Raw genomic sequence first — 115,343 nt, 5'->3', positions numbered from 1 at the left:
TGAAATTGCTTCAATTGCACCTAAAGCCATTTCATCGTTTTGTGCGAATACTGCTTCAATGTCAGGATGTGCTTGAAGCATATTTTCCATTACAGATAAACCTTCACTACGGTTGAAATTAGCAGTTTGACTAGAAACAAGATCTACTTTACCTTCTACAGCTTCAAGGAAACCTGCACCACGGTCACGAGCAGCAGATGATCCTGGAACACCTTCAAGCATTGCTACTTTTGCACCTTCACCAGCAAGCTCAAGTAAATATTCTCCTGCAAGTTTACCACCAGCTACGTTATCAGAAGCGATATGTGAAATCACTTCACCACTATCTGCAGAACGGTCAACTGTAATAACCGGGATGCCAGCAGCGTTTGCAGATTCTACTGCAGAACCTACCGCTGAAGAGTCAACAGGATTGATTAACAATAAGTCAATTCCTTGTTGAATTAAGTCTTCTACGTCAGAAGCTTGTTTAGAAGCATCATCTTGAGCATCTACAATCACAAGCTCTACACCATTTTCTTCACTAACAGCTTTTGCACCTTCGCTAAGTGTAACGAAGAATGGGTTATTTAATGTAGAAATGGAGAAACCAACTTTTACTGCTCCTTCTTTTGTTCCTTCATCTGCAGCATCATTTTGTTCCACAGATGAATTCATGGAACATGCAGATAAAACTAACATTGCAATGACAACAAAGAATAGATGTTTCATTTTTTTCATTCTTAACCACTCCTTATTCAGATTTTTTTCGATCTAGTAAAACTGCTAATAATATTACGATCCCTTTCACGACTTGTTGCCAGAAAGAGGAAACGCCAATGAGGTTCATACCGTTATTGAGTACACCAATAATAAGTGCCCCAATTAACGTACCAAAAATCCAACCTTTCCCGCCATTTAAGCTTGTACCGCCTAACACAACCGCAGCAATCGCATCTAACTCATAAGATTGCCCTGCAGTTGGTTGAGCAGAATTTAGGCGAGAAGTTAAAATTAATGCAGATAATGCAGCAAGGAAACCAGAAATCGCATAAACTGCAATTTTCACTCGGTCTGCATTTATACCTGATAATTTCGCAGCTTCTTCATTTCCACCAACCGCATAAACACGGCGGCCAAATGTTGTTTTATGCAAAATAAAATAAAGAATACCAAAAGTGATTAATGTCGTAATAACTGGAATCGGAATTCCTAAGAAATATCCTTTACCAAATAATTGGAATGAAGCATGGTCACCTAAACCTGAAATTGGCTTACCGTTTGTATAAACAAGCGTTAAACCTCGATAAACAGTCATTGTTGCTAATGTCGCAATAAATGGTGCTACTTTACCTTTTGTAATAATTACCCCATTTATTGCACCTAAGATGAGACCTAGAATTAAAGCAATTCCCATAGAAAGGATTGGGTCAAACCCACCAGCTAATAAACTTGCGGCAACAGCCCCTGTTAATGCTAGTGTTGATCCTACAGATAAATCTATACCACCTGTGAGAATAACAAAGGTCATTCCGAATGCAATAATAGCGCTGATTGATACTTGTCTTAACACGTTGAAGATATTAGAAATGGTTAAAAAACTAGGATTCAATATACTAACGACAATAATTAAAAGAATTAAACCAATTAATGGCCCTAATTTTGATATTATTTCTTTCGACGATTTAGACAACTTGTTCACCTCCAGTTGCAAAATGCATAATTCTTTCTTGCGTCATTTCTTCTTTCGAAACTTCTCCCGTTAATTTTCCTTCATGCATAACAAGAACGCGATCAGCCATTCCAATGATTTCTGGCAATTCTGATGAAATCATTAAAATCGCTACACCTGCTTGTGCTAAATCGTTAATGATTTGGTAAATTTCTTTTTTTGCACCGATATCGACACCGCGAGTCGGTTCATCTAATATTAATACTTCAGGTTCCGTACCTAGCCATTTAGCAAGAACCACTTTTTGTTGATTACCACCACTTAATGATTTGGCACTTTGTTTTGGACTCGATGTCCGAATTTTTAACTGCTCAATATATTGGTTGACGAGGGATAATTCTTTCTCTTTCTTCACTACACCTGAAGTGGAAACTTTCTTTAAGTTCGCCAACGCTACATTTTCCTGAATGGAAAAATTCAGTACTAACCCTTTCGTTTTACGGTCTTCCGTCACGTATCCAATTTTGTGTTTCATTGCATCAATCGGTGATTTAATGGATACTTTATTACCATCAATCAAAATGTCACCACTATGTGCTTTTCGATAACCGAAAATGGTTTCAGCTACTTCCGTTCTTCCAGCTCCCATTAATCCGGCAACACCAACCACTTCACCTTTTCGTACGTTAAACGAAATATTTTCAAACAAACCTTTCACTGTTAAATTTCGGACTTCCAGTTTGATGTCTCCTATATCGCATTGTCTTTCGGGGAATCGTTCGCCCAATTCCCTTCCTACCATCATGGCAACAATTTCATCAAAATTCGTTTCAGGGATATTTCGTTCCCCCACATATTGTCCATCTCTTAAAATGGTAATGCGATCACAAATGGAGAAAATTTCCTCCATACGGTGAGAAATATATACAAACGAAATTCCTTTCACTTTTAGTTCATTAATTGTTTCAAATAATGTTTTTATTTCCCGATCCGTTAAGGCAGCAGTTGGTTCATCCATCACGATATACTTCGCGTCACTGGCGATCGCTTTAGCTATTTCAATGATTTGCTGTTTTCCGACAGACAAATCTCCAGCACGAGTTTTCGGATTCACGTGTAAACCTAACTTAGATAATAGCTCCTCAGCTTCTCTATCCATTTCTCGGTTTTTTAAAATACCGAAAGGACCGTATGTTTTTTCTTTTCCTAAAAATAAATTTTCAGCAACAGTTAAATCAGGTAATATGTTTAATTCTTGATGTATGACAACGATTCCGTATTTTTCAGCATCTTTAGGAGATTTAAAGTTGACAGGTTGACCATCTACTTTAATTTCACCAGCATCCTTCGTATAAATGCCACTTAAAATTTTCATTAATGTCGACTTTCCAGCACCATTTTCCCCCATTAGTGCATGGATTTCACCTTCTTTAAGGTTAAACCGAACATCTTTTAACACGACATTGCCATTGAAGGCTTTCGAAATGCCTGTCATTTCAATCATGAAATCACCTACTTTTTCAAGAAATCTATTAAAAAATCACACCGCATTGCAAAATGACATTGGCATAAGGCGTCGTTTCACCAGTGCGAATAATGAACTTCGCATTTTTCGTTAATCGCTTAAATTCCTCATGTGAAACATACGAAATGTTCGGTAATGTGTTTGTTAATGTTTTCGAAAGCTCTGCGTTTTTTGTTTTAATTTCTTCTGCTAAAACGGCGCTTTCTACGACTAAATCGTCAAGTACAACTTCTAACATAGTAAGAAAACTCGGCTCTCCCAACTTATATGATAAATCTATACAAGGTACATCATCTGGAATTGGTAAACCACAGTCGGCAATAACGATTTGATCCGTATGCCCTAATTTTGCGAAACGACCAGCTAATTCTCTATTTAAAATTCCGTGTTTTTTCAAACTTCATGTCCTCCCAAGCGAGCTAATACTTCATCTATAGTTGGCATGCCGCCTTGTGCGCCAAACTTTTCAACTGAAAGGGATGCAGCGATGTTTGCAAATTCAACCGCATCATCAATTGATTTTCCACTGCAAATCGCATGAGCAAATGCGCCATTAAACGTATCCCCAGCTCCTGTTGTATCAACAGCAGTTGTTTTAAATCCAGGGATTCTTACAATTTTTGATCCATCATAGTAAGCCGCACCTTCACTACCTAAAGTAACAATGACTTTATTTGGATACTCTTTTAATACCGTTTCCCAATCAGCACCAAAGATTAATTCACATTCCGTTTCGTTTGGCGTTAAATAAGTAATTTGATTCATCCATTCTTTTTTGAAATTCGCAGCAGGTGCTGGATTTAATAAAACTGGAATAGCATGCTCTTGACAGATAGTGAATACGTACTCAATCGTTTCTGCTGGTATTTCCAACTGCATCATCACAAGTTTGCTTTCTCGAATCAGTTGGATATTGGCATCGATAATTTCTTTATTTAAATCAAAATTCGCTCCTGGAACAAAAAGAATGCGATTATCACGATTATGTAGCAAGATATTTGCTATTCCAGTGGAATTATTTGTTTTCACGATGCCTGAAACATCAATATTTTCACTCATTAATTTTTTATATAACTCTATTCCAAAGCTATCGTCTCCTACTGCACCAATCATGCGAACTTGACTTCCAAGTCGAGCGGCTGCAACAGCTTGATTTGCACCTTTTCCGCCTGGAATCGTCGTAAAAAGCTTTCCTTGAACCGTTTCTCCCTGTTTCGGGAAAGTGTCAGTTTCCACTACAAGATCCATATTTATGCTTCCAATCACCGTGATCATTGTAAGAACCCCTTTCGAGTCGTCTCTCGCACAACTAATTCCGGATTAATGACAATGTTTTTCTCAGTTATGCTTTTGCCTTCGATTTGTTGAATTAATAATTCTGCTGCAGTTTCACCTAGCTTGTATATGTTTTGGGCAACAGTTGTTAAACTAGGAGTTGTATAATTTCCTAACTGTATACCGTCAAAACCAATGATTTGAATATCATTCGGCACGCTTCTATTCAATTTTTCACAAGCTTTTAACGCTCCAATTGCCGAAACGTCGCTACTGCCAAATATTCCATCAATAGTAGAATGTTTTTGTAAAAATTGGAATGTAATATGTTCAGCAACTTTAAAATCATAGGGACTTTCAACTATGTGTACTTTTATATTTTTTCCTTCAACAGCCTTTAAGAAACCTTTCAAACGCTGTTCGGATGAAATAAGTTGCTTAGGACCTTTTAGAAAAAGCAGCTCTTTAGCACCACACTCTAGCATGTAGCGGCCGGCCATTTCTGTTCCCAGTATATTATTTGTCGTTACAGATGGGATGTCCATAATCGGAGCCCGGTCTAAGGCAACGATTGGAATAGTTGCTTCTTGACCATTTCCTGAGTGAGTAGATGTGATAATAACACCAGCCACGTATTCTTGAGTAAGAGCTTTAAAGTAATGTTGTTCTTTTTTAGGATTCTCGTCCGAATTACATAATATAACAGTGTATCCATATTTGTAGGCGGTATCTTCTACAGCACGGGCAAGCTCTGGAAAGAATGGGTTTTTAATATCCGGAATAATGAGTCCAATCATATTGGATTGTTTAGTGGATAGCGTCCTTGCAACATTGTTTGGGACAAAGTTCAATTCTTTAATCGCGTGCTCTATTGCTTCTCTAGATTTTTTTCCCACATAACCATTCTTATTAATGTATCTAGAAACTGTGGCTGCAGATACATTTGCCCGCTTTGCTACGTCATGAATCGTTACCATACAATCACCTTTCGAATCATTGTGGTACCGGTTACACATTTTCATGAAAAAATATGTAATCGGTTACACATTTGACCTCCTAATGTGTAATCGGTTACACAATCTACCGCCCAAAAAATTTACGTGTATATATTACCTGAAATAATCTTTTATAGTATGTCATTTTTCTTTTAAATAGGCTATACCATTATCGATTGTTCACAAATTGTTCATCATTTTGTAATTATATGGAATAACCTTTTTGTTTTCAACTGATTTCTTTAGATTTCAACTTTACATTCAGCCTGTCTATATAATGATTGGCGTCCTTAAATTGTTGTTTTATAAAAAAAAGCTTCGCTATCTCTAAATAGCAAAGCGTTTTCCAATTAAAACAACCCGATTGCATTCCCTTTTTCATCAACATCCATACGTAATGCGGCGGGTGCTTTGGGCAATCCTGGCATTGTCATAATATCGCCCGTTAAGCAAACCAAAAATCCTGCCCCTAATTTTGGAATGATTTCTCTTACAGTAATCGTAAATCCAATTGGGCGACCTATTAATGTTGGATCGTCTGACAATGAATATTGTGTTTTTGCCATACAGATTGGTAATTGATCCCAACCATTTTCCTTAATTTGTTTCAATTGCTTTTTCGCTTGATTTGAAAATTCTACTCCAATCCCGCCATATACTTTTTGGACAATCGTCGTAATTTTCTGTTCTATGGAATCGGATAATTCGTAAAGCGGAGCAAATTGTTTCGGTTCGTCTAAAACTTCCAATACTTGTTTGGCTAGATCCATTCCACCTTTCCCGCCTTCTTCCCATACATTTGTTCTAGCGATGCGGACATTGTTTAATTTCGCCCAATTTAGAAGCGTTTGAATTTCTTGCTCCGTATCCGTTATAAATCGATTCAAAGCAACAACCGGTTCAATTCCGAAATTTCTTACTGTCTCAATATGTCGAGCTAAATTTGGGATTCCGTTGCTGAGAGCTTCAATATTTTCTTTCGCTAACTCGCTTTTTTCTGCTCCGCCATGCATTTTTAATGCGCGAATCGTTGTCACAATTACGACTGCATCCGGATGGAATTCACCTTTTCTTGCTTTAATGTTCAAAAATTTTTCAGCACCTAAATCCGCACCAAAACCAGCTTCTGTCACGACGATGTCCGCTAATTTCCGTGCGGTTTGCGTAGCAATCAGGGAATTACATCCATGAGCAATATTCGCAAAAGGTCCACCGTGAACAAGAGCAGGAGTTCCTTCAATAGACTGTACAATGTTCGGTTTGAACGCTTCTTTTAAAATTAATGTTAATGCCCCCTCAATTCCTAGGTCCCGCACAAAGACTGGGTGACGATCATAAGTGTAACCAATTAACATCTTGGATAATCGTTCTTTCAAATCCTCCATACTTGTTGCTAAACAAAATACCGCCATAATTTCAGAGGCAACTGTTATATCAAAGCCGTCTTCCCTTGGAACTCCTTGCGTTGGACCTCCTAGTCCTACAACAACTTTTCTAAGTGCTCGGTCGTTCATGTCCAATACACGTTTCCAAATAATTCTTCTAGGGTCGATGTTTAGTTGATTTCCTTGATGAATATGATTGTCAATTACTGCAGAAATTAAGTTATTCGCAGTTGTAATCGCGTGAAAATCTCCATTAAAATGCAAGTTAATTTCTTCCATTGGAAGCACTTGTGCATAGCCGCCCCCTGTTGCTCCACCTTTGATGCCGAATACGGGACCTAACGATGGTTCGCGAAGAGCTACCATGACCTTTTGATTTAATTGTTTTAAGGCATCAGCAAGTCCAATAGTAACCGTTGATTTTCCTTCTCCGGCAGGTGTTGGATTCGTTGCTGTCACAAGTACAACTTTACCATAAGGCTCACCCGGAATTTTTTTCGGGTCGATTTTTCCTTTATAACGTCCATATTGTTCTAGTGCATCATCTGGAATGTTTACTTGTTCTGCAATTTCTGCAATAGGTTTTAATGCTGCACCATAAGCAATGTCTAAATCCGTTAATGGTTTTGTAATTGTCATACTAATTCCTCTTTCTAGTCAGATTGAGTTTACTCTTCGTTATGAACGTTATTATTTACACAAGTGTTTGTTTTATAATGTTTTTGTTTTGTCTGCTTTGTTAATTAATGACGGATTTTATTATTACTACATAAATTCACTTTTTAGAAATGGGGCTGATAATAGTCAATGCTTGGGCAATAATAGTCATACGGATGAATCATAGTCAAATTTGTGAACATAATTGCCAACCCATAGAAATTTGCTTCAAGTCAGTTTCAAGCATTTAATAGTCAACTGGCCAAGGATATTTGCCAAATTGATGAACATAATAGCCAACTACATATAAACGATTTCCTTGAAATAACGATAATAGCCAAAATCAAGATTATAATAGTCAATCTTTGATAAATAATAGCCACACTCGAGCAAATAATAGTCATTCATTTTTTTTCGTATCCTATCCATCATTATACAATTCTTCTAGCAAGATTTGCCCTTGAGCTTTCAAAAGAATTGTGAACTCTCATTGTAAAAATTTCACCATAAAAATGAAGAAAAGGCTGTCTAGAAAGTCGGAAACTTTCCAAACAGCCTCACTTCCTCATAATCATGATTTTTTCTGTCCAAAATGACAGCCACTTTTTGTCATACTATTTATTCATTCATCCACATTATTTATAGGCACATACCCGACCTTTTCAATCAGTTGTTGTCCTTGAGGAGATAGAACCCAATCAATTAATTTGTCGACATTTGGATTTTCCGTACCTGCAGTAACAATATAAAACTCCCCTGTTATAGGATATTCGCCACTTCGAATCGTTTCTTTTGTCGGAGGAACTCCGTCAATGGCCAATAGTTTAATTTGATTATTGCCGACCATTTCTTGTGAATAATATCGAAACGTATAGCCAATTGCGTTTTCGAAATTTCGATATTGTGCCACTTCGCTAATGATTTCTCCCATGCCGCTCGCCACATTTTCTCTTGGTGCATCCATAATAGGCGTATCACCCATTAATGACTGCAACGCCGTTTGAGAACCGCTATCTTCAGGGCGTTGATATGCCCGAATAGGTTCGTTTTTACCACCAACCTCTTTCCAGCTAGTGATTTTACCGGAATAAATATCTTTAATTTGTTGCAAAGTTAACCCATCAACTTCATTTTTTTGATTGACGAAAAATACAAACGCTTCCTTCCCAATGGGTATTAATTTTAGTTCGACTCCCTTTTCTTTTGCTCGCTGCAATTGTTTTTGAGAAGGCTCATTGACAAAAATCATATCCACTTTACCATTAATTAAATTTTCGTAGGCTTCTGGCGTTGTATTGACCATCACTTCACTATTATATGGGTCGTATTCTTTTTTCGGATATGTAGCTTGTGCAATGGCGGAATAGATCGGATACAATGCTGTTGCACCATCCATGATTGGTAATGAATCGGATAATTGAAGAGTTGCTTCTTCTTCTAAAGTTACTACTTTCGAATTTTCTTCAAAAGGCATGTATTCATAAATATTTACTTCTGCTGAAACGGTTGGAATGTTCTCCACATATTTTTGGTAAATCGGCCAAATGGAACTAGCACTAATCGCAACACAAGAAATAACGACAAACCAAATGATTCTTTTCTTTGTTTTGAAATATCGAAATAGAAATGCTAAAAAAAGCAAATACAGAAAAATTGCAAAAATAATGATGAATGGAATCCATACGAAATTTCCTATCAACAGTTCCATAAAAACGATACCAAATGTAAAAAAACATAGAACGAAGAAAACAATGATTGACACAAAAATGTTCGTCATTACAAAACACCTCCTACCACCTAATTCGGCATGTAGGAGGTGTTTCCCTTTATTTTCATCGAACGAACAAATAATTCCCGTCCTCAAGCGTTACATGCTTTTCTTCTTTCGAACCGCTAATTTTCACTTCAACGATTTCATACTTTTGCTCTAAATTAAATTTGAAATGACAATTTGGCGCTTTTAATGTTATGTATGAGTCTGTACTCTCCACTATTTCATGTTCAAATAAACTTGCCCATTCTTTTGCCCACTGTAAATCTGTAACGGAGAAGGAGATTTCATCAATTGTTAAGTCTCCTAAAGGATGCTTTTGGATTGTTCCATTGTTTACTAAATCATTGTATCGTTCTTCGTCTGACCCTTCCCATTGAATCAGAAATGGATATTCAAAAGGCAACTCTTTTTTGCCAAAATGCAGTAATTTCCAAGTTAATACACTTCCATCTGGGCGTATTCTTGAAAATGAATCAGGTCCAATCACTTCATAGCCTGCATCACGAAGTTTTTTTGCATCTTCTTCAATTGTCGATGTCCGAATGGCAATTCGTGTAAAACCATTTTCTTTGTTTCGTTTTTTATAAGATTCATGCAATGTATATGGAATTTCCGCAGATTTTTCGAGCAACGTTTCATCAAATACGCCAATGAATTCAATATAAGAAAGGCCGAAATAACTGAGGGAATTATAGGTTCCCCACATTTCATGTTTTCCTCCTTCTACTGTATGAAGGCCAATTTCTTTCGTTTTTTCAACCATGGTTTTCGGCTCTTTCACAAAATGTACGATATGATCAAGTAAATACATGTTTCTCACCTACTATAATTCATTTGTTGCTGCAAATTTACTAATGTCCGTTAATGTTTCATTCCAATCTTTTCCGACATCCACCCACTCTTTCGCATTTGAAAATTCAAACAATTCATCGCAAGTCAATTCGATTGCAGAATTGATGCTGCCGCAAGCTGGAAACACTGTTGTAAAACGTTTTAACGAAACATCTAAATAAACATCTAAATCATGAGCTAATCCAAAAGGACATACTCCCCCAATGACATGCCCCGTAAAATGTTCTACTTCTTCTGAACTTAACATTTTCGCCTTAACGCCAAAAGTAGATTTAAATTTTTTATTATCAATTTTTGCATCACCAGCTGCTACAACGAGAAAAGCATTTCCTTCTTTATCTTTAAATGATAATGTTTTGGCGATGCGTGCAGGAATGACGTTTAATGCGATAGCTGCTTGTTCAACTGTTGCACTGCTTTGTTCATATTCTAAAATATCTTGGTCACGGTTAAATTTTTTTAAATGTTCTTTTACACTTTGTAAAGACATTTTCCCATCCTCCAATCCCGATAAAACAAATTCGAATTATTACCTATTATATACAAGAAAAGACTAGTGAAACTAGCCTTTCGTTTTAATTTCAATTTTATACTTTTTCGCACAGTATTTCCAATAAAGTTCTTGCCGTTTGTTCTTTGCCTTGAACTTCAATGACATCTCCAGTTTGAGAAATAATATAATGCTGAACATCGCCATACAATGATTGAGAACTATTTGCCACCATAATGTTAGCATTCGATTCTTCCATTCGCAATTTTGCACGTTGAATTAAATAGTCTACATCTTCCGTTGCTTCAAGTTTAAACCCGACAAGAAGCGTTTTTGGATCCCAACCTTTAATTTTCCCTAAGATTTTTGGCGCTTTTTTAAAATGAATAATCGGTGGTTCATCCGAAGACATTTTTCCATTTTCCGTGATTAAATTACCGTTTTGGTCGTAAACTTTGTCTACAACCCAGTCAGAACCAGCCGCTGCCATAATCACAATATCAATGTTTTCACTTTGCAAAATATGTTTTATTTTATTTCCTAAATCTTCAATTCCTTCAAAACCTACTAATCGCATGGATTCTTTATGTTTCGGAAGCTTCGCAAAATATCCGTGTAAATAAACTACTTCTGCCCCCATAGAAAAAGCTGTTTCAGCTAAAAAACAGCCCATCGTGCCTTTTGAAAGATTCGTATGTCCGCGAACCCGATCCCATTTTTCAAGGGTTCCTCCGCTTGTAATGAGCACTTTTTTTCCTTCTAATGTCTTCACAGCTATCACCTATCATTTTTATCTTTCGTTATAGATTAAGTTTACTGAACTTTAACTCCATTTTCATTAATAAATTCTAATTTTTAAAAACGAGTCGTTATGTAAAAAGCTTCAGTTTCGGAAAATATAAAAAAGCAGCCCCTATTAAGGGAGCTGCTCAACCTATGGTAACCAACCGTGTATATATTAATCCTCAGAAGATATATCATTTCATGTGTAAAGACATATGATATGATAGATATATTGAGAGCATTAATATTACATTGATAATATTATCATTATTTTATCAAAAATTCAATACAAAAAGGTACTAAAGTTCTATTGCATCATTTTTCCTGCATCTTTAATAATTCGTTACCCAAAAATTGCAATTGTTCGCCAACAGAGCACTGTTCAATGCAAAACCGGTGTGCTCCTGCTTTTCCTCTTATTTGTCTTAAATCCCTTTTGATGGGACAATCTATGCAATAAGTATCAATTAATTCATCTATATCTTTAATCACTGCACTTTTATCCACAAATCACAATCCCCCTTTATTAGTTTTTATATTTTACTATCGTCATTTTTTATTTGTCAAAGCGCATTGCTTCCAGTTGAAACAAGCTTATTATGTTGTATAACAATTGAGAATATGTCTATTGCGACATTTTCTGAGCTTGTCCTTTTGGAACAATAGTTGATATACCTTTTGCTCGACAATTTTTTATAATCAAGTCTTTACGATAGTCTATGATAAAGGGGATAAACACCGTTTGTGCAGTAATTCTTCAACTTAATTAAAAAGCAGCAGTTCCAAAGGTGAACTACTGCTTAACGAACCATTGATTTCCTCTACGTTAAATGATTCATTCAATTTTTAAATAATGGAATTCGTATTTCGTTTTTCAACGGAATGACTTCCGTTTCAGCAATGATATGGAGTGTCATTTCTTCAGGAATCTCTTCTAACTCAGAAGAAACCAATTCAAATGTTCGTTTGAATCGACCTTGCTGATCCGTTTCATCTAAAGTTGATCCTCCATGGTGAATCGTATATTTATTTCCTTTTTCATCTTCTAGTGCCCATTTTTCTATGTTAGGAGCTTTTTGCAAAGCAAATCCTGATAATTGTATTTCAACACTTTTTTGACGTTGTATTGGCATCCATGATTTCTGTAATGAATAATCTGTTTTTTCTTGCACAGAATCAATAGTTAATTCATATCCGTTATATTCAAAGGTTTTAGGTAATTCTTTTGGATTAAATGTAATTGAGAATTCACTAATTTTTGGTCGATAAATTGTATCTACAACGAAATATAATTCTTCTTCAGCATTTTTATTTGGAACGAATGAATCAATTTGTTTGTAAGGACCAAGTTCACTAGGCTCTCCATCCCATTGTCCCATGCCGCTTAACATATTTTCGGAAACAGGATGGCCCCGTTCTTTTGAGAAATAAATATTTTCATAACCTAGCACTACCCCTTTTCCGTTTTCAATTCGATAGCCAATAGAAGGGAAATATAGGAATTGGACAATTTCATTATTAAATTGTAGCTCTTTTTGTTTTAATTGCTGTTTTAATCTTTCTTTTACTTCCTCGGTATATTCTAATTGATAATAGATGTCTGTTGTAGAAGTAGCGTAATTGACTTTATCCAGATGAATTTTAACTCCTTCAACTTCGTAAGATTCATTCAACGCTACAACTTTTTGCTGTTCATAAGCGGAAGTCAAATCAATTGGTATATCGATTTGCCATTGTCCATCTTTCCCTGCAAGATGATGGATGTCCAATCGAACGGTTCCTTTTGTAAAGTTATCGATATTTACTAACGATATTTCATAAATCCCATAGTCATCATGAAGTCCCCAACTCATTGAATTAATTTCCACTTCATTTTGATGTTCATCTAATACTTTGATTGAATATAAATCGGCATCTCCAATAAATGGATTTAATACTTTACCTTGTTGATTGGTTACCCGATAGGAAAAAGCAATTCGCGACGTATCGGCTATCAAGTCCTCAATGTGCAGCGTTATATCTGCATCTGTTGCTGAAAGATTAACAGGTGTTGCGATGTCAGTATCAATTGCCATTCGCAATCCTTCATCCACCGTTTCACTGGAGAAGATTCCACCTACAAGTTTTGCAACACTCGGACTCACCGACATGAACACTCCCCCTGCAAGAAGTGCGCTTGCTGCCGTACCCAGCACCCATTTTAACGGTCGATTTTTTTTGCGTTTATGCGGTTCCAGCTGATCGACAATCTTTTCGGCAAAATCATCTGGCAATATTGGAGATTTTAGTGTTTGTTCTAATAGTTCATTTTCTTTTAATAGCAGTTCTAATTGCTGCTCACAATAAGGGCAAGACTGTATATGACGTTCCATAAGATCTTTTTCATTGTCTTCTAAAATGCCTTCAATATAATCGAATAACTTATCATCTTTCGGACACACCATATAAATACCCACCTTCTTTTGCATTTTTTCGTAATTTTTTCTTAGCTCGGTACAATTTATTGCGTACCTCTATTATCGAAACCCCTAATGTTTCACTAATTTCTGCGTAACTCAATTCGTTGGCATAACGTAAAAGTAAAATGTTTCGTTCATCTTCCGGCAATAATGAAACCATTTTCTCCAGTTCTCTACTCTCTTCATTTTGTAATAAGACTACTTCTGGTGTATCGTTGCTTCGTATAATCGTATTTTCAATTTGTTCCGTTTGAATTCTTTTTTTCCGAAGCTGATCGATACAGTAATTAATGGCAATGCGATAGAGCCAACTTTTAAATGGACCTTTCGGATTGTATTTTGGTAATTGTTCATACACTTTAAAAAATACTTCTTGGAGCAAATCTTCTGCCGTTTGAGGATTTTTTGTCATCCGTAAAATCGTTGCATACAAAGGATTTTTATAACGATTAATAATGTGTATGTAAGCTCTTTTATCTCCTGCTAAAATTTGTCGAACGTATCGGATTTCCTCATCCATGTTATTCCTCCTTTCTTTCTTCACTTAGTAAAACGAGATTCATCATGAAAAAATCTCACTTTATTTAAAAAATTTTTATTTTCGTGGCCACCTAGATTCATTACTGAAAACCATTAACAGATTAGAATGTTTTTACACGCTTTTGATATATTGCGGTATAATATAGTAAAAAAAGTTCTTGGGGGCAATATGTTAGAAGTTTATATTGATGGTGCTAGTAGCGGAAATCCCGGTCCAAGCGGAATCGGTTTATTTATAAAGGGAGAAGGACATTCCATACAAATTGGAGAATTTATAGGCGAATCAAACAATCATGTTGCGGAATTTATCGCTTTAATTCGAGGTCTAGAAGAAGCAAAAAAATTAGGAACGTCATTCGTATCCGTTCGTTCCGATTCGAAAATTGTCGTGAGTTCAATGGAAAAGAAATATGTAAAAAACGAACAATTTAAACCCTATTTAGAAGAAGCTTTAAAACTTGCTGATGAGTTTGATTTGTTTTTTATAAAATGGATTCCAGAACAACAAAATAAAGCAGCTGATCTGTTAGCGCGACAAGCTATTCGTAAAGGGATGTAATTTTCGCCATAATTAAAAAAGTGTGATGCCTGAAAAGTCACTTTTCTGTTTTACACCTTTGCGTCTCGCTAACGCTTTCGTCGGAGATAAATGCGACGAGACGGGGCATTGATTGTGACCACTACAGGAGTAAAGAAAAAAACAATCATTATGTATTTGAGCCTGACCAAAAGTTTTGCATTTTTTGGTCAGGCTCTTTTTTATAATTGTGCAATATTTCTTTGTTCTACTTTATTTAAAAGAGCACCTATCGCTCCTGAAAATCCACAATCTTTTAAAAAGATTGGCTTGTGTTTTTTCAAAATCGTATAATTTGCAATAACTTCTTTCAAATGATCATTATTCGTCAATGTCGATCCAATATATATAATCGTTTCAGAATTTTTTGTATCTGCATATTGGATGCTTAAAGTTGTAATGACTTCACCAACTAGCGCTTGAATGGTTGCTAATAAATCAGGAACAGGATAATCGTTATGATTTAATATGTTGACTTTTCCAAAATTACTCGCCGTCAAATGGCCTTCTATCGGAGGATTCATCCCTTCAAAAATATCTTTTACAAATAAATCAATGAATTCCCTTTTACCTTGCTTTGCAATTTTCGTGATTTCATTAAAATCCGAAAGCCCAGTAATAATCGTTGATAACCCTGTTAAAGTACCTCCGCCAATTCCAGTTCCACCAACACGCACATGTTTGTCATTTTCCATATAATGTATACTTGTGCCTGTTCCAACATTCGTTATGATACTTTTTTGAATTTCATGGCCTTCTTTTTTTAATAAGTATTTTACCCCTTTGATTGTTGCATCAAATTCTACAACATAATCGATTGATTTTTTTGTTTTTAATTTTGCCAATAGCTGTTCTGTTCGACCACCTGTAATTCCAATTTCTTCAATGTTTGGATTTGCTTCAATCCATTCCTTCACTAGTGTTAAATCTTTGGAAGGAAAGACCTTAAATTGGAATTCATTTTCATCATCCAAGTAAGCAACTTTTGTTAAAGTGCCTCCTGCATCGATTCCTATTGTATTGCGCATAAGCTTTCTCCTTTATAGATTCCCTCTATACACTTTAACTGTATAAGCATATGATTGCAATTTTTTCTAATTTTAACACTATTCAAAAAAACGGTTACTATATTAAAATTATATTAATTTTTGTTAAAAAATTAAACTTTTACTACCTCATTAGAGAATAAATTTCTTTTTTCAAATTCATCAATTAGTTTGTGTTTATATCGAAATAATAATTTAGAAATTGTTTTTTCATATGTATCGATGGATTGGCCATTCATTGTAAAACGGCTTAGCAGTCCCTCATCCATTAGCAAGTGTTGCAGCGTCATCACTTCAGTTTTTGGTAAAACACAATGGTGTAAACGGTAAATGCGAGAAATTTGTTTTAAACCAGAGCGGGTTATCAAAACTTTATTCTCTAAATCATCTCTCACTGTATGTAAAAATTGAGCTAATTCCTCATTTGGAAGAATTTCATTATATTCCGATTTAACAATCGTACCGTCTTCTTGAACAATTTCCTTTTCTGTTTTTATGCATGATAACGATTTATGTAAGGAATTAATCGAGTGAATACGAATATGGGAAGGAAAAACTTCTCCAGTTACATAGGTTAAGTATACATCAACTTCATTTTCTTCATGATGATTTTCACTTAACATGAGGGCGAATTGATTCGTTTTTTGCTTTTCAATCATTTCATGGCCGCCTGAAGCTTTAAATATTTTAAAAAGGGTATTTGCATCTTGCAAAGCACGATGTTGTTCAGCAACCACTTCAAATTTTTCCATTAATTCACTTAAACTTGGTTGAACTTTTAATTGATTTTCAATCATATATTTTTGCTGAAAATCCACGATGGGATATATAAAATGCCGTTGGATTCGATTTCGAAAAAGCTCTTCTTCCAAAACTTTTCGATCAAACTCACCAAAGGTAACGAAAATTGTATCTCCTTGGCTCCATTCCATAAAGCGTTTAATGACTTGTTTAAAGGAAGGAGCATATAATAAATCTTCCGTTTGAATTCCCGTTAACTTTTGGATGCGGCTATTCAGCTTTTTAAATTTATATGGTTGAATTAATTCAGAAAAAAATTCAACTTCATCATTTGGCAACCATTTCACTGCCCCTATTTCAATGATGTGCTGTTTTCCGCGCACAATGGCTGCCTCAATATCTAAAAAAATATATGTTTCCTTTCGCACGAATGAATTCACCTTTTTTCTATCAAACTATCACATTTCATTGTAACGAAAATAGTCAATAATGACACGTAAAATAGTAAAAAAAACTTGCCAAAGTTTGTTAAACATAAATTGTAATTAATATTTTCCTTTTGTCTATAATAATTTCAGAAGTTTTATTTTTCATTTTAGAAAAATTATTGTAGGATAAATAGAAAGGTTAATGATCGGAGGAAATTTGGTCTTATGAATCAGAAAGCGCTTGAAAAAGATGCTATGAGAGTATTAAAAGAAACGAGTCGCACTTTTTATATACCGATTACATTTTTAAAAAAAGATTTGAAAAAGGCTGTTGCCAATGCCTATTTAATTATGCGTGCATTGGATGAAATCGAAGATAATGAACATCCAGAAGTAACGAATGAAATCAAATATTTCTTATTAATGGAAGTAAGCGAACTATTAAAAGAAGAAAACTTTAATAACGACAAATATTTACAACTGTTAGAACCTTATAAACAATACATGCCTGAAGTAACGATGCGTTTAAATGATTGGATTTTACTGTTACCTGAAGGAACGAAAAAAATTGTCTGCGATGCTGCAAGTGAAATGGCATTCGGTATGGCGAAATGGGCAAAAGCAAATTGGCAAGTTCGCACGAAGGAAGATTTAGATGAGTATACATACTATGTAGCCGGACTTGTTGGTGTCATGCTTTCCGATTTATGGGAATGGGATAGTGCAGTAAAAACGGATCGGGAATTAGCCATTGGATACGGCAGAGGTTTGCAAGCGGTAAATATTTTAAGAAACCAACAGGAAGATTTTGAAACACGAGGCGTCAGCTTTATCCCTGAAGGTTGGACAAAAGAAGATTTGTTCCATTATACAGAGGAAAATTTAGAAAAAGCTTATCAATATATGGATGCAATCCAAAAACGTTCTATTTTAATGTTCTGTAGCTTACCCCTTGCTCTCGCTCATAAAACATTAAATGCTTTAAAAGAAGGCAAGGAGAAAATGAGCCGCAGCGAAGTGGAAGAAACCGTAAAAGAATTGATGGTGGATTAACAAAGATAAAGCTTGTCCGAAAAGTAAGGTATTGAAACCCTCTCTCTTTTCGGACAAGCTTTCAATATTTTTATGCAATTGTTTCTAAACGGGGGAAAAAGCGATATTGTTTAATTATCCATGTCACAATAAAATGAAAAAGTCATATTAGCGTTTTCGGAGTAAACTGGTAATCCACCTTTTTCATAAAATTGATTAATTGTATCTACAGCAATTCGATGTTTTAAATTAACGTTTATTATAAGTAAAATTGCTGTGATAATCATAATAATTGAAATTACAATAATCGTTGGCTCAATAATTTTTGATCTTGTATTATCCACTTCCACCCTCCTTTCTTCAATTACTCGCAGCACCTACATTAGCAGCTTCAATTATTACCTTCGAATCTATTTTTAAATCATCTTCAATTCTTTTGCCAATGACTCAGTTAACAATTCAACATTTAAATCGCTAGATTAGTTGATTCAACCATTATAATTAGTGTACTTATTATCGATTCAAATAGGCTTCCCTTTGTTCTTGCGGCACCATATTGCCACCTGTCGCCCATAAAATATGAGTTGCTTGATGTAATCGATTCGTTAATTCATATTTTTCTATATACGCATTTCCTTCCTTCAATAATTGTATCGGCCCGTATACGCTTGCATGGCTGGAAGGTTCCATAAATATCCCTTCATGTTGCATCATTTCTTTTAAACTCTCAAATAAAAATTCATCATCTACCGTGTAACATCCGCTCAGAATCGGCTCCATCAACTTCCCAACAAACTTGGAAGCTCGACCAACTGCTAATCCGTCCGCTTCTGTTCGATTCGTCAATCCAATATCATTGACAGCAATTTTATCATGCAATCCTGTCATCATTCCTAAAAGCATGCAAGGAGACTGAGTCGGCTCACCAAAGAAAATGTGGACATGTTCTTTATATAGGGCTTTTAAACCATATGCAACGCCTCCCGGTCCACCACCAACTCCACATGGTAAATATACAAACAATGGATGTTCTTCATCCACTTGAATATTTAATTCTTCCAGCTGATTCTTCAATCGTAGGGCACTCACTGCATAACCACTAAATAAATCGATGGAATTTTCATCATCCACAAAGTGGCACATTGGATCATGTTCTGCTTGTTTTCTTCCTTCCTCCACCGCTAAGCTATAATCCGACTCATATTCAATCACTTTGACACCTTTTTCACGAAGTAAATCTTTTTTCCACTTTTTCGCATCCATGGACATGTGTACTGTCACTTGAAACCCTAGTTTCGCTGCCATTATGCCAATACTAAGACCTAAATTTCCAGTAGATCCCACTGCAATTTTATATTGACTGAAACATTGGCGAAACGCTTCACTCTTAAACTTTTCATAATCATCCGTTTCTTTAATGAAACCCTTCTCGATGGCGCATTGTTCTGCGAATTTTAACACTTCATATATTCCGCCTCGCGCTTTAATGGAACCGGAAACTGCTAACTCATGGTCACATTTTAATAACAGTTTACCTAACAGCGGCTTTTCAGCATTCTTCTCGATAAATGGTTTCATTTTTGGTATTTCAATTAAATCCGATTCAATGATTCCTTGTAATTTTTTCGTTTCCGGAAACACTGCTTGAATATATCGGCTAAACCGTTGCAATCGTTTTTCTGCGTTGATGACTTCCTGGAATGAAAAGGAATGATTTTCTGGTAATTCATCTGTTTTATTCGGATTTAACCATAGTACAGTGTTCTGTTTCTTCATGTTCTCTAGAATAACTTGTTCCATTTCCGAAAGTTTGCGTTGAAAATTAAGCATTATCATTCTCCTTTTTTAATAACATTGCTCGTTCACAAATTTGTCGAAATTTTATTTCAAAGTCCAAATTATTTTTCTCTGTTCGTTTTTTTGGACCTTTCGTTTTTCCACCAGCACGGCGAAATTTTGCATTTTCATGCCTAAAAAATAACATTTGATCAATATTTTCATCTGTAAATTCTTTTCCATTTTGATTTAAAACAAAGGCACCTTTTGCCAAACACATGGCAGCTAAACCATAGTCTTGTGTAACAACAATATCAAATTTTGAAACCGCATTCACTATTGCAAAATCAACAGAATCTCGCCCCTCGGCAACTTGAATTGTTATTGCATCCTCCCTTTCTATGAGATGAGAAGTATCGCAAAATAAGAATGGTTTTATCTCGTATTGAGATGAAACAAATACAGCAATATCAACGACTGGACAGGCATCTGCATCTATAAACACGGATATTATACCCTTCAACTCCCTACCTAATTTTTGGTATTTTTTATTATATAAACATAATTTATTTTCCCTTATTTTTACATTTTATTTTCCCTAACTCAAAAATTAATGATTGAATTGTTTGAAAAATCATAATAACATTTTCTCATAAGATTTTGAGGAGGGAAACAAACATGACAACAACAGATGTAAAAACACAATCCAAAGCAAAAGAATATATTGATTTTGTATATAATCAACTTAAAAATAAATATGGATATCAAACGGAATTTTTGCAGGCTGTAGAAGAAGTATTTTCTACATTAGTACCTGTTTTTGAGCAACATCCTGAATATATTGAACATAATATTCTTTCTCGAATTGTAGAACCGGATCGTATCATTACTTTCCGTGTAACTTGGCAGGATGATCAAAATCGAGTTCACGTAAATCGTGGTTACCGCGTACAGTTTAATAATGTTATCGGACCATACAAAGGCGGTTTACGTTTCCACCCAACAGTAAATGAATCCATTATGAAATTTTTAGCTTTCGAACAAATCTTTAAAAACGCACTAACTGGACTGCCAATTGGCGGTGCAAAAGGCGGTTCTGATTTTGACCCTAAAGGAAAATCAGATGCAGAAATTATGCGTTTCTGCCAAGCATTTATGACTGAATTATACCGTCATATCGGTCCAGATGTCGATGTTCCTGCTGGAGATATCGGTGTTGGTGCACGCGAAGTTGGTTATCTATGGGGTCAATATAAACGCATTAAAGCGATGCATGAAGCAGGCGTTCTTACTGGTAAACAGCCAGGTTACGGAGGTTCACTTGTTCGTAAAGAAGCTACAGGATACGGTTTAGTATACTTTGTAGAAGAAATGCTACGCGATAAAAAAGAATCATTCTTAGATAAAACTGTTGTTGTTTCCGGATCAGGTAATGTTGCTATTTATGCCATCGAAAAAGCCCAACATTTCGGTGCAAAAGTTGTTGCATGCTCCGATTCAAATGGTTATATTTACGATTCTGAGGGCATTGATTTAAACATTGTAAAAGAAATTAAAGAAGTTCAAGGTGAACGAATTAAAAAGTATGTTGAATATCGTCCAAATGCAACATATACGGAAGGTTGCACAGGTATTTGGACAATTCCATGTGATATCGCACTTCCATGTGCAACACAAAACGAAATTGACGGAGAATCTGCTCGTACTTTAATTAGTAACGGCGTAAAAGTTGTTGCGGAAGGCGCAAATATGCCTTCAACTCCTGAAGCGATCAATGAGTTTTTAGAAAATGGTGTCTTATACGGACCTGGTAAAGCAGCAAATGCCGGCGGTGTAGCAACTTCTGCATTAGAAATGGCACAAAACTCAAGCCGCACTTACTGGTCATTTAATGAAGTCGATGAAAAACTACATGACATTATGAAAAACATCTATAGAACAAGTAAAGAGTGCTCTGAAAAATATGGATATCCTGGAAATTTAATGCTTGGTGCAAACATTGCCGGATTTATCAAAGTTGCGAACGGAATGATTGCTGAAGGGGTTTATTAATCGTCTATTATTGGGAGAAATGATTTCAAATGGGGTTCAATATAGAAAATAAAGCCAATTGAAATGTGCTATTTTGCATATTTCAATTGGCTATCTTTTTTCCTATTGAAGTTCGTTAATCAAATATGTTTTACTAAAAAAAAAGAAAATATTGGGAGGTTTTTAGATGAACGAGTTCGAAACACCGCAACAAGAAAAGATTAATCCTTTTTTCACGATATGGTTGCATCCTAAAAAAACAACTCGCTATGTAATACAAGAGAAAAGTTGGCTTTATGTCATTATTCTCTTATCGATTGGTTATATTGGAAGTTTGTTTACAGGATATATGGATATAGGTATTTATCCAAACTTTCCTCTTTGGGCAATGATTCTAATTACCATTATTCTTTCGCCTATTGTGGGGCTAATTAGCAACGCTTTTTCAGCTCTTTGTACTTGGCTAATCGGGAAAATGTTTTCAGGAAAAGGAACTTACGCACAATTATTCAAAGCTTCTTCCCTAAGTGTATGGCCGTTTATTGTGTTAATTCCCATTTACTTGCTTTGGATGTTGATTGATCCGAATAGTTTAATGAATATGAGCGAAGATTTTGGTGCATTTGCAATCATTGGAGTATTGTTCACATTCATTGCAACCATATGGTCAATTGTCATTACGATTGCAGCAATTGCTGAAGCTCATCAGTTTTCTAATTGGAAGGCCTTTTTCACACTATTGATATTTGCTATAATCATAGCAATTATTTTTATTCTAATCGGCGTTATCATTGGCATCATCATTGTCTTACTGGGACTTAGCTATTATATGTAATCAACGATATGGCTTGGTATTAGATAAAAACCAGTCAGCCCCTACTTTCTACCACCAAGCCATATTTTTTATCTTTTCAAATTGTAAAAGAGATTTTCATTTTTTCAATCTTTCAGTTTACCATACAAGAATTGATAACGAACATTCACACTAAATTACTTTTGCTTGTTGATTACTATATAGCCTTGATACGCCCGTTTCAATTGCCGCGTTAGCCACTGCTTTTGCAACAGCAGGAACAACTCTTTCATCCAATGGTTTTGGAATCACATAATCTTCTCTTAACTCATTTTCATCAACAAGAGACGCAATGGCATTTACAGCGGCAATTTTCATTTCTTCGTTAATTTCTGTCGCAAATACATCCAATGCCCCTCTAAAGATTCCTGGAAACGCTAATACGTTATTTACTTGATTTGGATAATCGGAGCGACCAGTACCGATGATTCTTACTCCCCAACGCTCAGCGTTTTCATAAGTGATTTCAGGATTTGGATTAGCCAATGCAAAAACAATTGGATCCCGATTCATGGAATCAATATGTTCCTTCGTTAAAATATTTGCGATGGAAACTCCAATAAAGATATCCGTCCCTACCATTGCATCGTCCAATGTTCCTGTCAACTTTTCAGGGTTAGTAATTTTCGCAATTTCTTCTTTTACAGCATTCATTCCTGAACGCCCTTCATAAAGGATACCCTTTGAATCACAAACAACAATGTTTTTATATCCAATGCTTGCTAACAGCTTTAATGTAGCAATACCAGCCGCTCCCGCTCCATTAATTACAATTTTCACTTCTTCTTTTCGTTTTCCAACAAGCTTTAATGCATTTTCTAATCCCGCTGCAACAACGATGGCTGTACCGTGTTGATCATCATGGAAAATTGGAATATTGCATTCCGCTTTTAATCGTTCTTCAATTTCAAAACAACGAGGCGCTGCAATATCTTCTAAATTAATAGCGCCAAATGTAGGTGAAATCGCCTTTACTGTTCTAACTATTTCATCCACATCTTTTGTGTTCAATGTAATTGGCACTGCATCAACATTTGCAAATCGTTTTAATAACAACGCCTTTCCTTCCATAACAGGAAGAGCTGCTTCCGGTCCAATATCCCCTAAGCCTAACACCGCAGTTCCATCAGATACAACCGCTACTAAATTCCCTTTCATTGTATAGTCATAGACGCGCATCGGGCTTTTTTCTATTTCTTGGCAAGGTGCCGCAACACCTGGTGAATAAGCCAAACTTAAATCATAGCTATCTTTAAGAGGTACTTTTGATACAATTTCCATTTTCCCCTTAAATTCTTTATGCATTTCTAAAGACTTTTTCATTAAATCCATACTTTATCATCCCCTAACCATTATTGTTTAATATTGTATTTTGTATAATATTACTTTACTTCATTAAAGTCAATAACATATTTTGTCGAAACCTCAAAACACATTGAAAATACCGAGTTTTTAAAGCGCTTTCATGATTTTTTCGACCAACTTTTCTTAATTTTTTGATCAAATTTTTATTATATTAATATAATTAATAAGGCGTTTTTCACAATTCAAACGTTGATACTATCAGCATTTATTTGTGAAAATGAAAACAGACTATTTTGCTTAGTTAAATATGATATTTTTCACATACTTCAATTTAGAAAAAAATGACGTTGTCACATATTTTTCACAATTTTTCATCTTAATAATTAAAAAAACAGCCTGACCAAAAAGTTTGCCCTTTTTGGTCAGGCTCAAATCTCTAAATTATAATTCTTTTTCTTCTGCAATCACATCAACTGCGCCGCCTCGTCTCAATTTTTCTAAGACGATAGCTGACGTCAGCCGTAATCTATCTTAGCGACAACCCCAATTTACTTCGGTCACAGTAGCAAAAAGAGCGCCCTAAAATGAATATTCAGGCGCCCTTTATATAACGGTTGGTATCCCAATTTAATTATTTAAAAATTCCCCACAAGTTCCTCAATGAATTCGTACGGCACGTATGTTTTACGAGGCTCTAACAATGCAGGTGCTTCTACAAACTGTTTCGCCGTTCCATTTGTAATGTAAGATTTCGTTCCTCTAGTAATCGTAAATGAAACTTCGCCTTTTGATACAATTGCTCCAACGCCAGTAGAGTCTACTCGGTAGCCCAGTTGCTCAGCAATCAATCGTAAAGGTACCATTTTAACATTGTTGACGATGTAGAAATCATTTTCAGCGATTTGATAAGCTTTTTCGATTTCTGATGGTTGTTTCGATTGCTCATTTCTCTCTAATACAATTACTTTAGAAGGTCCTGTTTGAGCAGGGTGGCTTTCTAACACAACTTCATAGAAAATTAATACTTCTTTATCAATAACATCTTCTTTTGATAATTTTTCACCTGATAAATTCATAATATTTGACTTTTCATTCAAATGAATAATTAAATCTTTTGCGACATTTAAGTAATTTTGATCAAATTGATCCAACTGTACTGTACCTGGATTATCCGTTTGAACAATGACTACATCAGGCGAATATTGAGGTGGATAAATCATTATCATTGGTTTAAGACTATCAACATAGGCTGTGATTTGCATGCCTTCCTTCAACTTTACCGCGTTTCCACTATTATCGAAAATGAAAGTGTCTTCATTGAAATAAAAGCCGAATGGATTTTCCTTTGAGTCTATAGTTGCAAAGAATGATCCATTTTCTTTTTCAGTAATACTACTAATTGTTCCGCTTACTTGAAAATATTTAAATTGGTGCTCTTCTTTAGCTTCAATAACCGAATTGTCATTTACTTCAAGTGCTTGTACATTTCCATCAGGAATCAGCGTGAAGCTACTTAGCACCGCTAATGCACAAAGAGCAGATAATTTCTTTTTCACATGCACCTCTCCTTTCATAATTCTGTTTTCGTTCAATTAGTCGAATAACGACGGAAAAGGTTACAAACTTCCACAAAAATTTCTACATACATAAGTTTGCAAATAAAAAAGGTGCTAGAAAATGGAACTTTTCTAGACACCCTTACATTCTTTTACCTAATTGATTTGTTAAAACTCTCCGCGCCTGCTGTAGTCGAACAAATTTCCACAGTCCTTCGCCACAAATTATTTGTGTCGAGCCTCAAGGGGAGCCGTCTCAAATAGACACTCCGTCGCTTTATTTGACTTCTACTTTTTGCAATTCTTGATAGATATTTTTCCAAGTCGCCAATCGGCTTTCTTCTTGTAGCAATAAGCGTTCTGTTTGAATTTGATTCATCGCTTGGTGATAAATATGTTCGCGTAAACGTTCAGCTTCCTTCGCAATATACGTCCGCGCCCAATCCATCACTTGTTGTTTTTGTTCTTCTAAATATTTCTCAGCATCTGGTTTCGTTAATTCTTCTAACGCTGCTTTCAAATGTTCTTTTTCGTTCTTTTCAAAGAAAGATTTCGTATTTTTGAAATATGATTTTACGGATGCATATTTATTGAAATCATCAAACGGACCATCGAAATCCAATAATTCCGCATCTTCAAACTCATAAGCAATAAATGAGAAACTTTGGTTCATTTCCTTCAAAGAACGACTTTCTTCTTTGAAACGTTCTTTCATTTGTTTTTGAATGAATTGTGCGATGCGGAAATTCGTAACTCGAAGTTCTTGAGCAAAGTCAAATTTTAAAGAACTTAACGTTTCTTTTAACGCTTTACTTAAAGCTTCTTGTGGCGACAACGCTGCAAATGTCGATGGATTGTAACTTTCTCTAAAGAAGTCTGGATAACGGTAATAAACTCTTTGCAATACATAATATAATAGTTCATCGAGTTCTTGCTTCGTATCGCTTTCAATCATGCTTGTTCCTAACGAACGATAATGTTTCTCTACATAATCTTCTAGCTGTGCCAATTCCTCTAATCGTTCATCTTTTCGTTTTAAGTTTTCTTCAGTTTGAACAATTAAATCTGATAAACGTTGATGAGTTTTTTCAACTTCCTCATGTAATGCTTGAATCGCAATTGATGCCAAGTCTTCATTTAAGAAGCGATAAAACGCTTGTTCAAACTCTTGCATTCCAGATGCCAATTCCGCCTTCTCTTGCTTCTCACGCAACGCAAGTAAACTGGAGACGCCATACAATTTAGGGAAACGAATGCCGAAGCGCTGCAATTCATTGCGAACATAAGCTTTCACATCTTCAGCTTCTTCTTGGTTTTTCGCTAAATCGATAGCATTAACGATAAAGAACATTTTGTCCAATTCAAAGGCATCTTTCACGCGACCTAACTGGATTAAAAATTCACGGTCTGCCTTAGCAAAAGCATGGTTGTAATACGTGACGAAAAGAATTGCATCGGCATTGCGAATATATTCGAATGCGACACCTGTATGACGAGCGTTGATTGAATCCGCTCCCGGTGTATCTACCAATGTCACACCCATACGAGTGAGTGGACAATCATAATAGAAATTAATATTATCCACAAAGCAAGATCGGTTTTCTTCCGCAACAAACCGTTCAAATTCTTCTCGGTTTACACGAAGAATCTCACCGAGTTGATTGCTGTAAGTAGGATAACCTTCTTTATATGCGCGAATAAAGGATTTATGAACATTTAAGCGCTCATCCTTCAGTTCGACTTTTAATGCTTCATCTGCACGATTGTATGCCTCATCTAACGATTGGACCGTCATTCCAATCGCTTCATATGCAAATTGAATATCCTCTAGTAGTTGTTCTTTCGTTTTGAGTTGAACATCTGCTGTTTCATGGTGATGCTGTTCATCTACAGGGCGTATTTTGTTAATGGCCGCTGTTGTTGGGTTTGGGGATACCGGTAATACTTTTTCGCCCATTAATGCGTTTGAGAAACTTGATTTCCCTGCACTAAATGCTCCGAATAAGGCAATCGTAAAATCTTTATGTTGTAGCCTTTCAACTTTTTTCAAAAAGAAGTCGGCTACTTCTTCAAAGCCTTCCACTTGTCTTACAAGATTTGCTGTATGCAAAGCATTGTCAATTACTTCATCGCCTTGCATTGATACACCCATTTGTTGTGGTACCTCTTCTACCACCACTTCTTCTTGTTGCTCTTGTTTCAGCATAGATGGGTCAAATAATCGAACTTCATTTAACTCTTGTTCGAACTTGTTTTCCCACTGCTCTTTTTGTTTTTTCGCTTCATCTCTCGTATTTTTTGATGCATGAACGAGCTGTCTTTCTAAAAATTCTTTTCGTTCGTCCATTTCAGAGATGCTTTGAATTGCTTTTACTTTCTTTTCTAGATTATTCAATTTTTGCTGTACTGGAGCTTGTGATGTTTCACCGAGTTCTTTTAATAATGGAATTTGACTGTCTTTCCACGCATCCGTTTCACGAATAAAGTAGCGACGAGTTGCCTCTCTTACTCGATTAGCAAAGTTTAACACCGCATCCCCTGTAACAATAGCGTTTCTTTGAACGCATTCTTCAATTAAAGTAAACGGCACATCAAAAGCGATGGCATCGATTTGGCTAGCCCTTTCATCTGTTAATGCTCCAACATCTTTTAATGACTGTTTCATTAACGATTTCATATGACCGATGATTTGGGATTGTAAGATGGTTTGATACTGGTCATAGACATCCTTAATGCGTCGTTGGATTTCCTCTTGAGTTTTCTTTTTCGAAGTGAAAAAGCCACCTACTTTAAATCCTTCTTGTTGACTCTCTAAATATAGACGCAGTTTTTCTCGGAAGTCAGCTGGTATGACTGCTGCATTTTCTAGCAAGTCATTTCGTTTTTCCTTGAAGCTTTCCTCCCAATTTTCAATGGAGAATAGTTCTGTTTGCAATTTTAATTTTTCATATTGCTCTAAAAGATCTTCACGGTTATCCCATTCATCGGTTGATAAAACTTCACTATTCTCTTCAAATCGTGCATTCTTTTCTTCCTCTAAAAACGCTAAATGTTCACTTTGCATCTTTTTCAATGTGTTTTCAGCCGTTTCTACTAGGCGATCTTGCCAGTGTTCCATTGAATCCATCACAATGTTTTTTACTTTTTCAAAATCATTGTGAGGATGGTTGAAATCTTTAAGAGATGTGAAAAAGATACCCTTCGGCTCCACTCCCCAAGCTTTAAAGGAGTTATATACCGATTCTTTATATTCTTCAAATGAAAGTTCTTGTTCATTATGTTTGTCAATCTGGTTGACAATCAAATACACATTTGGATTATATTTCATTAATTGTTTTGTAAATTGGAAGTTTAATTCAGACTGCACATGGTTGTAATCCATTGTGTAAAAAACAATATCCGCAATATGTAATGCTGATTCCGTACTCATACGGTGAGCATCGTCTGTAGAATCGACTCCCGGAGTATCCATCACAGTGACACCGACAGGCAACTTTGAATCTTTATGCCCAATTTCGATTTGCGTAACGAGGTCGCCATTTTTACTTAATTCTTTTACCGTTTTTATATCATATCCAGCTTCAAATTTGACAGGCTTGTCGTCTTTCATATAACAAATAGCGAAATCTTCATCTGATTTATGGACTTTTACGATGTTTGCACTCGTCGGAATCGGGCTAGAAGCTAAAATATCTTCACCGGATAATGCATTAATCATACTAGATTTTCCAGCTGAAAAATGTCCGGCAAATCCAATGACATATTCTTTTTGTAATAGTTTTTTAGCAAATAAGTGGAGCTTTTCCATTCGCTCTGTATCTTCATTATTCTTAAATATTATGTATTGAATTGCGGATTGCTCTAACAATTGTGATATTTTTTCGTCAAAACTACTCATGGAATAAATACCCCTTTGCCTTCATTTTGTCACAATTATAATATTAACATGCTTTTCAAGTAAAATCGCTAGTAAATCAAAAAGATTACAAGAAAAATGAAGTTTTTATTGAGTATATTTAGAATGTGTGAAAATACAAAAAATTTGTGCCAATCGCTAAAAAAAGTTGATTGGCACTATTTCGTTACATTTTTAAAGATGTATGTACCGATCCAATAATATATGGCAATCGTCCCAGCAATGAATGCGTAAACCATTCGTTTTTACCCCTTTTTTCGATGAGAATTCTTATCAATTATTATAATAAAAATAAAATAATAATAAATATACAAAATTCTTCTTAATTTCGGTTTTTTTTCTGCTAAAATAGGTAAATAAATACAAAAGGATGCGATAAGATTGATGTCTATGACTTCTAAACATGTACAAACGATTTTAAACGGTGCAATCTACACGTTAAAACAAATCATCCCAATGAATATCAACATTCAGTCTCCCTCCTTTTTGACCGAGCCTTTTACCCATAAAGAAATTGGCGTTCTAGTCGGTTTGACTGGTGATATAAAAGGTAGAGTAATACTGGATAGCACTTCCGCTATTTTTTCTGCGATAGGAATGAAAATGTTCGGCATGAATTTAGAAGGCGAAATGTTGAAATCATTTACAGGGGAATTCGGTAATATGTTTGCTGGAAATTTAAGTATTCAGGCAAGTGAAAAACAACTATTTATTGACGTGACTCCACCGACGATACTCATCGGCAAGACAACTCTTCACGGTATCGATAACGCCATTAAATTACCAACTATCATCGAAGATATAGGTATGTTGACGGTTTTGCTTACAATCGATAATAAGTAAGTTATACATAGATTTTCATAAAAATTTATTAAAAAATATAGAACGATATTACGTTTTTTGCATGAGCATTTTGCAAAATTAGATTTTTTGGATAAAAGTATAAAAAATAAAGCACTCGACAAATAGCTACCAGCATGTTATTTTACAAAATATTACAATAATCCTGTTTTTGGGCATACCTGCAGAATTTTTCACATTGAATTTTTTTAAGCGGCTTTCTTCCCTTTATTTTCCTTTGCCATCGCTAGCGCTGAAACAAGTAATACAATAGCGTTCAGGTAAATATGGCTCTTTACTTTCTCAATTCCCCATACATGTAGGGAGTTCGACGTAAGGTAGCTTTTCATTCTTGAATTACAGCGTTCTACACTTGTCCTCTCGTTGTAAAGCTCTTTCCAACGTTTTGTATCACGGTGCGGATTGGAATATCGGCGCACATCCTTTTTGATGTCGACTTTTACCACCATTCCATAGTTGGAAGATGAACAGGCTGCCATTCCTAATGGGCAATCCACTTTGCCGGTTGCGTGAGGACATCTGAACTTGAGCTGGTCCTTATCAGCTCCCCAATAAGTCATTTCATAACCCATGGAACAACGCGGAGTTCCATTGGAAGAAATCCCTTCAGGAGGCTCTTTTTCGTTGCGCAAATTGAGCGGGATAATGGCTTGCGCTCCAATGTTTTTGGCTGATTCATAGTTTTTTAGTTGGTCATATCCGCCATCCATGATCAGAAATTCAATTTTGGATTTGGTACGCTCTGCCACTTGCTCGATTAATTCTGGTGCGACTTCTCCATCGTTCACATGGGCAGGGGTTACTTTTATGGCCATTGGCAGTTCGCTTGCGGTATCGACTGAAAGATGCATCTTATAGCCAAACCAGGTAATTTTATTGCCGAAGGAATCATATTTTGCGCCCCAATTGGCATTACCCGTTTGTTCACTACGCTTTTTGGGCTGTTTCTTTTCATAGGCATCAATGGCGGCACTGTCGATGGCCTGGTGGCTGCCGTCAATTATTCCTTCCTCCTGAGCTAACTGTACCAAGTCAAGGAAGATCTTTTCAGCCAGCTTTTTTTTGGTAAGTGCTGCAAAAACCCGGCTGAGAGTGGAGATAGACGGTGCGGGGCGATCAATCGATAAACCGCATTGATAACGGAAACGAAGGTCTTTATCCAATCGATGATGAAGGGCGGTAAAGGTGTCGATGCCTTCGAGTGGGGCAGCGATGAGAGCCCTTAGAATCCCTTCTCTGGAATGACCGTCAGCCCCTCGGGGTGAAGAACTTCTCAACTGTTTAGCATAAGGGCGTAAATCAAGCGAGCTAAAAAAGATAGGTAATTTCTCTTTTGACTCTAATTTTTGCAGTTCTTCAAAGGAAAATAGGCTTTCTTGTAGAATATACAAAGTGACTTCCTCCTTTTGAATTTTTTGTTGTTTCGTCACTTCAAAAATTCTACATTTTAGGGGTGAAGTCCTTTTTTATGTCTTTGAAATCCTTATGGCTCTTGGGTCAAAAAATATGCAAAATGCTCGCATAAAATGTCTCTTTTTTTGAGACATTTTATTTTTTTTGCTTCCATCGACTTTCACAGGAAATTCACATTTCCAGTATTGAAGTGTGATTTTTATCACATCTTGGAAGTTTGATTTTTATTATGATGAACGTGAAGTACCATATTTGAGTTCATTTCATAGGAGGGAGAGACATGACAAATCACAAAAAGAATTCTTCGGAGGAAAATTTAACAGGTACTCTTTTAGCGACTTTTGGTATAGGTCTAATTATTATTATTTTTTGGATCGCTGCATTCGATTTATACATCGGTCGCTTCTAACACTTGAGCAGGAGGGAAAACAATGCACATACACAAGTATGAGAAATGGTGGTTAATATTTGGCACAGGTACACTCATCGTGTTCTTAATTGTTCTCGGTGTAAGCGCATTCCATGGAGGAACGCATCCAAATAACTCGAAATGGACGATAAACTACGAAAAAGTAGATGAAATCGCACCTTTCAATAACCCCGGAATACACAAAGTAGAAGGTAAAGACTGGGATTATGAAGTGGTACTTGTTGCACAAGCGTTTGCTTACACTCCAATGGAACTTGAAATACCTGTTGGTTCTAAAGTTCGTTTCATCGCAACGACAAAAGACGTTATTCACGGTTTTGAGGTTGCAGGAACAAACATAAATATGATGCTTGAACCTGGATATGTATCAGAAAAAATTACAACTGTGGATAAAGTTGGAGAATATACAATCGTATGTAACGAGTATTGTGGTACTGGTCACACATTAATGTACTCGACTTTAAAGGTGGTGGACCCTAATGACAACAGCAACTAAGGAAACAGTACAAAGCACTGTATCAACAAGTTTAAAAAAGCAACTTGAAATGGTTGATCGAAGAGATGGTAAATTAGCATTAGCATATATTTATATCGCATTTATAGCAGTATTATTAGGTGGTATAGCTGGATTACTTCAAGTATTAGTTCGTGCTGGTACACTTCAGCTCCCTAGTTTTCTTAATTACTATCAAGTGTTAACAGTACACGGTGTTTTACTCGGACTTGTATTAACAACTTTCTTCATTATGGGATTCCAAACAGCTGCTGTTAGTCGAACTTCTGGTACATTTACAAATAAACAACGAACAATTGGCTGGATTGGTTTCTGGATTGCTACAATTGGATTAGTTGCAGCAGCCGCAATGATTCTAACGAATGAAGCTTCTGTTCTTTACACATTCTATGCACCATTACAAGCCCACTGGGTATTCTACCTTGGTTTAGCATTAGTAATTGTTGGTTCTTGGTTTACAGGTTTAGCACAAATTATGCGTTTTGTTCAATGGAAGAAAGAACATAAAGGCCAAAGTACACCGCTATTATCCTTTATGGTTGTAGTGAACAACTTCTTATGGTATGTCGCTACATTAGGTGTAGCAATTGAAGTATTATTCCAATTAATCCCTTGGTCAATGGGATTAGTAGAACGTGTTGACGTACTACTTTCTAGAACATTGTTCTGGTATTTCGGTCACGCATTAGTTTATTTCTGGTTATTACCTGCATATATGATTTGGTACACAATCATTCCTAAAATCATCGGCGGTAAAGTTTTCTCAGATGCTTTAGCAAAATTAACATTCATGTTGTTCTTAATTCTTTCAGTACCAGTTGGTATTCACCACCAATACACTGAACCTGGTATTGATCCATTATGGAAGTTCATTCAAGCAGTATTAACATTCTTCGTCGTAGTTCCATCATTAATGACTGCCTTTTCCATGTTTGCAACATTTGAATTGCGAGGACGTGAACTTGGTGCGAAAGGCGTATTTGGATGGTTCAAAAAATTACCATGGAATGATTCAAGATTCTTACTACCATTCATTGGTATGGTTGCATTTATTCCTGGCGGTGCCGGTGGTATCGTTAACGCCTCTTACCAAATGAACGAACTGATTCACAATACAATTTGGGTAACAGGTCACTTCCACTTAACAGTAGCTAGTGCTGTTGCATTAACATTCTTTGGTACAGCATTCTGGTTAATACCGCACCTAAATGGTAGAACTTTAACAAAACGTGCTAATAGCATGGCAAACTGTGCAGGAATTTTATGGGCTATTGGTATGACGATTATGTCGAGTGCCATGCATATCGCAGGTTTATTAGGCGCACCACGTCGTTCTGATTACTCTACTTACGGTGGTTCAGAACAAGCGGCTGAATGGCTCTCTTATCAAATTGCTCAAGCGGTTGGTGGATCAATCCTATTCATCGCAATATTAGTAATCACTGGATTAGTAATTTACGTAGGTTTCTTTGCTCCTAAAGGTGAGGAGGATTTCCCAATTGCAGAAGTTGCACCAGGAGCTGCTAAAACTCCAGCTGCTATCGAAAACTTCAAACTTTGGGGCGTCATCATGATTGCAGTAATTATCTTCGCTTATACAATTCCAATCATCGATATTATATTTAACTCGCCTCTTGGAGCTAAAGGCTTTAGATTATGGTAAGAAAAAAATGCAACACAATTCCCTCCCCACATTGACGGGGAGGGTTATTTATGCACATATTATGAATATTAAAATATGATGAACTTTTTTTCAATAAGTATTTTGAATTTTACATCATAATTCCACCATCTACATGTAAAATATGACCTGTGATGTAATTTGATTCATCCGAAGCTAAAAACAAGTAAGCGTTTGCAATATCGATTGGCTCCCCTAACCTTTTTAAACTTGTAATCGATTCCATATAATTTAATATTTTCTCTGGCATCTTATCAACCATTGCTGTTTTCGTAAATCCTGGAGCGACAGCGTTCACATTTATACCCTTTCTTCCAAGTTCCTTCGCCCACGTTTTTGTCATGCCCACTATTGCCGCTTTTGCAGCAGCATAATTTGTTTGCCCCACATTCCCATAAACACCGCTTACAGATGAAGTATTAATAATCTTTCCATGTCCTTGTTCAATCATCACTTTTGAAACCGCTTGCGTACAATTGAAAACTCCCTTTAAATTTACATTGATGACTTCATCAAATTGTTCTTCTGACATTTTTACAAGCATCGCGTCCCTTGTAATACCTGCATTATTGATTAAAATATCAATCTTGCCATAATGTTCCTTCACTTTTTCAACCATTTTTTCAACTTCTTCTTTTTTTGCAACATTTACTTGGTAAAATAAAACGTCATAACCTCGCTCAGTTAATTCTTTTTCAAATTGTTTTCCTTCTTCTGCTTGTATATCTGCGATGACTACTTTTGCTCCCTCTTCCAAAAACCTAATGGTAGCGGCCTTACCTATTCCATTTGCACTTCCTGTTATAATGGCAACTTTTCCTTTTAATCTCATATTTCTCTCCCTTTTTCGAATAGATTAATCCGTACATCTTTTACAATAACAGACATTCATCGACATAGACAGCATTGACACGACCACTTTCAACAATTTTTAAAAAATTATATTCTTAAAAATAAAAAAATATGCAAAAAATCTATATAGACTTTTTGCATATATCTGTTCGTTCATTATTGTGGTTTCACTGGCAATACTTCAACAAAACGTGATTGTATTGCATTATCTTCTTGATTTAATAAAATGTGAACGTCACCGTAATCTTTTGAAGTGCGGATGAGTCGACCAATTCCTTGTTGCAATCGCAGTAACATAAATGGTAAATCTACTTCTTCAAATGGTTTCTCAACAAATTTTCGTTTTGCATCAAAAAGCGGATCTTTTGGTGGAAATGGTAATTCATAAATAACAACTTGTGTCAATGCCTCTTCTGGCAAGTCCACACCTTCCCATAAATGATAGGAACATAGGGTTTTAATAGTGCCGTTTTGGAAATCTTGAATAATGGATGTTAATTCTCGATCTCCTTCAAAACCAACTGTTAACCGTGACATTATTGGTAATTTGTTTTTAAAATTCAACATCGATTGTCTAGATTTAAACAGTACCAATGTTTTCTTATTTTGTTTTAGCAGCTCTTCTACTTTCTTCACTTTCTCATCTTCATTCAATTCATGTAAATATATTTTCATAACTTCATCATAATCAAAAGGAGAAGGTACGCTAAAATGCTGATACTTTTTCACACCCAAACTGGAAGCAATGTAAGAAAAATCTTTATTGACGGATAATGTTGCGGATGAAAAGATAATCGGTATATTGTTCGAGAATAACTTCTCTTCTAATACTTCTGTAATTAATCTCGGCATGATGACTAACGTTTCTTCGCCATCCGTATCTTCCAGCCAATCAACTGCTTCGCTTTTTGAAATAAATATTTTTAAAGCGGCCTCATACTCTTCTAAAAATTCTTCAACAATATTCAATTCATATTCCGGAATAACGTACATTTCTGATTCAAAAACAAACTCTTCCAATAATTTTTCTACATCATCGATTAGTTGCTTTCCTAATGCCAATAATTTTTCGGATTTCTGAATTGTTTTTCTGTCTTCATCGGATGGTACGATATCTTCCCGAAGTTGGTCAAAAAATAATTCGTGGTCATCTTGCAATTTTTCCATCGCATATAACGTGCTTTCACGAATACCGTCTACCATTAATTGATCTAGCAATTTTACAATGGTATAATTTTGCACTTTATATGTCATCGCTTTTTGAGCTGCATATTCCAATAAATGCCCTTCATCTAATACAATCAACGAAACATCAGGTAAAAGTGTTAATTGCCCTTCTCTTTTACGAGATTCTTTTGTTGCTAAATGTTCCATTAAAAAATCTTGCGAGCAAATAATCAAATCAGTCGCTTTTCGATAATGCGTACGATGCAGCGTCTGACCACAACGATTACGTTTCTCGCACGTACTACACTGCATAATGGAATTGTAATTCACCTTATTCCAATTTTCATCGCTAATTTGTGGATAATCGCTTCTTGCACCATAAAGGGGGATTTGTACAGCTGAACTTTCAGCAAACACTTCTTCTGGAATGTTGAAAGCAATCTCATCTATCCATTCATCATCTTCATGCAATTCCGCTTCCTCAAAACGTTTTAAACACAAATATTGATCACGGGATTTCGCAAGCCTTACATCAATTTTCAATCCTAAATATTTCTCAATTTTTGCGATGTCCCCTTCATCTTTCACAAGCTGATCAATCAATGTTTCATCAGCACATGCAATTAAAGCGGGTTTCCCTTTGTAACGAGCGTAAGCGATTGCGGGCAATAAATAAGCGAGGGTTTTCCCTGTTCCAACACCCGCTTCCGCAAACAAAACGTTATTTTCTTTTAATGCTTTCTCTATTTGATAACTCATAAAAATTTGTTCATCCCGACATTCAAATCCTTTTTCGGGTAATACATCATAAAAAATGTCGCCAATCCAATCCCCTAAGGAATCAAAAAAACTTTTCTCTCTTGATAATTCAAAAGGTAATGATGGTCTCATTGTTCAAATCTCCTTTATGAATGCCTACTTTTTAGACATTAAGAAAAAGTGTCTCGAAACTATTCAAGACACCTATTGAAGTCTACATAATCTTTGCTAATCACTAACAATATTTATATTATAAGAAAATCGACATAAATTAACAACATTCGATATTCATAGGTTGTTACTTGATGGATTTCTGTCCCCAAAATTGATAAAAATCAGTACGAATAAATCCATTAAATAATTTTCTTTTTTTCGTTGCTTTTTTGCCGTACAATTCTTCAATATTGTCCATTGAAGACAGCAAATAAACCGACCAGGTTGGATAATTTTTCATTATTTCACCTAGTTCAACAATAACCTTTTCAATTTGCTCACGCTCACCAATTCTTTCACCATACGGAGGATTCGAGATGATTACCCCGTCTGTTAAAGTAGTCGTAAAATCAGTTGCTTGCATTTGTTTAAAAGTAATAAGATCACTAAAACCTGCTTCCATTGCATTGTCTTGTGCAATTTTCACCATTCGATGGTCGATATCTGTACCTAAAATTTCAAGAGGCTGATCATAGTTTGCTAAGTCTTCTACTTCCACTCGGGCATCGTCCCAAATTGACTTATTCATCCAATCCCATTCTTCCGAAATGAATTCTCGGTTATATCCAGGAGCAATGTTTTGGCCAATCATCGCTGCTTCTATTGGAATCGTACCTGATCCGCAAAAAAGATCTACAAAAGGTCTGTGAGGTGACCATTTTGAGATTTTTACCAAAGCGGCAGCCAATGTTTCTTTTAAAGGTGCATCACCCTGGCCTACCCGATATCCTCTTTTGTGGAGTCCCGCACCACTTGTATCAATTGTCAGTGTTACCAAATCTTTCAAAATTGATACTTCAATTTTAAAAGTTGCTCCCGATTCTTCTAAAAAGCCAATAAGTTTATAAGCATGTTTTAACCGTTCCACAATCGCTTTTTTTACGATTGCTTGACAATCCGGTACACTATATAAAGTTGATTTCACTGATTTTCCGCTGACAGGGAAGTTTGCATCAACAGGCAAATATTGTTCCCATTCAATGGCTTTTGTGTTCTCAAATAATTCATCAAAAGTCGTTGCAGGGAATTGTGCAACAACGATTTTTACTCGATCGGCAACTCGAAGCCAAAGATTTGTTCGAGCAATCGCTCTTTCATCACCTTCAAAATAGATTTTGCCGTTTTCTGTTTTCGTTTCGTATCCTAATGCTTTTACTTCGTCTGCAACAATTGATTCTAATCCCATTGCAGATGTTGCTACTAGTTGAAATTTTGTCATTTACATCCATCCTTGATGTTCAATTTCCCATATTTTCAAGAAGTCTATTATATCATCAATTCGTTTAGGCTTACAAAAATAATATCCTTGAATATAATCACAACCCATATTCTTTAATAAGTTGCATTGTTGAATGCTTTCTACCCCTTCAGCAACAACTTGAATATTCAAGCGATGAGCCATTTGAATAATTGCATCAACAACAGCTTGTTTATCAGCAAAAGCGGTAATATGTTGAATAAAACTTTTATCAATTTTTAAAAAGTCAATCGGAAATCTTACTAAGTAGCTGAGAGATGAATAACCCGTGCCAAAATCATCGATGGCTATTTTAAAACCAAGTTGCTTTAATCGAACTAATTTTCTAATCGTATCCGCATCGTTATTCATAATTGTTCGTTCTGTTACTTCCAACTCTAAATTTTTTGCTGATATGTTATTTCGTTCTAATATCGTTTGGATTGATTGTAAAAAATTATATTGCTGAAAGTGAAGCCCGGAAATATTAATTGAGATTTGGAGATTTGGAAAGCCTGATTGATGAAGATAACTGATATCATTACATACTAAATCAATGATTAATTCTGATAAAGGGATAATTAAGCCGCTTTCTTCTGCATATGGAATAAATTCATTTGGCGAAACATATCCTAATTTTTCATTTTCCCAACGAATTAGCGCTTCTAAACCCATTACTTGATTTGTAGTTAAACATACTTTTGGTTGATACATTAAAGTAAATTGTTTATTGTCTATCCCTTTCCGCATTTCATTATCGAGAATTAATAATTTGGCCTTATTCACATTTAATTCATCAAAATAAAAGGAGAAATGATTCGCACCTTTTTGCTTTGCATAATACATTGCTTTATCTGCACAATAGATGAGCTCGTCTGTCGTTTGGCCGTCAATGGGGTAAAGGCTAATGCCAATGCTCGTTGACATATAGATTTCATGACCATCAATAAAAAAAGGTTCCTCTATTTTACGAATAATTTTTTCTGCAAAGTGCGCAGCGTCTCTCGGGTGAGAAATATTTACTAAAGTGATGATAAATTCATCTCCTCCATGGCGGGCAATTATATCTTTTTCACTCACTAAATTTTTTAAGCGGTTCGCTACTTCCACAAGCAAAGCATCGCCAATTATATGACCTAACGTATCATTTACTTGCTTAAAACGATTTAAGTCTATGAAAATCACAGCATGTTGTACTTTCATTTTTTTATTATTCAAAGTGTTGGAATCCAAAAGAGAATTCATTTTCACTAAGTAAGAATATCGATTATTCACATTGGTAAGTGTATCGGTTAAGATTTTATTTTTTAATTCATCTTCAATAATCTTTTTCTCTGATATATCAGAAAATATCCCGATATAGTTTGTAATTTCCCCTTGTTCATTTTTAATGGCCTTAATTTTTAACCACTCAGGATAAATTTCGCCATCTTTTTTTCGATTCCATATTTCTCCTTGCCATATCCCTTGTTGATGAATGGATTCCCACATAGATTGATAAAATCTGTGATCATGCATGCCAGATTGGAGGATTGTAGGATTTTTTCCAACAACCTCATCAAAATGATAGCGAGTTACGTATTCAAAGGCTGGGTTAACGAATATAATTCTCTTCGTTTCATCCGTTACGAGTACGCCTTCAGTCATATTATCCATAATGATTTTTAATACCTTCGCTGATATTGACTCGGTTATCTGTTTATCTATTGATTGATTTTCATTTTTCCCCACCATTATCCATTCTCCCCCGTATCGATTATATAAAGAAAAGCTCTCCTTTAATGGAGAGCTTATGACGATAATTTTAATTGAAGTATACGATGAACATTTAAAAATGTGTTTGTTTCCTTATCATAGTGATTTCTGTAAGCCATGTTCTGTGCCTGCGTACTCAAACGGCAATCGCCTCGTACTGTCAGGTAGTAATCATCTATCTACGGGAAGAACCACTCTTCCCGTCCCTCCCTCCGTTCATTTCCTTCGGGAGGGCGCCCCTACCATAATTTGGGTTTCTCACTCGTGGGGTTTACCGCGTTCCACCTTCACCGTTTCCAGTGAAGCTACGTCACTGTGGCACTTTTCAGGAAGTGTCGACCATATCGCACGAAGCGACTTAGGTCTTCCTTCCGCCGTCAAAGCTTTAAAAGCTTTGCCTTACCTTATTTTTTCGGTAAGCACGAACACTACGGTCATCTCAGATCCGTGTGAGCATGGACTTTCCTCTACAAACGAAAATCGTTTGCAGCGATTACTCAAAACCACTATGATCTAAAAATCATTATACTAGACAATTAATTCAAAAACAACTTGAGGATTTTATCAATCATACAATTTACTTCCAAACACATGTTTCTCTAAATTCGATAACCGTTTTAAAATATCAAAATTCGTATTTCCTAAAGTTTGTTGAGGTATCTGTTGTTTCTTAGTCACATTTTCTAGTTCTTTTTTCAAACGTTCGTTTTCAGCTTGTAATTCTTCAATCATTTTATTGAAATTGTCGTAATCTTCCATGATAATATCTAAAAATTGGTCTACTTCATCGACATTGTAACCCTTCATTTGTCTTTTAAATTCTTTTTCCAATATCATTTTAGAATTTAATTTTATTTTCATGCACATCGCCCTTCCATCGATACATACGTACCCTATATTATATCACATATAACGTTATAAAAGGACAAAGAAACATCTTATAATTATATTTTTTGCAATTTTCGACTCATCGAAGGAAAAGATTTTGTCAATATTTGCGCTTACCTGGGAAATGAAAGTTTCTATTCAAAAGTATGAAATAATTTCCCATTTTTCTTTTTTATACGCTGCAAACGTTTATCCCAAGTTTCTAGCTGTTTTTTCTTTTGATTCTCATTGAAAAATGTTGCCTGTTGAAGCAAATCTATTCCTTTTATTGTATACTGTAATGCTTTTGAATAGTCTTTCATTTGATGTTCATAGAGCATTGCCAATTGTTCAAAAGCTTTCAATTTTTTTCTCTCGTCAATTATATGTATTGCCTTTTGAAAAGATTCAATTGATTCTAGAAATTGTTTATTGCGTTTTTGTTGAAATGCTAAATAGAAATATGCGAGTCCTGATTCTTTTACATCAAATTGATTTGTTACAGATAATAATACTTTCTCGCTTTGTTGACGTTCCTTTAAATCATCGTACCATTTTCCAATATTTATATATGTAACTGCATCATCTTGTAACGCATGGTCAAGAAGAAGAGTTGTTGAATGAATATAAAGCGTCAATAATGATAATATATCCCATTCATTGTGTTGAAGAACTTTCATTAGTTCGATAGCATTTCCGCTCTTCACCGCATCTGCATAAATAATCGGAGCAAGAAATCCCGGAATATCATGTTCCCTTTTGAAACCTAATTTTTCTTCTTCCACTTTCGTCAACTTTACTTTTTCTAAGTGGTTTTTCCAGATTCGCTTTGAACTATGTAATAAATCGATTTGTCTAGGCGTTTGTAATTTCGGCAAAAAGTTTTTATGAAAGGTCCAACGCATCTCAAGCTGCGGCCAATCAAAACTTTTCCCGTTGTATGATACAATTGTATTCCCCCATTGCCATAGCTTTGATTCAAATAATAATGCTGCTTCATTTGCTGGATCAGCTAATACGTATTGATTCAACACAAATTCCTCTTCATCAATCCCAAGCAAACCAATGAGAAAAATTTGAGTTCCAACTCCCTTTAAGCCCGTTGTTTCTGTATCAAAAAACAACACTGTTTCCTCTGAGGATATAGCATATGGATGGTGAAAATTAGTCTGTTCCCACTTCTCTACTGCCTGAAAAAATTGTTGAAGTTGATACCATCCATGCTGATAAGTAAATGGATATCGGACTTGTCGATGAAACACCACTCCAAAGTCATTTTCTACGATAGAAAGCCCAGCCTTTTCCCAATTGGAAATATAGGCTGGTTTTTCTGGTTTTTGATATGAAGGTTGTTCAGAATGCTGTTCTTTCTTCTTTCCAAGCATTTTTTTCAGTTGCATTATTTTATTTTCGTAACTCATACCATCACATCATTTCATTAAATAAAATCTTTAATATTTTCAATACTCTCGATTTTCCATCGGATAAATTATCTTGTGCACCGATGCAAGACGGGCAACCATATTCACATGGGCAAGATAAGACATGTTCAATCGTTAATTCTAAAATAGGTACGAGAAGATCATATACTTTCTCACTTAAACCGATTCCCCCAGGATAGCTGTCATAAATAAACAAAGTCGGTTTTTCATTGTGTACGGACTTTACTTGTGGAACAACTGTGACATCATTTCGATCGCATTGGATATACAACGGGATGAATGATCCGATGGCATACGCAGCCCCAGTTAATGCATCTGTCAGCATCTCCTCTGACCAATTTTCCGGCAAATCAAAGGAAATCCACGTAGCATTTGTATGCATCTCCATAGGTGGTATATGAATCTTTCCGGATCCAATATTATCTAATGTTGTCATATGAATCTTTTTGAAAATAGTAGGTATAGCGACTAAACTTACATCTCCGTAGCTAACCGTCACGCCCTGATACATAGCTGATTTATCTTCACTTAACACTTTTAGTTCCACAGCTAAATTGGCGTCTGTGTAGTAATTTACATCGACTTCACGAACATATGCCTTCTTCTCTTCCCAATCGAGTTTTTCCACTTGGTATTGAACTCCTTGATGAAGATAAATCGCTTCTTCATGCAATAACGTCATAGCAGAATACGTATCCATTTCACCAATTACTTTCGTGCCCGCTGGAATGGTTTGGTCAATAATGACGACATTTTCGCCAGCAGCTGAACGCAAGTTTACATCATGAGCTGGAAAACGGTCGCTCATCCAATAATAATGAGCATTTGTTTTCACTAGAACGCCCTCTTCTTGCAAATACTCTAACAACTCTTGAACTTCAAATTCTCCATAAGTTTCATTCGTCGAAAAAGGTAATTCAAATGAAGCACACTTTAAATGACTCATCAAAATCAAAATATTATCTGGATTAATAAGTGCTTCTTCCGGAGCGTTGCCCAGTAAATAGTCCGGGTGGTTGACGACATATTGGTCAAGAGCAGTAGAATTTGCTACATATATTACCAATGCGGAATCTTGTCTTCTCCCCGCTCTTCCAGCTTGTTGCCATGCACTGGCGATATTTCCTGGATATCCTGTCATAATACAGGCTTGTAACTGTCCGATATCGACACCTAATTCAAGGGCATTCGTACTTACAACAATTTGGATTGTGCCATCTCGCAAACCTTTTTCAATTTGACGCCGCTCTGAAGGTAAATATCCGCCCCGATAGCCTTGAATTGATTCATCTGCAATTTTATTTTTTGTTAGCTGTTTTAAATACGTAACGAGCCTTTCGACGCTCACACGGGATTTGGCAAAGACAATCGTTTGAATCCCAGCTTGATATAGTTTCGCTGCTAAATCTCTTGCTTCTAATATAGAACTTCTTCGAACACCAAATGTTGTATGTATAATTGGAGGATTATAGAAAATAAAAGTTTTCTTTCCTACCGGTGCACCTGATTGAGAAATTAATTCATGCTTCGTATTTGTTAATTTTTCAGCCAACTCTTTTGGGTTTTTGATCGTTGCTGATGTACAAATAAAAACAGGATTGCTGCCGTAAAAATGGCAAATTCGAAGCAATCTCCGAAGGACATGGGCTACATGACTGCCAAAAACACCTTTATATGTATGGAGTTCATCGATGACGATAAACTTTAAATTTTCAAAAAGCGAGACCCATTTCGTATGGTGGGGCAAAATGCCTGAATGTAACATATCGGGATTCGTCATTACAATGTGGCCAGCTTTTCTTACTTTTTGCCGAATATTTGGTGCTGTATCACCATCATAAGTATAGCTGTATATTTCCTCATCCATGGCGTCAATCAAGTGATTTAAATCTGTCTTTTGATCTTGTGCCAACGCTTTTGTCGGAAATAAATAAATCGCTCTTGATGAAGGGTCTTCTAAAATCTTTTGTAATACGGGCAAATGATAACAGAGAGACTTTCCGGAAGCGGTTGGCGTAATTGCAGTAAAAGATTTTCCTGCAAGAGCTAAATCAAATGCTTGGCGTTGATGCGTATATAATTTTTTTATTCCTCGCTCTTGTAGCGCTTTTTTTATAGAAGGATGAAGATGTTCGGGAAAATCTGCGTACTGCCCTTCTCTACCTTCCATTGTCACGATATGAGCAATATTTTGTTTTATTTCCTCATCTTCTTGCCATTCCCTAACTAACTCATCAATCGTTCTTTTTTTCTTCACCGTTCTTCTCCTCCAAATACCTTAACAATGTTGAAAGTGTATATTGTACCGAATGCACCGATTGAAGGAATCTTTTTTTGCTCGTTTCTTTATAAAAGGATTGTACGACGAACTGATCCATCGATTCTACGACATTGTAAATTTGTTGTATATGCACATATTTTGGCTTAGTTTCTTCAATCCATTGAATGGCCAGTTCTTTCCAGTCTATGAGGTATTGGTGTACATCATCCGAATGCGGTTTAACTTCTTCAAAAAATAGAGGTGTTGCGTCAAGTTCTCTCATTTCAAAAAAACGTTTTCTTGACGCATCACACTCATCCAATAACCATTTCGTCAGTTCTAGCAGTTTCATAGAGATTACCCTCTTATTCTTAGTGTATCAAAATCTATTCTAATTCACTAGCAATAGGGGAACAAGCATTCTTTACATGAACATTCTTTTCTGCTAAGCTTACTTTTTGATGAGTGGAAACAATTTGTCCGAAAAAGTAGTCATTAATCATAGCTCGTTCATTTTCTAGTTTGGCGGTCATCATTTCATCTAAACAATCCAATTGAGATATAAGCAATTGAAATTTATTCATACGAATCCCTCCTTATATTTGTTAATTCAATATATATAGGAGAAAACCTTTCATCTAGCCAAAACTAGACATCGTTAGCTAAAAGAACAATTTTTTCGATAAATTTTTATGTTAAACTTATTTCTAGATTTGGATATCATTTTCAAGAGGGTGATTTTAGGATGCTCAAATATCCGAACGGAAAACCATATAAGCCGAAAAGTACAACATCAAATGCGAATCCTATTCAAGAGAACAAAGATTTTTCTTTTGGAAATCGAGGAAAAACGCTTGAAGATGAAATCAATGAGACAAATGCGTACTATTTAAGTAGACAAATTGCAATCATTCATAAGAAACCTGTTCCCATCCAAATCGTCAGAGTAGAGTATCCAAAAAGGAGTGCGGCAGTCATTCGAGAAGCATATTTTCGTACTCCATCTACTACAGATTATAATGGGGTGTGGAACGGCTACTACATTGATTTTGAAGCAAAAGAAACGGAAAGTAAAACTTCTTTCCCTTTAAAAAATGTACACGAACATCAAATCACCCACATGAAAAATGTAACCAGTCAACAAGGAATAGCATTTACCATTGTGCGTTTTTCTAAACTGGATCGATACTTTTTACTACCTTTTTCCGTTTTATATGATGCGTGGTGCAACATGAAAATCGGAGGACGAAAATCGATACCAATCGATACATTTGAGGAGGAAAGCTATGAAATCATTCCAGGTTATAATCCTAGAATCGATTATTTAAATGCTATAAAAAAACTCATTTCCAATGGAGAATGATAGACATGAAGCGAGGAGATAGAATTGAGTGAAAATAGACGCTCTCGAACAGAAATACGAAAAATACGAGAATCTCAACAAAAAAATCATAAAAAACCTATAAAAAAATGGTTGAAATGGGGAATCATCTCCATTTTTACTCTCTTTTTCGCCGGTTTAGTTTTTGGAGCGGGATTGTTCTTTTATTACGCAAGTTCAGCGCCTGAGTTGAATGAAGAATTATTGAAAGATCCGATTTCTGCAGAGTTTTACGACATGAATGGAGAACTCTTTGCAACAATCGGTGTTGAGAACCGAAAATATGTTGAATATGACGAGATTCCACAAGAAATGGTTGATGCGATTCTTGCAACAGAAGACGTAAGATTTTTTGATCATTTTGGAATTGACTTATTCCGTCTAGGTGGTGCGGTAATCGCGAACTTTACCGGCGGATTTGGTTCACAAGGAGCAAGTACGATTACTCAACAAGTAGTGAAAAACTCTTTTTTAAGCCATGAAAAAACATTAAAACGTAAGGCGCAAGAAGCATGGTTATCGATTCAATTAGAACGCATGTATGACAAAGAAGAAATATTTGAAATGTATTTCAATAAAGTTTTGATTTCAGGGAACATTTATGGATTTGCTACAGGAGCTGAATACTTCTTCGGCAAAGAATTAAATGAATTAGAGCTAGATGAAATTGCCTTATTAGCCGGTATGCCACAAAGTCCAAACAATTACAATCCGTTTAAAAATCCTGATAGAGCGGAGAAACGCCGCAATATCGTATTAAGTTTAATGGTTCAACACGGAAAAATTACGGAAGCCGAGGCTGAGGAAGCAAAGAAAATTGATGTGGCTTCACGCTTATTACCGGAAGAACAAAGAAAAGGCGTTGCCGGCACAAAATACGATGCCTTTTTAGACATTGTATTAAATGAAATTGAAGATCGGGATCCAAGTCTATTATCTGAAGGTATAAAAGTTTATACAACGTTGGATCCAAAAGCACAAACTACCGTTGAAAATATCATGAATAACGCAAGCAATTTCCCGACAGAAACGATTCAATCCGGGGTGGCAGTTGTTGATACAACATCTGGTGCACTGCGAGCAATTGGCGGTGGACGCAATTATGGTGCAGATAGAGGCTATAACTACGCTGACGACGCAAAAAGACCTCCTGGTTCAACAATGAAACCGCTAATCGCATATGGTCCTGCCATTGAATATTTCAAATGGTCTACCGGAAAAACCATTGTGGATGAACCGCATACGTATTCCAATGGTAAACAATTCGGAAACTGGGACGGAAAATATTTTGGCCCAATTACTATTAGGGAAGCGTTATATGCTTCTCGAAATATTCCAGCAGTAAAAATATTGCAAGAAGTTGGGCTCAACCAAGCAAAAGAATTCATTTCAAAATTGGGTATTGAAAGCGATGAAATTGTAGAAGCAGATGCTATTGGTGGCGGTAAAATTGAATTATCGCCTATCGAAATCGCTGCGGCATATGCAGCTTTCGGTAATAACGGTGTTTATAACAAACCATATGCCATTAAAGAAATTGTTTTCCGAGATGGCTCTAAAATCTCGTACAAACCTGATCCGGTATTGGCGATGAATGACTATACAGCTTATATGGTTACAGATATGCTTCGTGATGTAGTAAGTTCAAAAAGAAACGCGACAGGTACAGCAGCAAGAGTTTCAGGATTAGATATCGCCGGGAAAACTGGTACAACAAACTATGGTGCCGATGAATTTAGAAAATATAACCTACCAAGTACAGCAGTGCCAGATTCATGGTTTGTCGGATATTCAACGAATTATTCCATAGCTATTTGGAGTGGATACGAAAAACGTTCTGAGCCTATAACAACTTGGGATGAACGACGCCTTCCACAAGTATTGTTTAGTAAAATCATGGGGGAAATTTCTCAAGGAAAAGAGACGAAACGATTTGCAAAACCAAATTCAGTCGTTGAAGTAACAATTGAAGTTGGTACAGAACCGTTAAAACTCGCAAGTAAAAATACACCTAGTGAACTTCGAAGAACAGAGCTGTTTGTACGTGGAACAGAACCAAAAGAAGTTTCTGATGCATATGAAGAAGTGGATATAGGAGCACCGTTTAATTTACAAGCAGTTAACCAAGTATTTGGAGTAGTTGATTTAACATGGGACTACACAATTCCGGAAGACTATGAAGGTTCGGATGTTCAATATGAAGTATCCATGCAATCCGATGATGGCAAATCATCCGTCGTCACAATTACAGCGGATAAACATGCTTCCATAACAGGTATTGAAGCCGGCAAAACATATACTTTCACCGTTGTTGCAATTATTGGAGAAAACCGAAGCACACCAGCATCTGTATCCATTACTATTGATGGCGGAATAACAGAACCGGATGTTGAATTACCTGATGATACCGAGGAACCTTCAACTGACCATCCACCAAATCATAACGGAAGCAACGGTAACCAAGGAAATCCAAATGGTAATAATGGTAATAACGGTAATAATGGAAACAATAATGGAAACAACAATGGTAATCCAAATAATGGAAACAACAATGGTAATCCAAATAATGGAAACAATGACGATTTTGATGATTGGTTCTCACCAGGAGGAGAAGGCAATGTCGTAAATCCCCCTAATGGACCAACACCACCTGGGGAAGCTTCAAAAGACGACTAAAATTCAATAATCATTCATTTATCAAAGTGACAGGATTAATCCTGTCACTTTTCTTTTCTATTTCATCCAATAAAGAAAGGATTCGTTGATTCTGTTCTACTATCTTGTCAACCTTTTTCTTTATTTGAACAATCAAATGAAAGAAAAGGTATTCAACTATACAAAAAGCATAAAAATTTGCACTTTCTATATCATCAACTTCTTTTGGAATAATCCGCTAATATTTCTCCACAAAAAAGTGGCACAAACGATTACACTCGCCTATGCCACTATTGTTCCATTCATTATTTCTGTACCCTTAACCGCGCATATCGTTTCTTCAATTCTTTAAATAACTCATCTAACTGGACAAAACATGCGTACTGTCCGGGTCTTCCTTTGATGAATTGAAAACGCTCCATCCCATTCAATGGCATTGCCTCATATTCTTCAGAGAGCAAGAACTGTTGAACTTGCGATTCTGAAGTTTTGACAATCAACTCCTCAAACAAACTAATGCCTTGCTCCATTAAACTCTGAGCTTTTTTTCCATTGCGTTCGTCATGCGCATCAAAAATTTCTTTTGATAACTTTTCCCAAGCTTCAAAATAAAGCTCGATTTGTTCCTTTTGTATAGCATCTTTCCTTACCCGTATCATTGTTTAACCAACCCTTTTTTCAACCGTTTTTGCCCTTCGCGACATAAGTCAAGCAATGGACATTGATGGCACTGAGGGTTTTGTGCCTTGCAATGGTAACGGCCAAAGAAAATTAATTGATGATGGGTTTTGGACCATCTTTCTTTGGGTGTTTTTTTCATTAGCGTTTCTTCTACTTCTAACACGCTGTCCTTCCATCGACAAAGCCCAAGTCGTTTTGTTACTCTTTCCACATGGGTATCTACCGCGAAAGCCGGAATTCCAAAAGCCACTGACATCACAACATTCGCTGTCTTTCTTCCAACTCCAGGTAATGAAGTTAACTCTTCTCTCGTTTTTGGAACTTCTCCATTAAATTCTTTTATAAGTTTTTCACACAACTTTTGAATATTTTTTGCTTTATTGCGATAAAGCCCAATGGAACGAATATCTTGCTGCAACTCTTCCAATGGTACCGATAAATAATCTTCTGGTGTTTTATATTTTTGAAACAATTTTTTTGTCACTTTATTGACAAGTTGATCAGTACATTGGGCAGATAGAAGAGTTGCGATTGTCAGTTCAAATGCATTGCTGTGTACAAGCTCACAGTGAGCATCTGGGAACATTTCGTCGATTACTTCTAAACAATGCTCCCACTGTTTTTTTGTCAACATTCTATCTCCCCTATTCTCTTTCATCTAACCAATTGTAAAATGGTACTTTTTTTCGATTTTCTGTTGTACTTTGATTCGGAGGGACGGAAGGTGAATTATGTTTTGCAAATTGCTCCCGCTGCTTTTCAATTTGCTGGATTGTTCGAATATTTTTCTTTTTCCATTCAAATAAAATACGGTCAATGTAACGGAAAGACAATTTTCCAGCTAGCACTGCTTCCTTCAAAGCTTCTCGTATAATTTTTGGAGGGTGATGATCCTGATCTAACCATAAAGAAATGGTTTCAATCTCAATCGGTGATAGTAAACGACCAAATTCCTGTTCAAAAAGGGAGAATAATTCCCCTTCCTCTTTTTTCTTTTGGAATTCTTCTTGCTTCATGGATTGTGCTTCCATTAAATCTAAGATTCTATCCCATAGAGGGAAAATTGAATATTTCTCATAAATTTTGCCGCTTGAGTCGATTCCTTGAGTGATTTCGATAAAGCCTTTTTGAAGCAATCGTTGTAACTTCGCAGTAATTTCATTTTCCGTAAAATGCATTCTGTCCGCTAATGCACTTGGGGGAGGAAAATCAATGTTGTCGGAATGGAATGCAATAAGTTGGAGTAATAGCAATGCTTCATCATCAGAAATCCCCAATCTTTTGTAATATCGAAAAAATAGTTCTGGGATGCTTACATTTTTTTGCTCTATCCAGTTACGGAGTCGATGATTTTGTTCCTTCATATGCTTGACTCCTTTCATTATGAAGTAAGCGTCCGTAATATACGGACGCTACGTATTGCGAAACTGCTTATTCTTGCCATTTATCTTTAACAAATCGATCGATTCGTTCAATGGCTTCTTCAATTAAGTTTAAAGATGTTGCGTAACTGATTCGAATTGTCGTTGGCGCTCCAAAACCAGAACCTGGGATTACCGCTACGTTTGCTTCCGTTAGCAACGCACTTGCAAATTCATCTACTGAAGCAAATCCAGTTTTTTGAGCTGCCTCGCTGACATCTGGCAATAAATAAAAGGCACCTTGAGGTTTCACTACTTTGAAACCAGGAATTGCACTTAATTTTGGATAAATAGTTTCTAATCGATACTCAAAGGCTTTTCTCATTTCTTCTACAGAGTCTTGTGGTCCATTGTAAGCTTCAATTGCTGCATATTGAGATGCAGTTGTTGGATTGGAAGTTGAATGAGATGCCAAATCTGTCATCGCATTAATAATATCTGCATTACCTGCAGCATAACCGATTCTCCATCCCGTCATTGAATGGGATTTTGAAACACCATTAATAACAATCGTTTGAGCTTTCACTTCTTCGGAAATTTGTGCGATAGAGAAATGCTCCGCTCCATTGTATAATAGTTTTTCGTAAATTTCATCTGATACAATCAGAATATTATTTTCTAATGCTATTTTCGCAATGGCTTCCAATTCTTCACGAGTATAAACCATTCCCGTAGGATTGCTTGGTGAATTGATAATAACCGCTTTTGTTTTATCCGTAATAGCATTTTTTAGCTGTTCAGCAGTAATTTTGTAGTTTTGTTCACTTGTTGCTTCAATATAAACTGGTACTCCACCAGCCAGTTTTACTTGCTCAGGATATGAAACCCAATATGGAATTGGAATAATCACTTCATCGCCTTCATTTAAAATCACTTGGAATAATGTGTAAAGAACATGCTTCGCTCCAACACCAACAATGATTTCATTAGGTTTATATTCCAATTGATTATCTCGTTTAAATTTCTCAATAATCGCTTGTTTTAAAGCAGGAAGACCTCCAGAAGGCGTATACTTTGTATACCCTTGTTGCATTGAATCAATGGCTGCATCCATGATGTTTTGTGGAGTGTTAAAATCTGGTTCACCAGCTCCAAGACCAATCACGTCAATGCCTTGCGCTTTCATTTCTTTTGCTTTTGCTGTAATTGCTAAAGTTGTAGATGGTGTTAAAGTTTTTACACGATTGGCTAATAATTCTTTCATTTGTAATCTTCTCCCCTATAAGTTCAAAATGCGTTTCCACCATTGTCCATCTTCAAACAAAATGTAGACGTAATTGAGTTTATCCGATTTGTTGATATAAGCGATTTCCCAAACAGCGCCTGGTTCCTCATAGCCTAATTTTGTATGAAGCACTTGTTTAACATTTTGTTCTTCTAAAAATGATTTAGCCTCATCTTCTGTTATACCGTCTTTTAAGCTAACGATTTGTATCGATTTATCATCTAATGTAATCGGTACAAAAACAGCCTTTTCCTCACCCTTTTCATCGACTCCGAAAACGGTGACATACGGTTTATTTCCATTGTAAACATAAGCATCAGTGGCCGTTTTGATGGAATTAGATGAAATTGCTAACTCCACAGCCTGCTTCTCTATTTTTACAAATGGACTTGACGCTTTCCAGAAGACTAAAACAGATATTCCAATAGTTAATATTAACATAAAACTTGTGATAAAAATAATCCAATTTTTCATTTAAACACCTTATATTTTATGGAATAATTTTTTCTTTTTTTCAATTGTTGTCTACCTGCTTTCCTTCCTCACCTTTGTTATTATACCAATGTTGTAAGTCTTTCACCATATGTTGTAGAGGGAGTTTTTCAATTTTAATGTTAGGAAGTGCTTTTATAAATTCTTTACCATACGATTTCGTTTCAATACGTCGATCCAGTACAATGAACACTCCTTTATCTTTTGACGAGCGAATGAGTCTCCCGAATCCTTGCTTGAATCGTAATATTGCCTCAGGTAAAGATAAATCTATAAAAGCGTTTTGCCCTTTTTCTGTTAACATCGTTGCTTTTGCTTTAAACGTTGGCTCATCAGGGGAAGAAAAAGGTAGCCTTACTATGATGACAGCACTCAAATCTTCTCCAGGTACATCGACCCCTTCCCAAAAACTGTTCGTACCAAACAATACAGATCGATGGAATTTTTGGAATGATTTTAATAACCTCATTCGGCTACCGCTTGTAACACCTTGTGCAAATAACAAATAGTCATTTAATAATTCTGCTTCTTGAATAAGCTCAACCGTTCTTTTTAGCATATCTTGCGAAGTAAATAAAACAAAACATCGACCTTCAATCGTTTGAATAATTTGAGTTACAGCCGCTGCAACCGATTCAATATAATCCGACTGCGATACTCCTTGAATATCTGGCATATCGGATACGATATAACCTTTCGCTCCACCGTAATAGTTTTGGGGAGCTTCCAATTTAAGAATCGGGACATTGTCGGCGATTCCTAATTGTTTTGCTATAAATCGCTCATTATTCGGAATGGTCAAAGTGCCCGACGTCCATATAACACCTGCGTTTTTCCTTAAATTATTAAACAATACATCGACTGTTTCTGTTATTTCAATCGGCTTCTTGTATATGCGAAGGCTGCCTGGGATATGCCGTTTATCTATTTCAACCCAAACGGCAAATTGATTGCTTTTTACAAAAAATAGTTCATCCCATTCAGCTAATTTGATTTTTAATTCTCGAATCCAATAATCCCAACGTTCTAACAGCAGCTTATTTTTCTTTGGGAGTTCTTCAACATCTTGACGAACTTGGTTTGAAACATATTCCGCTAAATCAATCCATTTTTGCAAAGTTCTCGAAACATCTTTCAACAATGGCATATTTAATGATAAATCTTTTAAAAATGCCGTCTGTTTATAATCTAATAAAGGTGGTTTTTGATTTTGTATTGAAATTGCGAGTGTTTGCATTGCGCTTTCAATACGTTCCAAAGTAGTTGCAAAAGACTTTTCTAATTGGAAAAATAGTTGTTCAGAGACTCTTCCTGTTTGTATTGCTGCTTTTCGAAAAGCTTGGAATAGACCTGAATCAGAAGAAATTCCAATCTGACCAAAAAGATATTTCCATTGAGCATAAGAAAACATAATTTGATCACGTTGAATTGCTGCTTGTACAAATTGGTGCGCTTCGTCAATTACCCATCCGTCAATCGATTGGAAAATCGGCTCAATACGCACTAAATCAGCTAGCAACATTGCATGGTTCGTTACAATAATATCTGACTCTAAGCTTTCCTTAATGGCTTTTTCAAAAAAATCAAAAGAATTTTGGTGATTGCGATTTTTTTTGCGAATTTTTTCAACGAATAATTGCCCTCCGCCGGATAGATTCAATTCGCTTAAATCACCAGTATTCGTTTTTGATAGCCATACGATAATTTGCAAAATCGTCAACGTTTCATCGTAGGAATGTCCATCTTGTTGAATGAGCTGTTCAAATAACTCTAAATCGATGTAATTTTTCATTCCTTTTAGTAGAGATACATTTACCTTTATTCCTAAAACCTTTTCAATTTTAGGAATCTCTTTATATAAGATTTGTTCAAGTAAATATGACGTATAAGTACTAATGCATATTTTCTTTCCTCGTTGCTTTGCATAGATAATTGAAGGTAACAAATATCCAAGCGTTTTCCCAATCCCTGTGGATGCTTCAATCATAATTTCTTTTTTCGCTTGATAAGTTTCCCAAATGGCATCCATCATTTGAAATTGCTCTTGGCGTTTTTCAAATTTGGGAAAGTGTTTTGAAAGAAGCTCAACTTTTTCTTCAGTAGAATTTGGGTAACTTCCCTTCAAATCTTTTTCAGCACTTTTTATCGCCTTTTTCTTTAATGCGAATTGTTGATAATAGATATAATCCGATTCGTTCTCGATCGTTTTCCGTTTTACTTGTAATGCTTGGAATAATAAATGGGAAATATTCGATTTTAATTTAAATGACTGTTTATGCAATTGTTCAATAGTTGGAATGGGAAGTGATAACATTTCTTCCCAACATTTCTTGAATAATAAAGCCGTTGCCATCGCATCATCATCCGCTCGATGTGCATTATTGAGAGGAATATTTAATTCGCTGGCAAGATCCGCTAATTTATAGCCTAATGCCATAGGAAACAGTATTTTAGATAGTTCAACAGTGTCAATTTTCTTCCCTTTCCATCTCGGCAATCCCGCACGTTCAAATTCCGATTGCAAAAAAGATAAATCAAAGTCGGCATTATGAGCTACAAAAACTGCATCCTGCAATATTTCATATATTTCTTCTGCATATGATTCGAATGGTAATGCGTCCTTGACGTCTTGGTCTGAAATATTTGTTAGATCTTGTATAAATAAAGGAATCGTTCTTCCTGGATGGATAAAGGTAGTGAAAGTTTTTTCCACTTCCCAATTTTTCATAATGACCATCGCAATTTGAATCATTCGATCTCCTTCTTTAGGAGAATGACCGGTCGTTTCTAAATCGACAATGACATATTTTTGAATTTCCATTTGAATCTCAACTCACATTTACATATGTTTATAATTTATAAGCGAATTTTATCATAACATAAGAATGCATGGTCTTGTTTTACAACATTCATCGAAATTCATATTTTACGAATGCTTATCGTTAATTTGGCTAATTCGCTTCGGATTTTGAGTATTTTCGAATAAAAATATATCTTATTTTGATGGCACTCATTTGCCACATAAAAAAAGCGAAAAGGATATGGAACCTTTTCACTAAGTTAATGTTTTTAAATATGGATTCCTTTCCAAAATACAGTTCTTGCTGCATCTCCAATAAGCTCGCTTTTTGTAGGATGCGGGAAAATGATTTTAGCTAAATCTTCCGCTGTTCCACCAGCCACTTTTACTGCAAGCATGGAATTAAGAATTTCCGTCGCACCATCTCCTACAACGCATGCTCCTAAAATGCTATTGTCCTTTTTGCTTGAAATAAATTTAATGAATCCATCTGCATTTCCTTCCATCAATGCTTTCGGATTTGTTTTAAATGGTAATTTTGTAACAATGACTTCGTCTGCACTTACTTCATTTTCCAATGCCCCAAATGTCGCGATTTCAGGAGTTGAATAGACGCAACGTGGAATGGTAGATAAATCAATCGGTTCTGGTTTATTTCCTAAAATTGCTTCAATGGCATGAATCCCTTCTGCGCTCGCTGCATGTGCCAATTGATGACCTCCGATGATATCGCCAATTGCATATACATGTGGCATACTTGTTTCATAATATTCGTTAACTTTAATGTAACGGCCGTCCATTTCTAATCCAAGTGCTTCTGCAATTTCTACATTTGGTCTTCTACCTGTTGCAAATAATAAATTTTCATATGTATAAACCCCTCTTGAAGTCACAATTTCATTTCCACGAATTTCTTCAAATTCAAAATCGAGTACAAGTTCCACTCCTAACTCATGCAACTTTTTCCGTATAATTGGTCGTGCATCGGGTTCTTCTGTCTGCAAAATGTCACGGCTATGATTTAAAATCGTTACTTTTGTGCCCATTGGTGCTAAGCTAAAAGCCATCTCAATTGAAATCACGCCACCACCAATGATTGTGAGTTGCTTTGGCAGCTCTTTCATATTGAAAATCGTATCAGTTGTGTAATATGTTGCTGTCTCTAACCCTTTAAACGGAGGTACAAATGGTTTACTTCCTGTCGCTAAAATAATGTCTTTCGCCTCAAACTCTTCTCCGTTTACTTTAACAACTAAATCTTTTGTAACTTCAGCTTTTCCGGAGTAATAAGTAATCGTATTATTACCAATATAGCGATGAATATCTTCTAGTAATTGCTGAATCAAGTCTTCTTTCCGTTGCATTAATTTTGGAAAATCGATTTCAATGTTATCAGTCGAAATTCCCCACTGCTCTCCTAGCTTCATTTTTTGAATGAGTTTCGAATGTTCAATCATGATTTTGGACGGAATGCACCCAAGATTAAAACATGCTCCTCCCACTTTACCTTTTTCTACTAAAGCTACGTTTAATCCGCTTCGAGCCGCATAAATTGCTGCAACATAGCCTCCTGCACCTGCTCCAATAATGGCAACGTCGTATTTCTTCATTTTCATCACCTCTTTAACAAAAATATCACCTAAAAAATTGTAAATCAATGTAAATGAAGGAATTTTTCTTATGCAAAACAGCAATTTTGGAATAGTTGCAATTTCATTATGTTATTTGCCATTTTCAGAAAAATATTCTTCATTTATTTAAAAATAAAAAAGAGCAAATAGGATATGTCGTTCCAATTTGCTCTCTTTTCTACAAGATTACAGTACAGTAGCTTCAGGTTCGTAGTGGATAATTTCTTTAATTTTATTTCCTTCATCCATAATTGCCACAGTAGGCTTATGTTCCGAAAGTTTTTCTTGCTCTACATAAGCATATGAAATAATAATTACAATATCCCCTTTTTGAACGAGGCGAGCAGCAGCTCCATTCACACAAATAACGCCGCTACCTCGTTTACCTGGAATAATGTATGTTTCAAAACGAGCACCGTTATTGTTATTTACCACTTGCACTTTTTCGTTTGGAAGCATGCCTACTGCATCTAAAATATCGGCATCGATTGTAATAGAACCGACATAATTTAAATCGGCTTCTGTTACTTGTGCACGATGAATTTTTGCGTTCATCATTTCTCTAAACATTCTCTGTATCCCCTTTATTCGTAAACATAATATTGTCTATTAGTCTAGTTTTTCCAATAAATACTGCTGCTGCAAGTAAATATTGCTTTGTGCTGTCATCTATTGGTTTTAAATCTGGATAAGCTAACAATTCAATATAATCGATACGCCCTGTTGTTGTGTTCTTTAAGATATAGTCTTTTGCAACGCCAATAGCTTTTTCTGCATCTTTGGAAGATAAAAATTCCTCTTTCGCAAGCTGCAGTCCTCGATAAATTGCCGGAGCTTCCTTGCGCTCATTTTCAGACAAATACACATTTCGAGAAGATTTCGCAAGTCCGTCTTCTTCTCGAACAATTGGCACTGTGCGAATTTCTAATGGGAAATTAAAATCTCTAACAAGAGTAGAAATAATGGCAGCTTGTTGTGCATCCTTTTGGCCGAAATAAGCTCTTGTCGGTTCTGCTAAATGGAATAACTTTGTAACTACTTGCAACACACCATCAAAGTGCCCTGGCCTTGATGCACCACAAAGAATCGTTGCTTGTCTGCCTGCATGAATTCGAATACCGCCATCAGTTGGATACATTTCATCAACTGATGGAGCAAACACAACATCTACTCCTACCGATTCGGCAATTTTTTGATCTCGTTCTAAATCCCTTGGATAAGATTCATAGTCTTCATTCGGTCCGAATTGAGTAGGATTCACAAAAATACTCATGATGATAAAATCGTTTTCTTCTCTTGCCGCTTTCGCCAACGCCATATGACCTTCATGAAGATAGCCCATCGTTGGTACAAGACCGATTGTTTTTCCTTCTGCTTTTGCCTTTCTTACAATCTCTTTTAGTTCGGCTATTGTTGTGACGACTTCCATCGGTTTATTTGCCTCCATAAATTGAAAATAATTCTTCATCTTTCATGTTGAAGCAATGTTCAGGAGCTGGGAACGAGCCATCTTTTACACTCTTTGTATACCCTTCAATCCCCTTCTGAATGTGTTCCCCAACATTTGCAAATTCCTTCGCAAATTTCGGAATATGGTGATTTCCATATCTTAATAAGTCATGGAATACTAGTACTTGTCCATCTGCTTCAGGACCAGCACCAATGCCGATTGTTGGAATAACTAGTTTATTGGATACAATTTCTGTTAATTGATGAGGAATACATTCCAATACTAGAGCCATGGCTCCTGCTTCTTGGCAACGAAGGGCATCTTCAATTAAGTTTTTAGCTTGTTCTGCCGTCTTCCCTTGGACTTTATATCCGCCTAGAACCCCAACCGATTGAGGTGTCAAACCTAAATGAGCTACAACAGGAATTCCAGCTTGAACTAATTTTTTTATCACATATAACACTTCACCGGCACCTTCTAATTTCAGTGCATCTGCTCCTGTTTCCTGCATCATGCGAACTGCTGTTTTTAACGCTTCATTCGGATCACCATGGTAGGATCCGAAAGGCATGTCCACCACTAAAAATGTGTCTTTAGCTCCTCGACGAACCGCCTTTGCATGATGAATCATATCTTCCACAGTTACTTGCACTGTAGAATCGTAGCCTAAAACAACCATCCCTAACGAGTCGCCGACAAGAATCATATCGACTTCTGCTTCTTCTGCATATTTTGCAGCAGGATAGTCGTAAGCAGTAACCATAACGATTTTCTCACGATTCTGCTTCATCTTTAAAAAATCGCTCGTTGTTTTCATATTGTTTCCTCCTTATTAAATTCGGAGGAAGAAAACAAAAAAATATCCTTCTTCCAAAAATGGACAGAAGGATAGTATTTGTTCGGATGTTTCGAACTTGTTTTCTTCCGTCCCTGTCTTACTAGATCAAGGCAGATTCCATTTATCAAGTTGCGTACAGGTACAGTTCGTTACGATACTGCCCATCGAACTACACAACTTTATTAAAAAGATACAGAAAAAAGCCTAGTTTGTAAAGCGTTGAATGAAATATAAGACAGGGCGTTTGAAATAGCTATTGATTTTGAATCTCAATATCTGCAGAATAAACTTTCTTTATTTGACCGTTATCCAATAATATTTCCAGTACGCCTTCATCAGTAATTCCGATTGCTTTTCCTTCAATAACTTCCCTAATCGTTGATGCTCTAATTCGTTTTCCAATTGTACAAGAATGCTCTACCCACAATTGCTTAATGGACTTAAAACCATTTTCGATATACTCATCTGTATATCGTTCTAAATATGATAGAATCTCCGCAACAAGTTGTGCACGGTCCACTTTTTGCTTTTCCTCTATGGCAACTGATGTTGCAATCTCTTTCAGTTCATCTGGAAAATCAGTCTGTTCATGATTGGCGTTGATGCCAATTCCAATTAACAAACCGTCCACCCGATCCATTTCTGCTAGCATTTCCGTTAATATCCCAACGCATTTTTTTCCATTAATTAAAATATCATTTGGCCATTTAATTTCTGGTGTAAAGTTAGTATATAAAGATTTCATTGCCATTACGATGCTAACCGCAGCGATTAATGTAAATTGAGGCGCTTGGTGAGGGAGAAGATCTGGACGAACAATAACTGTCATCCAAATCCCTTTCCCTTTTGCAGAATACCATGTTCTTTGCATTCTTCCTTTTCCACCAGTTTGTTCTTCAGCAATGATGATCGTGCCGTCTTTCGCACCATCTCTTGCCAACTGGTGAGCCAGCCTTTGTGTCGAATCTATTTCTTCAAAATAATGAATCGTGTGGCCAAAGCGTTTCGTTTTTAAATAGGATGAAATTTTAGCAGCATCTACACGATCAGGTACAGCAATTAATTTATACCCTTTTTTCTTAATCGTAATAAATTCATATCCCTCTTCTTGCAGATTTTGTAAATGTTTCCAAATTGCTGTACGAGAAATTCCTAAATCATCTGCCAATTGTTGCCCCGAAATTGGCTCATCTTTTGCTTCTAAAAAACGTTTAATGATTTTGTCTTTCATCGATAAATTCATTGTGGAACCATTCCTTTAAGTGTTCTTCATCATTTTTTACTCTGCCTGATAATACTGCATATAACGCTTTGTTTAATGCTTCTTTCAACCAAGGTCCGCCCTTTAAACCTGACCATTCCATTAAGAGGTTGCCATTCAGTGCAAATTGTTCCATTGATTGAATTGGTAAATGTTCTTTCACCTTCGCAATATGCTCTTTTTCAAATGGAACATTTTTTCCTTGCCATGTTGCAAAATCATAAGCTGTTTCTAAAATTATTAGATCATTTGAAAAATAATCATATTCATCCCAACGTTTTAAGAGACTGTCATACGCTTGAATCACTTTTTTCGTAAAGTTTTTTTCTTTATTGGATAATTTATAAAAATCATTAATATTCTCTATATCATTACGGTTTAGCAAACAGAGGTATGCCCATCCAACTTCCTCTTGCTTTGTGTGAAATTCCTTCCAAGCCTCTAAATTCTCTCTAAAGTTGCCAGGTAAGTAAAGGGCTAAATCACTGTCGACTAGAGCTTTAACACCGAAATATACATAATCTGCTACCCACATTTTTGAGAATTCCATATGAATTCGTTCACGGGCAATAAATTCAATTAAATCACAATCTTTTTGGATGGCTTTCATCGTTGATTCATCAATATCAAAACCTAATTGTGCAGCAAAACGCACTGCTCGAAGCATTCGAAGAGCATCTTCTCGAAATCGGGAATTGGCATCTCCAACTGCTCGAATTATACGATTCTCAATATCTTCTTTCCCACCAAATAGGTCGATAATGGTACCATCCTTTGTATAAGCCATGGCATTAATCGTAAAATCACGCCGTTCTAAATCTTTTGGCAAATCTCGTACAAATGTGACTTCTTCCGGTCGGCGAAAATCTGTATAGGTTCCGTCTGTACGATAAGTTGTTACTTCAATAGGTTTCCCTTCGTCTAAAACAACCACCGTGCCATGCTCAATTCCTACATCAACTGTATTGGAAAATATTTTTTTAATTTCCATCGGTAGTGCACTTGTTGCCACATCGACATCATGTATTTCTCGTTGCAGCAAATGGTCGCGTACTGCACCGCCAACAATGACGGCTTCAAATCCAGCTTTTTCAATTTTATCAATGACGCGCAATGCGACATCCCAATCTTTTACCTGTTTCATACTTTTAATGCCGCCAATCGATAATATAATTCTTCGTATTGATCGATAATAGGTTCTTCGTGGAATTTTGTTTGAACCGTTTGTATTGCGTTTAGTTTAAATTCCTCATGTTTATTTTCATCTGTTAACAATTCAATCGCATATGCAGCCGCTTGTTGCACATCACCTAACTCAACAACATAGCCGTTGACACCATGCTCAATTACTTCCGGTATTCCTCCAACGTTCGTTCCAATACCCGGAACACCGCATGCCATTGCTTCCAATAGCACTAAACCAAACGATTCTTTTTCAGACAATAATAATTTTAAATCGCTAATAGAAAATAATTCTTCCACATTTTCTTGTTTTCCTAAAAATAAAATATCGTCTTTATATGGAGATTCTTTCACCTGAACCATCACTCGGTGTTTTTCAGGGCCATCTCCAACGAGCAGTAATTTTGCTGGAAGCTGTTTTCGAATTTCGATGAATGTTTCAACAATGTCTGGCAAGTTTTTAATCTTTCTGAAGTTTGAACAGTGAATGATGACCTTTTCATCATCACGAATACCATATTGCTGTTTTAACAGAGTAGCTTTTTCTATTGGTTTAAATACGGATTCATCCACAAAATTATATATCGTTTCGATTTCTTTATTCGTACCAATAATATCATAGGTTTGTTGTTTTAATGCGTTGGATACTGCTGTGACTATGTCGGATTTTTCAATTCCATATCTGATGGCTTGGGAGAGTGTGGAATCTTGGCCTAATACAGAAATATCTGTTCCGTGTAACGTTGTGACAATTCCAATATTTTCTCCACACATATCGCGGGCAAGGACTGCACACACTGCATGCGGTATCGCATAATGAACATGCAATACATCTAATTTTTCATCTAAAATGACATCGGCCATTTTACTTGCCAAAGCGATATCATACGGAGGATATTGAAAAACGGAATAATTATTTACTTCTACTTCGTGGAAAAAGACATTCGGGTAAATTTTCTTTAACCGAAAAGGAACACTAGAAGTGATAAAATGGATTTCATGACCACGCTCAGCAAGTTTTTTACCAAGCTCTGTCGCTAACACTCCTGAGCCACCCACAGTAGGGTAACATGTAATACCTATCTTTAATTTTCTCACCGACACACGTCCTTTCAATTTATGCGTATTCATTATATTCACTAATTTATACCAACATAACGAAAAGACTAAACTGTTAAACTGAACAATGGCATTCAAATAAGGGAAATCAACAGTAAAGCCACTGTTTAATTAAATTTTCTTTCTTGAATGAGTCTCCAATCAACGAAACCTTTTTGTAGCCCTTTTAATAAGATTTCTGCCGTTCCCATATTCGTTGCAAGCGGAACGTGATAAACATCACATAAACGCACGAGGGCTGTAACGTCTGGTTCATGAGGTTGCGCAGTTAACGGATCGCGGAAGAAAAATACCATATCCATATCGTTGTTTGCAATCATCGCTCCAATTTGTTGATCGCCCCCTAATGGACCTGATCGGAAACACGTAACCTCTAATCCAACTTCTTCAATGATGCGGCGACCTGTTGTTCCTGTAGCATATAATTCATGTTGCTGTAATATTTCTTTATATGCAATGGCAAACTCGACAAGACTATCTTTTTTACGATCATGGGCAATTAATGCAATTTTCATATTCACTCATTCCAATCTTCCCGATTTATAAAATATTTTCCATTCCATAAACTAATTTGTCTAGTTCCATGACTTTTTCGACACAATACACAATGCCATCCATAAAGGATTCTCGGTTAAAGGAATCATGACGAATGGTTAATAATTGACCTTTTCCGCCAAAAATTACCTCTTGGTGAGCGACTAATCCAGGAAGGCGAACAGAGTGAATACGCATCCCTTCAAAATCTGCTCCTCTTGCACCTTTCATCGTTTCCTCTTCTAATGGATGTCCTTGTTTTTGCGCTTCTCTAACTTCTGCAATCATTTGAGCGGTTTTCTTTGCTGTACCAGAAGGAGCATCTAATTTGCGATCATGATGTAATTCGATAATTTCAACGTTAGGCAAATATTTTGCCGCTTCTTTTGCAAACTTCATCATTAACACAGCACCAATGGCAAAATTCGGTGCAATAATACAACCCGTTTTTTGTTCTTCGGCAAGCTGAATTAATTCCTCTAGTTGTTCGTCTGTAAATCCTGTAGTTCCAACAACTGGACGAACGTTATGTAAAAGAGATACCTTTACATGGTCATACACTGCTTGAGGACTTGTTAAATCAATTAATACATCAGGTTTTGTTTCTTCAATTAATTGTTTTAAATTCAAATAAATCGGTACATCTAAATCGGGTGGGAACATTTCAAGTTCCGCAAGACTTTCTCCAACATGTTTGTAATCAAGAGCTGCTACTAACTCCATTCCTTCTTGATTGACAACAGTGTTGACAGCTTCCTTCCCCATTTTCCCTCTGCAACCTGCGATTGCTACTCTTATTGTCATTGGCATTCGTCCTTTCATATCATCAATGTTTATTTCTTCTTATAAGGTTTCAAATGGTACTTCTATTCCCCTACTTGCTAATGTCTTTACTCCTATTTTACTCGAATGTTTGCATCTAACAAAAAATTAAGTCGAATATTGTTATTATTAAAAGTTTATTATATTATCATATCACTCTTTCTTAACAATCGTAATGAAAAGGGATTTCGTTGTCAAAAGTAGAAAAATAAAACATAATTAAAATGCAGTCTTGCCATAACGCCCTTTCTTCATAAGGAGGTAATAGATTGAAGGATATTAAAATCCAACAAATTATTGGAATTATTATAGGAACTGCCATTTTCAGTTTCGGTTTCGTCCATTTTAATATGTTAAATGGGCTGGGAGAAGGCGGATTTAGTGGAATTACTTTAATTCTATTTTTTACACTTAATTGGGATCCGGCAATTATGAACATCCTTTTAAATATTCCAATGTTTATTTTAGGTTGGAAATTGCTTGGACGTAAAGAGTTTTTCTACTCGGTTCTCGGCATCATAAGCGTTTCTGTATTTTTAAGAATTTTTCAAACCTATCAATTTCCGCTAGATTTGCACAACGATTTACTACTGGCGTCTTTATTTGCAGGAGTATTTGTAGGTGTCGGTTTAGGTATCATTTTTCGTTGTGGTGGGACTACTGGTGGCGTTGATATCATTGCCCGCCTTGCCAATAAATATATTGGTTGGAGCATGGGAAAAACAATGTTTCTATTCGACTCTTTAGTACTAGTTGCCTCTTGGTTAACTTTCTTAAGTTCCATCACAATGATGTATACGCTTGTGGCTGTATTTGTGGGAGCTAGAGTGATTGATATCGTTCAAGAAGGGGCATATTCTGCTAAAGGGGCATTCATTATTTCCAATAAACCAGATGAAATTGCAAAATCCGTAACTGAAAAAATGAATCGTGGAATCACAGTTTTTCATGCTTACGGATACTATACAAAGCAGTCAAGAGATGTGTTGTACTGCATCGTCAGTCGAAATGAAATCGTTCAACTAAAATCCATTATCCGTAAACTCGATCCAAATGCTTTCGTGTCGATTGTTGATGTAAAAGATGTAACAGGAGAAGGCTTCCGAATTGAAGAATAATAAAATGCTTTAGCCCTTTACTTGATTCCATTACATTCAGCTCGTACATTCAAAGGCTGTCTAGGTAAATCTGCTCCATAAGACAGCCTCAAAAAATGTCAAGTATATTAATGATCTTCTTCGAATTCGATTGAAATGCTCTCCTCTGTTGAATCTGATTCTTTAATATCTGAAATTCTAAAACCATCATACGTTTCTTCATCTTCATTATCTAAATAGCTTAAAGATAATTTAATGGAATATATTGCAAGACATAGAATAATAATGAAACCAAGAAACCCGAACAAAAACAGTTTCGAATAACTAATCTTCATCTTTCCCCTCCTGTTCAAGCCGATTTGCTATATCTTATTAATGAAAGGGAGGGCTTATTAATTTATTCATGGAAAATTTGAATTTTTTCTTACATATTTATTTGTTCAAGTTAAATGGAATCTTTGTCACCCCTATATTCCAACTAATTATTCTTCTAAAAAGCAAAAAGGCGAATTGGCATTTGACCAACTCGCTCTTTACAGTTCATTAATCTTCATTAGAACTCATATTTGTAAATATTAAAATTAAACGCAATAGCTCTAGTACAGCCACTGCAGCTGCTGCAACATAAGTTAATGCTGCTGCACTTAATACTTTTCTTGCGCCACGTTCTTCATCATTGTTAATAATTCCTAATTGAATGACTTCATTCATAGCGCGTTTCGACGCATCAAATTCCACTGGTAATGTTACAAGTTGGAACAATACGCCGGCACCAAGTAAAATAATACCTAATAAAAGCATATTGGCACTGTACGAAATAATACCGATTAGTACAAAAATCCAAGATAAACTAGATGAGAAGTTTGCAACTGGTACAAGTTTTGAACGTAAAGTTAAAAAAGAGTATGCTTCTTTATGTTGAACAGCGTGTCCGCATTCGTGGGCAGCTACTGCAATTGCAGCCAATGAATCATTATGATAGTTATCTTCAGATAATGCCACAGTTTTTGTCATCGGGTTATAGTGATCGGATAAAACACCTTGTGTTGGAACGACGCGAACATCATAAAGTCCATGACTATCTAAAATCATTCGCGCTACTTGAGCACCTGTTAAGCCTTTTGACGCATGTACACTTGAAAAACGTTTATAAGTGTTTCGAACTTTAAATTGTGCATAAATTGGTAATAATAAAATGATTAGAAAGTATAGAATATACATCCTGTTGACTTTAGTCCCCTTTCCTACTGTTCATCTTACTTTTTATTCTAATTATTTATTAAATTATATGCAAATAATTACGCTTCTTTAAAGAATAATAGGAAATAGCTATGCAGGCAATTGATAACCAAAATGTGAAATATCCAATATGGTTGGCATATTTGTATAAACTGCTGTACGTTGGCATTTGTCCATATACATAATCGATGACATCATTATGCAAAGTCCAGATAGCAGCAATGGCAATATGAATGTTTGTAAAGCGGTATTTCTGCATATATAGAATTCCTTCAACTGCCATCATACCATGAGAAATAATCAACATCCATCCTGCAAGCCCAATTGAACCTATCTCCATCAATGTTAGTATATTCATCACTACTGCCCATATACCGTATTTCACTAACGTTATTAATGCAAGAGCTTCGATTAATTTAAAGTTCGTGCCCAATAACCAGCCTATAATAGCTAAACAGAAAAATAAGCTCGCAGTAGGGCTATCCGGTACAAAAATGAGAAATTGTGGTGCCGTTCTTGAAAGTTGAGGAATATACCAAATATATCCGTAGATGGTACCTAAGAAATTAACAATGAATAACAAAGTTAAAAAGGTGCGATGTTGTAACACGTACGTAAACTGCGGCAATAAGGTTTTCATTGTGTTTCTCCTTTTTGAAAAAATAGGCATATATGGTTATTATTTTTCATAAGTAATAATACCAAATATGACAGCAGATTGTGAATTATTTTCGAATTTTATATATACGCCATAAAGAAAAAAGGAGCTAGCATAATAACTAACTCCCTTCAAAAACATTATTCTTCTTTTAATGACGCAATAAATTCTGCTAATGTTTTTAATTCTTCATCCGTACCAGAGAATTGTCCTGGAGGCATTGCACCACGGCCATTTCGAATTACTTCTTCAACTTCTTCAGCTGTTAGTTCATTACCTAATAACATAGGGTTTGAACCAACACCTGTTAAATCACCGCCGTGACAAGCAACACAAGTTTGTTGAGATTGGAAGATTTGATAGCCTTCAGAATTCTCATCAATTTCAATATCTGGTACTAGTCCTAAATCTTTTGGTGTAATTTGACCTTGAGCTTTTGAAGCTTCCCAGTCATGGTTTACAACAGACTCCCATGTTAAATAGAACATTGAAGCTACTACCAATAACATAATTGCAGTTGGAATTGGTCGTTTTGATGGACGACGCTCAGGACCTTTATCTAACCAAGGCATTAATAATAATGCTGCAACAGCAAGTCCTGGCATAACAATTGCACCGATAACGTTATAGTCACCAGAAGCAAATGAATATTTTAATAATTGATATAAGAATAAGAAATACCAGTCTGGTAATGGAATATAACCTGTATCAGTTGGATCAGCTGGACGCTCTAATGGTGATGGGTGAGCGACTGTTAAAATCAAATAACCGATAAGGAAAACAGAACCAACCATCCATTCTTTTAATAAGAAGTCTGGCCAGAAGGCTTCTGTTTTACCTGGATATTCGGAATAATCTTTCGGCTTATTCGGCATTCGGTTTGAGGCCTTAACGCGAGAGTCGCCGACGAATTTCATTCCTTTTCCGCGATGCATGTTGTCCCCTCCTTTTGAATAACAACTCTATAAATTAAATCATAGTGGTCCTGAAATACCTTGACGACGAATCATAATAAAGTGAACTGCAAGCAACGCAAATAAAGCTGCTGGCAAGAAGAATACGTGAATAGCGAAGAAACGAGTTAATGTTTGAGCACCGATGATTGTAGCATCACCAGCAAGTAAGATTTTAATTAAATCACCAATAAATGGTACAGAACCCGCAATTTCAAGACCTACTTTTGTAGCAAACAACGCTTTCATGTCCCAAGGTAGTAGGTATCCTGTGAATCCAAGACCTAACATAACACAGAAGATTAATACCCCTACAATCCAGTTTAATTCACGAGGTTTCTTATAAGAACCTGTGAAGAATACACGAAGCGTATGTAAGAACATCATTACGATAACTAATGAAGCTCCCCAGTGGTGCATACCGCGCACAATCTCACCAAATGCTACTTCGTTTTGCAAGTAGTATACTGATTTCCATGCATTCTCTACGTCTGGTACATAATACATTGTTAAGAACATACCAGATAAAATTTGAATAACCGTAATGAAGAATGTAAGTCCTCCGAAACAGTAGACGAATGCAGAGAAGTGATGTGCAGGGTTTACGTGCTCTGGCACTTCATGGTCGGCAATATCACGCCAAATTGGGGTGATATCTAAACGTTCATCGACCCAATCATATAATTTATTTAGCACTTGTGTTGTACCCCCTAACTAATTAAACTAATGTGTTTGGTATTTTCTTCCCAAGCATTAAATAACCATCTTTTTCAGATACTTCATACTCATCTAACGGACCTGTTGGTGGTGTACCTGGAATGTTTTTACCATTCTTTTCATAACGTCCACCATGACAAGCACAGAAGTATTCATTTGGGCGGTCACCTTCCCAGTTAACCGTACAACCTAAGTGTTTACAAACAGGTGAAAGAGCTACGATTCGATCTCCTTCTTTGTAAACCCAAGCCATTTCCGAAACTTCAGACTTATACCAAGCGTCTACTTGTTCATAAGTAAAGTCAACTCGTACGGGAACATCAGTTAAGTCAGCAATTTTTTGGCTAGTTAGTATAAAATCGCCTTCAGCTTTAACTTGTAAAGCTGGATCAATTGCAAAGCGTAACATTGGCATTAGCATACCTGCCGCCATAAATCCACCAACACCAGTTAAAGTGTAGTTAAGAAATTGACGTCTTGAAACCTTTTTGTTAACCATCCTTTTCCCCCCTCTAACTTAAGGTCAGTCCAACAGACATAATAATAATAGTATAAACTAGGACATATCTATGATATATCAATAAAATAGGCAGGTCAATATTGCAATATCTCGTATTTATTTAGAATGTGAACAATTATTGAAATAATTTCTACTGTTGAGTCCACTTAGATGTCAGAACTGGGATTACTTGTTTTAATTGTTCTTCTAAAATTCGTTTCTTCACATCTTTGTCCATCGATTCAATTGGTATTGCAGGCAACCAAATAACATCCACTTCTTTTTGAAGGTTTGTCCAATAATGATCGCAAGTGATAAAGATGACGTGTTTAAATCCTCCTTCTTGTATATTTTTTTTCAAGATTGGGACAACCTGCTCGCTTCTTGTGCTTTCTGTATAAGAAAATGGAGGAATTAACATTAAGCGGCCTTTAAATTGCTGTTCAATAAAGGATGTAAGCGACATTAAAAACTCTACATCCGAGCTGCTTTTTACCATCTTGTCCTCAGCAAAATCTAAATAAACTAGTGGAACGATTGCAGTATCAATAAATTCTTTGTTCTGTTGATATTGTTGTACATCTTTTACTTGAAAATACATTTTTATTTCCTCCAAATAATCATTTTTTCATCAATCATAAATCATTATACCCCACTCTATTAGAAAAAGATGATGAAAATAAAAAATCCAGTCGAAAAGAGCGTCTCTTTCGACTGAATTTCGCTAGTGATGTTTCGAAGTTTCTTTTAATGCTTGTAATAGATTCGAAAGTTCTAAAAACTTTTCTTTATCTCCTTGGTCAAGCGCTTCATCTATTTCTTTTAATAATTTCTCTTCTTGGAACGTTAGCATGCTCGTATTCAGTATTTCTTCTGCAATTAACCGGTCTTTTTCATTAATATGCAAGTATTTTGGCATATACGGATTTTCTTCCAATACTGCCAAATACAATTGGTTAGGTGGCACATTCGGAAAGTTTAGCTGAATGTACATATCTTCATTTGGATAAAGTCTTAAATCATGAAAGGATTTTTCAGCATCACTTGTCATAATGTTGCCTTTGTAAAATCTGAACGGCACACCATTTGAATCAACACTCGACATTACAATCGCTCTCGGACAATAATGAGCTTCTTCTACAAAATGAATATTTTCAAGCAACTGATCATTACTAAGCAAATAATTTAATATCCATACACATTCTCGTCGCTTCAATTGGAAATTTTTTAAAAACCAGCGCACAAAATTCTTTTTGTCTACAATTGGTACGGAAGAAGTCATGAGTGTCCCTCCCCTATTCTAGACTCTCAAGCAAATCTAACCACTGTACTTCTGCAGGTTGTAACTCAATTAATCGTTGTACTACTTCTTTCGCTTCATCTCGTTTACCATCTTCAATAAGGAAATAACAATAGTTTTCTAGAAAAGATGTATCATCCTTTAATTCATTATATGCTGCTTTATAAATTTCGTATGCTCGTGTGTACTCTTCATTTTTTGCATAAGCATCCGCAATGAAAGGATATAGCGAAATCCACTCAAACTGTTCCTTTTGTAAATTTTCATACAGCTCAATGATTTCATCATAGCGTTCCATTTGATGGTAAATAGACATTAGTACAAGGATTGCTTCCATATATTCAGGGTCTAGAGCAATAGCTTTTTGCAAATGCTCAATGGATTCTTCGGGAAGGTTATTTTTTAATGCAATTTTACCTGCAAATAAATAGAAGGATTTTTCATATTCATCTCGTTTAATTCCTTCTTTTATTATACTATATGCTTTTTTATTATCCTCTAACATGGCATAACTTTGGGCAAGTAATAGATAACTGCTAAAGTAATCTGGATCTAGTTCTTTTAAATCTTCTAATTGCCTGATAGCCGTTTCATATTTTTCGCATTGGAAAGCGCTATAAGCACTGCCGTATAACAAATCAGCAGTTACTTTCTCTTCCAATGCTTCCATGTAATAATCAAGGGCCGTTTCATATCCCCCGCCTGCACGGTATACTTCTGCAAGCCTTTCTGCCAGTAATACACCCGCAATGGTTTTTTCTTGTTTATGCAAGTCTTCGTAAATTCGTGCAGCTTCTGTAAAACGTCCAATTTCAAATAATAACTCCGCTCTTGCAAATTGAATTAGCGGTTCATCGGGAAGTATTTCCAACGCTTCGTTGATCCGTTGTTCCGCCACTTCATACAACCCTTGCATTTGATAGTAATCAGCAAGAATTAGCAAGCATTGGGGATACTCTGGTGCGCTCTCTTCAATGCTAGTTAAAATATTGAGCGCTTCTTCTTCCTCACCAAGCTCAATTAACACGGAAGCGTAGTCGATTGCAATTTGTGCTTCATCAGGAAAGATGAAACGTAAATGTTCCAGCACTCGTTTTGCATGCTGTATATACCCATATTGCAAAAACAAATCACTAATTTCATATTGAACTTCTGGTGTTTCGTTAAGAAAAAATGTCTCTAATAGGGCATCAATGCGTTCTATTTCTCCTTCTTCAATTGCTTCGATTAAGTCCTTTGTGATGTTATTCAATTTGCTCACCTTTACTTTCTTTATCTATTAATATGCTACAAAACTAATTTTCAATAGACAAGAAAAAGAGGTTGGGACAAATCTAAAAAAACATCATTTTCTCCAAGGAGAAAATGATGTTTTTTTGATATGTTATTAAAATTGATTTCCGTTCCGGGGACGCTTTCCGCGGGCCCGGCTCGAGCCTCTGATTCAATCCTTCGCTCCTGCGGTGTCTCGAGAGGGCTCGTCGCAGGAAAGCTTTGAATTTACTTCCTTGAACTTGCTCCGCTTTGCGACTAAGCGTGCGCGACAGGAGCACTCGCCCCGTCACTTCAATCAATTATTCGTTATATCAATTTTTTATCAAAACTCTTTCAATTGCCCCTTTAATTTTTTGTTTATGTCCCAGCCTCTTTTTATCAATTATTTTAATAGTAAATCAAGATGCTCAAAAAATGTTGGATAGGAAACGGCAATACAATCTGCATCATCAATTTCAATTGAAGAGTCAGTAATTAATGAGGCAATTGCTGCCATCATCCCGATTCGATGGTCGCCGTATGTGCTTAATTTCGCTCCTTTTAAACTTGTTGGACCATTAATAATCATGCCATCATCCGTGGCTGTAATATCTGCGCCAAGTTTCTTCAACTCTGTTACGACTGCTGTGATGCGATCTGTTTCCTTCACTTTTAATTCTTCTGCATCGCGAATAATTGTCGTTCCTTCCGCTTGAGTAGCCAGTAGCGCAATTATTGGAATTTCATCGATAAGACGCGGAATAATATCCCCTTCTATCGTTGTCCCTTTTAAATTGGACGTCCTAATCGTAATCGTTGCTGTTGGTTCTGCTGCATCGGATAACTCTTGATCAACCGCTACATTTGCTCCCATTTGCTGCAAGACTTCAATAATGCCAGCCCTTGTAGGATTAATGCCGACATTTTTCAGAACGATTTCACTATTTGGAACAATCGCACCAGCTACTAAGAAAAAGGCCGCAGATGAAATGTCGCCCGGCACATCTACATGCGTTCCATGAAGTCGTTGACTGCCTTCTAAGGATATAACGCCATCCTTTACGTCAATCTTTGCACCAAATTGTTGTAGCATGCGTTCTGTATGATCCCGAGTAATCTCTTTTTCCCGTACAATCGTAGTACCGTCTGCTCTAAGTCCAGCTAACAATATCGCAGACTTCACTTGAGCGCTGGCAACAGGCATCGTATAATCGATAGCTTTTAATGCTGTTCCTTGAATGGCAAGTGGCGTATATTGTCCATTTTCACGTCCATTGATTTTTGCTCCCATTTGTTTCAATGGATTCGTGACTCGACCCATAGGACGCTTTCCAATAGAGGCATCACCAGTCATCACACTATGGAAGTTTGTCCCTGCAAGGATGCCCAACATTAATCTTGTTGTCGTACCTGAGTTGCCTGTATATAATACTTCTTTCGGTTCTTGCCAACCGTCCATTCCTGGACTATTGATTTCAACATTTGTACCATCCACTTGAATATCAACACCGAGTTTTCGGAAACAATCAATCGTGCTTAGACAATCTTCACCGGGAAGAAAACCTGTAACAGTTGTTTTTCCTTCCGCAATAGCTCCAAACATTACCGCACGATGTGAAATTGATTTATCACCCGGTACGGTAATAATGCCTTCTAACCGTGGTTTATTATAAACTAATACTCTTGAAGTCAATTTTATTCCCCCTTTCCACATACGAGTTAAGAAACGTGCATTTCAAAGTTCGTATGTGAACGAATGCATTTCATTGCTTTTTCTCGATCTTTTTCATTTTGGAAACTAATCACCAAAATACCAAATATGTCTTCTCTCGTTTCGACTACTCGGATATTTGTAATACTGATATTTTCGTCTGCTAGGTAGCCAGTAATTTCGGAAATTACACCAGGATAGTCTGGAATATCTACGTATAAATCGTATGTAGTATAGAATGCCCCTGTTGAAATTGGCAATGCATCACGAACATCTTTCGCTTTTCTAAAATACTCTTCAACAGATTCATCATCATTTTCCAGTAATATTTTCTTTACTCGTTGCATTTCATCAATCCAAGCATCCATTTGCCCGATGAGCTCTTCTCGATTTTGCAATGTAATGTCTCTCCAAATCATCGGGTTCGATGATGCAATTCGAGTAATATCGCGAAAACCACCTGCGGCAAGCATACTTGTCATTGGAAATCTTTTATTTTCCTCATTTAACTGGTGAACAAGGGAAGCAGCTACGATGTGAGGAAAGTGGCTGACTACCGCCGTCATATGATCATGTTCTTCCGCATTGATTTTCACTAATTTTGCTAACGTATATTTTAACAACTGTTCTAGAGCGATAAGATTATTTCCATCTTCATCGTCAAAAGGAGTTAAAATATAGTACGCATTTTCAAAAAGGTAGGGTTTTGCAGCCGTGATGCCGCTTTTATGGGAACCAGCCATTGGATGTCCGCCAATAAATGTAATTCCTTGTTCTCTTAGCTCTTCAGCTTTCTTCATAATTAACCCTTTTGTACTTCCTGTGTCGGTAATAATAACATGTTGCTTTAACGACCAGTGCTTCAATTCATCCATCCATTGTAGCGTTGCGTTTACCGGTGTTCCAAAAATGATAAAGTCCGCAATTTTAGCCGCTTCCTCTACATCCTCCACCACTTCATGAACAATATTTAAAGTTTCTGCAAGATTTCTCGTTTTTTCAGAAAGATCATAGCCAACTACTTTTGTTTTGGGAGCTTTTTGTAGAGCTAATGCCAAAGAGCCCCCAATTAAGCCTAATCCTATGATTAACACATTACTTGTCATGCCAATACTCCTTGCTCCTTTAATACCTCTTCAAGAAGTGATAAAAACTTTCGGTTTTGTTCTTCTGTACCGATAGAAACTCGAATGAATCCAGGTGTGCCTAAGGCATTCCCACTTCGAATAATAAATCCGCGTTTCATCATTTCTTGGAAGATCACATCACTGTCTGCTTTTACTTCAAATAAAATAAAGTTTGTTTGTGATGGGTAATATTTAAGTCCATGTTTGTTGCAAAATTCAACATATTGCTGTTTACCTTTTTCCGTTTGTTCCACTGTTTCTTGAATAAATTGTTGATCTTCCAATGCAACAATCGCTACTTTTTGACTTAATGCCGTGTTGTTGAAAGGTGCACGCACTGGGTCTAATGCGGCAATCAATTTCGATTGACCGATTGCATATCCGATTCGGAAGGCAGCTAATCCGTATGCCTTAGAGAATGTACGCATGATTAATACATTCGGATATTCCTCTACGTAATGCAACGTATCTTTATAAGCAGGATCTGTTATATATTCAAAATAAGCTTCATCTAATACGATTAGTACATCACTTGGTACTTTCTCTATAAAGGAGCTTAATTCCTCATCCGATACAATAGTTCCTGTTGGGTTATTTGGATTACATACCCATACAATTGACGTGTTTTCATCAATTGCTTCTAACATTTTTTCTAAATCATGCTTACCATCTTTCAATGGCACTTTTCGAACTTCTGCTCCTTCAACTTCTGCATTATGACTGTATTGAGAGAAAGATGGATCTGCCATGACTGTATTAACACCGGGATAAAGAAGTGCCCGCGTAATGATTGCGATTATATCATCTGAACCGTTTCCAAATAGCAATTGTGATTCATCTACACCAAGATGTTGACTCACTGCTGTACGAAGTTCTTGCGCATAACCATCCGGATAAATGGCAAAATTCATTCCATTATTTACAATAAAATCTTTCACTTTAGGAGAGCAGCCAAAAGGATTTTCATTTGAAGCAAGCTTAACAACTTCCTTTAAACCAAATTCTCTTTGTACCTCCTCAATGGGTTTACCTGGTTGGTAAGCTTTCATACCGTAAATTTGTTTTTTAAATTTCATGATTGACGCTCCTTTTTATCGATTTTCATTGACTAAATCTGGTCTTAGTTTCACCGCATCATTTAAATAAACGTGGCGTATTTCTTGTTGAGGTACAGATGTATTCACATGCATTAACACTCGAATACATAAAGGCAAAGATCCAGGAACATCCATTTCGTGGGTACACATCGTTGGTACATATTTCCACCCATCAATTGAACGCACGGCCTTTGCTGGGAATGCGGCGTTAATATCCGGTGTTGTCGTGACAATCACCGAAGCAATATCTTCTGGAACGATATTGTTAACTCTCGCCATTTCTAACACTAATCTTTCCGTTTCACTATAAATCGCATCGGGCGTATTTGATTCAATCGTTATCGCTCCACGTATGCCGCGAATCATTTACATACCTCCTCTAGCAGATAGCGAAGCTCTCTATCTACTTCTCTACATTCCGATTCCCCAATTTCTCTTACGAATGGTTGGCCGATTTCCTGTAATAAAACAAATTTTAATTTGCCATATTCAATCTTTTTATCTTTCATTAAATATCCATATAATTCTTCAAAAGAGAATCTCTTTACTTGTTCGAATGGATAGTCGTTTCGATATGCAAACTTTAGAAAATCAATCGTAAATTCTCTAGAAATTTGACCGTATCGTTCGCTCAAGAGAAGTGCATACACCATCCCAATCATGACCGCTTCTCCATGGGCAAGGCCGCCATAACCAGCTGCTGCTTCAATAGCATGACCATATGTATGCCCCAAATTTAAATATTTTCGGACAGATTGTTCAGTTTCATCTTGCCCTACGATTTTCGCCTTTACTTCGATGCCTGATTTCAAGTGGTTTGCTAAAGCTGTTTTGTCAATTTTCGTAATTGATGGTGTTTGCATCAATTGTTTTAACCATTTTTCATCTGAAATCAGCGCGTGTTTAATTACTTCAGCCATTCCTGAACGAATCTCTTTTGTTGGTAAACTATCTAAAAAGTTGATATCATAAATGACCGCTTCCGGTTGATAAAATGCTCCAACTAAGTTTTTGCCTAGCGGGTGGTTAATTGCCGTTTTTCCTCCAACGGCTGAATCGTGAGCTAAAATGGTCGTTGGAATTTGAATGTATGGGATTCCACGCATGAATGTTGCTGCTACAAACCCAGTCAAATCACCAACTGCTCCTCCACCAAAGGCAAATAAAAAGGATTGGCGCGAGCAATGTTTTTCAATTAAAAAAGTGTGGGCATCTTCGAAATTTTGAAAACTTTTACAAGATTCCCCACCTGGCATCACAAACACTTCGAAAGGATAAGGGAAGTTTTCTTTAAAATATTGTTGTTGTGCTTGCCAAACATTCTCATCGGTAAATACGACGAGTTTATCTGCCTTTTCAATTTTCTCTTTTAATGAATCGCAAGCGGTACATAATATACCGCTTCCGATGAACACTTCGTAGGAATGGCTTTGGGTATTTACTGGGATTCGCATCATTAAAACTCCTTCGCCAATTTACGTGCTTCTTCAATTTGTGCTTTTAATTGTGGTAATTGATCGCTATGGAACTGTTCGACAATCGCCTTGGCAATTTCCCAAGCGATGACGCATTCAGCTACAACAGATGCAGCTGGTACTGCACAAGCATCGGAACGCTCCACACTTGCTTTAAATGGTTCTTTCGTTTCGATATCAACACTTTCAAGAGGTTTGTAAAGTGTAGGAATTGGTTTCATTACACCGCGTACAATGATTGGCATTCCTGTAGACATGCCACCTTCAAGGCCGCCTAAACGATTTGTACGACGATGATAGCCTTGTTTTTCATCCCAAACGATCTCATCATGAACTTCAGAGCCTCTACGACGAGCCATTTCAAAGCCGATACCAAACTCAACCCCTTTAAACGCATTGATGGATAACATCGCTTGCGCCAATTTACCATCTAATTTACGGTCATAATGAACGTAAGATCCTACTCCCGGCGGCATACCTTCCACAATGATTTCGACAACACCACCGATGGAATCTCCTGCTTTTTTCGCCTCATCAATTGCTTCTACCATTTTCGCAGAAGCTTCTGGGTCCACTGAATAGAAAAGATCGTTTTCAACAATTTGGCGAATTTCATCTGCTGATTTGCCTGCAACTTTTGATGTATCTGCTTTAATGCCGTAAATTTCAGTAACATGTCCTACGATGGAAATACCTAATTCTTTTAATAGAGCTTTTGCAACGGAACCAACAGCCACTCGCACAGTCGTTTCTCTAGCGCTCGAACGCTCTAACACATTTCGCAAGTCACGATGACCATATTTAATTCCGCCGACTAAATCAGCATGTCCAGGTCGAGGTCGGGAAATTTGACGCTTAATTTCTGAAGGATCTACATCTTCTGGAAGAGGTTCAATTCCCATAATTTTTGTCCAATGTTTCCAGTCATCATTTTTTACCACTAATGCAACAGGTGAACCTAATGTTTTTCCGTGACGAACTCCTCCAACTATTTCAACAGTATCTTTTTCAATTTGCATACGGCGTCCGCGACCGTGACCACCTTGTCGTCGTTTTAAATCGTAATTAATTTGTTCTGCAGTTATCGGTAAAAGGGACGGCAACCCTTCAATAATTGTCGTTAATTGTGGACCGTGGGATTCCCCAGCAGTTAAATATCTCATCAAACACTTTCTCCCTTCAACTCGTTAAAGTATGTATTTTTTAATATAACATAAAGCTAGTAAAAAAACATTGTGAATAAATAATTTTAATATAATATAGAATTTAACGAAAATATAATACGCTTTTCGCACAAGTCGAAAAGCGCCCAATCCTTTTTTTCAATCTCATATTTTTCGGTAAAAAAACGTATCTTCCACTTCAAAACCATAACGAGCAGGATTGAATATTTGCTCAGTAGATCCTACAAACAAAATGCCACCTGGTCGTAAAGAATTGCTAAATTCTTTATAAATATGATCCTTTGCCTCTTCAGTGAAATAAATCATAACATTGCGACAAACGATTAAATCAAAGTTTTTCTCATATGGGTCACTTAATAAATTGTGCTTTTTAAATGTTACAGTATTTTTAATTTCATCTTTTACACGATAAAACTGCCCTTCTTCAATAAAATATTTTGCTTTTATAGCCGCAGGAACTTCTGCTAAGGAACGATCAGGATAAATGCCTAGCTTTGCTTTTTGAAGACAGTTTTCATCTATATCAGTAGCTAATACTTTTATGTAAGATAATGGTACATGGTTAGAGAGCACCATGGAAATTGTGTACGGTTCCTCGCCTGTTGAACAGGCAGCACTCCAAATTTTCAAACGGTTATTTTTTTCAAGCAGTTTTGGAAAAATTTTATGTTGAAGTACTTCCCACCGTTTCCCATTACGATAAAATTCTGAAACATTAATCGTCATTCGATCTAGGAATTCATTCAATAAATCTCGATCTTTTTCAACCCCGTGCAAAAAATCAACAAAATCTTTAAAGCCTTTTTTTTCATAAAGGGATGTTAAACGGCGTTTCATTTGTGCTTCTTTATATAGCGATAAATCAATACCTGTTAATTTTTTTATACCATTAATAAACAGTTCGTAGTCTGTCATAGTTATCGATCCCCTCTAATGACGTACACTTATTATATACAAAATTTTTCTTTTCTGAAATATGTAAAAGTTCAAAAAGTAAATTTCTAAAGCAGTATTAAATTTTTTTGGTTAGTATTTTTTCTACTTTCGAATTTCACTACAGGCGAATGCTTTCCGCATGTTCGTCCTTAAAGGTTATTCCTTGCCTTTGCATTGTATCGATACTCGTGTTATTCCCTTTGCTTGTGTAAAAAAGAAGTCACCGTCTTTTGCTTATTATATTCATATTATCAAAATTTACGGTTTCTGCAAAAATTTTCTATTGACTAACCTTTTGTAATACCATATTAATAAAAAAACTATCCCAACAGCACAATTGCTGTGGGATAGCAAATTTACAGTGTATTAAACGATTTCATTGTTGAACCATAAATTGATTTCACGTTCAGCAGATGCTGGTGAATCGGAACCATGGATAACGTTTTCAGAAATTGTTACCGCATAATCGCCGCGAATTGTACCTGGTTGTGCTTCTTCAGGTTTTGTAGCGCCCATCATCACACGAGCTAACTTAATAATATTTTCTCCTTCCCAAACCATTGCAAATACTGGTCCAGAAGTGATGAAATCTACCAATTCACCAAAGAATGGTTTATCCTTATGCTCTTCATAGTGTTTTTCAGCTAATTCACGTGGAACATTCATTAACTTTGCTCCGCGCATTACAAATCCACGACGCTCAAAACGGTCGATAATGTCTCCTACTACTTGGCGTTTTACACCATCAGGTTTTACCATAAGAAATGTTCTTTCAATTGCCATAAGTTAAACAACTCCTTAAATCTCAATTAAGCTTTATTACCTACCGCTAAATGTTACCAAAATCAAGCACAAGCTTCAACTATCAATATTAGAAATAGATATATTTTTTAAAACTTACGTTTACCGATAAACAATGCAATATCTCTTAGTTTTTTCTTTGTTGGATGTTCTGGTAATTGCTCTACTTCTCTCATTGCTTTCGCTAAATATTGATCGCTTACTTTCAAAGCTTCTTGAATTGAATCAGAATTGCGTACAATTTGAAGCATTTCTAACCGTTCCTCTTCTGACACAATTCCTTTTGAAGCCCGCTCAATAAATTGGATAATTTTTGGATGATCTTTCATGAGCAATATAGGCAAAGTAATGTTTCCCTGCAATAAATCACTGCCTGCAGGTTTTCCAAGTTGTTTATCCGTTGATACGAAATCCAACACGTCATCCACGATTTGATAACTCATACCCACATAATAACCGAATCTCTTTAACCGCATTGTAACAGCAGGATCAACATTTGCTACTACTGCTCCCACTTCGCAACTGGATTCAATAAGAAGTGCCGTTTTTCTTTTTATTCGACGGAAATAATCTTTTAAGTTTTGATTTAGTCGAAACTTATCTTCAATTTGAATGACTTCACCATTACAAATTTCAACCATCGTTCTTGCTAAAATTTGATGCGCCTTCGGATCTTTAATTTGGGATACATATTGAATTGCTCTACCGAAAATAAAATTACCAGTATGCATTGCAACTCGATTGTTCCATTGAGAACGAACGGTAGGACGCCCTCTTCTCATATCGGAATGATCGATTACATCATCGTGGACAAGGGAACCCATATGAATTAATTCGAGAGGTACAGCAGCATATTTCATTCTGTCGATATTATAATGACCAAATTTTGCACTCATTAAAACAAAAAGTGGGCGAATTCTTTTTCCGCCCGCACGTAAAAGGTGGAGAGAGGCATCATTTAATACATGCGACGTTGAATAAAGTGCTTTTTCTAATTCATTTTCGATGATTTCTATATCCGGTTTTAAATCGGAATAGATCATTTTTAACTTCATCTTTTCCACTCGCGAACCTCTCCCTAAACTTCTTTCTTAAATCCCATATGCATTGCTGCTGCACCACCACTATAACTTTTGTATGTGACGTTTACAAAGCCAGCTTCTTCAAACATTTTTGCAAGCTTTTTCATCCCTGGGAAAGTGCTTGCGGATTCTTGTAACCATGAATACTCTTCATAACTTTTCGCAAAAATTTTCCCGAAAAGCGGCATAATATATCGGAAATAAAAACGAAACAATTGTTTATATCCAGGCATTTCTGGTTGAGATGTATCTAAACAAACAGCCATCCCACCAGGTTTTAATACACGATGCATTTCCCTTAATACTTGCATATAATCCGGTACATTTCGTAAACCAAAACCGATTGTGACATAGTCAAAAGTGTTATCTTCAAAAGGTAGTTCCATTGCATTCCCATGTATTAACTCCACATGAGGATACGGCTTTACTTTCTCAGCTCCAACTTTTAGCATATTTTTGCTAAAATCAAGCCCTTTAACAACTCCATTTTCACCTGTTGCCTTTGCTAATGCAACTGTCCAATCAGCTGTGCCACAACAAACATCTAAACATGTAGATCCCGGTTTTACATTCATGCGTTTCATAATATCTTCACGCCATTTGACATGAAGCTTGAAACTAATCACCGAATTCATTTTGTCGTAGTTTTCGTAAATTTTCTCAAACACTTCATGGACGCGTTCTTCTTTGGATTTTTCCATCTTTTTCATAACCTTTCTTCACTCTATCTAATCAACCGTTCTGCAATATATTGTTTAAGTTCAGCTTTGATAGAAGAGATACGTAACAATTCTTGCAATTGTTGAATAAGAACATCCAATTTTTTCAGAAGGTATTGTTCAAAATTCAAATGATCAACGGGTACAAAGCTTTCTATCATTTTTTGTAAAAGGAGCGAACTATTACCTTCTCTATAGTTTAATAGTTCATTTTGTAATCGTAGAATCAATAAATTGATTTGCATTATATTTAAATATTGATCGTAATTGTAAAGTTGATAAAATCTGCTAATACATTCTGTTTCAATAACCGTTATACTATCTAACCAATCATCGATGGCGTATTGTCTCGGTTCATATACTCGAATTTCATGTTCAGATCTTAATACAACACTTTCAGAAAGTTGACGTATCAAAGAAATATTACCTGAATTTGCTAATATTTCATAATAACGACCACTGTAATAATCGCCGGACAGAACTGTTAGCTGCTGCTCTTTCGATGTTGCATCATACTCGTTGATGAGACCATGTTCCGCTAAAGATGCTTGTACAATTCCGACAGTAATGATTCCTTCATATTTTTCATCATCCCAATGGTCTCCATTAAAAAATGGCAACAGCATGTAAAATAATTGATTTTCATCCACCAATGGATTTCCAGTATATTTCAGAAGTGTTTTATGTTGCACATAACGATAAATATCTTTTTTTAATTGTTCAATATGGTTTTTTATATATGTTGCATCCATAGGTATTACTCCATTCCAATGTAAGCACAATCTACTGCACTTATTACAGTCGTCATCATAATGAGCGGTTTATTTTTTTGATTGGCTTTCAATGATTCCATGCGATGTATAGATTTTCGCTTTTCCACGAATTTTCATGGCCGACGTATGTTCAGTAAATTGAGCTATCATCACTTCTCCGGTATCTAATTTTTCTGAATGATGAAATTTCGTATCTTCACCACGAGTTAACCCAATTACATGTACGCCATCTTCTTCTGCTTCAATTACGACATAATCAGATTGGTTCATACTTCTCCCTCACATTTACATATTCTTTGTTATCATATCACAATCTATTTTGTTAATTAAGACATTTGAATAAATGAAATCACTTCTTGTCGTTTTACATCATCTACTTCATAAATTCCTCTTGCACATGAAGTCACTGTTTTTGTCCCAGGTTTTTTTAATCCTCTCATCGTCATACACATATGTTCAGCTTCAATCAATACAAAAACGCCTTGCGGTTCTAATTTTTCCATTAAAATATCTGCAATGGTTGTTGTAATTCGTTCTTGTAATTGAGGCCTGTGACTTACGGATTCCACTAATCGACCGATTTTGCTTAAACCAGCAACTCGGCCATCTTGAGGTATGTATGCAACATGAGCTTTTCCGTAAAAAGGAACTAAATGATGTTCACACATCGAATAAAAAGGAATATCCTTCACAAGAACAAGCTCATCATGGTTTTCATGGAAGACCGTTTCAAAATAAATTCGCGGATCTTCATTAAGCCCTTTAAACATTTCTTCATACATTTTTGAAACGCGTTTTGGTGTATCGATGAGTCCTTCACGATTAACGTCTTCACCTACGGCCTCTAAAATCATTTTTACAGCTTCTTCTATTTTTTTTAAATCAACATTTGACATATATGTTCCTCCTAAATCGACAAAGCACAACACTGTCAAAATGAATCGTAGCACATACAGACGTGAATCGCAAAAGGCTTTCACTCAAATTGTACTCTTATATGTGTTGCTTTTTTGCTCCAATGGTAGAATTGATTTATCTTTCATTAATATTATAATATGTAAAAAGAGCAGTCATCATATTCATGACGACTGCTCTATGTAATTTTAAAGAAGCTATTATTTTACAGCTTCTTTAAGTGCTTTTCCTGGTTTAAATGCTGGCACTTTGCTTGCAGCAATTTCAATTTCTTCCCCAGTTTGAGGGTTACGACCTTTACGTGCAGCACGTTCACGAACTTCGAAGTTTCCAAAACCGATTAATTGCACTTTGTCACCCTTTGCAAGAGTGTTTTGAATTGTATCAAATACTGCATCTACTGCTTTAGAAGCATCTTTCTTAGAAAGACCTGCAGCTTCAGCAACAGAGTTTACTAATTCTGTTTTGTTCACACTGTTCACCTCCTCTCAAAGGGTTAAAAAAGCTAAATCATGTAAAAAGAGTAACATATAGAAATAAGCGGTGCAACTGTATTTATTCATGTTTGTCCAAGAAAAATTGAGTTTTTGGCACTTTGGATAATGAAAAGGACTTTTCGTCTATATGACAAAAAGTCCTTCTAATAAAATTCCATTATTTTTATTATCTCACTTTTTTTAAATAATAAACGTAATGAGTCCTTTTTCTCCTTCATTCACCATTCTTTCAATTGTTTGACGCATTCTTTTCTTTGCACTTGGCGGCACAGCATTCATTTTGAATCGAATTCCTTCCGTCAACACTTCATGCAGTGGCGTTCCAAACAATTGTGTTTGCCATAACGCTTCTCGATCATGTTTATATGCATACTGCAAGTCTTTCAATAACTGTTGGCTGTGGAACTCTGACCCAATTAATGGCGAGAACTCAGATTCCATATCGACACGTATGATATGGTAAGATGGAGCTTTCGCCTTCATGCGAACACCGTAGAAATTATTTTGTTTAATTATTTCTGGCTCACTTGGCTCAAACTCTTCCATCGTCGGAAGCGTTACACCATAGCCATTGATTGTCGCTTCTTCAATCGCATCTCGGAAGCGTTTTTGTGCTTTTTTCGCTTCTTGTGCCTCTTTAATGAAGAGCAGCCAATCTTTTTTCGTGTCAATGGGCGCATCTAAAAATTCATTGCAAACCCCCTTATAAATTTCCGGTTTTAATGTGATGCGCACCGTTGCCACACCAAGTCCTGCATCAACTCTTTCAATTTCGCAGCTTTCAATAAAATCAATTTCTCTTAAATCTTCTACCGCATTATGGACATCGCGAATTTTCATTACAGAATTCAGCACATTTCCAACTGCTTCTGAAAGCGTTGCATTGACGTGATGAGTCGGTTCTAATACATCAAGCCAATCAGGTTTTTCCACTTCAATATCTTCCACAGGGAATTCATACAAAGCTTCTTCTAAAATAAACTCCATATCATTTAACGTCATTTGATCAATAGCTATTGCAATGACAGGAACGTTATAACGGGAGAGCAATTCATTGCGCAACTTTTGCGTATTTTGATTGTTTGGATATTGGCTGTTTAAAATGATGACGAATGGCTTACCGATTTCCTGCAATTGTTCAACAATTTGTTCTTCCGCCACTTGTGCAGCTTCTCGTGAAATCCCATTAACAGTGCCGTCTGTCGTTACAACTACACCGATGTTTGCATGGTCGCGGATCACCTTATCTGTTCCGATTCGAGCTGCTTCTTGGAATGGAATAGCTTCAGTGTTCCATGGTGTGTGCACATACTTTGGTCCATTTTCATCTTCATACCCTTTTACACCATCAATGACATAACCAACACAATCAGCAAAACGAATCCGGAAAGGTATTTCACTTTCCCCAATACAAATTTCTGTACCATGAGCAGGAACAAATTTTGGTTCTGCAGTCATAATGACTGGGCCAGGTGAACTTTGTGGTAGCTCGTCCAGTGCTCTTTTCCGTTCTTCTTCATCCACGATGTTTGGTAGGACGATTGACTCCATCATTTTTTTCACAAAAGTGGATTTACCAACCCTCACAGGCCCTACAACCCCAATATATACATCACCATTTGTTCTTTCTGCTATTTGTTGAAAGATTTGTTCGCCTATTGTAGTTCCTCCTTTACGTACTTCAATCTATGAATTATATACTTAAGATATGAAAAACCTTGCACGAAAAGTCGTACAAGGCTTAAATTTTTTTATTTTTTTATTGGATCAAACATAAATATCGGTTCATTATTCTCGTTCACAGTATATGGCAGTGAATAGGCCGGTACTACTGGATAAGCTTCCACAAGCAACATACGAATATCTTCTCCTGGCTCAGGCTTCAAATGATTTTCTCTTATAAACTGAGCTAAATCGATGGAGTAGTCTACATAGGCTTGTCCTTCTGTTGAAGCAACTAATGGTAAATGATTATTCGAATATGGACTTGGCACAGTTAGTTCTTTAGCAAAGCCTAATTTCTTAAAATCTATTGAATATACATAATCCGCAATTCTGTCTTTATAAGGCATGTATTTTGTTGAGAGAAGGCGAATATTTAGATCTCGAATCGTTTCTGCTGAACGTAAGTCTACTAATTTTACAGTTGGATTGTTTTCCGGGTCCCAAATAATATATTGGAATATGCCACCTTTTTCGTATGAATTTCCTGGGATATTCGCTAAATATTTTGGAACCAATTTCGAGAAATCGATGGGATATTTAATAAATATATCTGTATCCATATCTTTATTTTTTATCGGCAGCACACCTGTTTCCGCTCGATATTGATCAATGGCATTTTGCACAGCAATCAGTTGAGCTTCATCAGGTATTTGATTCTCAACACGTTCTTCCTGTGGAAACAAACATCCAGATAGTAAAAGGGATGTCGATAGTAATAGTATGAAAAAAATGAATTTCCGTTTCTGTTTCATGATTTTCACCCCTTTATTTATGATGGCCACGTAAAGATTACTAAAACCATTAATAATGTGCCAAATATAAAAATAATAAATGCAATCAGTCTAATGAAAAAGGATAATATAGCATTATTCACCCATTTGCGAGCTGCTGTTATCATAAGAATGGATAAAATCATTGCAGCTATCGAGTAAAAGGAAACCCACATGACATCCATCGGGTGCATGTTCGCTAATGGACCACGTGCAGCACCAAGTACGAATTTATCTATATCCATTAATAATGGATGACTCATTGCAATTCCTCCTTTCAAGAAGCGGTATGTATACATATTTGCCTATGAACACTCTTTCGCACATGCGTTCGTTTTCATTGCACATGAACGGGTATTATTTGTAGTTCCCGATACTCAACTCGACTTTGAATTTTTTCATACCCGCTCATTGATGCAACGAAAATGCTTGTCCTTTTATTGTAAATAATCGATTTCTCTTTTCTTTAAGCGATTCATTAACTCATCAACAGCATCTTTCGGTTCTTTTTCATTAAATAATACTTCAAACAATGCAGTTGTAATTGGCATCGGAACATCGTATTTTTTGGCAAGCTGGTAAGCAGCTTTTGTCGTGCGAACTCCTTCAACGACCATGCCCATACTCTCTAATACTTCCCCCAGCTTCATTCCCTTTCCAAGCATGTTCCCTGCTTTCCAATTGCGAGAATGAACGCTCGTACAAGTAACGATCAAATCGCCCATACCAGTTAATCCTGCAAAGGTGAAGGGATTGCCTCCCATTCGCACACCTAAACGAGCAATTTCCGCAAGTCCTCGGGTAATTAATGCTGCCTTTGCATTGTCCCCATAGTTTAGGCCATCGGAAATCCCTGCTGCTAAGGCAATTACATTTTTCAATGCACCACCTAGTTCAACGCCGATTACATCGGTATTTGTATAGACACGGAAATACTGGTTCATAAACAAATCTTGTATTTTTTCAGCGGAAAGGAGATTTGTACAAGCAGCAGTAATCGTTGTTGGATGATGCAACACCACTTCCTCCGCATGGCTAGGACCTGATAATACAACGATATCTTCAATCACACGCGGGGATAGAGACTCCTCTAAAATTTCTGAGATGCGTTTTAAAGAATCTGGTTCTATCCCTTTTGATACGTGCACAATTAATACTTTTCTATTTAAATAATTCATAATGTTTTCTGCTACTTCACGAATCGCTTTTGTCGGAACCGCAAAAATGATGATATCTCCATGTTCTGCCGCTTCTTTCAAATCACTTGTTGCCCTTAAATTTTCAGGTAGTTGTATATTCGGAACATATTTTTCATTCGTATGTTGTTCATTTATTTCTTTCGCTTGCTCATGTCGGTGGCTCCAAATTAATGTATCGTGTCCATTTTCAGCCAACACCATTGCTAAGGCAGTTCCCCATGAACCTGCTCCTAACACTGTTACCTTTTTCATTTTTATTTATCCCTCACTCTTTTACTCACGTGCCCGTGGTATGATACGTATCGGCGTTCCCTCAAAATCAAAGGTTTCACGAATGCGGTTTTCCAAAAATCGAAGATAAGAGAAATGCATGAGCTCTGGATCGTTTACGAAAGTGATAAATGTAGGTGGCTTAACCGATACTTGTGTCGTGTAATAAATGCGTAAACGTTTTCCTTTATCTGTAGGGGCTGGGTTTCTTGCAATCGCATCTTCAATTACATCATTTAATAAAGAAGATTGAATGCGCATTGCATGGTTCTCACTTACCCGCTTTACTAATGGTAAAATTTGACTCAACCTTTGTTTCGTTTTAGCAGAAACAAACACAATCGGAGCATAATCCAAAAATAAAAATTGATCGCGAATCGTTTGGGTAAATTCATTCATTGTTCGTTCATTTTTTTCAATGGCATCCCATTTGTTCACGACAATGACGATACCTTTACCCGCTTCATGAGCATACCCTGCAATTTTTTTATCCTGCTCTTGTATTCCCTCTTCTGCATTTAATACGACAAGCACCACATCTGAACGTTCAATCGCTCTTAATGCTCTTAATACGGAATATTTTTCTGTGCTTTCATATATTTTCCCTTTTTTCCGCATTCCAGCCGTATCGATAATGACAAAATCTTGTCCGTCATACGTATAAGGAGAGTCGATTGCATCTCGAGTAGTTCCAGCGATATCACTAACGATTACCCGCTCTTCTCCGAGAATTGCATTTACTAATGAAGATTTTCCTACATTTGGTCTACCAATTAATGAAAACTTAATGACATCGTCTGAATATTCATCTTCATATTCTTTAGGGAAATATTTTGCACATTCATCCAATAAATCCCCAATCCCTAATCCATGCGAACCGGAAATTGGAATCGGCTCCCCAAAGCCTAAAGAATAAAAATCATATATTAATTCACGCATGTCTGGGTTATCAATTTTATTGACTGCCAGTACAACTGGTTTTTTTGTTTTATAAAGCATTTTTGCGATTTGCTCATCTTGAAGAGTTACTCCTTCTCGACCGTTCGTCATAAAAATAATCACATCGGCCTCTTCCATGGCAATTTGTGCTTGGGCACGAATTTGTTCTAAAAATGGTTCATCTCCAAGATCAATTCCACCTGTATCAATAATATTAAATTCATGGTTTAACCAATCTGCCGAACTGTAGATGCGATCTCGGGTCACCCCAGGTATATCTTCCACAATGGAAATGCGTTCACCAACAATTCGGTTGAAAATTGTTGATTTTCCTACATTCGGACGACCTACGATGGCGATTACTGGTTTTGTCATCTGTCCTTCATCCTTCCAAATTCTTATCCTTTGTATTATACACGATATCCAATTATATATCATTTTTTGACATAAATGGACATAAAAAAAGCGCACTCCTTAAAGCACGCAATTTTTATTCGAAATAAAATTTATTGATCTGTAAATTTTTTCAATTGTTCCCCTATTACATCACTAATGGAGAATCCTGTTGTCTCTTCTGGTAATTGATAATCAAATTCTTCTTGATGCTTTGGGTTTTCTTCAAGTTCTTTCATGCTTAATGATAAGCGCTTTTCTTGCTCATTAACATCAAGCACTTTCACTTGAACCTCTTGACCTTCTTTCAACACTTCGTGAGGGGTATTGATGTGTTTATGAGAAATTTGTGAAATATGAACTAACCCTTCAACACCTGGGAACACTTCAACAAAGGCACCGAAGGACACTAAACGCTTCACCGTACCAGTCAATACTTGACCTTTTGAAACACGTTCTGCAATGTTTGCCCATGGACCAGGTAATGTCTCTTTAATGGATAGAGAAATTCTTTCATTTTCCGGGTCAACAGATAAAACTTTTACTTTCACTTCTTGCCCTTCTTGAAGAACTGTGTTAATATCATCTACATGTTCATGGGCTACTTGTGAAATGTGCACAAGCCCGTCAACGCCACCTATGTCAACGAAGGCACCAAATGGAGCTAATCGTTGAACTTTACCATTTAATACGTCTCCTGGCTTTAGGCTCTCTAGCAATTCTTTCTTTTTATTTGCTTTTTCTTCTTCTACAACTGCACGGTGAGATAAAATTAATCTTCCTTTTTCTTTATCTAACTCTGTAATTTTGAATGTTAGCGTTTTACCTTTGTAATCTTCAAAGTCTTCTACGAAATAATCTTCTACTAAAGATGCTGGTACAAATCCTCGTACTCCTAAATCAACTACTAAACCGCCTTTTACAACATCTTTTACTTCTGCTTCAAAAACTTCTCCCTTTTTGTATAGCTCTTCTAATTTATCCCAAGCTTTTAAAGCATCTACTTTACGTTTCGATAAAACAAAGTTTTCTTCTTCTACTTTCGTGATCATTAATTCTAGCTCATCGCCAACAGACACCACATCGGATGCTTTTTCAATGTGCAAACTAGAAAGTTCACTAATTGGTACAATCCCATCAAATGGTGCACCTTCTATTGTAACGGTTACTGCTTTGTCTTCAACTTTTGCAGCAGTCCCTTTTACAATGTCTCCTTCACGAAATTCTTGGCCAACTCCTAAGTTCATTTCCTCGGACATATGTAACCCTCCTTCGCATCTTACAATATCTATTTTATTAGAAATTGCATTTAAACACAAAATTTTTTCCTTATAGTTTAAATATTTCCTTTTTTATGAATAAAATACGCGAAAAGAAACGATTATTATTCCATCTTTTCTTTCGCTAAATGTAAAATTTTTTCTGCAACTTCTTCAATTGATAAGTGAGTAGTGTCTAAATAAATGGCATCTTCCGCTTGAACTAATGGCGATATTTTACGTTCCATATCTTGCTGATCGCGAAGCGCTATTTCCTCTTTTAGCTGTTCATAGTCAGAAGGAATGCCTCGTTTTTTATTATCAAGCAATCTTCGTTTTGCTCGTTCTTCAACGGAGGCAGACATAAAAATTTTTAATTCTGCTTCTTTTAATACATGAGTTCCTATATCTCGTCCATCCATGACAACTGCGCCGTCTTTTGCCAACTGTTTTTGTTTAGCAACGAGGATTTCACGAACCTTTGCAAGAGATGCAACTCGCGGAACGTTCGCTGTTACTTCATTGGAACGAATTTTTTTTGTCACATCCTCTCCATCTACGAAAACAAGTTGTCCATTTGGAGATGACTTTAAGTCGATATTTGTCTTTAGCAGCATTTCTTCTAGTTTTTTTTCATCATTTAATTGTATGTTTTCTTTTAACGCTTTATACGTAACAGCTCGATACATCGCTCCAGTATCAATGTAAGTGAATCCTAATTGTTCTGCCACGATTTTTGCAATTGTACTTTTTCCTGCACCAGCAGGCCCATCGATGGCTATTTGTATGTTTTTTCCCATGACAATCCCTACTTTCCTTCAACATTGTAACATAAACAAAGTTTTTTACTTTTACTATTTTCATAGTTTGTGTAAATAAAAACAACTAGTTTGTATTACATATTGTTGTCGAATCCTTTATTTTTATCCATAAAAAACAATCATGAATTTTCATTCACAACCCTGGCATGAAAATGGATATTTCTTTCCCATAATGTAGATAACACAAACAGTTAACAATACGTAGGCTTTTATGGTGGATGATACCCTGAATAAAAAACTGTTTGAGTGGATTTGGTGAACAACCCATTGTTAGCTCATTCATTTGGAATGATGACTACGTACAGAAAAATGCTTATATTTCAAATTCACTCGCTGTTTGTGAATCTACTTTATGGGAGGGATTATATTGGATGTACTGATGACACGTTGTGCAGGATTAGATGTACATGCTGAAACAATTGTTGCTTGTGTCATGATTGGCGAACAGGACGATGAATTATTCATTGAAACAGAAACTTTCCCCACTTTAACAAAGGATCTCTTTCGTTTACTAAAGTGGTTGGAAAACCATGGCATTACGCACATTGCGATGGAGGGTACTGGAGTTTATTGGAAACCTGTTTATAACATTTTGGAGGATTACTTTGATATTACATTAGCGAATGCTCAAAGAATCAAGAATGTCCCTGGAAGAAAAACAGATGTTTCGGATGCAGAGTGGATTGCGAAGTTATTGCGTTATGGACTGATTGAAAAAAGTTTTGTTCCACCAGAAGATATACGAAACCTTCGTGATTTAACTCGGCTTCGTAAAAAATGGATCGGCCATTTGACTTCAGAAAAAAATAGGATTCTGAAAGTATTAGAATGCTCAAATGTTAAACTAAATTCAGTTATTTCAGATGTGTTTGGTGTTTCTGGAAGAAAACTTCTATCCAAATTAATTCAAAATGGATATGTTGATTCCATTGATGTAGAAAATAGTATTCACGGAAGAATGAAGCACAAAAAACAAATGATTACAGAATCTTTATTCGGTACTTTAAACGATCATCAAATCTTTCTAATCAAACAATCTTGGCAACACATCGTTTATTTAGAATCATTAATCAGCCAAATCGAGGAAAGAATAGATGAAATTCTGAAGAATTATAAAGAAGAAGTGGAGTTATTACTAACGATTCCGGGTATTAAAAAGGATTCCGCAGCAATTATTATTGCAGAGATTGGGGTGAACATGGAACAATTTCCTCCCTCTCAACACTTAGCGTCTTGGGCCGGAGTTGCTCCAGGAAATCATGAAAGTGCAGGAAAACGAAAGTCAACTAAAACGACTAAAGGGAATCCTCATATCAAAACTGTACTATGCGAAGTAGCATGGGCAATCTCTAGAAGTAGGAATCGTTGGTTAGCTGCTAAATATTGGTCGATTGCTGCAAGAAGAGGAAAGAAAAAAGCACTCGTTGCCATATCGCATCGAATGCTTCGAATCATTTACTCCATGCTAATTAATAAGGAGCCTTATAAAGAACCTTTAATTAATTAGTATAACCAAAGAAGAATAAGTTTAAACAAAGTTACCTTCCATTAGGTAGCTCTGCTTTCTTATTGTCTTTTTTAGGTTATTTATATATTACCCTCAATAGATCGAAGCTATTCATGGGCTAAGTGGAATTAAATTATTTTCACAGAAAAAAGCTGGCAATAGCGATAGGGTTTGTGAACCCCATCCACCTATTGTCAGCTTTTGGCTTATTCATTTTCAGCTGGATTGCTGACCGGAACGACTGCAATTTTATTTACCCGCTCTCCGGTTCTTTTTGAATAATATCCAATTTCTATCTCATCGCCTGTTTCTTCATCAACAATTTTTTTATAGCATTTTTTTAAATGTTTGCTTCCCCATATAATGAAGGCATTAAAAACATCCTCCAAATCTTTTCCACTGTCCGTCAATTTATAGCAATAGCGGGGTGGGTGCTCCGAATATAATTCGGTTTCCACGATTCCTTGTTGTTCCAAATATTTCAGCCTCTCAGATAAAAGATTGGAAGAAATCCCCTTTAGACCTTTTTTGATCTCGTTGAATAACGTATGTCCTGATAAAATTTCGTGAATAATCAGCAGCGTCCATCTGTCGCCGATGATATTCAGCGATTGTGCAATATTGCAAGGGATATCGTATCGAGTTTTTGTTTCCATATTCAGTCTACCTCCGTTTTCCCAGTTTAACATAAAAATTATTTTATATACAAAGTTGATTTTTTTAACTAAGTATAATATTATAACCTTACCAGAAAACTAAAAATTAAATTTAAGCGAGGGGTTTATTTATGGAATTATATTTAGTTGAATCTTCCTTAAAAGGAATTGTATCTACAAAAGATGAATTGAATCAGACTACAAAGTCACTGCAGAAAAAATTGGCAGCAAACAATGCCTCTTTAATTGAATTGCAAGTATCAAAAGATTTCACTCGTGCATTTTTTATCTTTGAAGGCGAAAAACGCGCCAATTTTACTGATGTGTTAAGAGAATTTTCCATCCCGGTTCAACTTGTCAAACAAGTCCGCCTGGTTGGTAAAGACTTGGAAGAAGTAAAGAAAAGCAATGAAGTTGTCAACTACTTAGTTGAATGGAATATCCCGGAAGATATTACGATGGATCAATACCTTGCCAGAAAACAGAAAAACTCTGTACATTATCAAGAAGTGCCGGAAGTGAAATTCTCAAGAACTTATGTATGCGAAGATATGACAAAATGCTTATGCTTCTACGATGCGCCGGATGAAGAAGCTGTAAAACGCGCCCGTAAAGCCGTTCAAACACCGATCGATTCCATTACAGAAATTTTGCCTAACGAGTAAATGTTTTGCCCATCCTTTCCAAGAGGCTGGGACAAAACTAGCTTCTAGATAGGAAAAAGGAGAATTTGAGCCAACTCAAATTCTCCTTTTTCCATTTATCCCCATTATTTTTGGTTAGTTGATCTTTGTTGGCCGTGTATTTTCGTAAATTCACGGCCATTAAGGCAATGCCCATTTCATTTTCCACTTTCGATTTTCCTCGAACGGAAAATCGAGTGAAACGCAAATTAGCCTTCAAGAATCCAAAAACTGGTTCTACGTCTATTTTACGTTGACGGAAAATAGAACCAGCTTTTTCTTCTGAAAGCTTCGCTCTTACATATTCTTTTTGTTGTTCCCATTTTTCATTCACCATGACCTTTCGGTGATTGCCTTCCTTTGCTTTTGTGCATGATGAACGAAATGGACATCCTGAACAGTTTTCACATTCATAGATTTTCAATTCTCGTTTGAAACCAGTCTTATCTGTACGTACAGAACGATAACGGAAGGTTACTCGCTGCTGATTTGGACAAATGTAGGTATCACTTTCTTCGTCGTACATCCAATTGTCTGGATGAAATGGATTTTGTTTATATTTCTTCTTTTGTTCTTTCTCATACATGGTATATGGAATGAGTGCCTCACATTTTCGATTCGAAAGGATGTCTTCATAGTTTTGTTCACTACCATAACCAGCATCTGCGACAATATACTTTGGCAACGGAAAATAATCCTTTTCTATCTTATTCAAGAACGGAATTAATGTACGTGTATCAGTAGGATTTGGAAAGATGCTATAAGCTAGTGCGTATTGACCTTCTGTTGCGATTTGTACGTTGTATCCAGCCTTCAATTGACCGTTTTTCATATAGTCGTCTTTCATTCGCATGAACGTCGCATCTAAGTCTGTTTTGGAATAACTATTCCGTTCACCCAAGATTTCGAAGTCTTTTTGATACTTTTGTTTACGTAAAATCAAGTCAATCAACTGTTTGTACACTCGCTTCGGATATTTCCGTTCGCTTCTTAATGCTTTTCGTTCTGTGGCATCGGGCGATGCTTCTATCTTTTGGTCATATTCCGTAATCACTTCATCGACTTGTTGCACCATTTGAGCGAGTTCTTCAACGGACAGTTCTCCCTCATTTTCCCGCTCCATTTCAGGGATGATTTCCTTCTCTAACAGTTCGTTGTAGAGCTGATTGGATTTTTCAATTAAGCTTTGGTTGTATTTTTCAATGGATTTCTTCCATACGAAAGTAAATTTATTGGCATTCGCTTCAATCTTCGTACCATCGATAAAAATGGCTTCTTGATCGATTAACTTTTCTTCCACCAGTTGGCAACGGAATTGGACAAAACATTGACGAATTAATTCTTTTACTTCCGGATGCACACGAAAACGATTGATCGTCCGATAACTTGGTTCATATCCTTGTGCCAACCACATCATTCGTATACTGTCCTTTAATAGCGCTTCAATTTTTCGACCTGAAAAGACAGACTGCGAATAGGCACACAAAATAATTTTTAGCATCATGCGTGGATGATAAGCAGGACAACCTGTATTTCGAAGAAACGGCTGGAAGGCTTCATCTGGAATACTTTCAACTAAATGGTGAATGTGGAAGGCAATATCATTTTCTTGTAATTTTATTTCTAAATCTAGAGGCAAAACTAATTGATTCATGTTATAATATTTGAACATAAGGACCCTTCTTTCTGTTAGGTTTTGTGTGCTAACTTAATTTTAACAGAAGAGGTCCTTATTTTTTATTGAAAAAATGAAAAACAGCCCATGAAATTTCATTCCAAAATTTCATGGGCTGTTTCCATTTTAGAGGGGGTTTTGTCCCAGCCTCATAAATAGGCCGCTTCTGCATCTTCTTCTAAATCCTTTAATTCAATTTCATTAACTTTAATTGGTGACCGTTGATGTAATAATATGAAGAAATCGTACATGTATCGTGATTGTAATAACGGTGATAACTTTTCATCGTTACGCAATTCTTCAAACCACTGTTCTAACGTTATTTCTTGTTGTTCTTCTAATCTCCGTAGCAATAGGGTTAATACGACAGAATAAAACTGGACCATTTGTTCATTTTGGATCTGTTTCTTCTCCTCATCCAGCTCCAGTATGGTGGACGTTTCTTGTTCGTGACGCTCTTCATAAATATTTTGTTTATCGAAAATCGTAAGAAGTGACCATTGTTTTTCTTCATGTACTTTTAAAAACGGAACGACAAAAGCTTTTAAAGATGAAACAGGCAGTGGACTTGAAATAATGCGTGCTGTGACGTCTTGATCAAAGTTAAAGGATTCGACCCCTATGTAATATAAAGCTTCTTTTGCAGCTTCAAGAGCTGTCGTTTGTAACTCGATACTTTTTTGAAGCAGTTTCGTATGTGAAGCATGTACTTTTTCTAATTCCATGGAAATCGTTAAAACAAAATTGTAAGCATCCGTTTCTCTATTCATGATATCTTTATAATGAAGTCGCTCTTTCGCTTCATTCACAAACTGCGTAAGCTCATCGAATTCCTCATTTTCATATTTAAGCCGATAAGAAATATCTTCTATTAACTTTTCATATCGTTCGAAAACTTCATTTGATGCAATATTGCGGCGAATCTCTTGTTGAATGCGACTTAACTGTTCTTCAATGGATTCCACCGCTACCCGCATTTCATTAATTTGCCGTAATGCCCCTTTAAATTCACCCTTTTCAAGTTGCTTCCTTAATAACAGCTGACTGATTGATAATTGAAATTCACTATAAAATTCCTTTGTCGCAAAGACAAGCTCTAAACCATGTTCATCTAATACATAAAACTGTTCATTAGTCGAAACATTAAACGAACTAGCCTTTAAATATTGGTAGCCCACTGTTTCGTTCTCACCAGTCGCCCAATTGAAAAATTCAGCTGTTTTAATTTTCCCGCTACCTGGCCTAAATGTTTCAATGATTATCCCCGCTAATTGTTGAAACTGATCCAATGTTAAATCAATATATTCATTCGTTGCCGCATACAAAAATTCCGCAAGATGCCTTCTTCCCGCTTTGGTATTTCGCATAATTTTTTGCTCAAAAAAATAAAGTAACGTTAACAAACCTAATCCTCGCATATCAATCGGGCGATTTTGGCCATCCTTTCTTTGCATCGCAGACAACTTATTTAATGGTTCAAACAATAGTAACTTCTCGTAGCGCTCCCCAAATCCTTTCAAAATTTCTTTTACATCCAACATTCATTCCTCCATATATGTTGCAATTCCTCTGCATTTAAAATTTCTTGCGGATAATACAAACCGTTTTGTAATGCTTTTACGATTTTGTTTGCTTCATCTTGTGAAAAATATCGAAGGAAAGCGTTGATCGCTTCATCATTCTTTCTTTGATACGCTTTCCCTTTTGCTGCCTCTTTTTCTAAGCAGGCTTTATAAAAAGGAAGGGCCAATGAGACGTCATACTTTTGGGAAAGGGAATACCAAATGGAAATCCCCTCCGCATCCAAATCTCCAAAATAATAAATTTCCGCCTTTTCATAGTTTAATGGAAGCTGTTCTGGCAACACTTGAATCGTTCCAACAATCGCTTTGCCTTGTCCATATACAAGTGCCGTAAAACTACTATTCTTTAACGTAGGAAGTAAACTATAAAAGGTCGCTTTATTTTCAACGATTAATACTTTCGGCGTTTCATCATGAAGACGCATTGGATTAATGGCAAAACTAACCGGATCTGTAATCGGCCAAATTTCAAGCAAATCCCAAACTTTTACCTTTTCTAAAAATTGCTGACCACCTTTTTCCGTTATCCATTTTTCATCCTTACATATTTCAAAAGATCGTTCTTGTGCAAGGGCTTTTGTTGTAGGAAAGCCCTGTTGCTTTAAATATGCATTTAATTGTTCAAGTACAACTAAATCTTGCTCGAGCTCGTCCAAGTTTTTCGTTAAATAATATTCAACCCAAATAGCTGGATGCAATGTTTTTTTCAACGCTTTTACTCGCCGATGTAATTCTTGTCGAACAAACTTTTTATTTATTTTGTATTCATTCGCGAGTTCTGGCTCTTTCCCATTCGTCCCTGCTGCCTTTATCGCTGTTAACAACTGTTGATCTTCTAAACGTAAAATGGATTGGGCAAAATTTTCATAAGAAAGTCGTGGACATTGATTCATTAATTGTAGAATCGTAATTTTTGATTTGTTATAGGTTGTAAGGAATTGGATGAGTTGATCCATTCATAATCCTCCAAATGAATTCATTATACTGGTTGTCTACTTTTAATGATATATGAAGTGGAAATTTCACACACTAAAAAATATAGTGAAATTTTTAGATTTAGTTGAAAATTTTATAAGAGTTGGATGAATAAAGTGCTGCATCATCACTTCACTATCACCCTGGATAAAATATCTAACTATTCAAGCCTTAATGATCGATTTTTTATCTAGAAAGTTTGCAGAAAATAATGAGAGCCTATGAAAGTTTGTGCAACGCAAACTTCATAGGCTTTTTTATTTCAACGGATGATTAGCAAACTTTTACTTACAAAAAATGGGCTTAATTTTTTTCATTACACGATGACGTTAAATCATCCATCTACATTCAACGTCATCGAGTATTTATACTCTTATATACTCCAAATAAAAAACAAGGGAATAAAGCTATTATAAGGATGGAAAAACAATATGGTAAAAATCCGTAATATATTAAAATTGAGCGTTGTAATGATGTAAGTGCATCAAGAGAATTTAATCTGTAACTGATAAAGATGGGAACTACAATAGCCGCAATCACCATCGTAAAAATTAACGGTAATAATTCAAATAATAGGCCATCCCTATTTTGAAATGGATTTATATACAATATTTTTCCGATTTTACTTTCTTTAAAAGCATACGCAAGGCCGAGAATAAATGTTATCAGCCAACCTGCCAATACTAATAGCCATAAATTGCTTTCAATGTTTAACAACATTTTTACAGGCGATTGGAAACCTCCTAATGACATAATCAAACCCATTGCATAAATACCAATGAAACCTTGCTTGGTATGATTGTCACTTGACTTTTCCATGAATAAAAGACAAGCAGCAAAAAAAGATGTAACCAAATAATTGATGATAGAAAAGATGGTATTCCCTATTGGAAAACCGCTCATAATCCAAGCCTCTATGAATAACATAATCACAAATGAGATTGTAATTTTTATGTATTTTTCGTTCTCCATCTACATCACCTTATATTAATGTTAGTTTCCTCTTCTTTTCATTGAATTCTTGTTCGAATTCTACTCACCTGATATAATCAATTTTCCAGTATCCGGATCATATATTTTATGATGAATTTTTAGTTCATGATCCTTTGTAACCGTTACTTCACAATAAAAGGTGTTTTCAATTCCATAATCCATAATTTTAGAAGGTTCATCAAAAGCAAGTTCTGCATCAGTAGCAAAAAAATAATCTTCATTCGTATCAAGCATTTTCATATCAAAGCTGAAGCCAAGGTGAGATGAATCCATTTCAAACACACATTCCCCTTTAATGACTTCATAATCTTTTGTAAGCACATATTTGAGTGTTGGTAGATTGCCGAAAAAAAGTAGTGAACCCATAAACCCAACCAAAATAATCAAAAATAACATAGCACCTTTATGCTCTTTCGTTTTAAACAATTCAATTAATAGTCTTACCGTTACTAAAAGTAACAAAGCCCCTATTATTAACATGCTATAGTACATCACTATATTTGAATTCATTACTAGAAACCCTCTTTCCACAAATACTTTTAATACTTTCTACGATTTGTTTTTAGTATGGTTTCATGTTGTGAGTGAGGTATTTTGGGATTTTCGAAAAAACAAGTTAAAATTTTTTCCTATTCTATCTTTTCAGATTGAATTGTGTAGTTTTCCCTTTATTCAGCTTACAAAAAATAAAAGTGAGTGTTCTGCTTCACACTCACTTCATATGGAAGCACTCATCTATCCACTTTTTTGTATGAGTTTCATATTTTTCCTCTAACTGTTCAAGAGCCTCTTTATAGTTTTATATTGATGGCCTTTAATTCTATATTAAACTGTTTAATTTCATTATCAATCCATTTATGTTAGGCACTATTTTTAGTGTTTAAATATTCGTAGGCTTCATTATTCAAAATATTTTCTTAATTCATATAAAATGAAATATATTTTATCTTTCTCTTGCATACATTTAACGTTTTCTCAATTCGCTTTTTTAGGAACTTCTTGGCTGTCCATCCCTATGTAACTACGAGTGCCAATGAATCTTTGCTATAGCAAATTTATGATGGAAAATAAATTCATACAAAAACCTAAATCCTATTATGAAAATATGTTACTATATGAAGATAACAAATGAATTTGGAGGGGTTTTTATTTTCGCAAAAATATTAGCCAACATTTTTGGTAATTCAACTGCTAAAAATAACAATTTAAAACAGAATGAACAACAACAAAAGTCTTCAAAATTGAAAAATAATCCTCTGTATATGTTTAAAAAAGTATTCGTACCAGATGAAATCCAAGTAAGCAGCAGGCAACAACACATTAAAAAACTGCAATTAGAGGACAATATACGGCTTACTCCAAATCCGAGTAATTCATGTATAATGATTACGGATCAAAACGGAAATGATCTTGGGATTTTATTGCCTTCCAAAGCGAATGAAGTGAAACAACAATTCGAAAAAGAATGTACAGAGTATGATGCAAATGTCATTGAGTTAGATTGGAAAGACGGGTATTATCATTATTCTTTTGTAGTGATGTCAGGGATGTTAAAAGATCAATCAAATCGATTTTCATATGATGATGATCATGACTGGGATGATATGGACCCTTCCAGCGACTGGGACGAATATGATGAAGATGGCACCCATTATACAGATTTCCCGGAAAAATACGGTTACGATCGAGATTATTTTTCGTAAGCTTATGAATCATTTCAATCTCCTTCTTACTTAACTGAAAACTACTATCAAAGAAGTAATCATTACTAGCATTAAATTCATTTAACAAGACATGAAAGGTTTATTCCATTTCATGACTTGTTAAATGATTGTTATTAATCTTCAATTGACGCATGACTTTTATGTACCTTAAAAGTTTTCAGTACAAATATTCATTACAATTTTTTAAGGATTTCAAATACTTTCGATTGTGCGTCTTCCTCGTCAATATAAAAATAACTTTCATGTGAATTGCATGCAAGCCAAATTTTATCTCCATTATAAAACATTAAATCTTCTGGTAACCCATTCATCCACCCAAATAAAGAATTACTTTTCGTTTGTAAAAAATGCTTTGTCTGTTCATTTAGCTCATAATAATATATATACGCTGTTGCTTCTAAAAGTATATTTACTGCCCATTGAGATTCCTCTTTCACTTCAATTAATGAACTTTTAATATCTTTTAATAATTCGTTGTAATATTTCATCGCCAATTTTTCATCATACATCATGTCTTTCCTTATAACAAAAGCAAATTTATCACATTTCTCATAAGCTATTTCAATCAATAAACGATAATCTTCACCTTTTATGTCTTTATCATACTCTAACATTTTATTACGTTTCCTCCCTCAATAAATGTTGTTATATCAATGGTTTGCGCCGTTTTTGAGTGTTTGAAAAAAATTTTTTCGACACATACATTTATCTTAATTTTGAAATGATTGATTTTTATTCCAAATAGTCCGTACGCTTCACTAAAGGAGTGACCATTATTTGGTAATATCACTCCTGATCCTTTGTTGTATTTTGATGCACTATTGGATCTCTGCGTTGCTTATGATGACGGACCCTCCCATATCTCTAGGCGTCGATTGCGCGTACATTCCTTCGTTCGGTCTATTCATAAGGCAGAGGCTGGCGATGCTCCTCTAGGGACTCGTGTTTACACGGTCGAATGGTGAAAATAGTGCCGGCTTCTCCGTGTCATCCTTTTTTGTTTAACTTTCGATAGTGTCACGCTTATGCAGCCTGTTGATATGGGGCGAAATCATCCATCATTTTGTTTACGTTGAATCGTTGTTTTTTGTTGCACATGGCATGTAAAATCTTGAGTAGCTTTCCACACAGGACGACAATCCATTGCTTTTTACGCAGGGGATTGACGACGCGTGTCGTATAATATTCGTGTAATGCTTTGAACGCTGGATTATGCAAAATGAGTGGCATCATGACGCGAAATAGGAGCGCACGTAATTTACGTCTACCTCGTTTGGAAATCCGTTTTTGGCCTTTTTTCTGCCCAGAAGAGTTTTCACGCAATGTGAGTCCCACTAGTTTGATTAATTGGCGTGGATGCGTATACTGCGTAAGAGAACCCACTTCTGACAGTAATTCGACAATCGTTACATCCCCAATTCCGGGGTACCGATGCTAAATATTCATAATCGGTCATTTGTTTTGCTAATTCAATTAACTGAGCTGTTAATTCATCGAGTTGAGCCTGCATCATCTTGTGCTGTGCAAGGAGTGTGGCGATTTCCATACGTGCCATCACTAAGCCTTCTGTTAGCCCAATAGAATGAGGTGCCATCTCAACTAATTGTTTTGCTTTTGATCGTTGAGGACTTTTCATCCCTTCTACTTGACGATACAGGAAGAGAAGTTCTTCCGGTGTTTTACCCTGAATGTCCATTGGTAACGGTGTCTTTTCGAGCACCGCATAGGCCATTTTCCCGAACTTTTTAAATACTTGTGTAAACTCTGGGAAGAATCGATCTAACCAACGAACAATACGGTTTTGAAGTGCATTTAAATCTTCTTGAAACTTCGTACGTAACGTCACTCCGTTACGTAGTTCCGCCTCGATACCATCCAAAATACGAGGATAGCTGAAGCGTCCATCGCGCATTAAACGTGCAATGACAAGTGCGTCTTTTTGGTCATTTTTCGTTTGTAAGTTATCATCCAGTTCTTTTGTTCGATTAACGTGCATTGGATTAACCATCACATAAGGAATCCCATGATGTGTTAAGAACGCCGCTAAGTTCATCCAGTAGTGGCCTGTTGGCTCGAAACCAACTAGGATGTCCTGTTTATCATGCATTGCTTTTAACGACAGTAGACGCTCATAAAAGGCTTCAAATCCTGTGTGCGATTGTACGATTGGAAATGATTTTTGTAGCACACGACCACGATCATCGATGGCACAAGCGAAATGCTTCCTCTTCGCGATATCAATTCCAATCACAAGAGTGTTTTCTGAAACTTGATTAATTTTTTCATTTGTATTAAAATTCATTAAGCAAAGTCCCTTCTGTAGATGTATGAGTCGAATTCGTGTTAACACTCAAGCATCATACAGGAAGGCTTTTTTCTTTGCAAGCCCCTAAGAATCTTTCTAACAGGAATGCTCCTATTATGTGAAATATACTGTTTTTGTTTTAAAAAAATCTATTGATCTAATAGTTAATTACAAGACATATATATTCATCTTCAAGAATAGGTTGTGATCAAAGACCATGAATGTTTTTCTATAAATTTCGATAAATACTCAAATTGAAATTTATGGCTTTCCCATATCTTTTTATACATTTTTCTATATTGAATGGATTTACGTCAAGTTTTTGAACACAAAAAGATTAAGTTTTTTACACAACAACCATTCATGGATTGTTCCACCTCCCAAGTAGCTTGTCAAAGTGATAAGAACCTTTAACAACGTACTTGGGACATGGAAAAATAAATCCATGGATGTTGCGCCAAAAAATGTGAAGGTGGAAGTGTTCTGTAACCCCAATTTTTACGCTGCTATTCGGCACATTTTTTCAAATTCATCAGGTGTCAAATAACCAATGCTTCCATGAATTCGTTTACGATTATACCAACCTTCAATGAATTAAAATAACGCAATTCTCGCTTTCTCAAAGCTTTCGAATTTAGTTAGGTAAACTACTTCTTTTTTTAATATAGCGTAAAAAGATTCAATACAAGCGTTGTCATATGGACATCCTTTTCGACCAAACGACGAAATCATTTTATTCTTTATTAGAAGTTCTTGAAAGTCTTCAATAGTGTATTGTGTTCCTAATTCCGTGTACACTATAAGACCAGGATCAGGCTTTTGTCTTGAATCGCATTCTGAAGTGCTTCCAGCACAATTTCCGTTGCGGCTTTGATGTTGGAGTGGGACGATATTTTTTAACAATACAAGATTTGATGCCTGCTTGTTTCATTAGACGTTGAACTCGATTGATACTACCTATATAGCCTTCTTTTTTAAGTATTTCATAAATTTTGGGTGCTCCTAATAATACAAAATATTCAGTTGGTAAAGTTTTCCACAAAAAAATCCTTTAAAAAGGTTGGGTGGTAGTAAACTATCTATAAAAGACAACTCCATGGATAAGTTTACACGAAAATGAAGCCCATTTTGTGTGCCCAACTTCATAAAACAGAGAGTTTACGGGCATTAAGTGATGCAGTCTTTCCCGAGAATTACAACAAGCAACGGGATTAAAAACGAGGCTGCCAATGATATTTCACAGGTTAATCATAAACTCTATTTAAGAAACGACTATAAATACAAGGCTCCATACAAGATTATTCTTGAGGAGCCATAATGCTTAAATTTATAAAATTATTTATATGGTGTCCCATAAAACGCATGTACGCCATTCTGATTTTTTTTCTCTTTTCCAGGAAGACGAATATATTCACCTGATGAATTCTTTTCTTTCGCTACATGATAATGATAAAAATAGCCGACTTTAGGTAAACCATTTTTCCCTTTATCAATTTCTGGTCCAATGGCTTTTGAAATTGGACTAGCTTCTTTCGCTATTGTTTGGGCATTACTTTTTGTAGTTGACCAAGTATCTTTCCCTGATTTCAAACGAGAAACTGCTTTAGATTTACTCAACCCACCACCAATAAATAAACCATCACCATTAAGAACTGCTTCATAATGGTTATGTTTTTTATCGTTTTTCTCATAAAATTCTGAAAAAGAAATATAGGCAACTCCGCCAATGATAATTGCTAATCCTAAGCCGATTAAAGACTCTATTAATGCTCCTCCTAAACTAATCCCAACAGGAATAACAAAAGCAAAAGATGGACTAGCATCTACACTATTATAAATATACTCTTCATTATTATCCGTATCAGTAAATTTAGCTATAACACCTTCTTTTGTTGCCTCTTCAACTTCTACAATATATTCCTTCTCTTTTTTTCCATTTTTATTTTTTTCATTCGTTTTATATGTTATATCACCGGTATTTTTATCAAATTCTAAAAAAGCTACAATGTCTTCATGTTGAGCTTTTAATTTTATTTTTTGAGGATTATTTACTAGAATTTCAAAATTCCCCTCTTTATTTTTAGCATGTGTAGTTGAAATTCCACCTAAAATATTTGAACTAAATATTAAAGTGATAATCATTAAGTAAATTAATATTTTTTTCAACATAAACATCCTTTCATGATAATAATTAAAATTCTAAAAATTTATTACCTTCTACTAAATTAGCGTATTTATTTAACTTTTTATTTAAAGAATAATATACATTTTTTTCATTGAGAAGATTATTATCATTTTGTAAAAGCAATATTACTAGTGCTGTTACACGAGCGGTAGCAATTGAGGACCCACTTTCTATTCTTGTATCTAAGCCAAGGTCAACATGTATATTCGTTCCATTTGTGAAATAGTCAATATTATCTTTAGCAGCATAATCTGCTATTTTATTCCCATCTAATGCTGAAACAGCTATTACATTTTCAAAAGCAGCAGGATATTCGGTTGAAAATCCAAATGTATTTCCACCAGAAGCAATAATTATAATCCCTTCATTAATAGCTTCTTCAATTTTCTGTTTCAGTTTTTCATTTTCATGTTTAAAGCCAAAACTTATATTAATAACATTCATTTTATTTTTTATAGCCCACTCAATCGCTTCAATTACACTTTCATTTTTACCGTATCCTTTATCATCCAGCACTTTTAAGGAGTAAATTTTTGTATTCGTAGAAGATAATTGTGCAGTTTCTATTATAAGATTTGTTATAGCTGTTCCATGTCCAGTATTATCGGAACCATCTTCAGAATCAGTGAAATTATATCGATAAATAGGTAAGTTTAAATTTAAATCAGGGGAGATTCCGCTATCTAAGATTGCTACTTTCAATTCTATGTTTGGATTTCTATTTTCTATAAGTTTACTATAAAATTCATGTTTAAATTCATTGCTTTTTGTAGCTATTGAAATGAAACAGATAAGAGACATAATCGCTATGACTACTATAAAAGCTTTAATCTTTTTATTAAAAAAATACATTATACTCCTTTCTTGATATATAAATAAATAAATTTGATTTGATACAAATAATAGCCTATTTTTTATAGTCTAAAATTTGGTTGTCCATTTCATAGAAACATTACAAATTAACAAAACTCTCTTATTATTTGATTCCATAAAAATTTCCTTCATAGTCTCTCAGAACTGTTTTCATAGGATTAGTATTAATAACTATCATTGTATTTAAATTTTCTTCAATATACCGTAGTTTTTAGTCAACTTCCTGTTGTAATAGCAATAAAATCAAAAATTCAATCGGTGAACGAGATTGACATCTTCATCAAATAGCACCCCCTTTAACACTTCTTTTGTGAATATTAACACTTTATACTTATTTTGAAAATAGGTGATTTTACTTATAAACACCAATAGCCCTACAATCCTATTTTTTTCGGATTGAGGGCTATTTTGTAGTATATGGAATAAAGATTACATTCCTATTCGAGGAGGTCTGACGGATACGTGAAGTACTCATCATAACATTCTAGTGATATGTAACTGAACCTTAGAAAATCAGTACATTTCTAGTATTAGTTGGTCTAGAATGACTAAAATGGACTGAATAATTAAGAGAGAAAGCCCTTGACATTCAATGCGTCATGATTTACACAGAAAACGTATTACCTCACTTGAGGAACAAAGCGGTGAATCCCGTGTGGGGCTTTTGAAGGGTGAAGTGACCACTGACATAAAAGCGAGAAAATGTATTAAATCAAGATTTCAGTACGGCAACAATCAACGAAAAATAGATTGCTGATATTGCGTATATCTATACAATTCGTGATGGTTGGTGTTATCTAACGTAAATTTTTAATTTATATACAAATAAAGTCACTAGTGTCACATTAAAATAATATAATCCGATTGATAATACAGAATATTCTGTTAGTAAACTTTTCCATAAAAAACAATCATGAATTTTCATTCACAACCCTGGCATGAAAATGGATATTTCTTTCCCATAATGTAGATAACACAAACAGTTAACAATACGTAGGCTTTTATGGTGGATGATACCCTGAATAAAAAACTGTTTGAGTGGATTTGGTGAACAACCCATTGTTAGCTCATTCATTTGGAATGATGACTACGTACAGAAAAATGCTTATATTTCAAATTCACTCGCTGTTTGTGAATCTACTTTATGGGAGGGATTATATTGGATGTACTGATGACACGTTGTGCAGGATTAGATGTACATGCTGAAACAATTGTTGCTTGTGTCATGATTGGCGAACAGGACGATGAATTATTCATTGAAACAGAAACTTTCCCCACTTTAACAAAGGATCTCTTTCGTTTACTAAAGTGGTTGGAAAACCATGGCATTACGCACATTGCGATGGAGGGTACTGGAGTTTATTGGAAACCTGTTTATAACATTTTGGAGGATTACTTTGATATTACATTAGCGAATGCTCAAAGAATCAAGAATGTCCCTGGAAGAAAAACAGATGTTTCGGATGCAGAGTGGATTGCGAAGTTATTGCGTTATGGACTGATTGAAAAAAGTTTTGTTCCACCAGAAGATATACGAAACCTTCGTGATTTAACTCGGCTTCGTAAAAAATGGATCGGCCATTTGACTTCAGAAAAAAATAGGATTCTGAAAGTATTAGAATGCTCAAATGTTAAACTAAATTCAGTTATTTCAGATGTGTTTGGTGTTTCTGGAAGAAAACTTCTATCCAAATTAATTCAAAATGGATATGTTGATTCCATTGATGTAGAAAATAGTATTCACGGAAGAATGAAGCACAAAAAACAAATGATTACAGAATCTTTATTCGGTACTTTAAACGATCATCAAATCTTTCTAATCAAACAATCTTGGCAACACATCGTTTATTTAGAATCATTAATCAGCCAAATCGAGGAAAGAATAGATGAAATTCTGAAGAATTATAAAGAAGAAGTGGAGTTATTACTAACGATTCCGGGTATTAAAAAGGATTCCGCAGCAATTATTATTGCAGAGATTGGGGTGAACATGGAACAATTTCCTACCTCTCAACACTTAGCGTCTTGGGCCGGAGTTGCTCCAGGAAATCATGAAAGTGCAGGAAAACGAAAGTCAACTAAAACGACTAAAGGGAATCCTCATATCAAAACTGTACTGTGCGAAGTAGCATGGGCAATCTCTAGAAGTAGGAATCGTTGGTTAGCTGCTAAATATTGGTCGATTGCTGCAAGAAGAGGAAAGAAAAAAGCACTCGTTGCCATATCGCATCGAATGCTTCGAATCATTTACTCTATGCTAATTAATAAGGAGCCTTATAAAGAACCTTTAATTAATTAGTATAACCAAAGAAGAATAAGTTTAAACAAAGTTACCTTCCATTAGGTAGCTCTGCTTTCTTATTGTCTTTTTTAGGTTATTTATATATTACCCTCAATAGATTGAAGCTATTCATGGGCTAAGTGGAATTAAATTATTTTCACAGAAAAAGCCTCCAATATCGTTTATTGGAGGTCCTTTGTCTCCTTACGCAGCATCACTTGGCGTTCAAAACAGAATCGAAGGATGAATTGTTTATCTAGTTCGTCCGTATCGATAAATTGAAGAGATGCAAGCGTTTGGTCATTCTTTTCAAATATACGAACCACTTCTGCATCCGTTTGAATGTATTGAATTTCTCCAGATTTATAAGGCAATACAATCGTTAGTTTGACCTTATCTCCCTCTGAAAATGGAGGGGATATAGGCACTTTGATAGCGGCTCCACCTGCGCTAATATCATCCGTTACGTATTGATAAAATTGATTTAAATGCTCCACTGCAACGTCTACAGGTGTTTTTACTCGAACAAATTCCCTTCTTTGGATTTTGATGAATTCATCATCTGGAGGACAAGAAAGCATTATCATAGGAATTCGATCCATTTTACGACCGACAACTTCCGTTTGAAATGCATAGTTGATATCGTCATCATTTCGAAAAATTGCACGAAACTGGGAACCGTCAACTAGATAAACTGTCCTATCCGTTTTCGTATCTACGGGATAAGTAATAAAAATGATATTGTCTTTCTTTTCCACTACTTTACATTTAAATCTTTCAACTTTTTCCGATGTCGTTGGTTCCAATGTGAGAACTGTTCCAATCTTAATATCCATACTTATTCGCCTCGCACAATAATTGTAATTTTATTATTGCACGAATTAAGGCGAATTTCTAGAGCATTTTGATAATTATGGTAATTGTTCCACTTTTATGACATCATGATTTTCCGTATCCACAACAACTCGATATGTTTGATTGATATTGTCTGAAAAACGAGCAATTACTTCATAACATAATCTTAATTCATATGCTTCATTTTCTGTGTAGATAAACCGCTCTTCTTCCACTACTGTATTTGGTCGGAAGAATTGTTTCCAATCGATTGGTACCACTGGTTGGTTTTCATTAATGTTTTCTCTTTGTACATATTCCATTGCATTTAGCCCTAATAACTCACCGCTATCTTTAGAAACTTTTAATTGTACTCCATCAGGATACACAAACGCATTATGCTTGCCAGCCACTCGAGCAAGATGAATATGCCAAGCTTCATGGTTTTCTCGCATTTCAACTAACGCTAAATCATCATATCCAGCTCGGTCTATAAATTGTTGTACTAACTCCTTCACTTTTTCTTGTGTAATATTTTTGTCTGGCTGTACCGGACGTTCAGATAAGAAGGAAATTAAATGGCCACCTTTTACAGTAATGTCCGCATATCCGACCCGACTACCCTTTACAAATTGAATGTGATAAAACGGATAAGGTGCATCATCTTTACTTTTCGATACAGTATACGTAGCATCTTCAATTCCAGGAACTAGTTTCTCTAATACTTGAATTGCTTCGTCCTTCGTAATTTCACGATCTCTTATATGTTTTAAGTCTCTTTTCTTTAGCCAATCAGATTCACTCGTTGTTAATGGGAAGTCCTTTTCCGTGTAAGTTTTTAAGTTTGATGCGAGGTTTTTAAATGGTGATTCTTCAAGCTCTGTTTTTGCAACTTGTTGCCATTTATCAAAGTTCCCATCATTCTCATAAAATTGAGCTGTTGCAACAGCCCATTCATCTGTTAGTTGCTCTAAATTTTTGTTTACAACTTTCATTTTGGATTGCCAAGTTTCATAATCACCATTTGTCGAAGCTCTTTTTGCTTCATCTCCTATTTTCCCAATATATCGTAGCCATTGATTTGCTACGTCAGGATTTAAAGGCAACCCACTAATAGATGAACGTAATTCATTACTAGTACGCCAAATATTATCAAGTTCATTTTGTAACGCCTTCTCATCTTGGAACAATAGGGATTGAGCTACAGACCGTTGCAAATAGGATAATTTTTCGCTGGCATTGGATAATGAGTTTGTATATTGAGCATGAATAGCTTGTTGTAATTGTTTATTATCTTCTTTGACATCAAAAGCATATAATCCTAGTGCGATAACAGCAATGGAAAGTAAGTAAACTGCACTTTTCATATTGTCGCTCCTTTAATAGCAAAAGATATGTTGACCAATTTGTTTAATTTGAGGTCTTGACCAAATCCATTTGCTTGTAGCTGTATTAGGATTGAAATAATAAAGAGCATTTTCAGATGGATCCCATCCGCTCATTGCATCAAGTACTGCCTGTTTTGCTCTTTCATTTGGCGTTAACCAAATTTGTCCGTCAGCTACTGCTGTAAATGCACCTGGTTGGAAAATGATCTCTGAGATGGTATTCGGGAAATCTGGAGATTCAAGTCGATTTAGAATTACTGCTGCCACTGCAACTTGCCCTTCGTACGGTTCTCCTCTTGCCTCACCATAAACTGCATTCGCCATTAGTTGTAAATCTTGTTCTGTAAATTTCGGAGGTAGTTGATAACTTGTACTTCCTGATGATCCTTTGTTGCCTTTTACTTGTTGGTTCAGAGGAATTCCACCATAATAAGTAAAATCTCTACCTGCATTGATTTGAGCATGAACCCATTCACGATCAAAATCACTGTTGTTAACAAGTACTCTTTTTGTTTGTGCTCCTGCAATGCCGTCCACTTTCAAGCCATAACTTTCTTGGAAGTTTCGTAAAGCCCAATAAGTACCATAGCCAAATTTCCCATCAATTTTTCCATGATAGAATCCTAAGTATTGTAATCTTGCTTGTAACTCAATCACATCATCACCGAAGGCTCCCCGTTCTAAAACTTGGTTAGAAAAAGCGAATGATTCTTCAGGCTTCATGACAGTAAATGTACCGATTGTGGTCATTAATATGAGCATTGAGATCAGAAGTTTTCTTACCATATATTTCACTCCTTTTTCATAGCATGTTAAATTTAGCATCATTTATGCACATTCGAATGAAAAAATGGTCGAATCAACAATCGAAACGACCATTCAGGAGTTATTATGTACAGTGAATGAAATTTTATTGTTATTTTCAAATAAAATAAAAAATGACCTAAAAAGCAATCTCATTCCTTTTAGGTCATGCTAAATTTTATTTTGTTCTATTAAATGCTTAATTAAATGCTCGTGAGCTAACTTCACTTTCCTTAACGCAAACCACCATAAAAATAACATAAATGGTGCGATTAAATAAACCCAATAATCTTCAAACATCAAAATAGAGTTATAGGCAAAATGCAATAGAAGCGGCGCTCCAATAGAAAGAACTAAGTATTCCATTGAACGATTATTCTTTGTGAATTTACTTTTCCCAAAATAATAGCCCATCACCACACCAAATAATGCGTGACTTGATACAGGTAGTAACGCACGCATAAATGCCGTATCTATTCCAAATGTCAACAAATAAAGGAGATTTTCCATTGTGGCAAACCCAAGCGAAGCAGCTGCTCCATACAAAATTCCATCATATGGATCGTCAAATTCAACATGGCGATAAATAAATGCAAAAATAATGAACCATTTAAAAAATTCTTCCATAGTACTTGAGAAAACAACATTGAGGAGAAATGGATTTGTAATTAATTGTTCTTCCTGCAAGACATATTGAATGAACATAATAGGGAAAGTAATTAATAGTCCAAAAATAAATGTTCGAACAAGTGTTTTTCGAGGTTCAGTCGCCATTTGATTTCGCAAATAAAAGTAGCTAAATAATGCTAATCCTGGAGCAATCGCTGCAGAGAGTAAAATAAACAATATCGACGCTCCCTTCCTTATACATAATATTTTATAGTATTACCTACCTTTTTTAAAGTTTAGGACCATAAAATTTCTAACAATAAATAAAGCGACGATTATCCGTCGCGAAAACCTCACGAAATTAAAAATTTTTTCTAAAACCCCTTTATTATGCTGCAACACTAAATTGTACTGTAGATCGTTGCATTCCCAATACGAATCTCTTTCTTTTTCAAAGTGCACATCATCATATCCTATATATTACCTCATATCAGAAATATTTCTATAATGTAAAATTTGTTATATCCTCATTTCGAAGTAAATTTAAAAAGTTCGACTTATCGAAATATGCATTGTAATTATTGCATATAAAAGTATTCAATCCATTTTTCATAAAAAAGCACTACCCATTCATTTAATGCGGGGGTAATGCTTAAAATGACACGATTTATTAATAAACATAGAATGTCTTGCCCGTATGAGCACCTAGAATACTCTTTTTATAGGCAAGAGCAACTCTTTTTACGGGCACTGGCTCAAATCCTTCAAACATAGATCCATAATCTTCAAATGATTCTTCTAGAATTGTTGGGCTAACGCTATTAATTCGAATTCCTCTTGGCATATCAATAGCTGCGGCTTTGACAAATGCATGTACGCCACCATTTGCCATGGCTGCAGAAGCTCCAGTTTTGATCGGATCATCCATTAGAACTCCAGTTATTAAAGTAATTGATCCATTGTCCTTAATATAAGGTAAACCTAGTAATACTAAATTGATTTGACCTAAAAGTTTACTTTGTACTGCAATTTGATTTAGTTCAGGCGTCAATGTTTCAAGGGACGTATAGTGCACTCCTCCCGCTGCACTTACTAAAGCATCGATTTCGCCTACTTCTTTAAACATCTGTTTTATACTTTCAACTGATGTAATATCGACTTTTATGTCCGCTTTACTGCGACTTGCACATATAATTTCTGCACTATCTTTCATTTCTTCAACTACTGCTTTTCCAATTGTACCAGTAGCTCCTACAACTAAAATTCTCAAAACAATTCCTCCTCTATCCAAAAAACCGTTTATGAAAAAACATTACTTGATTTCATGCTATTAATATAAAATCTGTTTTATGAAAATGTAAAACTTGTCCGTAAAGACTCGTTTACTTTAGAAATGTTTTATTTGAAATGTCCATTTAAGTGAAGGCGGCTTGTCCCGTCATTCCTCTTCCGTAGCAAAGCAAGACTTTCTATTGGAAAAGCGTAAAAATCACAGAAGTGAAGAACGAGCTCCTGCGAGGCTAAGAATACCCCCCGCAGAAAGCCCGCAGAAACGAAAATCGATAAAACAATTTGAAGGCGATAGTTGATTAACCCTTACTTTTTCGCTTTTTTTTCTTGAATTGCTTTTGCAATAAAGGCTCCATGGAATTTACCGTTTTCGATGAAAATTTCATTGGCATTGTTGCCGGCAGCGAGAACTCCAGCTATGAACAAGTTTTCAATATTTGATTCCATCGTTTCAGGATGATATGTAGGTCGACCCGTTTCCTCATCAATCGTTACACCCATTTTTCGAATAAAAGAGTGGTCTGGATGATATCCAGTCATTGCAAAAACAAAATCGTTTTTAATTACTTTTTCTTTCCCATGAATATTTAAAACAACTTCATGTTCACGAATTTCTTTAACGGTCGTATTAAAGTGCATAACCACTTCACCATTTCGGATAAGCGATTGAAATTCTGGTAATATCCAAGGTTTAATGCTAGGAGAGAAGTCGCTGCCTCGGTAAGCAACCGTAACACGTGCTCCTGCCTTATGCAATTCTAAAGTTGCATCAACCGCAGAGTTTTTCCCACCAACAACTAACACATCTGTATCAAAGAATGGATGGGCTTCTTTAAAATAGTGGAATACTTTTGGTAAGTCTTCTCCAGGGACATTCATATAATTTGGATGATCGTAATAACCTGTCGCCAAAATAACGTAAGGTGTTTCATATTGTGCTTTATCTGATGTTACAGTAAATAATCCATCTTGTCTTTT

Annotated in this window: 110 protein-coding genes, 1 other RNA gene and 1 pseudogene (2 of these 112 cut by a window edge); 15 read left to right on the top strand and 97 right to left on the bottom strand. The window is 35.8% G+C overall.

Annotated features, from left to right (window positions below; translation table 11 throughout):
• The 14 genes from rbsB to UtA1_RS09665 all read right to left on the bottom strand — a co-directional run.
• Positions 1 to 720: the 5' portion of a ribose ABC transporter substrate-binding protein RbsB gene (gene rbsB / locus UtA1_RS09730; protein ID WP_096550864.1), read on the bottom strand. 207 nt of this gene lie to the left of the window's left edge; 720 of the gene's 927 nt are visible here — the first part of the coding sequence; the start codon lies at positions 718 to 720; the stop codon falls past the left edge of the window.
• Between the two features lie 13 nt (positions 721 to 733).
• Complete coding sequence (gene rbsC / locus UtA1_RS09725) at positions 734 to 1,672, bottom strand: ribose ABC transporter permease (RefSeq protein WP_016839425.1); 939 nt, start codon at positions 1,670 to 1,672, stop codon at positions 734 to 736.
• A complete protein-coding gene (locus UtA1_RS09720) occupies positions 1,665 to 3,155 on the bottom strand; it encodes a sugar ABC transporter ATP-binding protein (RefSeq protein ID WP_096550863.1) in 1,491 nt (496 codons plus the stop codon). The genes rbsC and UtA1_RS09720 overlap by 8 nt, the downstream gene beginning before the upstream one ends.
• Before the next feature lie 28 nt (positions 3,156 to 3,183).
• Positions 3,184 to 3,573 (bottom strand): D-ribose pyranase, encoded by a 390-nt coding sequence (gene rbsD / locus UtA1_RS09715; RefSeq protein WP_016839423.1) that lies wholly within the window; start codon positions 3,571 to 3,573, stop codon positions 3,184 to 3,186.
• Positions 3,570 to 4,451 carry a ribokinase gene (rbsK, locus tag UtA1_RS09710; RefSeq protein WP_016839422.1) on the bottom strand — a complete coding sequence of 294 codons (882 nt, stop codon included), beginning with the start codon at positions 4,449 to 4,451 and terminating at the stop codon, positions 3,570 to 3,572. The genes rbsD and rbsK overlap by 4 nt, the downstream gene beginning before the upstream one ends.
• Positions 4,448 to 5,428, bottom strand: a complete 981-nt coding sequence (locus UtA1_RS09705; protein WP_026019150.1) for a LacI family DNA-binding transcriptional regulator — start codon at positions 5,426 to 5,428, stop codon at positions 4,448 to 4,450. Before UtA1_RS09705 ends, rbsK begins: the two co-directional genes overlap by 4 nt.
• A 368-nt stretch (positions 5,429 to 5,796) precedes the next feature.
• Positions 5,797 to 7,470: a formate--tetrahydrofolate ligase gene (locus tag UtA1_RS09700; protein WP_096550862.1), complete on the bottom strand. Its 1,674-nt coding sequence runs from the start codon at positions 7,468 to 7,470 to the stop codon at positions 5,797 to 5,799.
• 640 nt (positions 7,471 to 8,110) lie between these two features.
• The gene (locus UtA1_RS09695) at positions 8,111 to 9,265 is read right to left on the bottom strand and encodes a PstS family phosphate ABC transporter substrate-binding protein (protein ID WP_096550861.1); all 1,155 of its coding nucleotides are present in this window, start codon (positions 9,263 to 9,265) and stop codon (positions 8,111 to 8,113) included.
• 55 nt (positions 9,266 to 9,320) lie between these two features.
• Positions 9,321 to 10,073, bottom strand: coding sequence for a VOC family protein (locus UtA1_RS09690; protein WP_096550860.1), 753 nt, complete (start codon positions 10,071 to 10,073; stop codon positions 9,321 to 9,323).
• Between the two features lie 12 nt (positions 10,074 to 10,085).
• Positions 10,086 to 10,604 carry a YbaK/EbsC family protein gene (locus UtA1_RS09685; RefSeq protein WP_096550859.1) on the bottom strand — a complete coding sequence of 173 codons (519 nt, stop codon included), beginning with the start codon at positions 10,602 to 10,604 and terminating at the stop codon, positions 10,086 to 10,088.
• A 97-nt stretch (positions 10,605 to 10,701) separates the two neighbouring features.
• On the bottom strand, positions 10,702 to 11,376 hold the full coding sequence (locus tag UtA1_RS09680; protein WP_096550858.1) for a phosphopantothenoylcysteine decarboxylase domain-containing protein: 675 nt from the start codon (positions 11,374 to 11,376) through the stop codon (positions 10,702 to 10,704).
• 326 nt (positions 11,377 to 11,702) lie between these two features.
• On the bottom strand, positions 11,703 to 11,894 hold the full coding sequence (locus tag UtA1_RS09675; protein WP_016837023.1) for a zinc-finger domain-containing protein: 192 nt from the start codon (positions 11,892 to 11,894) through the stop codon (positions 11,703 to 11,705).
• 332 nt (positions 11,895 to 12,226) lie between these two features.
• Positions 12,227 to 13,831 (bottom strand): DUF4179 domain-containing protein, encoded by a 1,605-nt coding sequence (locus UtA1_RS09670; protein ID WP_172597861.1) that lies wholly within the window; start codon positions 13,829 to 13,831, stop codon positions 12,227 to 12,229.
• Positions 13,812 to 14,366, bottom strand: a complete 555-nt coding sequence (locus UtA1_RS09665; RefSeq protein ID WP_096550856.1) for an RNA polymerase sigma factor — start codon at positions 14,364 to 14,366, stop codon at positions 13,812 to 13,814. The genes UtA1_RS09670 and UtA1_RS09665 overlap by 20 nt, the downstream gene beginning before the upstream one ends.
• 189 nt (positions 14,367 to 14,555) lie before the next feature.
• Between UtA1_RS09665 and UtA1_RS09660 the strand changes: the two genes are divergently transcribed.
• The gene (locus UtA1_RS09660; protein ID WP_016837020.1) at positions 14,556 to 14,945 is read left to right on the top strand and encodes a ribonuclease HI family protein; all 390 of its coding nucleotides are present in this window, start codon (positions 14,556 to 14,558) and stop codon (positions 14,943 to 14,945) included.
• A 200-nt stretch (positions 14,946 to 15,145) separates the two neighbouring features.
• Here the strand turns inward: UtA1_RS09660 and coaW are convergent, their stop codons facing one another.
• Together coaW and UtA1_RS09650 are read right to left on the bottom strand one after the other, a co-directional pair.
• On the bottom strand, positions 15,146 to 15,991 hold the full coding sequence (coaW, locus tag UtA1_RS09655; RefSeq protein ID WP_016837019.1) for a type II pantothenate kinase: 846 nt from the start codon (positions 15,989 to 15,991) through the stop codon (positions 15,146 to 15,148).
• A 131-nt stretch (positions 15,992 to 16,122) separates the two neighbouring features.
• Positions 16,123 to 17,178 carry a 3'-5' exonuclease gene (locus UtA1_RS09650; protein WP_016837018.1) on the bottom strand — a complete coding sequence of 352 codons (1,056 nt, stop codon included), beginning with the start codon at positions 17,176 to 17,178 and terminating at the stop codon, positions 16,123 to 16,125.
• A gap of 225 nt (positions 17,179 to 17,403) precedes the next feature.
• Between UtA1_RS09650 and UtA1_RS09645 the strand changes: the two genes are divergently transcribed.
• Positions 17,404 to 18,231, top strand: coding sequence for a squalene/phytoene synthase family protein (locus tag UtA1_RS09645; RefSeq protein ID WP_096550855.1), 828 nt, complete (start codon positions 17,404 to 17,406; stop codon positions 18,229 to 18,231).
• Positions 18,232 to 18,341: 110 nt separating this feature from the next.
• Here the strand turns inward: UtA1_RS09645 and UtA1_RS09640 are convergent, their stop codons facing one another.
• The 3 genes from UtA1_RS09640 to UtA1_RS09630 all read right to left on the bottom strand — a co-directional run bounded on the left by UtA1_RS09640 (position 18,342) and on the right by UtA1_RS09630 (position 20,497).
• Positions 18,342 to 18,554, bottom strand: coding sequence for a hypothetical protein (locus tag UtA1_RS09640; protein ID WP_016837016.1), 213 nt, complete (start codon positions 18,552 to 18,554; stop codon positions 18,342 to 18,344).
• A gap of 169 nt (positions 18,555 to 18,723) precedes the next feature.
• Entirely contained in the window at positions 18,724 to 20,040 is a 1,317-nt protein-coding gene (locus UtA1_RS09635) for a D-serine ammonia-lyase (protein ID WP_096550854.1), read from the bottom strand.
• Positions 20,033 to 20,497, bottom strand: coding sequence for a YaiI/YqxD family protein (locus UtA1_RS09630; RefSeq protein ID WP_096552472.1), 465 nt, complete (start codon positions 20,495 to 20,497; stop codon positions 20,033 to 20,035). The genes UtA1_RS09635 and UtA1_RS09630 overlap by 8 nt, the downstream gene beginning before the upstream one ends.
• A gap of 167 nt (positions 20,498 to 20,664) precedes the next feature.
• Here UtA1_RS09630 and gdhA point away from each other — a divergent pair, with 167 nt between their 5' ends.
• Positions 20,665 to 22,038, top strand: a complete 1,374-nt coding sequence (gdhA, locus tag UtA1_RS09625) for an NADP-specific glutamate dehydrogenase (RefSeq protein WP_096550853.1) — start codon at positions 20,665 to 20,667, stop codon at positions 22,036 to 22,038.
• Between the two features lie 166 nt (positions 22,039 to 22,204).
• On the top strand, positions 22,205 to 22,852 hold the full coding sequence (locus UtA1_RS09620; protein WP_016837012.1) for a Yip1 family protein: 648 nt from the start codon (positions 22,205 to 22,207) through the stop codon (positions 22,850 to 22,852).
• Positions 22,853 to 23,002: 150 nt separating this feature from the next.
• On the opposite strand, the gene UtA1_RS09615 is transcribed toward UtA1_RS09620, so the two are convergent.
• The 3 genes from UtA1_RS09615 to UtA1_RS09605 all read right to left on the bottom strand — a co-directional run bounded on the left by UtA1_RS09615 (position 23,003) and on the right by UtA1_RS09605 (position 29,629).
• Positions 23,003 to 24,202, bottom strand: coding sequence for an NAD(P)-dependent malic enzyme (locus tag UtA1_RS09615; protein ID WP_016837011.1), 1,200 nt, complete (start codon positions 24,200 to 24,202; stop codon positions 23,003 to 23,005).
• A 608-nt stretch (positions 24,203 to 24,810) separates the two neighbouring features.
• Positions 24,811 to 25,731 (bottom strand): copper amine oxidase N-terminal domain-containing protein, encoded by a 921-nt coding sequence (locus UtA1_RS09610; protein ID WP_172597860.1) that lies wholly within the window; start codon positions 25,729 to 25,731, stop codon positions 24,811 to 24,813.
• A 277-nt stretch (positions 25,732 to 26,008) separates the two neighbouring features.
• A complete protein-coding gene (locus UtA1_RS09605) occupies positions 26,009 to 29,629 on the bottom strand; it encodes a dynamin family protein (RefSeq protein ID WP_096550851.1) in 3,621 nt (1,206 codons plus the stop codon).
• Positions 29,630 to 30,031: 402 nt separating this feature from the next.
• Here UtA1_RS09605 and UtA1_RS09600 point away from each other — a divergent pair, with 402 nt between their 5' ends.
• Positions 30,032 to 30,490, top strand: a complete 459-nt coding sequence (locus UtA1_RS09600; protein ID WP_096552470.1) for a chemotaxis protein CheX — start codon at positions 30,032 to 30,034, stop codon at positions 30,488 to 30,490.
• A 206-nt stretch (positions 30,491 to 30,696) separates the two neighbouring features.
• Here the strand turns inward: UtA1_RS09600 and UtA1_RS09595 are convergent, their stop codons facing one another.
• Complete coding sequence (locus tag UtA1_RS09595) at positions 30,697 to 31,899, bottom strand: transposase (RefSeq protein WP_096550268.1); 1,203 nt, start codon at positions 31,897 to 31,899, stop codon at positions 30,697 to 30,699.
• A gap of 302 nt (positions 31,900 to 32,201) precedes the next feature.
• On the opposite strand from UtA1_RS09595, the gene UtA1_RS17820 reads away from it, so the two are divergent.
• Genes UtA1_RS17820 through UtA1_RS09585 form a run of 3 tightly spaced genes read left to right on the top strand, consistent with a single transcriptional unit; the run spans position 32,202 to position 34,528 of the window.
• Complete coding sequence (locus UtA1_RS17820; RefSeq protein WP_016837008.1) at positions 32,202 to 32,330, top strand: hypothetical protein; 129 nt, start codon at positions 32,202 to 32,204, stop codon at positions 32,328 to 32,330.
• 22 nt (positions 32,331 to 32,352) lie between these two features.
• Positions 32,353 to 32,847, top strand: coding sequence for a cytochrome c oxidase subunit II (locus UtA1_RS09590; protein ID WP_016837007.1), 495 nt, complete (start codon positions 32,353 to 32,355; stop codon positions 32,845 to 32,847).
• 49 nt (positions 32,848 to 32,896) lie between these two features.
• Positions 32,897 to 34,528, top strand: coding sequence for a b(o/a)3-type cytochrome-c oxidase subunit 1 (locus tag UtA1_RS09585; protein ID WP_096552468.1), 1,632 nt, complete (start codon positions 32,897 to 32,899; stop codon positions 34,526 to 34,528).
• 109 nt (positions 34,529 to 34,637) lie between these two features.
• Here the strand turns inward: UtA1_RS09585 and fabG are convergent, their stop codons facing one another.
• The 10 genes from fabG to UtA1_RS09535 all read right to left on the bottom strand — a co-directional run bounded on the left by fabG (position 34,638) and on the right by UtA1_RS09535 (position 45,682).
• Positions 34,638 to 35,378 (bottom strand): 3-oxoacyl-ACP reductase FabG, encoded by a 741-nt coding sequence (fabG, locus tag UtA1_RS09580; protein ID WP_096550850.1) that lies wholly within the window; start codon positions 35,376 to 35,378, stop codon positions 34,638 to 34,640.
• Positions 35,379 to 35,554: 176 nt separating this feature from the next.
• Entirely contained in the window at positions 35,555 to 37,456 is a 1,902-nt protein-coding gene (locus tag UtA1_RS09575) for an ATP-dependent DNA helicase (protein WP_096550849.1), read from the bottom strand.
• A 166-nt stretch (positions 37,457 to 37,622) separates the two neighbouring features.
• Complete coding sequence (locus tag UtA1_RS09570; protein ID WP_096550848.1) at positions 37,623 to 38,756, bottom strand: THUMP domain-containing class I SAM-dependent RNA methyltransferase; 1,134 nt, start codon at positions 38,754 to 38,756, stop codon at positions 37,623 to 37,625.
• Complete coding sequence (locus UtA1_RS09565; protein WP_096550847.1) at positions 38,757 to 40,508, bottom strand: GGDEF domain-containing phosphodiesterase; 1,752 nt, start codon at positions 40,506 to 40,508, stop codon at positions 38,757 to 38,759. It abuts the gene before it with no gap.
• 127 nt (positions 40,509 to 40,635) lie between these two features.
• Positions 40,636 to 41,034: RNase P RNA component class B (gene rnpB / locus UtA1_RS09560), an RNA gene on the bottom strand.
• 59 nt (positions 41,035 to 41,093) lie between these two features.
• The gene (gpsB, locus tag UtA1_RS09555) at positions 41,094 to 41,390 is read right to left on the bottom strand and encodes a cell division regulator GpsB (protein WP_096550846.1); all 297 of its coding nucleotides are present in this window, start codon (positions 41,388 to 41,390) and stop codon (positions 41,094 to 41,096) included.
• Between the two features lie 161 nt (positions 41,391 to 41,551).
• A complete protein-coding gene (locus UtA1_RS09550) occupies positions 41,552 to 42,817 on the bottom strand; it encodes a ribonuclease H-like domain-containing protein (protein WP_096550845.1) in 1,266 nt (421 codons plus the stop codon).
• A gap of 4 nt (positions 42,818 to 42,821) precedes the next feature.
• Positions 42,822 to 45,095, bottom strand: coding sequence for a DEAD/DEAH box helicase (locus tag UtA1_RS09545; protein WP_096550844.1), 2,274 nt, complete (start codon positions 45,093 to 45,095; stop codon positions 42,822 to 42,824).
• On the bottom strand, positions 45,073 to 45,450 hold the full coding sequence (locus tag UtA1_RS09540; RefSeq protein WP_096550843.1) for a YppE family protein: 378 nt from the start codon (positions 45,448 to 45,450) through the stop codon (positions 45,073 to 45,075). Before UtA1_RS09540 ends, UtA1_RS09545 begins: the two co-directional genes overlap by 23 nt.
• Positions 45,451 to 45,484: 34 nt before the next feature.
• Entirely contained in the window at positions 45,485 to 45,682 is a 198-nt protein-coding gene (locus UtA1_RS09535; protein ID WP_096550842.1) for an endonuclease, read from the bottom strand.
• Between the two features lie 161 nt (positions 45,683 to 45,843).
• Between UtA1_RS09535 and recU the strand changes: the two genes are divergently transcribed.
• Both recU and UtA1_RS09525 read left to right on the top strand, forming a co-directional pair.
• The gene (gene recU / locus UtA1_RS09530) at positions 45,844 to 46,461 is read left to right on the top strand and encodes a Holliday junction resolvase RecU (RefSeq protein ID WP_096550841.1); all 618 of its coding nucleotides are present in this window, start codon (positions 45,844 to 45,846) and stop codon (positions 46,459 to 46,461) included.
• A gap of 24 nt (positions 46,462 to 46,485) precedes the next feature.
• Positions 46,486 to 49,155, top strand: a complete 2,670-nt coding sequence (locus tag UtA1_RS09525; protein WP_096550840.1) for a penicillin-binding protein 1A — start codon at positions 46,486 to 46,488, stop codon at positions 49,153 to 49,155.
• Positions 49,156 to 49,439: 284 nt separating this feature from the next.
• Here UtA1_RS09525 and UtA1_RS09520 read toward each other — a convergent pair whose 3' ends face one another.
• The 15 genes from UtA1_RS09520 to dapB all read right to left on the bottom strand — a co-directional run bounded on the left by UtA1_RS09520 (position 49,440) and on the right by dapB (position 64,572).
• Positions 49,440 to 49,793, bottom strand: coding sequence for a YpoC family protein (locus UtA1_RS09520; protein ID WP_096550839.1), 354 nt, complete (start codon positions 49,791 to 49,793; stop codon positions 49,440 to 49,442).
• The gene (gene nth, locus UtA1_RS09515) at positions 49,790 to 50,449 is read right to left on the bottom strand and encodes an endonuclease III (protein ID WP_096550838.1); all 660 of its coding nucleotides are present in this window, start codon (positions 50,447 to 50,449) and stop codon (positions 49,790 to 49,792) included. The genes UtA1_RS09520 and nth overlap by 4 nt, the downstream gene beginning before the upstream one ends.
• A 10-nt stretch (positions 50,450 to 50,459) precedes the next feature.
• The gene (locus UtA1_RS09510; RefSeq protein ID WP_096550837.1) at positions 50,460 to 51,179 is read right to left on the bottom strand and encodes a DnaD domain-containing protein; all 720 of its coding nucleotides are present in this window, start codon (positions 51,177 to 51,179) and stop codon (positions 50,460 to 50,462) included.
• 67 nt (positions 51,180 to 51,246) lie between these two features.
• On the bottom strand, positions 51,247 to 52,440 hold the full coding sequence (locus UtA1_RS09505; RefSeq protein ID WP_096550836.1) for a pyridoxal phosphate-dependent aminotransferase: 1,194 nt from the start codon (positions 52,438 to 52,440) through the stop codon (positions 51,247 to 51,249).
• A 15-nt stretch (positions 52,441 to 52,455) separates the two neighbouring features.
• A complete protein-coding gene (locus UtA1_RS09500) occupies positions 52,456 to 52,935 on the bottom strand; it encodes a cell wall elongation regulator TseB-like domain-containing protein (protein WP_096550835.1) in 480 nt (159 codons plus the stop codon).
• 40 nt (positions 52,936 to 52,975) lie between these two features.
• Complete coding sequence (dinG, locus tag UtA1_RS09495) at positions 52,976 to 55,774, bottom strand: ATP-dependent DNA helicase DinG (RefSeq protein WP_096550834.1); 2,799 nt, start codon at positions 55,772 to 55,774, stop codon at positions 52,976 to 52,978.
• A gap of 248 nt (positions 55,775 to 56,022) precedes the next feature.
• A complete protein-coding gene (lpdA, locus tag UtA1_RS09490; RefSeq protein WP_096550833.1) occupies positions 56,023 to 57,363 on the bottom strand; it encodes a dihydrolipoyl dehydrogenase in 1,341 nt (446 codons plus the stop codon).
• A 207-nt stretch (positions 57,364 to 57,570) separates the two neighbouring features.
• Positions 57,571 to 57,954 carry an aspartate 1-decarboxylase gene (panD, locus tag UtA1_RS09485; RefSeq protein ID WP_016836986.1) on the bottom strand — a complete coding sequence of 128 codons (384 nt, stop codon included), beginning with the start codon at positions 57,952 to 57,954 and terminating at the stop codon, positions 57,571 to 57,573.
• A complete protein-coding gene (panC, locus tag UtA1_RS09480) occupies positions 57,947 to 58,813 on the bottom strand; it encodes a pantoate--beta-alanine ligase (protein WP_016836985.1) in 867 nt (288 codons plus the stop codon). The genes panD and panC overlap by 8 nt, the downstream gene beginning before the upstream one ends.
• 4 nt (positions 58,814 to 58,817) lie before the next feature.
• Positions 58,818 to 59,651 (bottom strand): 3-methyl-2-oxobutanoate hydroxymethyltransferase, encoded by an 834-nt coding sequence (gene panB, locus UtA1_RS09475; RefSeq protein ID WP_016836984.1) that lies wholly within the window; start codon positions 59,649 to 59,651, stop codon positions 58,818 to 58,820.
• A 274-nt stretch (positions 59,652 to 59,925) separates the two neighbouring features.
• On the bottom strand, positions 59,926 to 60,915 hold the full coding sequence (locus UtA1_RS09470; protein ID WP_096550832.1) for a biotin--[acetyl-CoA-carboxylase] ligase: 990 nt from the start codon (positions 60,913 to 60,915) through the stop codon (positions 59,926 to 59,928).
• A complete protein-coding gene (locus UtA1_RS09465) occupies positions 60,884 to 62,077 on the bottom strand; it encodes a CCA tRNA nucleotidyltransferase (RefSeq protein WP_096550831.1) in 1,194 nt (397 codons plus the stop codon). The genes UtA1_RS09470 and UtA1_RS09465 overlap by 32 nt, the downstream gene beginning before the upstream one ends.
• On the bottom strand, positions 62,074 to 63,213 hold the full coding sequence (bshA, locus tag UtA1_RS09460; protein ID WP_096550830.1) for an N-acetyl-alpha-D-glucosaminyl L-malate synthase BshA: 1,140 nt from the start codon (positions 63,211 to 63,213) through the stop codon (positions 62,074 to 62,076). The genes UtA1_RS09465 and bshA overlap by 4 nt, the downstream gene beginning before the upstream one ends.
• A gap of 128 nt (positions 63,214 to 63,341) precedes the next feature.
• Positions 63,342 to 63,749, bottom strand: a complete 408-nt coding sequence (locus tag UtA1_RS09455; protein WP_026018954.1) for a methylglyoxal synthase — start codon at positions 63,747 to 63,749, stop codon at positions 63,342 to 63,344.
• Positions 63,750 to 63,774: 25 nt separating this feature from the next.
• Positions 63,775 to 64,572 (bottom strand): 4-hydroxy-tetrahydrodipicolinate reductase, encoded by a 798-nt coding sequence (gene dapB, locus UtA1_RS09450; protein WP_096550829.1) that lies wholly within the window; start codon positions 64,570 to 64,572, stop codon positions 63,775 to 63,777.
• 287 nt (positions 64,573 to 64,859) lie between these two features.
• On the opposite strand from dapB, the gene UtA1_RS09445 reads away from it, so the two are divergent.
• On the top strand, positions 64,860 to 65,708 hold the full coding sequence (locus UtA1_RS09445; protein ID WP_096550828.1) for a YitT family protein: 849 nt from the start codon (positions 64,860 to 64,862) through the stop codon (positions 65,706 to 65,708).
• A gap of 107 nt (positions 65,709 to 65,815) precedes the next feature.
• Here the strand turns inward: UtA1_RS09445 and UtA1_RS09440 are convergent, their stop codons facing one another.
• The 30 genes from UtA1_RS09440 to cmk form a co-directional block, all read right to left on the bottom strand.
• Positions 65,816 to 66,022: a hypothetical protein gene (locus UtA1_RS09440; RefSeq protein ID WP_096550827.1), complete on the bottom strand. Its 207-nt coding sequence runs from the start codon at positions 66,020 to 66,022 to the stop codon at positions 65,816 to 65,818.
• Positions 66,023 to 66,230: 208 nt separating this feature from the next.
• Positions 66,231 to 66,908 carry a zinc metallopeptidase gene (locus UtA1_RS09435; protein WP_016836975.1) on the bottom strand — a complete coding sequence of 226 codons (678 nt, stop codon included), beginning with the start codon at positions 66,906 to 66,908 and terminating at the stop codon, positions 66,231 to 66,233.
• Between the two features lie 58 nt (positions 66,909 to 66,966).
• The gene (gene lhaT / locus UtA1_RS09430; protein WP_096550826.1) at positions 66,967 to 67,566 is read right to left on the bottom strand and encodes a lipoprotein heptaprenylglyceryl N-acetyltransferase LhaT; all 600 of its coding nucleotides are present in this window, start codon (positions 67,564 to 67,566) and stop codon (positions 66,967 to 66,969) included.
• 158 nt (positions 67,567 to 67,724) lie between these two features.
• Positions 67,725 to 68,519, bottom strand: coding sequence for a menaquinol-cytochrome c reductase cytochrome b/c subunit (locus UtA1_RS09425; protein WP_096550825.1), 795 nt, complete (start codon positions 68,517 to 68,519; stop codon positions 67,725 to 67,727).
• A gap of 39 nt (positions 68,520 to 68,558) precedes the next feature.
• Entirely contained in the window at positions 68,559 to 69,233 is a 675-nt protein-coding gene (qcrB, locus tag UtA1_RS09420; protein WP_096550824.1) for a menaquinol-cytochrome c reductase cytochrome b subunit, read from the bottom strand.
• 22 nt (positions 69,234 to 69,255) lie between these two features.
• Positions 69,256 to 69,753, bottom strand: a complete 498-nt coding sequence (locus tag UtA1_RS09415) for a QcrA and Rieske domain-containing protein (RefSeq protein WP_016836971.1) — start codon at positions 69,751 to 69,753, stop codon at positions 69,256 to 69,258.
• A 151-nt stretch (positions 69,754 to 69,904) separates the two neighbouring features.
• On the bottom strand, positions 69,905 to 70,354 hold the full coding sequence (locus UtA1_RS09410) for a YpiF family protein (RefSeq protein ID WP_016836970.1): 450 nt from the start codon (positions 70,352 to 70,354) through the stop codon (positions 69,905 to 69,907).
• Between the two features lie 123 nt (positions 70,355 to 70,477).
• Positions 70,478 to 71,035: a ReoY family proteolytic degradation factor gene (locus UtA1_RS09405; protein ID WP_016836969.1), complete on the bottom strand. Its 558-nt coding sequence runs from the start codon at positions 71,033 to 71,035 to the stop codon at positions 70,478 to 70,480.
• 13 nt (positions 71,036 to 71,048) lie between these two features.
• Complete coding sequence (locus UtA1_RS09400) at positions 71,049 to 72,305, bottom strand: tetratricopeptide repeat protein (protein WP_096550823.1); 1,257 nt, start codon at positions 72,303 to 72,305, stop codon at positions 71,049 to 71,051.
• Between the two features lie 405 nt (positions 72,306 to 72,710).
• A complete protein-coding gene (gene aroA / locus UtA1_RS09395) occupies positions 72,711 to 74,021 on the bottom strand; it encodes a 3-phosphoshikimate 1-carboxyvinyltransferase (protein WP_096550822.1) in 1,311 nt (436 codons plus the stop codon).
• 5 nt (positions 74,022 to 74,026) lie between these two features.
• The gene (locus UtA1_RS09390) at positions 74,027 to 75,124 is read right to left on the bottom strand and encodes a prephenate dehydrogenase (RefSeq protein ID WP_096550821.1); all 1,098 of its coding nucleotides are present in this window, start codon (positions 75,122 to 75,124) and stop codon (positions 74,027 to 74,029) included.
• Entirely contained in the window at positions 75,121 to 76,221 is a 1,101-nt protein-coding gene (hisC, locus tag UtA1_RS09385) for a histidinol-phosphate transaminase (RefSeq protein ID WP_096550820.1), read from the bottom strand. The genes UtA1_RS09390 and hisC overlap by 4 nt, the downstream gene beginning before the upstream one ends.
• A 15-nt stretch (positions 76,222 to 76,236) precedes the next feature.
• On the bottom strand, positions 76,237 to 76,608 hold the full coding sequence (gene aroH, locus UtA1_RS09380; RefSeq protein WP_096550819.1) for a chorismate mutase: 372 nt from the start codon (positions 76,606 to 76,608) through the stop codon (positions 76,237 to 76,239).
• On the bottom strand, positions 76,605 to 77,696 hold the full coding sequence (aroB, locus tag UtA1_RS09375) for a 3-dehydroquinate synthase (protein ID WP_096550818.1): 1,092 nt from the start codon (positions 77,694 to 77,696) through the stop codon (positions 76,605 to 76,607). The genes aroH and aroB overlap by 4 nt, the downstream gene beginning before the upstream one ends.
• Positions 77,697 to 77,698: 2 nt before the next feature.
• The gene (gene aroC / locus UtA1_RS09370; protein ID WP_096550817.1) at positions 77,699 to 78,880 is read right to left on the bottom strand and encodes a chorismate synthase; all 1,182 of its coding nucleotides are present in this window, start codon (positions 78,878 to 78,880) and stop codon (positions 77,699 to 77,701) included.
• Positions 78,881 to 79,045: 165 nt separating this feature from the next.
• Positions 79,046 to 79,816 (bottom strand): CheR family methyltransferase, encoded by a 771-nt coding sequence (locus UtA1_RS09365; RefSeq protein WP_096550816.1) that lies wholly within the window; start codon positions 79,814 to 79,816, stop codon positions 79,046 to 79,048.
• Between the two features lie 387 nt (positions 79,817 to 80,203).
• Positions 80,204 to 80,620, bottom strand: coding sequence for a nucleoside-diphosphate kinase (ndk, locus tag UtA1_RS09360; RefSeq protein WP_016836958.1), 417 nt, complete (start codon positions 80,618 to 80,620; stop codon positions 80,204 to 80,206).
• A gap of 107 nt (positions 80,621 to 80,727) precedes the next feature.
• Positions 80,728 to 81,702, bottom strand: coding sequence for a heptaprenyl diphosphate synthase component II (gene hepT, locus UtA1_RS09355; protein ID WP_096550815.1), 975 nt, complete (start codon positions 81,700 to 81,702; stop codon positions 80,728 to 80,730).
• A 14-nt stretch (positions 81,703 to 81,716) separates the two neighbouring features.
• Positions 81,717 to 82,421: a demethylmenaquinone methyltransferase gene (locus UtA1_RS09350; protein ID WP_016836956.1), complete on the bottom strand. Its 705-nt coding sequence runs from the start codon at positions 82,419 to 82,421 to the stop codon at positions 81,717 to 81,719.
• A gap of 23 nt (positions 82,422 to 82,444) precedes the next feature.
• Positions 82,445 to 83,191, bottom strand: a complete 747-nt coding sequence (locus UtA1_RS09345) for a heptaprenyl diphosphate synthase component 1 (RefSeq protein ID WP_016836955.1) — start codon at positions 83,189 to 83,191, stop codon at positions 82,445 to 82,447.
• A gap of 69 nt (positions 83,192 to 83,260) precedes the next feature.
• Positions 83,261 to 83,482 carry a trp RNA-binding attenuation protein MtrB gene (mtrB, locus tag UtA1_RS09340; RefSeq protein ID WP_096550814.1) on the bottom strand — a complete coding sequence of 74 codons (222 nt, stop codon included), beginning with the start codon at positions 83,480 to 83,482 and terminating at the stop codon, positions 83,261 to 83,263.
• 56 nt (positions 83,483 to 83,538) lie between these two features.
• On the bottom strand, positions 83,539 to 84,108 hold the full coding sequence (gene folE, locus UtA1_RS09335) for a GTP cyclohydrolase I FolE (protein ID WP_096550813.1): 570 nt from the start codon (positions 84,106 to 84,108) through the stop codon (positions 83,539 to 83,541).
• Positions 84,109 to 84,327: 219 nt separating this feature from the next.
• Positions 84,328 to 84,600, bottom strand: coding sequence for an HU family DNA-binding protein (locus tag UtA1_RS09330; protein WP_016836952.1), 273 nt, complete (start codon positions 84,598 to 84,600; stop codon positions 84,328 to 84,330).
• A 204-nt stretch (positions 84,601 to 84,804) separates the two neighbouring features.
• Complete coding sequence (gene spoIVA / locus UtA1_RS09325; RefSeq protein WP_096550812.1) at positions 84,805 to 86,283, bottom strand: stage IV sporulation protein A; 1,479 nt, start codon at positions 86,281 to 86,283, stop codon at positions 84,805 to 84,807.
• A gap of 92 nt (positions 86,284 to 86,375) precedes the next feature.
• Positions 86,376 to 87,101, bottom strand: coding sequence for a hypothetical protein (locus UtA1_RS09320; RefSeq protein ID WP_096550811.1), 726 nt, complete (start codon positions 87,099 to 87,101; stop codon positions 86,376 to 86,378).
• Positions 87,102 to 87,118: 17 nt separating this feature from the next.
• Positions 87,119 to 87,382, bottom strand: a complete 264-nt coding sequence (locus UtA1_RS09315) for a DUF2768 domain-containing protein (protein ID WP_016836949.1) — start codon at positions 87,380 to 87,382, stop codon at positions 87,119 to 87,121.
• A gap of 174 nt (positions 87,383 to 87,556) precedes the next feature.
• Positions 87,557 to 88,570 (bottom strand): NAD(P)H-dependent glycerol-3-phosphate dehydrogenase, encoded by a 1,014-nt coding sequence (locus UtA1_RS09310; RefSeq protein ID WP_096550810.1) that lies wholly within the window; start codon positions 88,568 to 88,570, stop codon positions 87,557 to 87,559.
• Between the two features lie 21 nt (positions 88,571 to 88,591).
• Positions 88,592 to 89,902 (bottom strand): ribosome biogenesis GTPase Der, encoded by a 1,311-nt coding sequence (gene der, locus UtA1_RS09305; protein WP_016836947.1) that lies wholly within the window; start codon positions 89,900 to 89,902, stop codon positions 88,592 to 88,594.
• Between the two features lie 131 nt (positions 89,903 to 90,033).
• Complete coding sequence (gene rpsA, locus UtA1_RS09300; RefSeq protein ID WP_016836946.1) at positions 90,034 to 91,179, bottom strand: 30S ribosomal protein S1; 1,146 nt, start codon at positions 91,177 to 91,179, stop codon at positions 90,034 to 90,036.
• Between the two features lie 125 nt (positions 91,180 to 91,304).
• Positions 91,305 to 91,979 (bottom strand): (d)CMP kinase, encoded by a 675-nt coding sequence (gene cmk / locus UtA1_RS09295; RefSeq protein ID WP_096550809.1) that lies wholly within the window; start codon positions 91,977 to 91,979, stop codon positions 91,305 to 91,307.
• A 388-nt stretch (positions 91,980 to 92,367) separates the two neighbouring features.
• Between cmk and UtA1_RS09290 the strand changes: the two genes are divergently transcribed.
• Positions 92,368 to 93,507: an IS110 family RNA-guided transposase gene (locus tag UtA1_RS09290; protein WP_096550808.1), complete on the top strand. Its 1,140-nt coding sequence runs from the start codon at positions 92,368 to 92,370 to the stop codon at positions 93,505 to 93,507.
• Between the two features lie 206 nt (positions 93,508 to 93,713).
• On the opposite strand, the gene UtA1_RS09285 is transcribed toward UtA1_RS09290, so the two are convergent.
• Positions 93,714 to 94,163, bottom strand: a complete 450-nt coding sequence (locus UtA1_RS09285) for a winged helix-turn-helix transcriptional regulator (protein ID WP_096550807.1) — start codon at positions 94,161 to 94,163, stop codon at positions 93,714 to 93,716.
• Positions 94,164 to 94,294: 131 nt separating this feature from the next.
• Between UtA1_RS09285 and UtA1_RS09280 the strand changes: the two genes are divergently transcribed.
• On the top strand, positions 94,295 to 94,828 hold the full coding sequence (locus UtA1_RS09280; protein WP_096550806.1) for a DUF4242 domain-containing protein: 534 nt from the start codon (positions 94,295 to 94,297) through the stop codon (positions 94,826 to 94,828).
• Between the two features lie 37 nt (positions 94,829 to 94,865).
• On the opposite strand, the gene UtA1_RS09275 is transcribed toward UtA1_RS09280, so the two are convergent.
• The 5 genes from UtA1_RS09275 to UtA1_RS09255 form a co-directional block, all read right to left on the bottom strand.
• Positions 94,866 to 96,518, bottom strand: a complete 1,653-nt coding sequence (locus tag UtA1_RS09275) for an IS1182 family transposase (RefSeq protein ID WP_232019826.1) — start codon at positions 96,516 to 96,518, stop codon at positions 94,866 to 94,868.
• A gap of 152 nt (positions 96,519 to 96,670) precedes the next feature.
• A complete protein-coding gene (locus tag UtA1_RS09270; protein WP_096550805.1) occupies positions 96,671 to 98,062 on the bottom strand; it encodes a replicative DNA helicase in 1,392 nt (463 codons plus the stop codon).
• Positions 98,050 to 99,060, bottom strand: a complete 1,011-nt coding sequence (locus tag UtA1_RS09265) for a Wadjet anti-phage system protein JetD domain-containing protein (RefSeq protein WP_096550804.1) — start codon at positions 99,058 to 99,060, stop codon at positions 98,050 to 98,052. Before UtA1_RS09265 ends, UtA1_RS09270 begins: the two co-directional genes overlap by 13 nt.
• Positions 99,061 to 99,433: 373 nt before the next feature.
• Complete coding sequence (locus UtA1_RS09260; protein WP_096550803.1) at positions 99,434 to 100,051, bottom strand: hypothetical protein; 618 nt, start codon at positions 100,049 to 100,051, stop codon at positions 99,434 to 99,436.
• A 60-nt stretch (positions 100,052 to 100,111) separates the two neighbouring features.
• Positions 100,112 to 100,582, bottom strand: a complete 471-nt coding sequence (locus UtA1_RS09255) for a hypothetical protein (RefSeq protein ID WP_096550802.1) — start codon at positions 100,580 to 100,582, stop codon at positions 100,112 to 100,114.
• Positions 100,583 to 101,187: 605 nt separating this feature from the next.
• Here UtA1_RS09255 and UtA1_RS09250 point away from each other — a divergent pair.
• Positions 101,188 to 101,775 carry a hypothetical protein gene (locus UtA1_RS09250; RefSeq protein WP_096550801.1) on the top strand — a complete coding sequence of 196 codons (588 nt, stop codon included), beginning with the start codon at positions 101,188 to 101,190 and terminating at the stop codon, positions 101,773 to 101,775.
• Between the two features lie 194 nt (positions 101,776 to 101,969).
• Here UtA1_RS09250 and UtA1_RS09245 read toward each other — a convergent pair whose 3' ends face one another.
• The 7 genes and pseudogenes from UtA1_RS09245 to UtA1_RS09220 form a co-directional block, all read right to left on the bottom strand.
• Positions 101,970 to 102,410, bottom strand: coding sequence for a stage III sporulation protein AH (locus UtA1_RS09245; protein WP_096550800.1), 441 nt, complete (start codon positions 102,408 to 102,410; stop codon positions 101,970 to 101,972).
• Positions 102,411 to 102,819: 409 nt separating this feature from the next.
• Positions 102,820 to 104,098: pseudogene (locus UtA1_RS09240) on the bottom strand (IS110 family RNA-guided transposase).
• Positions 104,099 to 104,599: 501 nt separating this feature from the next.
• A complete protein-coding gene (locus tag UtA1_RS18050) occupies positions 104,600 to 104,653 on the bottom strand; it encodes a hypothetical protein (protein ID WP_408647341.1) in 54 nt (17 codons plus the stop codon).
• Between the two features lie 42 nt (positions 104,654 to 104,695).
• Positions 104,696 to 105,004, bottom strand: a complete 309-nt coding sequence (locus UtA1_RS09235; protein ID WP_096550799.1) for a DDE-type integrase/transposase/recombinase — start codon at positions 105,002 to 105,004, stop codon at positions 104,696 to 104,698.
• Positions 104,913 to 105,143 (bottom strand): IS3 family transposase, encoded by a 231-nt coding sequence (locus tag UtA1_RS18045; protein WP_172597858.1) that lies wholly within the window; start codon positions 105,141 to 105,143, stop codon positions 104,913 to 104,915. The genes UtA1_RS09235 and UtA1_RS18045 overlap by 92 nt, the downstream gene beginning before the upstream one ends.
• 293 nt (positions 105,144 to 105,436) lie before the next feature.
• Complete coding sequence (locus tag UtA1_RS09225; RefSeq protein WP_096550797.1) at positions 105,437 to 106,267, bottom strand: hypothetical protein; 831 nt, start codon at positions 106,265 to 106,267, stop codon at positions 105,437 to 105,439.
• Positions 106,268 to 106,292: 25 nt separating this feature from the next.
• Positions 106,293 to 107,138 carry a S8 family serine peptidase gene (locus UtA1_RS09220; RefSeq protein ID WP_096550796.1) on the bottom strand — a complete coding sequence of 282 codons (846 nt, stop codon included), beginning with the start codon at positions 107,136 to 107,138 and terminating at the stop codon, positions 106,293 to 106,295.
• A 1,180-nt stretch (positions 107,139 to 108,318) separates the two neighbouring features.
• Between UtA1_RS09220 and UtA1_RS09215 the strand changes: the two genes are divergently transcribed.
• On the top strand, positions 108,319 to 109,458 hold the full coding sequence (locus UtA1_RS09215; RefSeq protein ID WP_096550795.1) for an IS110 family RNA-guided transposase: 1,140 nt from the start codon (positions 108,319 to 108,321) through the stop codon (positions 109,456 to 109,458).
• A gap of 164 nt (positions 109,459 to 109,622) precedes the next feature.
• Here UtA1_RS09215 and UtA1_RS09210 read toward each other — a convergent pair whose 3' ends face one another.
• The 6 genes from UtA1_RS09210 to UtA1_RS09185 form a co-directional block, all read right to left on the bottom strand.
• Complete coding sequence (locus UtA1_RS09210; protein ID WP_096550794.1) at positions 109,623 to 110,276, bottom strand: flagellar brake protein; 654 nt, start codon at positions 110,274 to 110,276, stop codon at positions 109,623 to 109,625.
• Between the two features lie 75 nt (positions 110,277 to 110,351).
• Complete coding sequence (locus UtA1_RS09205; RefSeq protein ID WP_016836943.1) at positions 110,352 to 111,641, bottom strand: PepSY1/2 domain-containing protein; 1,290 nt, start codon at positions 111,639 to 111,641, stop codon at positions 110,352 to 110,354.
• 12 nt (positions 111,642 to 111,653) lie between these two features.
• Positions 111,654 to 112,424 (bottom strand): spore cortex-lytic enzyme, encoded by a 771-nt coding sequence (gene sleB, locus UtA1_RS09200; RefSeq protein WP_050988823.1) that lies wholly within the window; start codon positions 112,422 to 112,424, stop codon positions 111,654 to 111,656.
• 213 nt (positions 112,425 to 112,637) lie between these two features.
• Positions 112,638 to 113,312 carry a glutamic-type intramembrane protease PrsW gene (gene prsW, locus UtA1_RS09195; protein ID WP_096550793.1) on the bottom strand — a complete coding sequence of 225 codons (675 nt, stop codon included), beginning with the start codon at positions 113,310 to 113,312 and terminating at the stop codon, positions 112,638 to 112,640.
• Between the two features lie 433 nt (positions 113,313 to 113,745).
• Positions 113,746 to 114,345, bottom strand: coding sequence for a short chain dehydrogenase (locus tag UtA1_RS09190; RefSeq protein WP_096550792.1), 600 nt, complete (start codon positions 114,343 to 114,345; stop codon positions 113,746 to 113,748).
• Positions 114,346 to 114,671: 326 nt separating this feature from the next.
• A protein-coding gene (locus UtA1_RS09185) for a YpdA family putative bacillithiol disulfide reductase (protein ID WP_096550791.1) crosses the window boundary here: on the bottom strand, positions 114,672 to 115,343 show its 3' portion. It continues 303 nt past the right edge of the window; only the last 672 of its 975 coding nucleotides appear in the window; its start codon lies off the right edge, out of view; the stop codon is at positions 114,672 to 114,674.

It is taken from the genome of Ureibacillus thermosphaericus, from assembly GCF_002370195.2.
Taxonomy (GTDB): Bacteria; Bacillota; Bacilli; order Bacillales_A; family Planococcaceae; genus Ureibacillus; species Ureibacillus thermosphaericus.
Note: the sequence above shows the minus strand (reverse complement) of the source record. Positions and strands in the feature narration are given on the sequence as shown.

What these genes read in the sequence shown, in the direction of transcription:
- UtA1_RS09505 (WP_096550836.1), bottom strand. Translation starts at nt 52,440, where the DNA reads ATGAAAGAATTATTAGCCAATCGTGTAAAAACTTTAACACCATCTACA.
- UtA1_RS09440 (WP_096550827.1), bottom strand. Translation starts at nt 66,022, where the DNA reads ATGAAGATTAGTTATTCGAAACTGTTTTTGTTCGGGTTTCTTGGTTTC.
- rbsK (WP_016839422.1), bottom strand. Translation starts at nt 4,451, where the DNA reads ATGATCACGGTGATTGGAAGCATAAATATGGATCTTGTAGTGGAAACT.
- rpsA (WP_016836946.1), bottom strand. Translation starts at nt 91,179, where the DNA reads ATGTCCGAGGAAATGAACTTAGGAGTTGGCCAAGAATTTCGTGAAGGA.
- sleB (WP_050988823.1), bottom strand. Translation starts at nt 112,424, where the DNA reads ATGCTCATATTAATGACCACAATCGGTACATTTACTGTCATGAAGCCT.
- UtA1_RS09565 (WP_096550847.1), bottom strand. Translation starts at nt 40,508, where the DNA reads ATGGTGGGGAAAAATGAAAATCAATCAATAGATAAACAGATAACCGAG.
- hisC (WP_096550820.1), bottom strand. Translation starts at nt 76,221, where the DNA reads ATGAAATTTAAAAAACAAATTTACGGTATGAAAGCTTACCAACCAGGT.
- UtA1_RS09470 (WP_096550832.1), bottom strand. Translation starts at nt 60,915, where the DNA reads ATGAATTTATCGATGAAAGACAAAATCATTAAACGTTTTTTAGAAGCA.
- panD (WP_016836986.1), bottom strand. Translation starts at nt 57,954, where the DNA reads ATGTTTAGAGAAATGATGAACGCAAAAATTCATCGTGCACAAGTAACA.
- UtA1_RS09500 (WP_096550835.1), bottom strand. Translation starts at nt 52,935, where the DNA reads ATGAAAAATTGGATTATTTTTATCACAAGTTTTATGTTAATATTAACT.
- UtA1_RS09365 (WP_096550816.1), bottom strand. Translation starts at nt 79,816, where the DNA reads ATGACAGACTACGAACTGTTTATTAATGGTATAAAAAAATTAACAGGT.
- UtA1_RS09585 (WP_096552468.1), top strand. Translation starts at nt 32,897, where the DNA reads ATGGTTGATCGAAGAGATGGTAAATTAGCATTAGCATATATTTATATC.
- panB (WP_016836984.1), bottom strand. Translation starts at nt 59,651, where the DNA reads ATGAAAACAACGAGCGATTTTTTAAAGATGAAGCAGAATCGTGAGAAA.
- recU (WP_096550841.1), top strand. Translation starts at nt 45,844, where the DNA reads ATGCTCAAATATCCGAACGGAAAACCATATAAGCCGAAAAGTACAACA.
- UtA1_RS09575 (WP_096550849.1), bottom strand. Translation starts at nt 37,456, where the DNA reads ATGAGACCATCATTACCTTTTGAATTATCAAGAGAGAAAAGTTTTTTT.
- UtA1_RS09510 (WP_096550837.1), bottom strand. Translation starts at nt 51,179, where the DNA reads ATGAAGGAACAAAATCATCGACTCCGTAACTGGATAGAGCAAAAAAAT.
- UtA1_RS09320 (WP_096550811.1), bottom strand. Translation starts at nt 87,101, where the DNA reads ATGAAACAGAAACGGAAATTCATTTTTTTCATACTATTACTATCGACA.
- UtA1_RS09285 (WP_096550807.1), bottom strand. Translation starts at nt 94,163, where the DNA reads ATGGAAACAAAAACTCGATACGATATCCCTTGCAATATTGCACAATCG.
- UtA1_RS09645 (WP_096550855.1), top strand. Translation starts at nt 17,404, where the DNA reads ATGAATCAGAAAGCGCTTGAAAAAGATGCTATGAGAGTATTAAAAGAA.
- panC (WP_016836985.1), bottom strand. Translation starts at nt 58,813, where the DNA reads ATGGAAGTCGTCACAACAATAGCCGAACTAAAAGAGATTGTAAGAAAG.
- UtA1_RS09350 (WP_016836956.1), bottom strand. Translation starts at nt 82,421, where the DNA reads ATGGAAAAATCCAAAGAAGAACGCGTCCATGAAGTGTTTGAGAAAATT.
- UtA1_RS09620 (WP_016837012.1), top strand. Translation starts at nt 22,205, where the DNA reads ATGAACGAGTTCGAAACACCGCAACAAGAAAAGATTAATCCTTTTTTC.
- UtA1_RS09280 (WP_096550806.1), top strand. Translation starts at nt 94,295, where the DNA reads ATGGAATTATATTTAGTTGAATCTTCCTTAAAAGGAATTGTATCTACA.
- UtA1_RS09720 (WP_096550863.1), bottom strand. Translation starts at nt 3,155, where the DNA reads ATGATTGAAATGACAGGCATTTCGAAAGCCTTCAATGGCAATGTCGTG.
- UtA1_RS09250 (WP_096550801.1), top strand. Translation starts at nt 101,188, where the DNA reads ATGAAGATAACAAATGAATTTGGAGGGGTTTTTATTTTCGCAAAAATA.
- UtA1_RS09670 (WP_172597861.1), bottom strand. Translation starts at nt 13,831, where the DNA reads ATGGTGTGTCCGAAAGATGATAAGTTATTCGATTATATTGAAGGCATT.
- aroH (WP_096550819.1), bottom strand. Translation starts at nt 76,608, where the DNA reads ATGATTCGCGGCATACGTGGAGCGATAACGATTGAATCAAATACGCCC.
- UtA1_RS09540 (WP_096550843.1), bottom strand. Translation starts at nt 45,450, where the DNA reads ATGAAACTGCTAGAACTGACGAAATGGTTATTGGATGAGTGTGATGCG.
- lpdA (WP_096550833.1), bottom strand. Translation starts at nt 57,363, where the DNA reads ATGAAGAAATACGACGTTGCCATTATTGGAGCAGGTGCAGGAGGCTAT.
- UtA1_RS09275 (WP_232019826.1), bottom strand. Translation starts at nt 96,518, where the DNA reads ATGTTCAAATATTATAACATGAATCAATTAGTTTTGCCTCTAGATTTA.
- UtA1_RS09245 (WP_096550800.1), bottom strand. Translation starts at nt 102,410, where the DNA reads ATGTTAGAGTATGATAAAGACATAAAAGGTGAAGATTATCGTTTATTG.
- UtA1_RS09665 (WP_096550856.1), bottom strand. Translation starts at nt 14,366, where the DNA reads ATGGATGAGGAAATCCGATACGTTCGACAAATTTTAGCAGGAGATAAA.
- dinG (WP_096550834.1), bottom strand. Translation starts at nt 55,774, where the DNA reads ATGGAAATTCAAAAATATGTCATTGTCGATTTAGAAACGACCGGTCAT.
- UtA1_RS09660 (WP_016837020.1), top strand. Translation starts at nt 14,556, where the DNA reads ATGTTAGAAGTTTATATTGATGGTGCTAGTAGCGGAAATCCCGGTCCA.
- UtA1_RS09410 (WP_016836970.1), bottom strand. Translation starts at nt 70,354, where the DNA reads ATGTATTTTCAAGTAAAAGATGTACAACAATATCAACAGAACAAAGAA.
- UtA1_RS09520 (WP_096550839.1), bottom strand. Translation starts at nt 49,793, where the DNA reads ATGATACGGGTAAGGAAAGATGCTATACAAAAGGAACAAATCGAGCTT.
- UtA1_RS09260 (WP_096550803.1), bottom strand. Translation starts at nt 100,051, where the DNA reads ATGGAGAACGAAAAATACATAAAAATTACAATCTCATTTGTGATTATG.
- aroC (WP_096550817.1), bottom strand. Translation starts at nt 78,880, where the DNA reads ATGAGATATTTAACTGCTGGGGAATCCCACGGTCCACAATTAACGACA.
- UtA1_RS09425 (WP_096550825.1), bottom strand. Translation starts at nt 68,519, where the DNA reads ATGCATCGCGGAAAAGGAATGAAATTCGTCGGCGACTCTCGCGTTAAG.
- UtA1_RS17820 (WP_016837008.1), top strand. Translation starts at nt 32,202, where the DNA reads ATGACAAATCACAAAAAGAATTCTTCGGAGGAAAATTTAACAGGTACT.
- mtrB (WP_096550814.1), bottom strand. Translation starts at nt 83,482, where the DNA reads ATGAACCAATCTGATTATGTCGTAATTGAAGCAGAAGAAGATGGCGTA.
- der (WP_016836947.1), bottom strand. Translation starts at nt 89,902, where the DNA reads ATGACAAAACCAGTAATCGCCATCGTAGGTCGTCCGAATGTAGGAAAA.
- UtA1_RS09550 (WP_096550845.1), bottom strand. Translation starts at nt 42,817, where the DNA reads ATGAGTTACGAAAATAAAATAATGCAACTGAAAAAAATGCTTGGAAAG.
- UtA1_RS09435 (WP_016836975.1), bottom strand. Translation starts at nt 66,908, where the DNA reads ATGTATATTCTATACTTTCTAATCATTTTATTATTACCAATTTATGCA.
- aroB (WP_096550818.1), bottom strand. Translation starts at nt 77,696, where the DNA reads ATGCGAATCCCAGTAAATACCCAAAGCCATTCCTACGAAGTGTTCATC.
- UtA1_RS09210 (WP_096550794.1), bottom strand. Translation starts at nt 110,276, where the DNA reads ATGGATATTAAGATTGGAACAGTTCTCACATTGGAACCAACGACATCG.
- UtA1_RS09455 (WP_026018954.1), bottom strand. Translation starts at nt 63,749, where the DNA reads ATGAAAATTGCATTAATTGCCCATGATCGTAAAAAAGATAGTCTTGTC.
- UtA1_RS09270 (WP_096550805.1), bottom strand. Translation starts at nt 98,062, where the DNA reads ATGTTGGATGTAAAAGAAATTTTGAAAGGATTTGGGGAGCGCTACGAG.
- UtA1_RS09690 (WP_096550860.1), bottom strand. Translation starts at nt 10,073, where the DNA reads ATGTATTTACTTGATCATATCGTACATTTTGTGAAAGAGCCGAAAACC.
- UtA1_RS09570 (WP_096550848.1), bottom strand. Translation starts at nt 38,756, where the DNA reads ATGACAAAATTTCAACTAGTAGCAACATCTGCAATGGGATTAGAATCA.
- gdhA (WP_096550853.1), top strand. Translation starts at nt 20,665, where the DNA reads ATGACAACAACAGATGTAAAAACACAATCCAAAGCAAAAGAATATATT.
- lhaT (WP_096550826.1), bottom strand. Translation starts at nt 67,566, where the DNA reads ATGAAAACCTTATTGCCGCAGTTTACGTACGTGTTACAACATCGCACC.
- coaW (WP_016837019.1), bottom strand. Translation starts at nt 15,991, where the DNA reads ATGCGCAATACAATAGGAATCGATGCAGGAGGCACTTTAACAAAAGTT.
- gpsB (WP_096550846.1), bottom strand. Translation starts at nt 41,390, where the DNA reads ATGAAAATAAAATTAAATTCTAAAATGATATTGGAAAAAGAATTTAAA.
- aroA (WP_096550822.1), bottom strand. Translation starts at nt 74,021, where the DNA reads ATGTGGAAAGGGGGAATAAAATTGACTTCAAGAGTATTAGTTTATAAT.
- UtA1_RS09700 (WP_096550862.1), bottom strand. Translation starts at nt 7,470, where the DNA reads ATGACAATTACAAAACCATTAACGGATTTAGACATTGCTTATGGTGCA.
- folE (WP_096550813.1), bottom strand. Translation starts at nt 84,108, where the DNA reads ATGTCAAATGTTGATTTAAAAAAAATAGAAGAAGCTGTAAAAATGATT.
- UtA1_RS09465 (WP_096550831.1), bottom strand. Translation starts at nt 62,077, where the DNA reads ATGAAACAGGTAAAAGATTGGGATGTCGCATTGCGCGTCATTGATAAA.
- ndk (WP_016836958.1), bottom strand. Translation starts at nt 80,620, where the DNA reads ATGGCAATTGAAAGAACATTTCTTATGGTAAAACCTGATGGTGTAAAA.
- UtA1_RS09415 (WP_016836971.1), bottom strand. Translation starts at nt 69,753, where the DNA reads ATGGTTAACAAAAAGGTTTCAAGACGTCAATTTCTTAACTACACTTTA.
- UtA1_RS09605 (WP_096550851.1), bottom strand. Translation starts at nt 29,629, where the DNA reads ATGAGTAGTTTTGACGAAAAAATATCACAATTGTTAGAGCAATCCGCA.
- UtA1_RS09590 (WP_016837007.1), top strand. Translation starts at nt 32,353, where the DNA reads ATGCACATACACAAGTATGAGAAATGGTGGTTAATATTTGGCACAGGT.
- dapB (WP_096550829.1), bottom strand. Translation starts at nt 64,572, where the DNA reads ATGACAATAAGAGTAGCAATCGCAGGTTGCAGAGGGAAAATGGGGAAG.
- UtA1_RS09615 (WP_016837011.1), bottom strand. Translation starts at nt 24,202, where the DNA reads ATGGATTTAATGAAAAAGTCTTTAGAAATGCATAAAGAATTTAAGGGG.
- UtA1_RS09315 (WP_016836949.1), bottom strand. Translation starts at nt 87,382, where the DNA reads ATGAGTCATCCATTATTAATGGATATAGATAAATTCGTACTTGGTGCT.
- UtA1_RS09345 (WP_016836955.1), bottom strand. Translation starts at nt 83,191, where the DNA reads ATGGATGCAACATATATAAAAAACCATATTGAACAATTAAAAAAAGAT.
- UtA1_RS09310 (WP_096550810.1), bottom strand. Translation starts at nt 88,570, where the DNA reads ATGAAAAAGGTAACAGTGTTAGGAGCAGGTTCATGGGGAACTGCCTTA.
- UtA1_RS09685 (WP_096550859.1), bottom strand. Translation starts at nt 10,604, where the DNA reads ATGTCTTTACAAAGTGTAAAAGAACATTTAAAAAAATTTAACCGTGAC.
- UtA1_RS09405 (WP_016836969.1), bottom strand. Translation starts at nt 71,035, where the DNA reads ATGACTTCTTCCGTACCAATTGTAGACAAAAAGAATTTTGTGCGCTGG.
- nth (WP_096550838.1), bottom strand. Translation starts at nt 50,449, where the DNA reads ATGTTGACAAAAAAACAGTGGGAGCATTGTTTAGAAGTAATCGACGAA.
- UtA1_RS09600 (WP_096552470.1), top strand. Translation starts at nt 30,032, where the DNA reads ATGTCTATGACTTCTAAACATGTACAAACGATTTTAAACGGTGCAATC.
- UtA1_RS09220 (WP_096550796.1), bottom strand. Translation starts at nt 107,138, where the DNA reads ATGTATTTTTTTAATAAAAAGATTAAAGCTTTTATAGTAGTCATAGCG.
- UtA1_RS09535 (WP_096550842.1), bottom strand. Translation starts at nt 45,682, where the DNA reads ATGAATAAATTTCAATTGCTTATATCTCAATTGGATTGTTTAGATGAA.
- cmk (WP_096550809.1), bottom strand. Translation starts at nt 91,979, where the DNA reads ATGGGAAAAAACATACAAATAGCCATCGATGGGCCTGCTGGTGCAGGA.
- UtA1_RS09205 (WP_016836943.1), bottom strand. Translation starts at nt 111,641, where the DNA reads ATGAAAAGTGCAGTTTACTTACTTTCCATTGCTGTTATCGCACTAGGA.
- UtA1_RS09705 (WP_026019150.1), bottom strand. Translation starts at nt 5,428, where the DNA reads ATGGTAACGATTCATGACGTAGCAAAGCGGGCAAATGTATCTGCAGCC.
- UtA1_RS09635 (WP_096550854.1), bottom strand. Translation starts at nt 20,040, where the DNA reads ATGCTTAATTTTCAACGCAAACTTTCGGAAATGGAACAAGTTATTCTA.
- UtA1_RS09265 (WP_096550804.1), bottom strand. Translation starts at nt 99,060, where the DNA reads ATGGATCAACTCATCCAATTCCTTACAACCTATAACAAATCAAAAATT.
- UtA1_RS09255 (WP_096550802.1), bottom strand. Translation starts at nt 100,582, where the DNA reads ATGAATTCAAATATAGTGATGTACTATAGCATGTTAATAATAGGGGCT.
- UtA1_RS09695 (WP_096550861.1), bottom strand. Translation starts at nt 9,265, where the DNA reads ATGACGAACATTTTTGTGTCAATCATTGTTTTCTTCGTTCTATGTTTT.
- fabG (WP_096550850.1), bottom strand. Translation starts at nt 35,378, where the DNA reads ATGAGATTAAAAGGAAAAGTTGCCATTATAACAGGAAGTGCAAATGGA.
- UtA1_RS09390 (WP_096550821.1), bottom strand. Translation starts at nt 75,124, where the DNA reads ATGACAAGTAATGTGTTAATCATAGGATTAGGCTTAATTGGGGGCTCT.